The sequence below is a fragment of the Streptomyces sp. NPDC021093 genome, from assembly GCF_044333135.1.
Taxonomy (GTDB): domain Bacteria; phylum Actinomycetota; class Actinomycetes; order Streptomycetales; family Streptomycetaceae; genus Streptomyces.
Window position 1 is genome coordinate 25299 of the sequence record NZ_JBIRQJ010000014.1, and the last position, 115343, is coordinate 140641.

Consider the following 115343-nt stretch of genomic DNA (forward strand, 5'->3'; position numbering starts at 1 on the left):
GGACGGCACGGGGTGCGAACGTACGAACCCCGGGGGACGCACGGGGTACGTGCTACGAGACGCTGGCACGGCATCGAGGGCGGGCGGCTCCCCGGAGCGGCACGGGAGGCGGACGTACGAACTCCGGGGACGGCATGAGGTGCGTGCGCACGAGACGCCGGGACGGCATCGGGGGCGGGCGGGCCTCCGGGGACGGCACGGGGTGCGAACGTACGAACCCCGGGGGACGCACGGGGTACGTGCTACGAGACGCTGGCACGGCATCGAGGGCGGGCGGCTCCCCGGAGCGGTACGGGAGGCGGACGTACGAACTCCGGGGACGGCATGACGTGCGTGCGCACGAGACGCCGGGACGGCATCGGGGGCGGGCGGCCTCCGGGGACGGCACGGGGTGCGAACGTACGAACCCAGGGGACGCACGGGGTACGTGCGTACGAGACGCTGGCACGGCATCGGGGGCGGACGGGCCTCCGGGGACGGTTCGGGGTGCGGACATACGTATCCAGAGGGCGCCCCACGGGACGGACGCTCCCGCGGGCGGCCCAGAGGTGCGCACTGCTCACGAAAGCGGTCCCGGGAGGGGCGGACGGCTCGCGGTCCGGGGACGTAGCGCGTGTCGCGTCGTGCCTCGAATACTCACTGGGCTATGTCGGAGGCGGCTCGTAGGCTCGGGCCGATGACCGGTACACGCACCTCCCCCGCGCCCAAACGCTCCGCCATACGTGCCCTGCTGCGGCTCTGGCCCTATGTCAGACCGGTCCGAACTCGCTGGGCCAGTGCGGCAATTGTCGCGATCGTGGCCTCGTGTCTGAGCCTGCTCTTCCCTCTTGTCCTGAAATGGATGGTCGACGGGCCGATCGCGGAAGGCGATCCGGGCGGGGTGTGGCTGGGGGCGGGCGCGCTGCTCGGGCTCGGCATCGTCGAGGCGCTGCTGTTCGGGTTCCGGCGCTGGCTGGTCGCGCGGCCTCTCGCCTCGGTGGAGGCACAGTTGAGGGCCGATCTCTTCCGGCACGTACAGCGGCTGCCGGTGGCGTTCCACGACAAGTGGGCCTCGGGGCAGTTGCTGTCGCGCGGTACGACGGACCTGATGCTGATCCGGATGTTCCTGGCGTTCCCGCTGACGTTCCTGATCGTCAACGGGACCACGATCCTGGTGGGGTTCGTGATCCTGCTGATGCAGGAATGGTCGCTGGGTCTTGTGCTGATGCTGCCGGTGGTTCCGCTGATCGTCCTGTGCGCGCTCTTCGAGGTGAAGTACGCCCTGGTGTCGCGCAAGGCGCAGGACCAGGTGGGCGATCTGACGACGGTCGTCGAGGAGAGCGTGCTCGGCATCCGGATCATCAAGGGCTTCGGCCGGCACCGGGCGCAGGCGACCGCGTTCCGTGAACTGTCGCTGCGGCTGCGCGGAACGGAGCTGCACAAGGCACGGCTCCTCGCGGGCGTTCTGGGCCTGATGACGGTGATCCCGGAGCTCGCCATCGGTGCGGCGCTGGTGCTCGGCACGATCCAGGTGGCCGACGGGGGTCTGTCGGCGGGCACGCTGGTCGCGTTCCTGTCGACGGCGCTGGCGCTGCGCTGGCCGGTGGAGTCGCTCGGCTTCCTGCTCGCGATGTGCCAGGAGGCGGCGACGGCGACGGACCGGTACTTCGAGGTGATGGACGTGGCGGAGGAGACCGAGGAAGGGGAGGAGGGGGAAGTTCGGCTCGGGGAGAAGACCGGGGCCGGAGCCGGTGGGCTTCGGTTCGAGGGCGTCGAGTTCCGGTACCCGGACGCGCCCGCCGACTCCGTACCCCTGCTGAACGGCATCGACCTGCACATCCGGCCGGGCGAGACGCTCGCGCTGGTCGGGGCCACCGGGTCGGGCAAGACCACGCTGACCGCGCTGGTGCCCCGGCTGCACGAGGTGACCGGCGGGCGCATCACGCTCGACGGGCGGGACATCGCCGCGATGCCCCGCGAGGAGCTGCGCTCTCTGGTGTCGGTGGCGTTCGAGGAACCGACGCTGTTCTCGACGTCGGTCGGGGACAACGTACTGATGGGGGCGGGCGGAACGGACGTCGGTGACGACGAGCTGCGTCGCGCGCTGGGCATCGCCCAGGCCGACTTCGTGCACCGGCTGCCCGAGGGCGCGGACACCGAGGTCGGCGAGCAGGGGCTCAGCCTCTCCGGCGGGCAGCGGCAACGGCTCGCGCTGGCCAGGGCGGTGGTGGGCAGCCCGCGCTTCCTGGTGCTCGACGACCCGCTCTCGGCACTCGACGTGCACACGGAGGCGCTGGTCGAGGCGGCGCTGCGGCGGGTGCTCGACGACACCACGGCGCTGGTGGTGGCACACCGGCCGTCCACGGTGATGCTGGCCGACCGGGTGGCTCTGCTGTCCGGCGGCCGCGTCGCGGCGGTGGGCACGCACCACGAACTGCTGCGGGACAACGCGGAGTACGCGTGGCTGATGTCGGGCGCGGACGCGAGTACCGGTGCCGGTGCCGGTGCCGGTGCCGAAACGGGCGGGATACCCGGAGCCCGGCCGACCGGGAAGAGTCTTCACGAAGGGGCGGACGCGTGACCACCATCGATCAGGGCCAGTCGCCCGGCGCCACGAAGAAGCCCGGCGGGGCCGCCGAGGCCGACTCCAGGCCCAAGTCCGAGCCCGAGTCCGAGTCCCAGCCCAAGTCCGAGGCTACGTCCAGGTCCGCGGAGACCCGGCCGAAGTCCGACCCCGCATCCCCCGCATCCCCCGACTCCCCCGCCTCCCCCGCCTCCCCCGCCTCCCCCGACTCCTTCGACCAGGACGACCTCCCCTCACCGCCCGGCGCCACCTGGCACCTGCTCGGTTCGCTGCTGCGGCCGCGTCGCCGGTACGTCCTCGTCTCCGTCTTCTTCCTGCTCCTCCAGCAGGCCGCCGTGCAGGCGGGACCGCTGCTGGTCGCGTACGCCATCGACCGCGGCGTGCCCGCGTTCCGGCGCGAGGACTACGGGCCGCTGATCGCGGTCGGGGTCGGCTACCTGGTCTGTTCGGTGGCCTCCGGCCTGCTCCAGTACGCCTTCTTCCGTACGTCCGCACGCGTCAGCCAGGACGTACTGCTCGATCTGCGCGGCAGGATCTTCCGGCACGCGCAGGCGCTCAGCGTGGACTTCCACGAGCGCTACACCTCGGGCCGGCTGATCTCCCGCTCCACCACCGACGTCGAGTCGCTGCGCGAGCTGCTCGCCGAGGGGCTCCAGGAGCTGATCGGTGTCGTCCTCGCCTTCGTGTACATCTCGGCGATGCTGCTCTGGCTGGACTTCGGGCTCGGGGCGGTCGCGGTGGCCTCGTTCGTACCGCTGTATCTGCTGGTGCGGCTGTACCAGCGGCGGGCCGGTGTCGTCTTCGGCCGCCGGTCGACGGCGGTCGCCGCGGTGATCGTGAAGTTCGCGGAGACCCTGAACGGCATCCGCCCGGTGCAGGCCTTCCGGCGCGAGCGCGCCAACGACAAGGCGTTCGCCGCGCTCAACCGCAAGCACGAACTCTCCAACGGCGACGGCCTGTTGGAGATGGCGCGGTACGTGACCGGCTCCCGCCTCGTCGCGAACACCGCCGTCGCGGGCATCGTGCTCTGGGGCGCCTACCGGGTCGCCGACGACACCCTCGCCCTGGGTGTGCTGGCGGCCGCGGTCCTGTATCTGCGGCGGCTGTACGACCCGATCGACCGGCTCGGCATGTTCCTCAACGCCTTCCAGTCGGCGGTGGCCTCGCTGGAGAAGATCGCCGGACTGCTCGCGCAGACCCCGACGGTCCCTGAGCCCGCCGAGCCGAGGACCCTCCCGGCCAAGGACTCCGCGCACCCGGGCCGCGGCGTGGAGTTCGACGGCGTACGGTTCGCCTACCGCACCGGCGGCGAGGTGCTGCCGCGCTTCGACCTGACCCTGGCCGCCGGGGAGACGGTCGCGGTCGTCGGCTCGACGGGTGCGGGCAAGTCGACGCTGGCGAAGCTGCTGGCCCGGTTCTACGACCCGACCGAGGGGCGGGTGCTGCTCGACGGCACCGATCTGCGCGACCTGCCGGTGCCGGAGCTCCGGCGCGGGGTGGTCATGGTCACGCAGGAGGCGTTCCTGTTCTCCGGCACGGTCGCCGAGAACATCGCGATCGGCCGCCCGGAGGCGACCCGCGAGGACATCGAGCAGGCCGCGAAGGCGATCGGCGCGCACGAGTTCATCGTGGGGCTGCCCGACGGCTACGACACGGACGTGCGCAAGCGGGGCGGGCGCATCTCCGCGGGCCAGCGGCAGTTGGTGGCGTTCGCCAGGGCGCTGCTGGCGGACCCGGCCGTGCTGATCCTGGACGAGGCGACCAGTTCGCTCGACATCCCCGGCGAGCGGGCGGTGCAGCAGGCGATGCACACGGTGCTGAACGGCCGTACCGCGGTCGTCATCGCGCACCGGCTGTCCACGGTGGAGGTCGCGGACCGGGTGCTGGTGATGGAGCACGGACGGATCGTCGAGGACGGCGCACCGGCCGAACTCATCGGCGGCGAGGGCAGGTTCGCCGATCTGCACCGGGCGTGGCGGGACAGTCTGGTCTGACCGGTCCGATCACCGGCCCTCGGGCTGCGAGGCCGTGCGGCCCCCCGGTCCCTCCGCGCACTTGGGGGGCCGCGGCTCCTTCCCGTCCGAGAGGTGCCGTACGACGATCTCGCCGATCTCCGCGTAGGCGGCGAGCTGCTCGGGCGTCAGCAGGTCGACGAAGCCGCGGCGCACCGACTCGACGTGCGGCGGGGCCGCCTCGTGGAGGGTGCGCAGCCCGTCGTCGGTGAGTACGACCTCCGCGCACCGCGCGTCCGACGCGCATCCCTCCCGCACGATCAGGCCCCGCTGCTGCATCCGCTTCAGGTGGTGCGAGAGGCGGCTGCGCGACCAGAGCATCCGGTCCGCCAATTCACTGATCCGGCACCGGTGTTCGGTGGAGAAGCCCAGATGGGAGAGCACGTCGTAGTCGGCGTCCGACAGCCCGCTGTCCGCGGCGAGATCGCGGGAGATCCGCCCGCCGAGCAGCAGGTGCATCCGGCGGTACGCCTGCCAGGCGCGCTGCTCCGATCCGGTCAGCCAGCGGGGCTGCGGATCCGCGGAGGAGTCCGGGGAGGAGTCCGGGGAGGAGTCCGGGGAGGAGTCCGGGGAGGGGGTCTGCGAGGAGGTCGCGGAGGGGTCCGGGGAGGAGGGGGTCACATGTCGCAGCGTACCGAGATTTGGTTGACACGTCATTGAATCGACCTCTACCGTGATCGATGACACGTCAACCAAATGGGGGGTGCGGTGACAGGCGGGACGCGGGACCAGCAGGGCCCACCGGCCCCTTCCCTGACGCGCCGCACGGTCCAACTCGCCGCGGGTCTCGCCCTGTTCGGCATCAGCATGGCCCTGATGATCGCCGCGGGCCTGGGCGCCTCCGCCTGGGACGTGCTCCACCAGGGCCTCTCCCGCAGCACCGGGATCCCCCTGGGGCTGGTCGTCACCGGCACCGGCGTGCTGGTGCTCCTCGCCTGGCTGCCGCTGAAGGTGCGCCCGGGGATCGGCACGGTCGGCAACATCCTCGTCGTCGGACTGGTCGCGGACCGGACGCTCGCCCTGCTCCCGGCCCAGCCCGACGGGGTGGCGGTGCGCACGGCCCTGCTGCTCTCCGGCATCGTGCTCAACGCGCTGGCGACGGGCCTGTACGTCGGCGCGGGGCTCGGCCCAGGACCCCGCGACGGCCTGATGACCGGCCTGGCCCGGTACCGCTTCTCCCTCCGCACGGTCCGCACCGGCATCGAGCTGACGGTCCTGCTCGCAGGCTGGCTGCTGGGCGGCACGGTCGGCGTCGGCACGGTGCTGTTCGCGGTGGCGATCGGCCCGCTGACACAGCCCGCCCTGCGCCTCCTCGCCCTCGCCCCGCGCACTCCCCGGACCCCCTGATTTCCGTTGTTCACCCACTCACGAAGGAACTTCCCCATGTCTTCTCGGCTGTACGTCTTCTCCGCCAGCACCCGTCCGACCTCCTCCGGCCGCCCGCTGGCCCGCTGGGTCGCCGAACTCGCCGCCGCACGCCCTGAGTTCGAGGTCACCACGGTGGATCTGGGCGAGGTCGCGCTGCCCTTCCTGGACGAACCGGAGTACCCGTCGACGGGCCGTTACGCCCATGCGACCACCCAGGCCTGGAGCGAGCGGATCTCCCCCGCCGACGCCTTCGTCTTCGTGATGCCGATGTACAACGGCGGCTTCACCGCTCCCCTGAAGAACGCGATCGACTCCCTCTTCGCGGAGTGGAAGGACAAGCCGGTGGGCCTGATCAGCTACAGCGCGGGGCCGACGGGCGGCGCTCCGGCGATCGAGATGATCCGTCCCGTACTGGACCGGGTGGGCTTCCGCACGGCGGACCGCTCGGTGTCCGTCCCCGGCATCGAGGGCCTGATCGACCGCGCCACGAACACCTTCCCGCCCACCCCGGAGCTGACGGCCGAGGCCTCGGCCCTCCTCGACGAGCTCGCCGCCCTGCTCGTCCCGGCCGCCGAGCCCGCGGGCGTCTGACCCGTGGACACCAGCGCCTCCGCCCCGCGCCCCGAACCGCACCCCGCGCCGCGCCTCTCCGCCGGCCTGAAGCAACACCTGGACACCTCACCGGCGTTCGGCACGGTGGCCACCCTCCTGCCCGACGGCCGGCCGCACCTCACCGTGGTCTGGGTGACGCGGGACGGCGACGACCTGCTCTTCTCCACCACCGTCGAACGTCTCCAGGGCAAGAACCTGTCCCGGGACCCCCGGGTCACCGTCCTCGTCACCGCCCCGGACGACCCCTACGCGTACGCGGAGATCCGGGGGACGGCGACCCTGACCCCCGACCCGGACCATTCCCTGGCCAACACGCTCTCGCTGGCGCACACGGGCCGCCCGTTCGCCGAGGTCAACCCCTCGTCGGCGGCCTCGGACTTCGTGACGGTGCGCGTCACTCCGACCCGCGTCACCGGCCGCCTCTGACGCCGGCCGCACAGGGGGCAGCGTGCCGGGCGACCACCCACACCCCTTCACGCTGCCCCCACAACCCCACGAGTAAGGTCGCGACACAGCCTCAACTTCACACGCCCGCAACACTTTTCGGCTCACCAGGCACACGTTTTCAGCCATGCGGGGATGTTGCGACCCCTACGTGGAGGCTCTCCCTCCGGGCGTCCGCACACGGCGTGATTCGGGTGGGCTTTGCGAAGGCAGCGCGCGCTGCACAGGACACCCACCCGTAAGCCCGTTCGAGGTGGGTTTTCCCGCGTCGCTTTCCTTACGCACCGGCAAACGATCCGGATACCGAACATGACCATTCGGGCAACGGAACGCTTCCGGCCAAGTTGTTGACGGGGTCCTGACAGGGGGCGGGTCCGGCTGTCACTCTTCCGTCGTTCCACGCACCAACTGCTCTGCCTGCTCTGCAAGTTCGACCCGGCCGGCCCGACCCAGCCTGCCGGTACCCCCCTCGCAGAAGGAGTTCGCGTGAGATCCACGCATCGCAAGCGCGCCACAGCGACCGGCGCACTCGTCGCCGCCGCAGCGCTTCTCGTCGGCGTCCAGGCCGGTTCCGCCGCCGCCGACGACCCGTGGACCGCAGCCCCCGCCGGTGCTGCCGCCAAGCCCAACCCCGGCGCCCAGCCCGCCAAGCTCACCCCCGCGCAGCGCGCGGTCCTGCTGGCCAAGGCCAACGAGACCAAGGCGGTCACCGCCAAGGAGCTCGGGCTCGGCGCCAAGGAAGCGCTCGTCGTCCGCGATGTCGTCCAGGACGTGGACGGCACCACGCACACCCGGTACGAGCGCACCTACGGCGGGCTCCCCGTCCTCGGCGGCGATCTGATCGTCAAGAAGGACAAGGCCACCAAGACGCAGGGCGTCTCGCGCTCCAACACCGCGAAGCTCCAGGGCATCGCGGCCGCCGCGAAGGTGGCCCCGGCCGCCGCCGAGAAGCAGGCACTCGGCCTCGCCAAGGCGGAGGGGTCCGACAAGACCAAGGCGTCCATCGCCCCGCGCCAGGTGGTGTGGATGGGCACCGGCGCACCGGTCCTCGCGTACGAGACCGTCGTCGGCGGCTTCCAGCACGACGGCACCCCCAACGAGCTGCACGTCGTCACCGACGCCGCCACCGGCAAGAAGCTGCACGAGTGGCAGGCCGTCGAGAACGGTGTCGGCAACACCCAGTACAGCGGGCAGGTGACCGTCGGCTCGACCCAGTCGGGCTCGACGTTCAACCTGACCGACGGCGGCCGCGGCGGCCACAAGACGTACGACCTGAAGGGCGGCTCGTCGGGCACCGGCACCCTCTTCTCCGGTCCTGACGACGTCTGGGGCGACGGCACCCCCGCCAACCGCGAGACCGCCGGCGCGGACGCCGCGTACGGTGCGGGTCTCACCTGGGACTACTACAAGAACGTGCACGGCCGCAGCGGCATCCGCGGTGACGGCGTCGGCGCGTACTCCCGCGTCCACTACGGCAACGCCTACGTCAACGCGTTCTGGCAGGACTCCTGCTTCTGCATGACGTACGGCGACGGCCAGGGCAACCAGAAGCCCCTGACCTCGATCGACGTCGCGGCGCACGAGATGACGCACGGCGTCACCGCCGCCACCGCCAAGCTGATCTACAGCGGTGAGTCCGGCGGCCTGAACGAGGCGACCTCCGACATCTTCGCGGCGGCCGTCGAGTTCAACGCGGCCAACACCAAGGACGTCGGCGACTACATGGTCGGCGAGAAGATCGACATCAACGGCGACGGCACCCCGCTGCGCTACATGGACAAGCCGAGCAAGGACGGCGCGTCGAAGGACGCCTGGTACTCGGGCATCGGCAACATCGACGTCCACTACTCGTCGGGCCCGGCGAACCACTTCTTCTACCTGCTGTCCGAGGGCAGCGGTGCGAAGGTCATCAACGGGGTCTCGTACGACTCGCCGACCTCCGACGGCAAGCCGGTCGTCGGCATCGGCCGCGACAAGGCCGAGAAGATCTGGTTCAAGGCGCTGGTCTCGAAGTTCACGGCCAGCACCAACTACGCGGACGCCCGCAAGGGCACCGTCGCCGCCGCGACCGAGCTGTACGGTGCGGCCAGCGCCGAGGTCAAGGGCGTGGAGAACGCCTGGGCCGCGATCAACGTCGGGGCACGCCCCGGCGACCCGGACCCGGGCGGCACGGTCTTCGAGAGCCAGACCGACGTGGCCATCCCGGACAACGGTGCGGCCGTGACCTCCTCGATCCCGGTCACCAAGACGGGCAACGCCCCGGCGACCCTCAAGGTCGACGTGGACATCGTCCACACCTGGCGCGGTGACCTCCAGGTCGACCTGGTCGCCCCGGACGGCACGGTCTACCTGCTGAAGGGCACCAGCTCCGGCGACTCCGCGGACAACGTGAAGCAGCAGTTCACCGTCAACGCCTCCACCGAGGTGGCCTCCGGCACCTGGAAGCTCAGGGTGCAGGACAAGGCGGCGCAGGACACCGGCTACATCAACGGGTGGAAGCTCACCTTCTGATCCACCGGGGTCCGCACGCCAAGGTCCGGACGCTGAAGTCCGACCCCTGAACGACATGCAGGACATGCAGGACATGCAAGTGGTGCCCGGGACCGACGGCGGTCCCGGGCACCACTTACGTTTCCTGGTATGCGTGCCCTCTCTGCTCTGCGCCGCCCCAGCCGGCGGGCCCTGCTCCTGGACCTCGCCCTGTGGGCCTTCCTGAGCTTCTTCGTGCTGATGAAGGGGGACCCGAACGACGGCGTCTCCTGGCCGCTGGTGGTGGCAGGCGTCGTCTCGCTCGGGGCGGGGGTGCTGCTCCACCGCGTCGCACCGCTCGTCTCGTTGACGATCGTGGTGGTGTGCAGCGCCCTGCGCAGTCCGGAGCTGTTCACCCAGTCGTACACGGTGGCGATGTGCGTCTTTGCCTTCCTCGCGGGCAGAGGGGACGCCCGGGTGCGGCCCGCCGTGCTGGTCTTCGCCGGGTACGGGGCGGCAGGGCTCGCACTGAGCCTGACGTACGACGACAAGCTGTGGGTGTGGTTCGCCCAGCTGACGTCGCTGCTGCTCCAGGTGGTGGTTCCGTGGCTGATCGGCAGGTACGTCCGCCGCTACGCACAACTCGTCGCCAACGGATGGGAGTTGGCTGAGCGGATGGAACGCGAGCAGCAGGCCGTCGCGGACCGCGAGCGGTTGCGGGAGCGGTCCCGGATCGCGGGCGACATGCACGACTCGCTCGGTCACGACCTGTCGCTGATCGCGGTGCGGGCCGCCGCCCTGGAGGTCAGCCGGGCCCTGCCGCGGGCCGAGCAGGAGGCGGCCGGTGAGCTGCGCCGGGCCGCCGCCGATGCCACGGCCCGGCTGCGGGACATCGTCGGAGTACTGCGGGCGGACGGCGAGCCCGCCCCGACGACGCCCGCCTACGAGACCGTACCGGAGCTGGTGGAGCGGGCCGCCGCGTCCGGCCTCACGGTTGAACTCACCGAGTCCGGTGGCGAGTTGACACCGCCTCCACCGGTCGCCCGAGCCGTCCACCGGGTCGCCCAGGAGGCCCTGACGAACGCGACGAAACACTCTCCCGGCGCACCGGTACGGGTCCTTCTCGCCCGGGACGAAAAAGCGCGGGCGGTGACCGTGAGGGTCACCAACTCCCCCTCCCCCGCACCCTCTTCACCGGGAACCGCTTCCGGCGGTACGGGCCTGGTCGGCCTGGACGAGCGGGTGCGGCTCGCGGGCGGCACCCTGACGCACGGGCCGACCGGGGACGGCGGCTTCGAGGTGACCGCCCGCCTCCCGCTGGCCGGAACACCACGCCCGCTGCCGCCCCGGGCCCCGGTCGCGGCAACGGAGTTGAGCCGGGCCCGCAGCCACGTACGGCGCGGCCTGGTGCAGGCGATCGTCGCGCCGACGGTGGTGGTCGCGGTGCTCGGGTCGCTGATGCTGGTCTACCAGGAGTACGGAGCGTCCCGGTCGGTGCTCACCCCCGACCAGTTCGACCGGGTGAAGCTCGGCCGGCAGCGGGCCGCGCTGGAAGCACTCCTGCCCGACCACCCCTTGGACGGCCCGCCACCGGGCATCGGCCCCGAACCCGCCGGAGCCGACGACTGCACGTACTTCCGCACCGACCGCTACAAACTCACCCCGGTGTACCGCCTGTGCTTCACCAACAACACCCTGACCTCAAAAGCCCTGACGGACGACGTCCCCAACGAGGAAGAACGCGCCCCACAGTGGCGCGGGGCTGCACTGGATATGCGGCTCCGCCGCATGGGCGCGACCAGCCACGAAGCACCCGCATGACCCCCAGCCCCTACCTCATCAACACCCCCGCCCCCTCCCCCGTAGCCTCGGTAGGCAGCACGACCAACCCCAGATCCACCCCGCTGGCCAGCAGCCGATGCGCAGGCAGCACCCTCACCGTGTACCCGTACGGCCCCGCCCGATCGAGAGCAAGCGGCCCTTCGTAGGTCCACCGCCCCTCCAGATCCGGCCCCGCCGCAGGCTTCAACGGAAAGACCTGCGCCCCTGCGATCCGATCCTCGGAGTCCACGCGCCCCGCGACGGCCTGCACCTCGACGTCGTCGGGCCCGAGATCCCCCAGCTCCGCCCGCACGCGCAGCGAGAGCGTGGAGCCCAGCTCGGCCGTGCCGTTGACGGCGGTGGGGGCGAGCGCCTCGACGTGGTCGACGGCGACGCCGGACCATGCGCGCCGCACCCGTGCCTTCCAGGCGGCCAGCTCCCGTGCCCCGTCCGGCCCGAGGGCCCGGTGGGCGCGGGCCGCGGGGGCGTACAGCCGCTCCACGTACTCGCGCACCATCCGCCCGGCCAGCACCTTGGGTCCCAGTGTCACCAGGGTCTGGCGGACCATCTCGATCCAGCGGTCGGGCAGTTGCCCGCGCCCCTTCTCGTAGAAGCGGGGGGCGACCCGCTGTTCGATCAGGTCGTAGAGGCCGTTCGCCTCAAGGTCGTCGCGCCGGTCCTCCTCGGTGGCCGCCCCGTCGGCGGTGGGGATCGCCCAGCCGAAGTCCGGCTCGAACCACTCGTCCCACCAGCCGTCCAGGACGGACAGGTTGAGACAGCCGTTGAGCGCGGCCTTCATCCCGCTCGTCCCGCACGCTTCCAGCGGCCGCAGCGGATTGTTCAGCCACACATCACACCCCGGGTACAGCTTCTGCGCCATCCGCATGCCGTAGTCGGGGAGGAAGACGATCCGGTGCCTGACCCGGGGGTCGTCCGCGAACCGCACCAGCTCCTGCACGAGCCTCTTTCCGCCGTCGTCGGCCGGGTGGGCCTTGCCCGCGACGACGATCTGGATGGGGCGCTCCGGGTGCAGCAGCAGCTCCATCAGCCGGTCGCGGTCCCGCAGCATGAGGGTGAGGCGCTTGTACGAGGGGACCCGGCGCGCGAAGCCGATGGTGAGGACGTCGGGGTCCAGCACCCCGTCGATCCACCCCAACTCGGCCTCCACCGCGCCGCGTTGCAGCCAGGAGGCGCGCAGCCTGGACCGTACCTCGTGCACCAGGTTCTCCCGCAGCACCCGGCGCAGGTCCCAGATCTCGTCGTCCGGGATGTCGGCGACGGCGTCCCAGCGGGTCGAGCCGCCGACGGACAGCGCGTCCTCGGTGCGGCCCGCCCCGATCTGCCTGGCGCCCAGCCGGAAGACCTCCGGGTCGACCCAGGTGGGGGCGTGCACGCCGTTGGTGACGGAGGTGATCGGCACCTCGTCGGGGTCGAACCCGGGCCAGAGCCCGGCGAACATCCCCCTGCTCACGGAGGAGTGCAGTACGGAGACGCCGTTGGCGCGCTGGGCGAGGCGCAGGCCCATGACGGCCATGTTGAAGAGGTTGGGCTCGCCGCCGGGGTAGGTCTCCATGCCGAGCTGGAGGACCCGCTCAACGTCGACCCCGGCGAGTTCGCCGTCGTCGCCGAAGTGGTGGGCGACGAGCTCGCGGTCGAAGCGGTCGATGCCGGCGGGCACGGGGGTGTGCGTGGTGAAGACGGTCCCGGCCCGCACGGTTTCCAGCGCGGCGTCGAAGTCGAGGCCCGTGCGCCCGAGTTCGCGGATCCGCTCCAGGCCCAGGAACCCGGCGTGGCCCTCGTTCGTGTGGAACACCTCGGGCTCCGGATGCCCGGTGATCCGGCAGTACGCACGCACCGCACGCACCCCGCCGATGCCCAGCAGCATCTCCTGCAACAGCCGGTGCTCGCTCCCCCCGCCGTACAGCCGGTCGGTGACGTCGCGCTCCCCGGGGCCGTTCTCCTCGACGTCCGAGTCCAGCATCAGCAGCGGTACGCGCCCCACGCGCGCCTGCCAGATGTGGGCCCGCAGCGAGCGCCCGCCGGGCAGCCGCAGCGAGACCCGGCACGGGTGCCCGTCGGCCTCCCTGAGCAGGCTCACCGGCAGTTCGTTGGGGTCGAGCACCGGATAGTGCTCCTGCTGCCAGCCGTCCCGGGAGAGCGACTGGCGGAAGTAGCCGTGCCGGTAGAGCAGGCCGACGCCGATGAGCGGCACACCGAGGTCGCTGGCGGCCTTGAGGTGGTCCCCGGCGAGGATGCCGAGGCCGCCCGAGTACTGCGGCAGCGCGGCCGTGACGCCGAACTCGGGCGAGAAGTAGGCGATGGACGACGGCAGTTCGGCCCCGGCCTGCCCGTCCGGCCCCTCCTGTCCCTGGTACCACCGGCGCCCGCCCACGTAGTCGGCGAGGTCGTCGGCGACGGCGCCGAGCCGCCGCAGGAACCGCCGGTCCCCGGCCAGCGCGGCCAGCCGCTCGGCGGACACGGTCCCCAGCAGCCGTACCGGATCCTCCCCCGAGGCCTGCCAGCCCTCCGGATCGACGGACTGGAACAGCTCCCGGGTCTCGGTGTGCCAGGACCAGCGCAGATTGCGGGCGAGATCGCTGAGCGGCCGGAGCGGATCGGGAAGAACGGGACGCACGGTGAACCGACGGATTGCCTTCACCAGGACCTCCCAACGGGGCGGGGCACTCCACGGGCGTGGGTACGATGTGCGGGTGCGTAGCGAGAACCAAGCACGCACAGCTCCTTATCGCTTTGCCGTTCCAAACCGGGCTGGTTTCAACCCGGCTGGTGCTGATCGCGGAAGACCCGACGTCCCGCAGGGACCTCGGGCAGCGTGAGCCAGGAATCCCCTTGCTGCGGCCGGGGGAGGACTCAAGTGACCACCTTCGCAGGGGTAGCAGTTCCGGGCGCGCCGCTCCAAGGCGCGCCCGTTCTCTTTCCCGACGGTAGTTCCCTTCCGTCTCTCCGTGCCACGGCGCACAACCGGCGGGTGGGGGCCGAGGGCGTACCTGAGCGCCGCCGCGAGCCCTTCCGGCACGTTTCCCGCACGAGCGATATGGCCGATTCCGCCCCCTCCGGTGGTCTTGTTGCGGTTCACACCGCACGAGAGGCTGACAAGTGCGCGCGCTGCGGACATACGGAGGAATTCGGCAGACCACCGGATCCAACCGGGCCCCGAGCGGGTCGGCCGCGCGGTGCGGGCGTCGGATCGAGGAGGGGAACCTCGCACATGGCACTGTCGCGTCGTCATCGCATGCGGCTGGCCGGAGCCGCTGTCGCCGTCACCACGGCGGCGGTCGCTTCGGCCGTCGCACTGCCCGCCCAGGCCGCCTCGGCCGCTCGTGCCCCGGCGGCCGAGGGGCGAATACTGGGGGCCGGGTCGGCCGGTTCCGTCGGCAACAGCTACATCGTCACTCTCAGGAGCGGGGCGGGGGGCGTGCAGGCTCCGTCCGCGGCGGGCCGGGCCGTCGCCGCGCGGTACGGGGCGAAAATCCGCCACACGTACAGCAGTGCGCTCAACGGGTATGCGGTGCGGGCGAGTTCGGCCCAGGCAGGGCGGCTCGCGGCGGACCCACGGGTGGCCTCGGTGGCGCAGGACACCACCGTGTCGCTGCGTCACACCCAGCAGGATCCGCCGTCCTGGGGACTCGACCGGATCGACCAGGACCACCTGCCGCTGGACAGGTCGTACACCTGGCCCGAGAGCGCCGGTGCGGGTGTCCACGTGTATGTCATCGACACCGGAATCCGCACCTCCCACCAGGACTTCGGCGGGCGGGCCTCCAACGGCTGGGACTTCGTGCAGAACGACGCCGTCGCCCAGGACGAGAACGGCCACGGCACGCATGTGTCCGGGACCGCCGCGGGCGCTGCGTACGGTGTGGCGAAGAAGGCCGACGTGGTGGGTGTGCGGGTGCTCGACGCCGCGGGGTCGGGGACGACGGCCCAGGTCATCGCCGGAATCGACTGGGTGGCCAAGAACGCGCGGAAGCCCGCCGTGGCCAATCTGAGCCTGGGCGGCGTGGCCAACGCCCAGCTCGACGCCGCGGTGCGCAACGCGATCCGGTCGGGGGTGACCTTCGTGGTCGCGGCCGGGAACGACGGACTGCCCGCGAGCCTCTTCTCGCCGGGCCGGGTCCAGGAGGCCGTCACGGTCGGCGCGAGCGACGCCAGGGACGTCCGGGCGAGCTTCTCCAACTGGGGCGGAGGGCTGGACCTGTTCGCCCCCGGGGTGGACATCACGTCGGCGGTGAACACCGACGACACCGCGAAGGCCACCTTCTCGGGCACCTCGATGGCGGCCCCGCACGTGTCCGGTGCGGCGGCCCTCTACCTCGCCGATCATGCGTGGGCCGCGCCCGCCGACGTCGGCAAGGCACTCACCGACCGGGCGGTCGGGGGCAAGGTGCAGTGGGCCGGACTCGGCTCGCCGAACCGGCTGCTTCAGGTCAACAACCCCCGCCCGTGAGACAGACGGGTTACCAAATCGGCTGGTATGGCTGAAGGTTGAGCAAGCGGGTCCCGCCGGGAACGGCGGGGCCCCTTTGTTTTCCGTCGCCGCGTTCCGCCGCTGTGTTCCGCCGCTGTCTCCGTTCTCGGTTTTCGGCTGTGCATTCGGCCCTTCACGCCTTGCGCGCGCCGTTACGCGGCGGTAGTTAACACGGCACCGGATTGATGCCGGGAGGTGTAGGGGAAGCCTCCCCCGGTACCCGTGAAGAGAGCACCCGTACGACCACCCGCACAACCCGTGTCCCGCAAGTCGAGCACGGAGAGCGACGAGCAGCTACAAAGAGTGCACCCTGCTAAGAGCCCCCGTTGAGCATCGACCCACAGGTGAGCCCATGATCGGTCGTATCCCCGTCCTGGACGTCCTTCCCGCGATCGACCGCGGGCGAAGGCCGGCCAAGGCGGTGGCAGGAGAAACGTTCCAGGTCTCTGCCACCGTCTTCCGCGAAGGCCATGAAGCCGTGGCCGCCAATGTGGTCCTCCTCGATCCCGTGGGCCGTCCGGGCCCGTGGACTCCGATGCGTGAACTCGCCCCCGGCACCGACCGGTGGGGCGCCGACGTGACCCCCGACTCCGTGGGCATGTGGTCGTACGCCGTCGAGGCGTGGGGGGATCCCGTCTCGACCTGGCGCCACCACGCCGGGATCAAAATCCCGGCGGGCCAGGACACCGAACTCGTCCTCACCGAGGGCGCCGAGCTGTACGAACGGGCCGCCGACGGGGTCCCGAAGAAGGACGGTCGCGAGGCCGTGCTCGCCGCCGCGGACGCCCTGCGCGACACCCGCCGCCCGGCCCCCGCCCGGCTGGCCGCCGCCCTCGTCCCCGAGGTCGACGCCGCCCTTCGCCGGTACCCCCTGCGCGAACCCCTCTCCACCTCCGATCCCTTGCCGTTGCTGGTCGAACGGCCGCGCGCGCTCTTCGGTTCCTGGTACGAGTTCTTTCCGCGCTCCGAGGGCGCAAGAGCACCCGAAGGTGGCGTTCCGGGGAGCAGCGAGCCGGTCAGCGGAACGCTGCGTACCGCCGCCGAGCGGCTGCCCGCCGTCGCCGCCATGGGCTTCGACGTGATCTATCTGCCGCCCGTCCACCCCATCGGGACCACCTACCGCAAGGGCCCCGACAACACGCTCTCCGCGACCGGTTCCGACGTCGGCGTGCCGTGGGCGATCGGCTCCGCCGACGGCGGCCACGACGCCGTCCACCCGGACCTCGGCAACTTCGAGGACTTCGACCACTTCGTCGCCACCGCCCGTGACCTGCGCATGGAGGTGGCCCTCGACTTCGCCCTCCAGTGCTCCCCCGACCACCCCTGGGTCACCGAGCACCCCGAGTGGTTCCACCACCGGGCCGACGGCACGATCGCGTACGCCGAGAACCCGCCGAAGAAGTACCAGGACATCTACCCGATCGCCTTCGACCGGGACATGGAGGGTCTGATCGCCGAGACGCTGCGCATCCTGCGCCTGTGGATGGGCCACGGCGTACGGATCTTCCGGGTCGACAACCCGCACACCAAGCCGGTCGTCTTCTGGGAGCGGGTGCTCGGCGAGATCAACCGCACCGACCCCGACGTGATCTTCCTGGCCGAGGCGTTCACCCGGCCCGCGATGATGCGCACCCTGGGAGCCATCGGTTTCCAGCAGTCGTACACCTACTTCACCTGGCGCAACACCAAGCAGGAACTCACCGACTACGCCCTGGAGTTGGCGCACGAGTCGGCCCCGTACATGCGCCCCAACTTCTTCGTGAACACCCCCGACATCCTGCACGCCTACCTCCAGCACGGCGGCCGCCCGGCCTTCGAGGTGCGGGCCGTGCTGGCCGCGACCCTGTCTCCGTCCTGGGGTGTGTACGCGGGCTACGAGCTGTGCGAGAACACCCCGCTCCGGGACGGCAGCGAGGAGTACCTGCACTCCGAGAAGTACCAGCTCAAGCCCCGCGACTGGGAGGCGGCGGAGCGCGAGGGCCGGTCGATCGCCCCGCTGATCACCACTCTCAACCGGCTGCGGCGACGCCACCGGGCGCTCCAGCAGCTGCGGGACATCCACTTCCACCCCACGGACAACGAGGCGGTGATCGCGTATTCGAAGCGCGGCGGCACCACGGACACCACCGGGGGTGATGGAGCCTCGAACACCGTTCTGGTGGTCGTGAACCTCGACCCTCACCACACCCAGGAGGCGACGGTCTCGTTGGACATGCCGGCACTCGGCCACGACTGGCACAGTGCCGTCCCGGTGCGCGACGAGCTCACCGGCGAGACCTACCACTGGGGCAGGGCCAGCTATGTGCGCCTGGAGCCGGGCCACGCGCCCGCGCACATCGTGACCCTGCGACCGTCCCCGCTGACCGGAGGGTCACCCACATGATCGTCAACGAGCCCGTCCACGACACCTTCGAGGACACCCCAGCCAAGGACCGCGACCCCGAGTGGTTCAAGCGCGCGGTCTTCTACGAAGTCCTCGTCCGGTCCTTCCAGGACAGCAACGGCGACGGAGTAGGGGACCTGAAGGGCATCACCGCCAAGCTGGACTACCTCCAGTGGCTGGGCGTCGACTGCCTCTGGCTGCCGCCGTTCTTCATGTCGCCGCTGCGCGACGGCGGCTACGACGTCTCCAACTACACCGCCGTGCTCCCCGAGTTCGGCGATCTCGCCGACTTCGTCGAGTTCGTCGACGCCACGCACCAGCGCGGCATGCGCGTCATCATCGACTTCGTCATGAACCACACGAGCGACCAGCACGAGTGGTTCCAGCAGTCCCGCAGCGACCCCGAAGGTCCCTACGGCGACTACTACGTCTGGGCCGACGACGACAAGCAGTACCAGGACGCCCGGATCATCTTCGTCGACACGGAGACCTCCAACTGGACCTTCGACCCGGTGCGCAAGCAGTACTACTGGCACCGCTTCTTCTCGCACCAGCCGGACCTCAACTACGAGAACCCCATGGTGCAGGAGGAGATCGTCTCCGCCCTGCGCTTCTGGCTGGACCTGGGCATCGACGGCTTCCGCCTCGACGCGGTGCCGTACCTCTACCAGGAGGAGGGCACCAACTGCGAGAACCTGCCCCGCACCCACGAGTTCCTCAAGCGGGTGCGGGAGGAGATCGACGCCTCGTACCCGGACACGGTGCTCCTCGCCGAGGCCAACCAGTGGCCCGAGGACGTCGTCGACTACTTCGGCGACTTCGAGAAGGGCGGGGACGAGTGCCACATGGCGTTCCACTTCCCCGTCATGCCGCGCATCTTCATGGCGGTGCGCCGCGAGTCGCGCTACCCGGTCTCGGAGATCCTCGCCAAGACCCCGGCGATCCCGTCCAGTGCCCAGTGGGGCATCTTCCTGCGCAACCACGACGAGCTCACCCTCGAAATGGTCACGGACGAAGAGCGCGACTACATGTACGCGGAGTACGCCAAGGACCCGCGGATGCGCGCCAACATCGGCATCCGCCGACGCCTCGCCCCCCTCCTGGACAACGACCGCAACCAGATCGAGCTGTTCACCGCGCTGCTGCTGTCGCTGCCCGGATCGCCGATCCTCTACTACGGGGACGAGATCGGCATGGGCGACAACATCTGGCTCGGCGACCGCGACGCGGTACGCACCCCGATGCAGTGGACGCCCGACCGGAACGCCGGATTCTCCTCCTGCGACCCCGGCCGGCTCTCCCTCCCCACGATCATGGACCCGGTCTACGGCTACCAGGTGACCAACGTCGAGGCCTCCATGACCTCGCCGTCGTCGCTGCTGCACTGGACCCGGCGCATGATCGAGATCCGCAAGCAGAACCCGGCCTTCGGGACCGGCTCGTACACCGAGCTGCCGTCGTCGAACCCGGCCGTGCTGGCGTTCCTCCGCGAGGCGCCCTGCTCCGTGGAGGGCGAGGACGACCTGGTGCTGTGCGTGCACAACTTCTCGCGGTTCGCCCAGCCCACCGAGCTCGACCTGCAGATGTTCAACGGCCGCCATCCGGTCGAGCTGATCGGCGGGGTCCGCTTCCCCGCGATCGGCGAGCTGCCGTACCTGCTGACCCTGGCGGGACACGGCTTCTACTGGTTCCGGCTGCGCAAGAGCCAGACCTCGCTGGTCCGGCCGCCGAAGCCGCGGCGCTGAGGGGCGGGTGCCCCCGGCGTACGGTTTCCGCCGTCCCGCCGGGGGCACCCTCCCCCTCAACGCGTACCCGACACGTCCCGTACAACCGGACAGCTTTGCCGTAATCCGGGACACTCTGTGCATTCCGTGTGCCCGGGGAAAGGACGCGATGCCATGTCGGAGGCTGCTTCCGCCTCGCCGCTCACCTCTCCACTCACGTCACCGCCCGTCCCGCACGCCTCGTCCGCACTGCTCGCCTCACTGGCCCCGCTGCTGCACGAATGGCTGCCCCGGCAGCGGTGGTTCGCGGGCAAGGGGCGGCCGGTGACCGGCTTCACGCTGGTGTCGGCGACGGAGCTGCTGCCGCTGACCGGTTCGCCGGGGCTGCTCCATCTGCTCGTACGGACACAGCAGCCCGTGGTGCCCCCGCAGTCCCCCGGCCCCCCGCCGCCCGTCGACTGCTACCAGGTGTTCCTCGGGGTGCGCAGGTCGCTGCCGCCCGCGCTCGCACCGGCGCTGATCGGCCGGGTGCGGGAGGGGCCGCTGGCCGGTCACACCCTGTACGAGGGCCTCGCCGACCCGAAGCTGGCCGGGCTGCTCCTGGAGCGGCTGCGCATGCCGGGCACACTGGGCTCCCTGCGGTTCAGCAAGGACCCCGACGCCACCTTCCCGACCGGTCTCACCGCGCGCCCCCTGACCGCCGAGCAGTCCAACTCCTCGCTGGTGTACGGAAATTCGTACATCCTGAAGGTCTTCCGAAGGGTCCATCCGGGAGCCAACCCCGATCTGGAACTCCCGCTCGCCCTCGCCCACGAGGGATGCGCGCGGGTGCCGGCCCCGGTCGCCTGGTTCGAGGGGGCGAACCCGGACGACCTCTTCGAGCCGTTCACGCTCGGGCTGCTCCAGCCGTTCCTGGACGGGGCGCAGGACGGCTGGCAGCTGGCCCTCAAGTCGCTGTCCATCGGCTGGGAATTCGCCCCGGAGGCACGGGAGTTGGGGCAGGCGGTCGCCGAAGTGCACACCGCGCTCGCCGGTACCCTGCCGACGCTCACGCTCGGCCGCCCGCAGGCGGAGGTGGTCGCGGACCGGATGACCGAGCACCTGGAGGCGGCGGTGCAGGCGGTGCCCGCCCTGCTGCCGTACGCGCCGGGCCTGCGGTCGGCCTTCGACGCCGTACGGGAACTGGGCGCGGCCGGACCGGTCGTGACCGCCCAGCGCGTCCACGGCGACCTGCACCTGGGCCAGACGCTGCACGGCCGGGACGGCGAGTGGTCGGTGATCGACTTCGAGGGCGAGCCCGCGAAGCCGATCACCGAACGCCGTCAGCCGCAGCCGGTCGTACGCGACGTGGCGGGCATGCTGCGCTCCTTCGACTACGCGGCGCGGATGAACCAGCCGTGGAACCCGGCGTGGGCGGACCGCTGCCGCACCGCCTTCTGCGAGGGGTACGCGGCCGCCTCCGGCACCGACCCGCGCGAGCAGCCCGTACTGCTGCGGGCGTACGAGACCGACAAGGCCGTCTACGAGGTGCTGTACGAGGCCCGGCACCGGCCGGACTGGCTGCCGGTACCGATGGCGGCGGTACAGCGCCTCGCAACTCCCCGACCGTGAAAGCCCGTTGAGCCCCCGGCTCCCTTGCTGTTCCTGAGGAGGACGCACCCGTGACCCCCCGTCCCACCCCTGACCCCGGCGAAGGCGCTCCCCGCCCGCCCCGCCGCACCACGCCGGGGGCCACGGCCCCCAGAACGCCGAAACCGAGGGCGGCGAAGGCCGAGGGGGCGAAGGCGAAGGCCAAGCCCGCGCAGGCCGGGAAGTCCGCGCAGACCGGGAAGTCCGGGAAGGCCGGGAAGGCCGGGTCCCCGGCACCCCTCCCCGGCCACGACGTGCGCCCCGCGCGCCCGCTCGGCGGCGAGGAGCGGGCCCGGCTGCTGGCGGGCACCCACCACGAGCCGCACGGCGTCCTCGGCGCGCACCCCGTTCCCGCCCCGGAATCTCCGGGTCGGGGCGTCCGGTTCCGGGTGCTGCGGCCGTACGCGAAGGCGGTCACCGTCCTCGCCGACGGGATCCGCGCCCAGCTCCTGGACGAGGGCGACGGGTTGTTCGGCGGGGTGCTGGAGCTCGCCGACGTCCCCCCGTACCGGCTCCGGGTCACCTACGACGACAACGAGATCACGGTCGACGACCCGTACCGCTTCCTGCCCGCGCTCGGCGACCTCGATCTGCACCTGATCGGCGAGGGCCGGCACGAGGAGCTGTGGAAGGCGCTCGGCGCCGAGCCGATGACCCACCAGGGGGTCACCGGCACCCGCTTCACCGTGTGGGCGCCCAACGCGCTCGGCGTCCGCGTCGTCGGCGACTTCAACTACTGGGACGGCACCGGGTGTCCGATGCGCTCGCTCGGCGGTACCGGGGTCTGGGAGCTCTTCCTGCCCGGAATCGGCGAGGGCGAGCTGTACAAGTTCCAGATCACCCGCCCGGACGGCTCGCACACCATGCGCGCCGACCCGATGGCCCGGCGGACGGAGGTGCCGCCCGCGAACGCGTCGATCGTCGCCGCCGCGCACCACGAGTGGAAGGACGCGGCGTGGATGGCGGCGCGCGCCGAGCGGCCGGTCCACGAGGCGCCGTTCTCGGTGTACGAGGTGCACCTGGCGTCCTGGCGGCCCGGTCTGACCTATCGCCAGCTCGCCGCTCAACTCCCCGCGTACGTCTCCGACCTGGGCTTCACGCACGTCGAGCTGATGCCGGTCGCCGAGCATCCGTACGGCGGCTCCTGGGGCTACCAGGTGACGGGCTTCTACGCGCCGACCGCCCGGCTGGGCGGCCCGGACGACTTCCGCTTCCTGGTCGACGCCCTGCACCGGGCAGGCATCGGCGTGCTCGTGGACTGGGTGCCCGCGCACTTCCCGCGCGACGACTGGGCGCTCGCCGAGTTCGACGGCCGCCCGCTGTACGAGCACGAGGACCCGCTGAAGTCGGCGCACCCCGACTGGGGCACCCTCGAATTCGACTTCGGCCGCACCGAGGTCCGCAACTTCCTTGTGGCGAACGCCAGTTACTGGTGCGAGGAGTTCCACATCGACGGCCTGCGGGTCGACGCGGTCGCCTCGATGCTCTACCTCGACTACTCGCGCGAGGAGGGCCAGTGGGTGCCCAACGAGCACGGCGGCCGGGAGAACCTCGACGCCGTCGCCTTCCTCCAGGAGATGAACGCCACCGTCTACCGCCGCAACCCCGGCGTGATCACCATCGCCGAGGAGTCCACCGCCTGGGACGGCGTCACGCGCGCCACCCACCACATCGGCCCCGGCGGCTTCGGCGGGCTCGGCTTCGGGCTGAAGTGGAACATGGGGTGGATGCACGACTCCCTCGGCTACGTGTCGAAGGAGCCGGTGCACCGCAAGTACCACCACCACGAGATGACCTTCTCGATGGTCTACGCGTACAGCGAGAACTACGTCCTGCCGATCTCCCACGACGAGGTCGTGCACGGCAAGCGCTCGCTGGTGGGCAGGATGCCCGGCGACTGGTGGCAGCAGCGGGCCACGCACCGCGCCTACCTCGGCTTCATGTGGGCGCACCCAGGCAAGCAACTCCTTTTCATGGGACAGGAGTTCGCGCAGGGCGCCGAGTGGTCGGAGGCGCACGGCCCGGACTGGTGGCTGCTCGACCCGTCGTACGGTGCGGAGGCCGACCACCGGGGCGTCCGCGACCTGGTCCGCGACCTCAACACCCACTACCGCGCGGAGCCCGCCCTGTGGGAGCGCGACACCGCCCCCGAGGGCTTCGCCTGGGTGGCCGGCGACGCCGCCGAGGACAACGTGTTCGCGTTCCTGCGTCACGACGCCGCCGGGAACCCGCTGCTCGCCGTCTCCCACTTCTCGCCGGTCGTACGGCAGGGGTACCGGATCGGTGTCCCCGACGACGTACCGGCGTGGACGGAGGTCCTCAACACGGACGCGGAGGCCTACGGCGGCAGCGGCATCCGCCACCCGGAGCCGCTGAAGCCGGAGCCTGTCCCGCTCCACGGCCGCCCGGCGAGCATCCGGCTCACGCTGCCGCCGCTGGCGACGGTGTGGTTCAGGCCTGCGTGAAGCTCAGCTCCTCGGTGTGGACCAGGCCCAGCTGCTGAGTCGCCCTGGTCAGGGCCACATACAGGTCGCTGAGGCCGCGCGGCGAGCCGGACCTGATCAGGTCCGGCTCCGCCACCACCACCGTGTCGAACTCCAGCCCCTTCGCCTGGTGCGGGGCCAGCAGGACGACCCGGGCGGTGAGGTCGGGTTCCGTACCGTACGAAGCCGCAGGGATCGCCGCCGCGAGGGCGGGCAGCAGTTCCGCCGGAGCGACGACCGCCAGCCTGCCGGAGGTCTCCGACTCCGCCACGGCCTCCGCGACCGTACGGGGCAGTTCCGCGGCGGTCGTCGCGCGGGTCCACGGCTCGACGCCCGTGGACCGTACCGAACTCGGCGGTTCGAAGGCGGGGTCGGCGGTGCGCATCACGCGGGCCGCCAGCTCCATGATCTCCGCCGGGGTGCGGTAGTTCACGCCGAGCCGGGTGTGCTCGAAGCGACTGCCGACGTACGGGTCGAGGATCTCCTTCCAGGAACCGCAGCCCGCCGCGTCGCCGGTCTGCGCCGGGTCGCCGACCAGGGTCATCGACCGGGTCGGACAGCGGCGCATCAGCAGCCGCCACGCCATCGCGGACAGCTCCTGCGCCTCGTCCACGATGATGTGGCCGAACGCCCAGGTGCGGTCCGCGGCGGCGCGGGCGGCGGCACTGCGGTGGTCGGCCTCGTCGTGGCGCTCGGCGAACCGCTCGGCGTCGATGAGGTCGTGCGCCCCGAGCACCTCGGAGTCCTCGTCCTCGACGTCCTCGAACTCGTAGGTGCGCGAGCCGTACGACACGTCCAGCACGCCCTGCGCGTACGCCACCCGCTCCTCGTACTCGCGGGCTGCGGCGGCCCTGGCCGCGTGGTCGTCCTCGCCGAGCAGCTCGGCGGCCTCGTCGAGGAGGGGCACGTCGGCCGGGGTCCATGCGGAGCCCTCCGCGCGCCGGATCAACTCGGCCTCCTCGTCCGGGAGATGGGAGGGGGACGCCAGGAATTCGGCGATCAGCCGCTGCGGGGTGATTTCCGGCCACAGGCCGTCGATCGCGGCGAGGACGTCCGGGTTGGCGGCGATCTCCTTGCCGAGCTGCTCGATGTCGGCGGGGGCGAGGAGGTTCTCCTCAGGGCCCAGTTCCTCGCCCAGCTCCTCGGCGATGGCCTCGTACGGCTCCCGGCCGATGCGCTCGGCGAGCTGCTCGGTGAGGGCGTCCAGGACGTGGCGGCCGAAGTGGGGGCGGGCCAGGTTGTGCGGCAGCCGGGTCTCCCGGGCCCGGTGGCGGGCGTCCTCGGCCATGGCGCGCTCCAGGTGGAGCGTGTACTGCTCGTGCGCGATCTCCAGGACGGTGCCGGGGGCGTCCTGCCGGTCCCGTACGACCTGGGCGAGTACGTCCGCCATATTGGCCCCGCCCTTGACCGCGGCCGCCTCGGGGGTGTCGGTCGCGGTGGCGGTGACGCCGGGGAAGAGCTCCCCGGTGGTGGCGAGCAGGACGCCGGTCTCACCGAGCGAGGGCAGGACGTCGCCGATGTAGCCGAGGAAGGCCGGGTTGGGGCCGACCACCAGGACGGCGCGGCGGGCCAGCAGCTCGCGGTGCGCGTAGAGGAGGTAGGCGGCGCGGTGCAGGGCGACGGCGGTCTTGCCGGTGCCGGGTCCGCCCTCGACGACGAGGACACCGCGGTGCGGGGCGCGGATGATGCGGTCCTGCTCGGCCTGGATGGTCTGCACGATGTCGGCCATGCGGCCGGTGCGGGCACCGTTCAGGGCGGCGAGCAGGACGGCGTCGCCGCTCGGGTCCTCGTGACCGGTGCGCTCGGTGTCGCGCAGGTCGAGGATCTCGTCGTGCAGCGCGGTGACGGTGCGGCCGCGGGTGGTGAGGTGCCGGCGGCGGCGCAGGCCCATCGGGGAGTGTCCGGTGGCGAGGTAGAAGGGGCGGGCGACCGGGGCGCGCCAGTCGATCAGCAAAGGGCTGCGTTCCGCGTCGTCGCGGCGGATTCCGGTACGGCCGATGTGATGGGTGGTTTCGCCCTTCGTGCTGGCCCGGCTTGCGCCTCCCTGGCTTTCCGTGCCTTCCGCATCCGAACCTTCATGGTCGGAATGGAAGTCGAGGCGGCCGAAGCAGAGTCCGGATTCCACGGAATTCAGCGCGGTCAGCACTCCGGACCGTTCCGCCACGGTCACCTCGCGCTCCACACGCGCCTGCTGACCGGTGCCGGTCTGGGCGAACGAGCCCTGTACGGCGGTCTCGGCGTGCCCCCTGAGCACATCGAGCCGCGCGTACAGCTCATCAAGGAATTGCTGCTCGTGACGCAGCTCCTGGGATTCCCGGGATTCCCGGGTTGACAATTCCTCGGTTGACAAGTCTTCCCCCACTGGGTTACGGTGTCGGTATCTCGCTACTCCATGACCTCTTTTGGATGCAGTCATGGAAACGCCCAATATACGCAGAGAAATACCCCGGCTGTCAATTGCGCCGGGGTATTTCTTTTTGTGCGTGCGCGCGGATACCGCGCGGCGGGGACTCAGCCCGGATCAGCCCTCCAGGAGCACCTCGACGAAGGTCAGGGGCACCACCACGTCCACGTACTGCAGGATCCTGAGCGCGCGGCGGTCGGGGCAGTGGAGCGCGAGCTCACCGCCCCAGCGCGCGGCCTGGCCCCGCACCCGGAGCAGCAGGGCGAGGCCGCTGCAGTCGAGGAAGGTGACCCTGCGGAGGTCGACGACGGTCCGGCGCGGCTGCGACGTCAGGGCCCTGTCGATCTGCGGGCCGCACTGGAGCGAGGCGAAGAGGTCCAGCTCACCGGCGAGCACAAGGACGAGGGTGTCCCCCGACATGTGCGCCTCGACGGCCTGCTCAACAGTTGATTCCGACATGTGCGACACCCCAGGTACTCAAACTGACTGCCAGTGTGCGGTCGTTGGTCGACTCACCGGGGTCTGGGATGGCCTCCATGAACGTATGCAACACCGCCCGAGCAGAATCGGTTGCCCATCCCGACTTAACCCGTAAGAGTGAAGATCGACCAGCTTGGTTGACTCGATGCTGACTCAGCGGGGCGGTAGCCGCAGCCTTCCCTCGATCACGTCGAGTGCGACCTCCTTGAGCTTGCGCTGCCGGGACCGCGCATAGGCGCGCAGCGGCTGGAACGCCGCGTCGGGGTGCACGCCCCACTGGGCGGCCAGGATTCCCTTGGCCTGCTCGATGGCGATCCGGCTGGTCAGCGCGGTGCGCAACCCCTCGGCCGAGCGGGTGAGGTGCCAGAGGCTCCGGGACTGGCTCAGGGACAGTACGGCGATGTCCGCGAGCCGCTGGGCCAGTTCGAGCTCCGCGCGTCCGGGCAGTGCCTCGCGTCCGTACACCTGCCAGGTGCCGAGCCGGTCGGTGCGGCGGCACAGCGGCAGGACTGCGGTCTTGAAGATGCCGTGCTCCATGGCCCTGGAGCAGAACTCGGGCCAGCGGCCGGCCGATTCCCGCAGATCGAGCTCGTACTGCGGTTCGCCCGAGCGGTACGCGTCGACGCAGGGGCCCTCCTGGCGCTCCGCCGCGAGGAGTTCCAGCAGTTCGGACGCCTCGTCGGAGCCCGCGGCGACGCGCAGTGCGCCGCTCTCGTCGGCCAGCATGGTGCCCACGGCCGGAACTTCGAGCAGATCGGTGGTGCGGGAGCAGAACTCCCGCAGGAATTCCGTCACTTCGGGCTCGTCGAGCATCAGCTCGGCCAGACCCACCGAGGCGTCCAGCCAACGGCGCTCCCGGTCCACGTGCGTCACCATCTTGCGTCACCTCATACCGCTGCGGGTTTCCCCCGAGTACGGGCTCCTACCCGCGGCGGACCGGCCCATGGGTCGACGGGGGTCCCGAACCGGCCCCGCCTTCTGTCCTCAGTAGCCGTAGACGGTGAGGGCGGTGATGGTGGCGAAGACCTGCTCCCAGACCTCCCGGGCCGGTGCGTCGTCGGCGAACGCCTCGGGGTCCAGGGCCTGCATCCGGCTCTCGTACTCGAACTCGGCGCCCGACTCGTCGGGGTAGGGGTCCCAGATCGCGTTCATGTAACGGCGCAGGTTCTCCAGGAAGAGCGTGAAGGTCTCCACGTCGCGCGAGAGGTAGACGGCGGAGCCGTCGCCACCGTCCTCGTCGTCCTCGTCGTCCTCCGGGGCCGCGAGGTGCACGACGCCGGTGGTCCGGTGGACGCACACCTCCCGGTCCTCGCCGTCGCCCAGATCCAGGTAACCGAAACCGAGCAGGTCGGGGTCGCCCTCCAGCGGCTCGACCTCGGCGAACGGGGAGAAGCTGGAGACCCCGCCCGCCCACCAGCCGGGTACGCCGACCTCGGCGAGGAACGTCCGGCTCGGGCCGTGCTCCAGGGCGGCGGGCAGGTCCTGCTCCGGGAAGCGGCGCACCCCGCCCCCCGCCCCGAAGGCGGCCCGCATCCTGGCCGCGGTGAGCGGCGGGTCCAGGTCGGGCGATCCGTCGAGGGGGAGGCCGGGGCCGCCGTCCTCCGCCGACTCGTACGACGCGCCGCCGGTCGGCCAGTCCGCCAGCACGTCGGGGTTCAGGCGCAGTACGGCGACGCCGTGCTCGTCCTGGAGGAGGTAGCGGCCCCCGGCGTCGAGCGGGGCCGTGTACTCCCAGGTGGGCGGGACCGACAGGGCGGGTGCGGCCGGGTCGGTGTCGAAGAGCGCCGGCAGTGCGTCCTCGGCGTCCCGGCCGGGGCCGTGCCGCTGCACCTCGTCGGCCGGCGGGGCGGGGACGCTCTCGCCGGTGTGGGCGTCGAACCAGCGGTTGTCGCACCACAGCCCGTCCACCTTGATCAACTCCCGCCCCCGGTGGATCATTTGGGCCGCGCCCGCGTCACCGCTGAGGTTGGGCTCGGCCACGTAGTGCCCGGCCGGTCGCCACCAGGCCCACTCCGTGCTCCACGGCATTCCGGGGGCGGCGGCCGCGACCCCGGCCGCGTACTCCCCGTGTCCCAGGACGGTCGCGGCGAAGTGCAGCCAGGCGGCGAATTCGGCGCGCGGCACGTCCGCGGTGCCGAATATCGTCTCGGCCTGCCGGAAGGCGGAACGGCCCTGCTCGGCGGCCTTCGACCCCCGCTGCCGCGCGGACAGTTCGTCGCGCACGGCAGAGCGGTCGGCGGCCAGCAGGGCCGCCGGGTCCGCGAGCAGCGTGTCCAGTACGCGGGCGTGGTGCATGGCCTGGTCGCCCCGTGAATCTCCCCGTGAGTCCATGCCGATCATCCTGGCATCCGGCACTGACAGTCGGGGGTCGGGGCCTTTCGTGGGGCCCCGGCCCCCGACGGGGACTTCCTAGCGGGTCGTGGCCGCCAACTCCTTTTCCGGAGCTGCCTCTTCCGGCCGGTCCGCGTCCGTGCCCCTGCCCCGGCGCGGCAGCAGGACCGCGACCAGGACCGTGCCCGCGCCGAGTACCACCGCGCCGATCAGGCTGGTGTGCGCGACCGCGTCCGAGAAGGCGGAGCCGACGGCGTCCGCCATGTCCTTGGCGCCCTGGGCGAGTTGGCCCGCCTGGCCCTTGAGCTGGGCGGCCTGTTCGGGGGTGGCCGCCTTCGCCGCCTGGCCGGCCAGGGCGTGCGCCTTCTCGCCGATGCCCTGGGCGACCGCGTACCCGGCGCCGACCGAGTCCTGCGCGGTGTCGAGTGCGGACGCGGGCAGCTTCGTGCCCTGCACACCGTCCGCCAGGTTCGAGGAGTACGCACCGGCGAGGACCGAGCCGAGCACGGCGATGCCGAGCGAGCCGCCCAGTTCGAGCGAGGTGTCGTTGACCGCGCCGCCGACTCCGAGTTCGGACTCGGGGAAGGCACCCATGATCGCGTCGGTGCAGGGCGAGAGCGCCAGGCCGATGGCGAGTCCGAGGATGACGAGGGGCAGGACGAAGTCGCCGTACGAGGACGCGGCGTCGACCCGGGTGAGCAGGGCGAGCGCGGCCGTGCCGCCGACCATGCCGGCCGTGACGGTGACCTTCATGCCGAGGCGCGGGGTGAGGAAGCCGGTCAGCGCGGAGCCGACGAAGACCGCTCCGGCCAGCGGCAGCATCCGTACGCCGGTCTCCAGGGCGTTGAAGCCGAGCACGAACTGGAGGTGCTGGGTGAGGAAGTAGAACGCGCCGAAGACGGCCAGGAAGAAGAGCGCGACGGCAAGGTTGGAGCCTGCGAAGCCACGGCTCAGGAAGCGGCGGACGTCGAGGACGGGGCGGGGGTGGCGCAGCTCCCAGAGGACGAAGAGGAGCAGGCCGACACCGGCGACGACGGCCGCGCCGATCGCCTTGCCGTCCCAGCCGAAGTGCGGGCCCTCGATGATCGCGAAGATCAGGGCGGCGACCCAGACGACGGACAGCAGGCCGCCGACGTAGTCGATCCGGCCGTGGACGGAGGCCTTGGACGGCGGTACGAGCGTGAGGGCGCCGACGATCGCGAGGGCGGCGACGGGCACGTTGATCAGGAAGGTCGAGGCCCAGCCGTGGTCTTCGAGGAGCGCACCGGCGACGAGCGGCCCCGCGGCGATGGCCAGTCCCGCGGTGGCGGTCCAGAGCACGATCGCCTTGGCGCGTTCGGCGCGCGGGAAGGTCGCGGCGAGGAGGGAGAGCGTCGCGGGCATGATCATCGCGGCGCCGACGCCCATCACGGCGCGGGCGGCGATGACGCCGTTGGCGCTGTCGACGAGCGAGCCCGCTATGGAGCCTCCGCCGAACACCAGCAGTCCGAGGACGAGTGCGCCGCGGCGGCTGTACTTGTCGCCGATCGCGCCGAGGAGCAGCATCAGCGCGGCGTACGGGACGGTGTAGCCGTCGACGACCCACTGGAGGTCGGCGCTGTTCAGCCCGAGGTCCTTGGTCATGTCCGGGGCGGCGACGGTGAGGGCGGTGTTCGCCATCACGATGATCAGCAGGCTGAGGCAGAGGACCAGCAGGGCCCACCAACGCCTTGGGTAGGGCCGGTCCATCTCTTCGACCGGCTGGTTCGCGACCAGGGGCACGGTTTCCACCTCTTTGCCATCATCTGACGATTCCTGCTTGCACAGCAGTGTGCAACTACACAGCTGTGTGCAAGTTACTGGAATGCACAGCCATGTGCAAAATGGATCCATGACCACGGGTACGGGTACGGGGACGGGCGCGAGTACGGGCAGCTCGGCGAGGGCGGACGCGAACCGCCGCCGCATCATGGATGTCGCGCTGGCGGAGCTGCTGCGCGACCCGGACGCGAGCATGGATCAGATCGCGCGGGCGGCGGGGGTCGTACGGCGCACCGTGTACGGGCACTTCCCGAACCGGGAGGCACTGGTCGCCGCGCTCGTCGACGGCGCGGCGGAGGCGGTCATCGAGGCACATGCGGCGAGCCGCGCGGGGGTGGACGACCCGGCGGAGGCGCTCGCGCGGGCGATGTTCGCGGTCTGGCACATCGCGGACCGCTACCGGCTGCTGGTCGCGCTGGCGCAGCGGAGCGTCACGATGGAGGGCATCAAGCAGCGGCTGACACCGGTGCGGGAGGACTGCGTGGCGCTGCTGCGGCTGGGGCAGGCGCAGGGGGTCTTCCGGTCGCCCGTACCGGCGGCGGCGCTGGCGTACGTCCACGAGCAGACGCTCTTCGGGCTCATGGAGGCCGTGAACGAGGGGTCGCTGGCAGCGGACGACGCGGGACGCGCGGCGGCGACGACGGCGCTGCTTTCGGCGGGGGTCGGGGTGGGGGACGTGGAGGAGCTGCTGGGGCGGGAAGGTGTCGCCACACCGGGACGCTAGCCGCGGGGCGGGTGGGTTGTACGTGCGGGCACGTCGCGGGGCGGGTGGGTTGTACGTGCGGATGCGTCGCGGCTGGCCGCGCAGTTCCCCGCGCCCCTAAAAGCCTGCCCCCTACCCGACCGCCCTCGCGACCGCCCCGCTCGCTACCTTGCCTCCGCCTCCGACCGCGCCGCATCCTCCGGCTCCGCCCGCGGCTCGGGCACGGGGCCATGCCCGTCCCCCTCCTCCAGCATCCGCTCGTCGAACGGCAGCTTCCCCGACAGCACCAGCCCCACCCGCTCCTTGTCGATCTCCTTCGTCCACGTCCCCACCAGCACCGTCGCCACCGCGTTCCCCGCGAAGTTCGTCAGGGCCCTTGCCTCGCTCATGAAGCGGTCGATTCCGACGATCAGGCCGACGCCGTCGACCAGTTCCGGGCGGTGCGACTGGAGTCCGCCCGCCAGCGTGGCGAGTCCCGCGCCGGTGACGCCCGCCGCACCCTTCGAGGCGATGATCATGAAGCCGAGGAGGGCGATCTGCTCGCCGATGTTCAGCGGGTCGCCCATGGCGTTCGCGATGAAGAGCGAGGCCATCGTCAGGTAGATGGCCGTGCCGTCCAGGTTGAAGGAGTAGCCGGTCGGGACCGTGATGCCGACGACCGGCTTGCTGACGCCCAGGTGCTCCATCTTCGCGATCAGCCTCGGCAGCGCCGTCTCCGACGAGGAGGACGAGACGATCAGGAGGAACTCGCGCGCCAGGTACTTCAGCAGCTTGAAGAGGTTCACTCCCGCGACCAGCCTGAGGATCGTCCCGAGGACCAGGACGACGAAGAGCGCGCAGGTGAGGTAGAAGGCGACCATGATGATCCCGAGCGCCTTGAGGGCGTCGATGCCGGTCGCCCCGACCACCGCCGAGATCGCTCCGAAGGCACCCACCGGCGCCGCCCACATCACCATCGCCAGGATCCGGAACACCAGCCGCTGGATGTGTCCGATGCCGCGCAGCACCGGCTCCCCCGCCCGGCCCAGCGCCTGCAGCGCGAAGCCCACCAGCAGGGCGACGAAGAGGGTCTGGAGCACCGAGCCTTCGGTGAACGCCGAGACGAGGGTCTTCGGGATGATGCCCAGCAGGAAGTCGCCCAGGCCCTCGCTCGCGCCCGCCGCCTGCTTGGCGCCCGCGTCCTTGTGCGCGTCCAGGTCGAGGTCGGTGCCCGGGTGGATCAGGTTGCCGACCAGCAGCCCGATGCCGAGCGCCACCGTCGACATCACCATGAAGTAACCGAGCGCGAGCCCGCCCACCGCACCGACCTTGGCGGCCTTGCGGACCGAGCCGATGCCCAGCACGATCGTGCAGAAGATGATCGGCGAGATCAGCATCTTGATCAGGTTGACGAAGCCGTCACCGATCGGCTTCAGCTCCTTGCCCACCTCCGGCCAGATCAGCCCGACGGTGATGCCGAGGACGACGGCGACGACGACCGCCGGGTAGAGGTAATGGGTCCGGTCCCGTCTTCTCGGCGCAGGCGCCGAGCTCGGGTCCGCGCCTGCTGCCGATCCCGCTTCCGATCCCGTTGCGGCCACTGGAAGCCCTCCTCGTTCTCACCGATAAGCCCACGTCGGGGTGGGTCCCGGCGACTATGCACCACCCTGGGCGCCAACACACCCTTCCGGTCGTAGAGTTCACAGATTCGCCGCCGGCGACCCTGGACATTCCTACGAGCCGTGTTCTCGGCGGAACGCACCGTAGCCATCGCACCCGTCCCGCTCTACCGTGTGCCCCGTGCCCCTCACCCCGCCGTCCGACGCCCCGCCCTTCGACGCACCCGCCGCCCGTCGGCTGCGCGAGGCGCTCGGGATGGACCCCGGCCACGTCGCGTACGGGCTGCGCGCACAGTACGGACTGGACGTGGGACCGGAGCTGGTGGTCGCCTGGGAGCGCGGCATCCGCACCCCCACCGCCCACGAGGTGACCGCACTGGCCGGTGTGCTGTGGTGCGCCCCCGCCGAACTCCTGCACGCCGCCCGCACCTTGCGCGAGCACCGTACGGCGCGCGGGTTCAGCACCGCCGACCTGGCCCGGCAGGTCGGGCTCGGCCACGACGCGTACGTACGGATGGAGGAGGCGGGCCGGTGGCGCGGCACCGAGCGGCAGACCGCCGCGCTGGCCGCCGCGCTCGGCCTGTCCCCCGTTCAGTTCGTCACCGCGGCCGGCCGTGACGAGGAGCTGGCCGAGCTGCTGCGGAGCGCGGTGACGACCCGCTGGCAGGCGTACGTACGGCCGCTCGTGAAGCTGGTCCCGCTGCCGCGTGCCGCGCTGCAGGACGTACTCCTGCGGCTGCACGCCGACTACCAGTCCCGGATGGTGGCGACGCTGGGGTGGGGCGGCGTCGGGGACGCGGGGGACGGGGCCGCGGGACGGGACTTCCTGGACGGGATCCTGGGGCACTTCTGGGAGCGGGCCGAGGGCACCCGCTAGCGTCGTGCCCCTCCTCGGACGGCATCCGAAGGCATCGTGCGCCCACCGCCGATGGCACCCGCCGGCGTCACTTGTCCTCCGGGTCGAAGCGGAACAGCTGGCCCGCCGCGTCGTCCTCGCACGGCCGCTGTTCCAGCGCGGTCCACTCGGCGCGGGAGGCGCCCGGCACCGTGAGGCACATCCGGGTGTGCTGCGGGCGGATCCGGTAGCCCTTGACCGGGTCGCCGACCGGCTCGAAGCGGAACGTCTCCGCCGCCGGGTCGCGGTTCACGCACTCGTCGTCCTCCACCCAGGCGCCCTTCTCCCGCTTCCCCCAGTGCACGCCCATGCAGCCCTCCTCGAACTCGGGGTGGTACGAGGCGATCCGCCAGTCCTGCTCCCCCATCCTGACCAGCGAGTACTGGGGTACGAGTCCCTCACAGGGCGCCTGCAGGACCTTGCCGCTGGTGGCGCCGGTCCGTTCTCCCAGGCAGAGCCCGGAGTGCACCGCGCGCAGCGTCCGTTCGCCCGCGCCGGGAGCGGTCACCGCACCGAGCGGCCGGAGCTGCGGATCGGTGTCGCGGGTCAGCCAGGCCACCGTCGCCGCGACCACCGTCAGGGCCAGCGCGACCGCCAGGACCTTGGTCCGGGAGAACCGCCGCGCACTCGGGGCTTCCGGCCCGCCGGCGGGGGCCTTTCCGCCCGGCGGCAACGGGACTTCGGCCACTGGTACGAGGTCGGGTTCCGGCTCCACCCGCTCGCCGCGGCCCGCGAGTTCCTTCCGTACCGCCAGCCACTCCTCCACCACCGACGGGCCGCATCCGCACGCCCGTACGTAGGCCGCCACCAGTTCCTCGCGCGGCACCGTCGTGCGCGCCAGCATGTTCGCGACCGTGCTGCGCGGCAGGACGTCGCCGACGGCGTCCGCGCGGGCGGTGAGCTCGCGGTAGGTGAGTCCCGACCACTCCTTGAGCGCGTGCAGTCCCTCGATGAACTCGGCGGCCGTGCGCACCGCGCGCGGAACGGGCTCCGGCATGCGGAGGCCTCCAGTCACCTGACCTGACCTGCGTCCGGACAGCAGCGGAAAGGGAGTTGGGACATGTCCCGGACAGGTTGAAGCCTTGTTGATCCGGCCGCGCAACTCAAGAGTGGGAACCGCCAACTCCGGCCGGAACAATCCGCCGGGAGGGCACACACGGAACGGCCCCGGTCGTCCACAGGGGAGACGATCGGGGCCGTTCTGTCGTTACGTTCGCGAGGGGAGGAGCGGCGGTCAGAAGACCGACTCGGCCTCGTCCATCCGCGCCGCCGGGACCGTCTTCAGCTCGGAGACGCCCTCGGCGAGCGGCACCATCTCGATGTTCGTGCCGCGCAGCGCGGTCATCTTGCCGAAGTGACCGGCGTGCGCCGCCTCCACCGCGTGCCAGCCGAAGCGGGTCGCGAGGACGCGGTCGTAAGCGGTGGGGGTGCCGCCGCGCTGGACGTGGCCGAGGATGACCGGGCGGGCCTCCTTGCCGAGCCTGCCCTCCAGCTCGACGGCCAGGCGGGTGCCGATGCCGGTGAAGCGCTCGTGGCCGAACTGGTCGATGACGCCCTTCTCGTACGGCATGGTGCCCTCGGCCGGACGGGCGCCCTCCGCGACGCAGACGACGGCGAACTTCTTGCCGCGGGCGAAGCGCTCCTCGACCATCTTGACGAGGGAGTCGACCTCGAAGGGGCGCTCGGGCAGGCAGATGCCGTGGGCGCCGCCCGCCATGCCGGACTCCAGGGCGATCCAGCCCGCGTGCCGGCCCATGACCTCGACGACCATGACGCGCTGGTGCGACTCGGCGGTCGTCTTCAGACGGTCTATGGCCTCGGTGGCGACGCCGACGGCGGTGTCGAAGCCGAAGGTGCGGTCGGTGCCGTTGATGTCGTTGTCGATGGTCTTCGGGACGCCGACGACGGGCATTCCGGCGTCCGACAGCATCCGGGCGGCGGTCAGGGTGCCCTCGCCGCCGATCGGGATGAGCGCGTCGATGCCGTACTTGGCGGTCAGCTCGGCGCAGTTCTCGGCGGCCTCGCGGAGCCGGTCGCGCTCCAGCCTGGCCGAACCGAGGATGGTGCCGCCGCGCGGCAGGATGCCGCTGACCGCGTTGAGGTCGAGGGGGCGGTAGTGACCGTCGAGGAGACCCTTGAAGCCGTCCTCGAACCCGATGACCTCGTCGTTGTGTCCGGCGACGGCGCGGTGCACGACCGACCGGATCACTGCGTTCAGCCCAGGACAGTCGCCGCCTGCGGTGAGAACTCCGATACGCATCGTGCTGTGTCTCCTGCTCTTGGTGGTACTTGTGAGCCAGGTTCCGATTGTTCCACGGCCGGAATGCGCCGCGCGCTTCCGGATACTCCGGGACAACCGGGACAGGGGGCCTTTGGGCCCTGCTCACGGGACTTCTTCCGGCGGGCGCCTTATCCAGCCACAAAGGTATTGTCAAGGGTGCAAGACCACCCTAACCGCACAATCTCGGCAAAGTTACTCGCCGACCACTTACCGACCATGAGACTGACGACGAGACGGAGAGCACGCGTGACGCGCAGCGTGTACGTGACCGGCATCGACCGGGGGGACGGCCGCCAGGTCGTCGAGCTGGGAGTCATGGAACTCCTGACCCGCCAGGTGGACCGCGTGGGCGTCTTCCGCCCGCTGGTGCACGACGGCCCCGACCGCCTCTTCGACCTGCTCCGCGCCCGCTACCGGCTGTCCCAGGACCCGGCTACGGTGTACGGGATGGACTACCGCGAGGCGTCCGCCCTGCAGGCCGAGAGGGGCACCGACGAGCTGGTCTCCCAGCTGGTGGACCGCTTCCACAAGGTGGCCAGGGACTACGAGGTCGTCCTGGTGCTCGGCACGGACTTCGCGGACACCCAGTTCCCCGACGAGCTGTCGATGAACGCCCGCCTGGCCAACGAGTTCGGGGCGTCCGTGATACCCGTCGTCGGCGGCCGCAAGCAGACCGCCGAATCGGTGCGCGCCGAGGCCCGCAACGCCCACCGGGCGTACGAGAGCCTGGGCTGCCACGTCCTCGCGCTGGTCGTGAACCGGGTCGCCCCGGTCGACCGCGCCGAGATCGCGGAGCGCCTCAACGACAGCCGCCTCCCGGTCCCCGCGTACGTGCTCCCGGACGAGCCGGCGCTCGCCGCGCCGACGGTCGCGCAGATCACCCAGGCGCTGGGCGCGACGGTGCTGCTCGGCGACGACGCGGGGCTCGCGCGCGACGCCCTGGACTTCGTCTTCGGCGGCGCGATGCTGCCGAACTTCCTCAACGCCCTGACCCCCGGCTGCCTGGTCGTCACCCCGGGCGACCGCTCCGACCTGGTCGTGGGCTCGCTGGCCGCGCACAGCGCCGGTACGCCGCCCATCGCGGGCGTACTGCTGACGCTGGACGAGCAGCCGGGCAAGGAGATCCTGACCCTGGCCTCGCGCCTCGCGCCCGGCACCCCGGTGATCTCGGTGGCCGGCGGCTCCTTCCCGACCGCGGGAGAGCTGTTCGCCCTGGAGGGCAAGCTCAACGCGGCCACCCCGCGCAAGGCGGAGACCGCGCTCGGCCTCTTCGAGCGGCATGTCGACACCGCCGATCTGCTCGACCGGATGTCGGTGGCCCGCAGCGGCCGCGTGACGCCGATGATGTTCGAGCACGAGCTGCTGGAACAGGCCCGCTCGGACCGCCGCCGCGTCGTGCTCCCCGAGGGCACCGAGGAGCGCGTGCTGCGCGCCGCCGACGTGCTGCTGCGCCGCGACGTCTGCGACCTCACCCTGCTCGGTGACGTGGACGTCATCCGCAAGAAGGCCGCCGACCTGGGCATCGACCTGGCGAGCACCCAGCTCATCGACCCGCAGACCTCCGAGCTGCGGCAGTCCTTCGCCGAGCGGTACGCCGAGCTGCGCGCCCACAAGGGCGTCACCGTGGAGCTGGCGCACGACGTGGTCGCCGACGTGAACTACTTCGGCACGCTGATGGTCCAGGAGGGCCTCGCCGACGGCATGGTGTCCGGCTCCGTGCACTCCACGGCCGCCACCATCCGCCCCGCCTTCGAGATCATCAAGACCAAGCCGGACGCCAAGATCGTCTCGTCGGTCTTCTTCATGTGCCTCGCCGACAAGGTCCTGGTGTACGGCGACTGCGCGGTCAATCCGGACCCGAACGCCGTGCAGCTCGCGGACATCGCGATCCAGTCGGCCGGGACCGCCGCCCAGTTCGGCGTGGCGCCGCGAATGGCGATGCTGTCGTACTCCACGGGCACCTCGGGTGCGGGCGCGGACGTCGACAAGGTGCGCGAGGCGACGGAGCTCGTACGGTCGTTGCGCCCGGACCTGCTCGTCGAGGGCCCGATCCAGTACGACGCCGCCGTCGAGCCCTCGGTGGCCGCGACGAAGCTCCCGGGCTCCGAAGTCGCGGGCCAGGCAAGCGTGTTGATCTTCCCGGACCTGAACACCGGCAACAACACCTACAAGGCGGTGCAGCGCTCGGCCGGCGCCGTGGCCGTCGGCCCGGTCCTGCAGGGCCTGCGCAAGCCGGTCAACGACCTGTCGCGCGGCGCGCTCGTCCAGGACATCGTCAACACGGTCGCCATCACCGCGATCCAGGCCCAGGGCGAATCCGTATGACGGCCACCACCCGGCCCTCTTGGGCACCGGGCCCACCCCCGCTCCGCATGACTTCGCACCCGCACCCGCACCCGCACTCGCACTCGCACTCGCACGAGAAGGCACCGCTGTGACCACTCCCCCCACCCGCATCCTCGTCCTCAACTCCGGCTCCTCGTCGCTGAAGTACCAGCTCATCGACATGCGCGACCGCTCCCGGCTGGCCATGGGCCTGGTCGAGAAGATCGGCGAGGACACGTCCGCACTGGTGCACACGCCGCTGCTCGGCGACGGCGCCGGTGCGAAGCGCATACGGGAGACCAGGTTCGCGGACCACGACGAGGCGCTCCAGGCGGTCGCGCGCGAACTGGCCGCCGACGGCGTCGGCCTGGACTCCCCCGAGCTCGCGGCGGTCGGGCACCGGGTGGTGCACGGCGGCCTGAAGTTCTCCGCCCCGACCGTCGTCACCGACGAGGTGATGGCGGAGATCGAGCGCCTGGTCCCGGTCGCGCCCCTGCACAACCCGGCCAACATCACGGGGATCAAGACGGCCAGGGCACTGCGCCCCGACCTCCCCCAGGTCGCCGTCTTCGACACCGCGTTCCACACGACGATGCCGGAGTACGCGGCCCGCTACGCCATCGACGTCGAGACCGCCGACGCGCACCGCATCCGCCGCTACGGCTTCCACGGCACGTCGCACGCGTACGTCTCCCGCAAGACGGCGGAGCTGCTCGGCAAGGCGCCCTCCGAGGTCAACGTCATCGTGCTGCACCTCGGCAACGGAGCCTCCGCCTCCGCCGTCGAGGGCGGCCGCTGCGTGGACACTTCCATGGGGCTTACCCCGCTGGAAGGCCTGGTCATGGGTACCCGTTCGGGCGATCTCGACCCGGCGGTGATCTTCCATCTGGAGCGGGTCGCCGGAATGTCGACGGACGAAATCGACACGCTCCTCAACAAGAAGAGCGGTCTGGTCGGTCTCTGCGGCGAGAACGACATGCGGGAAATCCGGCGCCGTATCGACGCGGGCGACAAACAGGCCGAACTCGCCTTCGAGATCTACATCCACCGGCTGAAGAAGTACATCGGCGCCTACTCCGCCGTACTCGGCCGCGTGGACGCGGTCGCCTTCACCGCGGGCGTCGGCGAGAATGCCGCTCCGGTGCGCGAGGCGGCCGTGGCAGGCCTCGCGGAACTGGGTCTCGCCGTGGACACGGAACTCAATTCCGTACGTTCCGACGAACCCCGGATCATTTCGCCGGAGTACGCACGGGTAGCCGTCGCCGTTGTACCGACCGACGAAGAACTGGAAATCGCGAACCAGGTGTACGAGCTGGTCGCAGCCGTCGACAACACCGTCAACTGAGCGCGTCTGAGCACCACCGCGCCCATTTGTACATTCCACCAGACGGAATATTCCGCAGCGAAACAAACCGATAGGATCCGCCTTATGCGCCGTTCCAAAATCGTCTGCACCCTTGGCCCCGCCGTCGACTCCCACGAGCAGCTCGTCGCTCTGATCGAAGCCGGCATGAGCGTGGCCCGCTTCAACTTCAGCCACGGCACCCACGAGGAGCACCAGGGCCGTTACGACCGCGTCCGCAAGGCCGCCGCCGAGACGGGCCGCGCGGTGGGCGTGCTCGCCGACCTCCAGGGCCCGAAGATCCGCCTGGCGAAGTTCGCCGAAGGCCCCGTCGAGCTGGTCCGCGGGGACGAGTTCACCATCACCGCCGAGGACGTCCCGGGCGACAAGTCCGTCTGCGGCACCACGTACAAGGGACTGCCGGGCGACGTCCAGAAGGGCGACCCGATCCTCATCAACGACGGCAACGTCGAGCTGAAGGTCGTCTCGGTCGAGGGCCCCCGGGTGAAGACGATCGTCATCGAGGGCGGTGTCATCTCCGACCACAAGGGCATCAACCTGCCCGGCGCGGCGGTCAACGTCCCGGCCCTCTCGGAGAAGGACGTCGACGACCTCCGCTTCGCCCTGCGGATGGGCTGCGACCTGGTCGCCCTGTCCTTCGTCCGCGACGCCGACGACGTCAAGGACGTCCACAAGGTGATGGACGAGGAGGGCCGCCGGGTCCCCGTCATCGCCAAGGTGGAGAAGCCGCAGGCCGTCGAGCACATGGAGGGCGTCGTCATGGCGTTCGACGGTGTGATGGTGGCCCGTGGCGACCTGGCCGTCGAGTACCCGCTCGAAAAGGTCCCGATGGTGCAGAAGCGCCTCATCGAGCTGTGCCGCCGCAACGCCAAGCCGGTGATCGTGGCGACCCAGATGATGGAGTCGATGATCACCAACTCCCGCCCGACGCGCGCGGAGGCGTCCGACGTCGCCAACGCGATCCTGGACGGCGCGGACGCGGTCATGCTGTCCGCCGAGTCCTCGGTCGGCGCCTACCCGATCGAGACCGTGAAGACGATGTCCAAGATCGTCGTGGCGGCCGAGGAGGAGCTGCTCTCCAAGGGCCTCCAGCCGCTGGTCCCCGGCAAGAAGCCGCGCACGCAGGGCGGTTCGGTCGCCCGCGCCGCAGCTGAGATCGCGGACTTCCTGGACGGCAAGGCGCTGGTCGCCTTCACCAAGTCCGGCGACACGGCCCGCCGGCTGTCCCGCTACCGCGCGGCCCAGCCGATCCTGGCCTTCACCACGGACGAGGGCACCCGCAACCAGCTCGCGCTGAGCTGGGGCGTCGAGTCCTTCGTGGTCCCGCACGTGCACAACACGGACGCGATGGTCGACCTGGTCGACGCCGAGCTGCTGAAGCTCCAGCGCTACAACAACGGCGACACCATGATCATCACGGCCGGCTCGCCCCCCGGCATCCCCGGCACCACGAACATGGTCCGGGTGCACCACCTGGGCGGCGAAGGGGCCACCGCCTGACGGCGGCAGCACCGACGGCGGTTGCAGATCGCACGGGCGGGCCCGGAGTCGTGAGGACTCCGGGCCCGCTCTCGTACCGGAATCCGGTCAGTGGAAGATCAGGGTGGCGGAGACCGTCTGGCTGGCCGGACAGAGGAAGCCGCCCTCCGCCAGTGGCACGTCGGCGGTCGCCGAGTACTTGCGGGTGGTGCCGTCGCGCTGTGCCGTCAGCACCCCGGACCGGTAGCGGCAGGTGACGCCGACGACCGTGACCGAGACATCGAGGGCGTCGGCCGTGGCGGTGCCCGCGGCGTCGTCGAAGGTCACCGCCGGGTCGTTGTTGAGGGCTGCACTGAGACCGGAGCAACTCAGGTTGCCGCCGGGCGAGTTGATGGTACTGCGGTCCACGGTGAGGTTGTTGGGCGCGGTGTCGCTGGTGACGCCGCCGGTCCAGCTGCACGACTTGTCGCCCGCTCCGATGGCGCCGTCGACCGTGCTCTGCGCCGCGCTGGCGGGTCCGACCGACAGTGCGGCCACGGTCAGCGCGCCCACGAGCACGCCGGCGACCTTGTGGGGGGAGATGAGACGGGGCATGGGGAGTACCTCCGTGTTCGCGCCGGTCAATTACCGGCGGTAACGCGAAAATAGACATGGCCATGACATCGGTCAACCCCTTCGGGGCGAGCTTTACCGGTGATGGTTCCGGGACCTTCGGCCTCCGGCGCGGGACCTTCGGCCCGCCCGTGGCCCTCAACGGGTTGCTAGCTTGAAGGAGTTGCGCCGGTCGACCCGTTTCGGCCGCGCCGATTCCCCCTGTGCACGCCTGGCCAGGCCGGCGGCACGTACGACCGAAAGGAGGCGACAGTCCCCATGGATCACAGTCCGAGTTGCACGTACACCGCACTCCGCGTCGCCTCCGTCTCCGCTCTCTGAGCCGAAACCTCCGCTCTCCGAGCCGAGTTCGTAGGCGTACTTCTCGCGCGTAAGGAATCACGCGCACCTCCAGCACCACCACCTCACCGCGTGACAGCCGTCCGGCCCCGCACACGGCTGTGCTCCGGCACGGCCGCGCGGCCGGTCGGCCGCCCCGTCACGCCCCGAACCTGAAAAGGGACCACTCCCATGACGAACCACATGAACCACATGAACCACGCGAACCGGCTCGACCAGCTGAACCACGCGATCGACCCCACCCCCGCGAACCGCCCCGATTCCCCCGAGTCCCTGGAGCTGCTGCGCGAAATCCGCGATGAGCTGCGGGACTTCAACAAGGACATGGACCGGCTGAACGCCCTGACGGAGGAGCAGGTCGTCTCCACCGTGCAGAACCGGAAGGTCGCCGCGATCACGCTGATGTTCGTCATCCCGTCGACGTTCGCCGCGATTCCCGGTGCCAACTTCGAGCACCTCAACGAGTACGGCTTCGACAACTTCTACGCCCTGCCGGTCCTGCTCGGCGCAGTCGTCGTCTCCGCACTCGCCACCTTCGCCGTCGTCAAGAAGAAGGGGTGGCTCTAGGACCTGGCCGGCGGACCGGGCCGCGCAGGCCCTGCGGCCTGTCCGATGGGCCGGGACAGCGGCCTACGGCTTCTGGAAGTCGCCGGGCCGACGCACCGAGGCGGGCCCGGGGTGAGAACCCCGGGCCCGCCTCGGTGAATCTCCGTGCGGCGGCGCTCAGTTGGCTGCCGCCTGGCCCGTGCCCGGTCCTGTGAAGTAGTTGTGGAGGCCGGGGACGGTCAGGGTGCCGCCGAACTGGCCCGCCTGGGTGACCCTGGCCTTGGTGAACATCGCGATGGGCACGTTCAGCGGGGGCGGGGTCTCGGGGCTGAAGGTCACCGGGATGAGGCCGAAGAGGTTGCCCTTCAGCTGTTCCGTGTACATCGTGACCGTGCCCTGGCGGAGGGTCGAGGTGGAGCCCTTGCTCGCCTGGACGTGCCCGGTGGAGCCGTTCGGACCGACCGTGGTCTGGTGCAGGTCCTTGATGTCCGTTTCCTTGGCGGTGAACTTCAGGACCTTCTTGATCTTGCCGCCTGCGGTACGGACCTCGACGACGCCCTCGTAGTTGAGGCCGCGGAGGGTCAGCATCGAGGTTTCCAGGATCCACGGGTCGTCCGGGAGGTCCGGGATGCCCGGCTCCAGCTTGGCGTCCGCGAGGGCCTTGGGGTCTGCCGTCGGGCAGGGGAAGGGGATCTTGCCGTCGGCGTTCGGGACGAGGTCGGGCTTGCCGTCGCCGTCCTTGTCCAGGTCCGCGATCTTGATGCCGAGCTTCTCGGCGGCTTCGCGGATGGCCTTCTCGGTCCTGGAGGTCTCGGCGTCGGCCTTGTCCTTGGCTGCCTTCTCCTCCTTTTCGAGCTCGGCCTTGGCCTTGGCCTCGGCCTCCTTCGCGGCCTTCGCGTCCTTGGCGTCGTCCGCCTTGTCCGCGTCGGCGGCCTTGCCCTTGCCCTGGTCGGCGGCCGGGGGCTTCTTCGTCCCGTCCCCGGCGGGTGCGGGCGCCTTGTCGTCCTTGGCGTCCGGCTTCGCCGTGTCCGTCGCGGTGGGCGTGGGGGTGGCCGCGGGGGGAGCCGCCGGCTCCTCCTTCTTGCCGCCCAGGCCCTCGAAGAAGTCCTTGATCTTGGGGCCCACGCCGAGCGGGTCCAGGGGGTTCTTGGACTCGGTCTCGGTGGGGGTGGGCGTCGGCGCGGGAGTCGGCGCGGTGGTGTCCGGGGCCTTCTTCCCGTCGCCCGCGGGCGGCTTGGTGGCGTCCGGGGCCGGGGTCTTCTCCGGCTTGCCCGCTCCTGCGTCGCCCTTGGCCGGGTCGTCCTTGCCGTCGGGCTTCGTGGCGTCCGGCTTCTCCGCCTCGTTCTTGCCCTTGCCCTTGTTCTTGTCCGCCTCGTCCTTCGCGGCGTCCTTGTCCGGCTTGCCGTCGCCGTCCTTGTCGGCGTCCTTGCCCGCCTCGTCCGGCTGGGTCACGCACGGGCCGGGGGCGAACGGGTTCGCCGGTTCCTCGGCGGCCATAGCCAGCTTCGGCGTCAGGCTCATCCCGACGAACACCGCGGTGGGCATCGCCGCGAGGGCCAGGGCCTTGCCCGCCGGCATGTGGAGCTTGGTCAGCAGCGACTTCCTGGGGGCCGCGTGGCGCGGCCCGCTTCTCCCGCGCGCCTCCGCTCCCCCGCCCGCGTTCTCCTGGGCCTCGTCACCCCGCACTGTTCCTCCTGCCATCGGCGTCGACAGATGTGTCAGTCGTGTTCGTGTCCGGCGCGTTCGTGTCCGTGCCGGTTCCCGGACCCTCTGCCTTCGTCAGGTTCGCCCCCGGCTGCCCGGCCGCCTGCGGCGGCACCTGGGTGAGGGCCATCGTCTGCTCGGCAGCGGCCTCCGGGGACGGAGCCGCCGCCGGTTCCTTCGCCGCTTCCTTCGCCGGGGCCCATGCGATGGACATCGCACCGCCCAGCAGCGCGAGCAGGAAGCCGATGATGAATCCGCCGATGTTCGACACCGGGATGGAGACGAGGGCCAGCAGGATCGCGGCCACACCCGCGAAGATCCGGACGATGGAGTGGAACCACATCGTGAGGCCCAGTGTGACCAGCAGGACGCCGATGATCAGCGAGCCCGCGCCCGCGGTCGTCGCCATGGTGAGCGTGAGCGAGCCCATTTTGAGGTCGTTGTACGGGAAATACATGATCGGGACGCCACCGAGGATGGTGAGGAGTCCCGCCCAGAAAGGCCGGACACCTCGCCAGGCGCGGAAACGCAGCCGCCAGTAGTGGAAATCGCGGCTCTCGCTCGGAACCGAGGTCTCGGCGCTCATGAAAACAGCTCCCTGGAACCGGTGTTGCTGTGCAGAAGAAGAGGGAGTGGGCACGGGCGGGACACCCCGGGGACGGTCCGCTCTACCGGTGTCCCGTCCGGTGCCCCGCCCGCGGAGTGCTCAGCGGCACTCCCGCGGAGCGCTTAGTAGCACTCCTTGACGCCCTTGTGCAGGCGCAGGCTCAGACCGCTGAGCTTGAAGGTGCCCGCCGAGGTCGCCCAGGCGCGCTGCTTCACGTTCTTCAGCACGGCCTTGTCGGCCTGCTGCGCGAAGCCGAAGGGGTTGGCCTTCGTGCCCTTCTGGATGCCGGGGCCCTTGGTGGCCTTGCCCGCCGCGACACCGATGTCGATGTTCGAGAACTCGGCGTCGGCGTCGAGGTCGGCGACGTCCAGGTAGATGTTCTCGGCCTCGACCGGCTTCCCCGGGTCCGTACCGGCCTTCAGCATCAGGCTGATGCTGCCGAAGATCGGCACGTCGGGCGTGACGACCGACTGGCACATGTTCGTGATCGTGGCCTTCTTGAAGCCGGAGACCGCGACCGGGTGAGCGGCCGGGTTCCCCTTCAGGTCGGTGCCCTCGGCGATGGAGCCGTACTGCACGAAGCCCGTGCCGTCCAGCTTGTCCGTGGTGACCTTGAAGTCCTGGCCGGAGACGCTGAACGAAGCCGCCAGCGCGCCCTGTGCCATGGCGACGCCTATCGCGGCGGTCGCGGCCACGCTCGGCACCATGACGACCGCGAAGCGACGCCATCTGGTTCCACCGCGTACTTGGGAACTCATGTACTTTCCTCCTTCTCGGACGTACATCTCCGGTACGGGCAGGGGCCCGTCGGGATGGGAGAAGTGCTACGTCCTCGGAGTGCGGGCGCCCGCGCTCGGAGCCCGGCTTGTGCCACGTCCGATCACCGGCGATCACCCCCGAGCGACAACCACTGGCCACGCGTTCGCGCAACCTGCTGGACAGGCCCCGCCGTTGGGCGGAGACCCCCCTGTCCAGAGCCGGCACCACTGCTGCCGACCCGCCCGGTGGGGACCCAGAAACCCCGCCGACCCGACTGGCTTGTCAGGGCGTGGGCAATGGACCGAGCGTGGCCGATCGTGGTGCATTCACGGGCTCGGCACAAGGGGGTTCGTTACTCGCTAGTAACGGGCCGATAACCGAAGCGCGGCATGCCGGTCTCGCAGGGTCGCGTCCGGCTGCGTCGTGTGACGCGGAAAATCGGGTGATTGTCGCAACAAGGCGGACAGAAGGGCGAGTTCGCTTTACTGCGAGTAACAGCGGCCCCGATTGCCAAGTTTTGGCAAAGCGGGGCCGCGGTTTATCACTGTGTCGCCAAATTCCCGCAATGCGGAAGCGTGGCGCGGGCGGGGCGTGAGGGGCCGTTGTTCTCTGCGGCGCCGTCGTGGCTGATCGCGCAGTTCCCCGCGCCCCTATGGCGCTCTAGAAGAGCACCCGTGCGAGCGCCGAGCGAGCCGACGCGACCCGGGGGTCGTCCGCGCCGACGACCTCGAAGAGTTCGAGGAGCCGGACCCGCGCCGCGTTCCGGTCGTCCCCGGCCGTGACGCGCACCGTGTCGACGAGCCGTCCGAAGGCGTCCTCGATGTGCCCGCCCGCGAGGTCAAGCTCGGCTGCGGCGATCTGCGCGGTGACGTCGGCGGGGCGCTCCGCCGCGTCCTTGCGCGTCTGCTGCGGGTCCAACTTCGTCACCCGGCCGAGCAGTTCGGCCTGCGCCAGACCGGCCTTGGCGTCCGGGTTGGCGGGGTCGTCCGCGAGTACGTTCTTGTACGCCTGGACGGCGCCGCCGAAGTCATTGGCGTTCAGGGCGTCCATCGCCGCGTCGAGCAGCGCGTCGTACGGACCGACCGGGGCGGCGGCCTCGGTCTCGGCGGCCGCGCCCGCGCCGTCCGCGACCTGGATCCCGGTGAGCCCGAAGCGCTCCTCGCCGACCTGGATCAGCTGGTCCAGGGTCTGCCTGATCTGTGCCTCCGGGGCCACGCCCTGGAAGAGCGGCAGGGCCTGTCCCGCGACCACCGCGAAGACGGCCGGGATGCCCTGGATGCCGAACTGCTGCATCAGCATCTGGTTGGCGTCGACGTCGACCTTGGCGAGGACGAACCGTCCCGCGTACTCCTGTGCCATGCGCTCCAGGAGCGGGCCGAGCTGCTTGCACGGCTCGCACCACTCGGCCCAGAAGTCGATGACGACCGGGACCTCGGAGGAGCGCTGGAGGACGTCTGTCTCGAATCCTGCCTCGTCGACGTCGAACACGAGGTGGGAGGCGGGCACGGCTGCGGTGCCACCCTGCCGGACGGCCTCGGCGCGCGCCTGCTCCGCCTTCTGCCGGGCCTCATTGGCCGCTTTCACCGCGGCGAGGTCTACGACGCCGCTCATGGACATGTTCCTAGGCTGCATGCGTACATCCTCCCCCCTCGGTGGCCGGTTCAGAAAAGGCCTCCGCCCTTTACGAGCGGTACTGGTGTGCGGCAGTGCCGTGGCACTGCCGCGGTACTTCTCTGGCGGCGCCGGGTCCCCACCTGGCGCCAGTGGTTGTCGCTCGGCCCCGCGGGAAGATCCGGAAGGCTTTCGCTACGGGTCGTAGCGTAACTCGACCGGCCATCGGAATGCCCCGTGATCTCGCTCACGATCCCTTGCGAGGCCTCTGACGGACCGGACCTACTCACCGGTATGGTCTCCGCCATGTCCACCCCCGCCACTCCCTCACCACCCCGCACGGGCCGCCCCCGCAGCGTCACCGCGGACGCCGCGATCCTGGACGCGACCCGGGACGCACTGGTGGATCTGGGCTGGTCGAAGCTGACCATGGGGGACGTGGCACAGCGCGCGGGGGTCGCCAAGACGACCCTCTACCGGCGCTGGGCGCACAAGAACGAGCTGGTCGTGGACGCGGTCGCGGTGCTCTTCGACGAGCTGGAACTCCCGGACCGGGGAAGCCTGCTGGAGGACGTGCAGGGCGTGGTGCTCCAGTTCGCCGCGCTCCTGGAGCGCCCCGAGACCAAGACCGCGCTGATGGCGGTGGTCGCGGAGTCCACCCGGGACGACGCCCTGCGGACCCGGATCCGCTCGGCCATCGTCGACCGCCAGAAGCGCCTCGTGCTCCTGGGCCGGGAACGCGCACAGGCCCGCGGCGAGCTGCCGTACGAGGAGTCCCCCGTGCAGGCAGCCCGCAACGCGGACCTGATCTTCGACGTGATCGCCGGGGCCGTCGTCCACCGGGCGCTGGTGAGCGCGGAGCCGGTGGACGAGGCGTGGGCACACAGCTTTACGTCGCTGCTGGTGAGCGGCCTGGGCGGGGTCACGCCCCAGGCGTAGTCGGGCGGCGCGTCAGACCTGGTAGCGGTCCGGCGCGAAGAGGTGGACGTTCTCGGCGACCCACTCGCTGGTCCGCTTCAGCCCCTCCTCCAGGGACGTCGCCGGCTCCCAGCCCGCCCACTCGCGCGCCCGGGTGTTGTCGGACAGCAGCCGCTCGACCTCGCTGCCGGAGGGCCGCAGCCGGGCCGGGTCGACGACGACCTCGGCGTCCCGCCCGGAGGCGGTGATCAGCGCGGTGGCCAGTTCGCCGATGGCGATCTCGCGCCCCGTGCCCAGGTTGACGGTCTCGCCGAGCGCCTTGTCGCAGTCCGCCATCGCCAGGAAGCCGCGCGCGGTGTCCGTGACGTACGTGAAGTCGCGGGTCGGGGTGAGCGAGCCGAGCTTGATCTGTCGTGCGCCGGAGTGCAGCTGGGCCAGGATGGTCGGGATGACGGCGCGCGCGGACTGCCGGGGGCCGTAGGTGTTGAAGGGCCGCACGACCGTCACCGGCAGCTCGAAGGCGTGGTGGAAGCTGAGCGCCATCATGTCGGCGCCGATCTTCGACGCGGAGTACGGCGACTGCGGCTGCAGCGGGTGCTGCTCGCTGATCGGGGCGGTGAGGGCGGTCCCGTACACCTCGCTGGTGGAGGTGTGGACGAGCCGGCGGACGCTGTGCCGGCGGCAGGCCTCGGCAATGTTCTCCGTACCGACGACATTGGTCTGGACGTACGCGCCGGGCGAGGAGTAGCTGTACGGGATGCCGATGAGGGCGGCGAGGTGGAAGACGGTGTCGCAGCCCTCGACGGCGTCGGAGACGCGCCCCGCGTCGCGCACGTCGCCGGTGAACATCTCGACCCGGTCGCTCCCCAGGTGCTGCTTCAGGAAGCCCTTCTCGGCGTACGGCTTGTAGTGCACGAAGGCGCGGACGTCGGCGCCGAGTTCCACGAGCAGGTCGACGAGCGTGGAGCCGATGAAGCCCTCGGCGCCGGTGACGAGGACCTTGCGGCCGTTCCAGTCAATGCGGTTGATCATCAGGTGTACTCCAAGTCACGTGCGGTCATGGCGAGTTCGGGAAGGCCGGAGAGCCGCAGCACCTGCGCGGCCAGCAGGTCGGCGGCCTGTGCGTGGGTGCTGGGCCCGGCGGCGCGGGACATCGCGCTCAGCCGTGCCGGGTCGGCGAGCAGCGGCTCGACGAGTGCGGCGAGCCGCTCGGCGGTGGTCTCCCCGTCCGGTACGAGGTGGGCGGCGCCTGCGTCGGAGAGGACCCGGGCGTTGTGGGTCTGGTGGTCGCCGGGGGCGTGCGGGTACGGCACCAGTACGGCGGGCACGCCGACCGTCTCCAGCTCGGCGACGGTCGCGGACCCGGCCCGGCAGACGACGAGGTCGGCGGCCGCGTACGCGAGGTCCATCCGGTCCAGGTACGGCACCACGGACGCGACCCGTCCGGCGCCCGCGTACGCCACCTGCTGCCGGGTCTCGTCCAGCTTGGCCGGACCCGTCTTGATCAGCAGGTGCACGTCGGTGCGGTCGCGCCACGCGGCCGCGAGACCGACGGCCGCCTCGGTCAGCCGTACGGCGCCGAGGCTGCCGCCGTTGAAGAGGACGAGGCGCGCGCCGTCCGGCACTCCGTACGCCCGCCGGGCCTCGGCGCGCAGGCCGTCCCGGTCGAGGTGGGCGAGGGATGCGGCGATCGGCATGCCGACCGTCATGGCGTTCTGGCCGCCCGCCAGGTGGGAGCGGCTGCGGTCGAAGGCGATGGCGATGTTGCCGGTCAGCCGGGCCGCGAACTGATTGGCCCGGCCGGGTACGGCGTTGGACTCGTGGATGATGCTCGGCAGCCCGGCCATCTTCGCGCCGACGATCACCGGGGCGCTCGGGTAGCCGCCCATCCCGACGGCGACGTGCGCACCCTGTGCCTTGAGGATCGAGCGGGCCTGCGCACCCGACTTCAGCAGCGCGGCGGGCAGCAGGTATCTCTTCGCCCCCAGCGACGGGTCGAAGGGGATCATGTCGACGGTGTGCAGCCGGTAACCGGCGCCCGGAATGAGGTCCGTCTCCAGACCCCGGGTGGTCCCGACGAACGAGATGACGGCGTCGGGCACGGCCCGGCGCAGTGCCTCGGCGAGTGCGAGCCCCGGGTAGATGTGACCCCCGGTGCCGCCCGCCCCGATCACGACTGAAAGTGGAGTGCGCATGGCCGCCACACTCACGAAGACCCTTAAGAAGGTTCTAAGAGCCCGATTTGGCAGGATTCACCCATGACCCTGACCACCCTGACCAAGATCCTGGTAGTCGACGACGAGCCGGAGGTGCGGGCCGCCGTCGAGGACGGCCTCTCCATCGAGGGGTACGAGGTCCGGGGCGCGCCGGACGGCCTGGCGGCGCTGTCCTCGGTCGCCACCTGGGAGCCGGACGCGCTGGTCCTGGACGTGATGATGCCGGTCCTGGACGGTCTCGCGGTCTGCCGCCGGCTGCGCGCGGTCGGCAACCGCACCCCGATCCTGGTCCTCACCGCGCTGGACTCGGTGAGCGACCGGGTGGACGGCCTGGACGCGGGCGCCGACGACTACCTCGTCAAGCCGTTCGCACTGGACGAGCTGGTGGCCCGGGTACGGGCGCTGCTGCGCCGCGCGGCGCCGCTCGCCGAGGAGGACCCGGCGCTCTCGTACGCGGACCTGGTCGTCGATCCGGTCACCCGCACCGGCCACCGGGCCGGCCGCCCGCTGGAATTCAGCCGCACCGAGTTCGCGCTCCTCGAACTCCTGCTCCGCCACCCGGGGCAGGTGCTCCCCCGCGAGCTGATCCTCGAACTGGTCTGGGGCCGGGACTTCGGCCCGGACTCCAACTCCCTCGCGGTGTACGTCGGTTACCTGCGCCGCAAGCTGGAGGCGGCGGGCGAGAGCCGTCTGGTCCACACCGTCCACGGCGTCGGCTACCGGCTGTCGTCGGACGCGGCATGAGCGGCGGCAGGCGCCGTCGTGCGCTGGGTGCCCGCTGGCGCCGCCACCGCCCGCTGCGCACCCGCCTGGCGGTGTCGGCTTCGGCGGCCGTGGCCCTCGTCGCGATCGGCGTGTGCACGGCCGCGTACTTCGTGATCCGCTACGAGATGTACCACCAGCTCGACCTGAACCTCACCCAGTCCGGGACGCGCATCGTCCAGGCGGACCGGCATCCGCAGACCGGTGTGCTGGCGGGCGAGTGCCGCTATCTGTCGGCTCCGGCGTGCGCCCAGGTCGTAGCGTCCGACCCGGCGAAGGACCCGAAGGACTCTCCGGACGCGGACTCGCCGGACCCGTACCTCCTGCCGGTCTCGGCGCCCGTCCGCGAGGTCGCGTCGGGCGACCGGGCCCCGTACTTCAGCAACTTCACCCTGGAGGGCCACCCGGCCCGCATGGCCGTCACACCCCTCGGCAACGGCCGCGCCCTCCAACTCGCCCTGCGCGCCGACTCGGTGGAGCGCGGCATCCGCCAGGCGGCCCTTCTCCTCTCGGCGGTCGGCGGTGCGGGGGTCCTCCTGGCCGCCGCCCTCGGCTACTGGGTCTCCCGTACCGGCCTCGCCCCCATCACCCGCCTCACCGCCACCGCCGAACGCATCGCCGCCACCCGCGATCCCCGCCACCGCATCGACATGCCACCGGGCCCGCTGCACCGCGAGGACGAGGTCACCCGCCTCGCGGCGAGCTTCAACACGATGCTCGGCGAACTCGAACAGTCCGTGTCCGCCCAGCGCCGCCTGGTCGCCGACGCGTCCCACGAACTGCGCACCCCGCTCACCGCCCTGCGCACCAACGCCGAACTCCTCGCCAAGTCGGACCTGTTGTCCACTGCCCAGCGCGACCGGGCGTCCGGCGCCCTCGCCCGCCAGCTCCGCGAAGTCACGGGACTGGTCAACGACCTGATCGAGCTGGCCCGCGACGAGGAACCCCAGCCCCTCCTGGAGGAGGTCCGCGTCTGCGCCCTCGTGGAGCACGCGGTCGCCACGGCCGCCGCCCACTGGCCGAACACCCCCTTCCCGCTCTCCGTGACCGAGGAGGCGACGGCGGCGACCCTCCCCGGAGTCCCGGCCCGTCTGACCCGCCTCCTGACGAACCTCCTCGACAACGCGGCGAAGTTCAGCCCGACGGGCGCTCCGGTCGAGGTCGACCTCACCTCCTCGGGCGGCGACTTGGAACTGACCGTCCGCGACCACGGCCCCGGCATCTCGGCCGATGACCTCCCCTACGTCTTCGACCGCTTCTACCGCGCGGAAGCCGCCCGCGCCCTCCCCGGTTCGGGCCTGGGTCTGGCCATGGCCCGCCAGATCGCACGGGCCCACGGCGCGGAACTGACGGCCGAACAGGCGGCGGGCGGAGGGGCGTTGTTCAGGCTGAGGTTCGGGAGCGGCTGAGGCGGGCGCAGCACCGTACCGGAACCGCGTCAGGCGCCGAGGCGTTCCGTGTACGCCTCGGTCGGAGGGAACGGCGTGGGACTCGTCATCCCCGCCGACCAGAAACCGGCGGTGCCCGGAACGGACGTCACATCACTGAGGTACGGCGCGGGCGCCGGGCCGAGCGGGCCGCGTACGAGAGTCCACGCGTCGCCGTCCCTGCGCAGGTAGGTGCTCCGGGTCTGGTCCCGGTAGTCCCAGCCCGAGATCCACGCCGCGCGGCCCTGCGCGTCGGCTGCGACGCCCGTCAACGACCCGGCCCCGAAGCCCGGTTCCACCCGCGTCCAGGCCGTGCCGTCGAAGTGGCTCAGGACGGGGCTGCCGGGGCGCCCCGGCGGCCCGCCGACACCGGCGTCCGTGCCCACCGCCCACACGTCGTCGGGCCCGGCCGCGTGCAGACCGCTGATGGAGAGGCGGGGGCCGGGGATCGGCGGCAGGACGGTCCAGGCCCCGTCCCAGCGGGCCACGAGTCCGGCCCATCCGCTGCCGGCCGTGCGGTCGCCGCCCACCCACACCTCGCCCTGCGCACCCAGGACGACCCGGTACAGGTCCGCGCCCGCGACGGGCAACGGGTCGAGCCACCGCCACTGCTGCCCGTCCCGGCACAGCAGCCGGGCGCTGCCGCCCCGGCTGCCGCCGATCCACGCCCGCCGGTCGGCGCCGACCGCCACCGAGTGCAGCAGGACGTCCGGTTCGCCGCTGCCCGGGAACTCCGCCTCGCGCCAGGTGGTGCCGTCCCAGCGCAGCAGCGGGCTCGCGTCCGCGGCGGGCAGGCCGACGCTCCACGCCGCGTCGGCGCTGACACCGGCGACGTCGTTCAGCCGGCCGGCGTACGACAGGTGCGACAGGTCGGTCCTGGACCAGGCGCTGCCGTTCCAGAGCATGGCCAGCGCCCGCCCCTGCGACGACCCGGCACGGGCTTCCTCACCGACGGCCCAGGCCAGCTGGGGTCCGACGGCGGCGATACGGCGCAGCTGCGCGGCAGGGGTACTGCCGGGCACGGGCACCGCTTGCCACTCTTGCGCACGAGCCGCACGGGCCGCACGGACTGGACCGGGTGCACGGGCCGCACCGGGCACCGGACCGTCGGCCCGTGCCGCACCGGCAGCGAGCGCCGCCCCGGGGAGCGCGCCGACCGTCGCCGCCAGAAATCGCCTTCGTCTCATTGCCGAGCCCCCTCCACGCGCGGACAGGAGGGACCACCGTGGACCACAGGCACGCAGAGGTCCAGACACGTGGATGACAAAGACCCGGCCGACTGACTTCCGCTCTGCCCGGCCAGCCTCGGCACGGCCAGCCTCGACCCGGATCAACTCGACCCGGATCAACTCGACCCGGTGGCCCACAACGGATCGATGTGCCCCAGCCACGCATCCTGCTCGTCGGCCAGCGGCTGCTTCAGCGGCAGCGGAAGGAACCGGCAGGCGAAGGTGAGCCCGGCGTCGTCTCCCTCACCGTGGACACGGTGGGTCCACTCGTCGGCGGTGTCCGCCGGTGCCCGGAGGAAGAAGAAGCTGGTCCGCCGCGGCTGTCCGGTGTCGGCGTGGGGCTTGTCCTCCACGGCGACCCGCCGGACCACGGCGACCGTCAGCAGCCCCGTCTCCTCGGCGACCTCCCGCACGACCGCGTCCCGAAGCTCTTCGCCAGGACCGACTCCTCCCGCGGGCACCTGAGTACCGGCCTCCGCCATGCCGACATGGTCGAACACCAGCACTTCGGGGACGGGGCGGTCCCGGATCACGTGCGCGGCGACACGGATTCTGGGTCTGGTCATCCCGGCATTGTCGGCCACGGCACCAGCCGAAAACACGTCCCCCGTGCGGTCGGCGACGTCAGTTTCAACTGCCGGACCATGCCGCTCCATTCCCGTACGCGGTGTGATTCTTGCCCGATCGCCGGGGCCCTTCTTCTGCTGCATACTCCGAGTCGGTCTCCGCCGGGAAGTGCGGAGATTCCGGTCGAGAGGAGTGCGCATGGCCCTGGGTACGAACGGTGCGGCCGAGGCGGGCAGTTGGAAACTGGGGGGCGAGTTGCTGGTCAACCGCCTCGGGTACGGTGCGATGCGCCTGCCGCAGACCGGTGCCGCGCTCACCGTCGACGCCGTCCCGGGCGACCGTGATCAGGCGATCGGTCTGCTCCGGCGGGCGGTGGAGCTCGGCGTGAATCACCTCGACACCGCCGCGTTCTACTTCTCGCCGCTGCGTTCGGCCAACGAGCTGATCAACCGGGCGCTGGCCCCGTACCCGGACGACCTGGTCATCACCACGAAGGTGTGGCCCGGCCGGGACGCCTGCGGCGAATGGTGGTGGGCCGAGCCGCAACAGTTGCGCGGGCAGGTCGAGGAGAATCTTCGCCAGCTCGGCCGCGACCACCTCGATGTGGTGAACCTCCGGGTCCCGCAGCGGCTGATGACGGGCTCGATCGCCGAGCACTTCGGCGTTCTCGCCGGGCTCCGCGACGCCGGTCTGATCCGCCACCTCGGCATCTCCAACGCCTCCCCCGCCCATCTCGCCGAGGCCCGCGCCAGCGCCCCGGTGGTCTGCGTCCAGAACCCGTACGGCCTGGGCGCACCCCGCGAGGAGACCGAGTTCCTCCGCTCCTGCGGGGAGCAGGGCATCGCGTACGTCCCCTTCTACGCCATCGCGGGCGCGGGGCGCGAGGCGGGAGCGACGGCGGGGGCGGAGGACGCGCGGGTGACGGCCGTCGCGCGCGCCCACGACGCGTCGCCCGCACAGGTCCGGCTGGCGTGGACCTTGCAGCAGGGCCCCCACGTACTGGCCATCCCGGGCACCAGCGATCCGGCGCACCTGGCCGCCAACGTGGCCGCCGCGGCACTGCGCCTCACGGACGAGGAGATGGCTCTGCTGGGGACCCCCGCGGGCGACCGGCCGGCCGGTTCGACAACCTGATTGCCCCCAACTCGCCCCTGTGACAGCTTGATTGTCATGACTGATGCCATGGGGACTCCTGAAGCCTCCTCCCACGAAGCCTTCTCCTACGAGGTCTTCTCCTACGACACCGAAGGCGGCCCCCTCGCCCACCTCGACACCGGCGGGGACCTCCCGCCCCTGGTGCTGCTGCACGGCATATTCATCGACCACCGCATGTGGGAGGACCAGATCCCGGTCCTGGCCCGCACCCACCGGGTGATCGCCCCGGACGCCAGGGGGCACGGCGAGTCGTCCGTGGCGCGGGCGCCGTTCCGGGCGGCCGACGACGTCGCCGCGCTGCTGCACCACCTCGGCACGGGCCCGGCGGTCCTCGTCGGGCTGTCGATGGGCGGCGGTACCGCCGTGGACGTCGCGCTCGAACACCCGGAGCTGGTACGGGCGTTGGTGGTGAGCGGTATCGGTACGAGCGAGCTGGAGTTCAGCGACCCGTGGGTGCTGGCAGCCACGGCGGAGATAGAGCGGAAGTTCGGCGAGGGGGACGTGGCGGGCGGGGTCGAGGCGTTCATGCGCTTCACCTCCGGGCCGCACCGCACCCTGGACGAGGTCGACCCCGAGGTCGTACGGCGGCTCCGCGACATGGCGGCGCACACCGCCTCCAAGTACACCGCCGCCCAGCCCAACCCCAACCACCTCGCCGTCCCGGTCACCGACACCTGGACGCGTGCCGCCAAGATCGGCGTCCCCGTACTGGCGATCAACGGATCCGTCGACGGCCCCGACAACCACAAGATGGCGGAGCGCCTGGTCCGCACCGTCCCCGACGGGCGCCTCAGGCTCGTCGAAGGCGCCGCCCACTACCCGAACATGGAGCGGCCGGACGTCTTCGACGCGTACCTCCGGGAGTTCCTGCGCGGACTCTGAGGCCACAGGCGCCGCGGCCGCAGGGGCCTTGCCGCCCGCCGCCGGTCAGACGCGTGCGCCCGGCAGTCGCGCGCCGGCGGCCCGGCAGGCCTCCGGGTCGTCGCCGCCGACCGGTTCCGTGGCGGCGATGACGGCGTCCAGCTTGTCCCGTGCGGCCAGCAGCCCGGCCACGGCCTCGTCGATGCGCTCCCGCTCCCGGTTCAGGTCGGGCAGCATGCCCGAACAGGCCGGCGCCAGGGTCTGCCCGTCACCGGCCATGCAGGGCATCAGCTCGGCGATCGTGGCGGTGCCGAGTCCGGCGCCGAGCAGCATGCGGACGCCCCGGACGGTGGCCACGTCCTCATCCGTGAACTCGCGGTATCCGCTCGGCAGTCGGGCCGGTCTGAGCAGGCCCTGCTCCTCGTAGTAGCGCAGCAGGCGCTGGCTGACTCCGGTCCGCCGGGAAAACTCCCCCATCCGCATGTGACGACCACCACATTCCGTTGACTCTCACATCGATGTGAGACCGCAGTCTAGGCCGCATGACGAACCAACGATCAACCAGCAAGCAGCAGACGCCCGTCAGTGTCATCGGACTCGGCCCGATGGGCCTCGCCCTGGCCGAGACCCTCCGGGACAACGGCCACCCCACGACCGTCTGGAACCGCACCCCGGAGAAGGCCGCCGGCCTCGTCGCCAAGGGCGGCGTGCGTCTCGCTCGTACCGCCGCCGAGGCGGTGTCCGCCAGTCCTCTCACGATCACGTGCCTCAAGGACTACGAGACCCTGCACGCGGTACTCGACTCCGACGGCGACAGCGGCGACGCCCTGAAGGGCCGCGTACTGGTGAATCTCAACTCCGGCACCCCGAACGAGGCCCGTGCGTGCGCCAGTTGGGCGGCGGCGCGCGGCGCCTCCTACCTGGACGGCGCGATCATGGTGCCGCCCCCGCTCGTCGGGCACCCCGGGTCCGTCTTCCTCTACAGCGGCGCCCAGGACGTCTTCGACGAGCACCGGGCCACGCTGGCGAGCCTGGGGGACCCCCGGTACCTGGGCCCCGACTCCGGCCTGGCCGTGCTCTACAACGCGGCCCTGCTCGACATGATGTACGCGACCATGAACGGCTTCCTGCACGCCACCGCCATGGTCGGGTCGGCGAACGTCTCCGCGGTCGAGTTCGCCGACCTCGCGCTCAACTGGTTCATGCCCACGGTGGTGGACTCGACCCTCCTCGAACAGGCCCCCGACCTGGACCGGAGCAACTACCCCGGCGACGTCGGCACCATGAGGATGAACCTCAACGCGCTGGAGCACATCACCCGCACCTGCGTGGAGCAGGGCGTCCACTCCGAACAGCCGCGCCTGATGGGGGCGATCGCCGAGCGGGCGGTCGACCGGGGCCACGGCGGCGACAACTACCTGGCCGTGTTCGAGGTGTTCAAGGAGCCGACGCCCGTTCCGTAACCTCTTCCGCCTACTGCCAGGGCTGCGTGGCCTGCCGCGCGTTGGCGGTCATGCGGCGCAGCACCTTGAGCGCGGCGACGTACTCCTCGTCGCTGACGCCCTCGTGGACCTGGGCGCGCAGCCGGTTCACCAGCTGCTTGACCTCCGCCTTGCCCGCACGGCCCGCGTCGGTGAGCGACAGCAGCCCCGTCCCCTCGTCGGTGAACAGCCAGCCCCGGCGCAGGAGTTGGTCGACGACGCGGGATATGTCGTACGGGTTGTCGGCGACCTCCGCGAGGGCGGCCACGACCTCGGCACGGGTGGTGGGGGCGGCGTCGACCCGGTTGAGGACCCACCACATGGGCTGGGTGACGTCGTAGTGCGCCATCGAGTCGCGCAGCAGGTTCTTGACGGCGTTGCTCGCGACGCCGGTCCAGTAGGCGACGGGCTGGGAGGCGAGGTCGGCGTCGGCGGCCTGCGGGTCGGCGGGCCGCTGAGCGGTCGCGGCGGCAGTTTCGGTGGCGGGGGTCGCGTGCGTCGTGGTCATGCGGATGACGCTATGACCTCAACCGCAGTTGAGGTCAAGCGTCGTCCGCGTCACACCGTCATGCCGTCATGCCGTCACACCGTCATGCCGTCACGCCGTCACGCCGTCACACAACAGCCCCTAGAACCCCGGGGGTTCCGTGTAGACGCCCCACTCGTCCCGCAGCACCCCGCAGATCTCGCCCAGCGTCGCCTCCGCCCGTACGGCCGCGAGCATTGGCTCGATCATGTTGGAGCCGTCGCGGGCGGCGGCCAGCATCGCGTCCAGCGAGGACCGCACCTTGGCGTCGTCGCGGTGCGACTTGCGCTCCGTGAGCACCCGCACCTGCTCGGTCTCCACCTCGTGGCTGACCCGCAGAATCTCCAGGTCGCCGGTGACCGAGCCGTGAGCGGTGTTGACGCCGACGACCAACTTGTCGCCCTTCTCCAGCGCGCGCTGGTACTGGAAGGCGGACTCGGCGATCTCGCCGGTGAACCAGCCGTCCTCGATGCCGCGCAGGATGCCCGAGGTGATCGGCCCGATCGGGTGCTGCCCGTCCGGGTGGGCGCGCAGCCCGCGCTCCTTGATCTGCTCGAAGATTTTCTCGGCCTCGGCCTCGATGCGGTCGGTGAGCTGCTCCACGTACCAGGAGCCGCCGAGCGGGTCGGCCACATTGGCCACCCCGGTCTCCTCCATCAGCACCTGCTGCGTGCGCAGCGCGATCTCGGCGGCCTGCTCGCTGGGGAGGGCGAGGGTCTCGTCGAGGGCGTTGGTGTGCAGGGAGTTGGTGCCGCCGAGCACGGCGGACAGGGCTTCCACCGCCGTCCTGACGACGTTGTTGTACGGCTGCTGCGCGGTGAGCGAGACGCCGGCCGTCTGGGTGTGGAAGCGGAGCCACTGCGCCTTGTCGGTCTTCGCCCCGTACACCTCCTTCATCCAGCGGGCCCAGATCCTGCGCGCGGCACGGAACTTGGCGATCTCCTCGAAGAAGTCCAGGTGCGCGTCGAAGAAGAAGGAGAGCCCCGAGGCGAAGTGGTCGACCTCCAGGCCCCGGCTCAGCCCCAGCTCCACGTATCCGAAGCCGTCGGCGAGGGTGTACGCCAGCTCCTGCGCGGCCGTCGCCCCGGCCTCGCGGATGTGGTAGCCGGAGACGGAGAGCGGCTTGTACGCGGGGATGCCCGCCGCGCAGTGCTCCATCAGGTCGCCGATCAGGCGCAGGTGCGGCTCGGGCTGGAAGAGCCACTCCTTCTGCGCGATGTACTCCTTGAAGATGTCGGTCTGGAGCGTGCCGTTGAGGACGGCGGGGTCGACGCCCTGGCGCTCGGCGGCGACCAGGTACATGCAGAAGGCGGGGACGGCGGGACCGCTGATCGTCATCGAGGTCGTGACGTCGCCGAGCGGGATGTCCTTGAACAGGACCTCCATGTCGGCCGCCGAGTCGATGGCGACGCCGCAGTGGCCGACTTCGCCGAGCGCGCGCGGGTCGTCGGAGTCGCGGCCCATCAGGGTCGGCATGTCGAAGGCGACGGAGAGCCCGCCGCCGCCCGCGGCCAGGATCATCTTGTAGCGCTCGTTGGTCTGCTCGGCGTTGCCGAAGCCCGCGAACTGGCGGATGGTCCAGGTCCTGCCGCGGTAGCCGGTGGCGTGCAGACCGCGGGTGAAGGGGTACTCCCCCGGCCAGCCGATCCGCTCGAAGCCCTCGTACCGGTCGCCGGGGCGCGGCCCGTAGACCGGTTCGACCTCGTCCCCGGAGAGCGTGCTGAAGTCGGCGTCGCGCTTGCGGGCCTTGTCGTACCGGGCCTGCCAGCGGAGGCGGCCCTCTTCGATCGCGGCAGCGTTGTCCGTGGAGTCCATGCCTTCAATTTACTAGGACGTCCTAGTAAATGTCGATGGACAACCGCCGTACGGTTGAAATCCGTACGGCGGCTTTCCAGCTACGCCTGGGCCTTGCTGGTCGCCGGGGACCGGTCCTGGACCAGCGGCTTGGCCTCGCGGGTGATCTTCGGCTCGACGAAGAAGCTGGCCACCGGGATGCAGCCGGCCGCGAGCACCCACAGCAGCTTGCCGAAGGGCCACTTCGCCTTGGAGCCGAGGTCGAAGGCGAAGACCACGTAGATGATGAAGAGCACACCGTGGATCTGGGAGATCAGCATGGTGTCGCCGGTGTTGAAGGCATACTTCAGGACGATGGCGACGGTGAACACCAGGAGCCACACGGCGGTGACGTAGGCCATCACCCGATAACGGGTCAGCACGCTCTGTTTCATGCCATCGAGCGTAACCGGGCATGCGGGGCGATCTTCGAGCGGGCTGCACCGGCCCGCCCGGCCGGAACGACCTCTTCGGTCCACCCCGCCCGTCCGGCCGGAACGACCTCCTCGGTCCACCCGTCCGCCCGGCCGTCAGCTCTCGTCGAAGTCCTTGGCCGCCACCCGCAGCGGGCGCAGCATCGCGAAGATCTCCGCGCACTCCTCCGCGTCGTACGCACCGAGCCCGAACTCCATCGCCATCAGGTCCCGGGTCGCCGCCTCGACGACCTCGCGGCCCTTCTCGGTGATGGAGGCGAGGGTGCCGCGCCCGTCGTTGGGGTTGGGGCGCTTGTCGACGAGATCCGACTTGACCAGGCGGTCCACGGTGTTCGTGACCGACGTGGGGTGGACCATCAGCCGCTCGCCGATCTTCGACATGGGCAGCTCGCCCGCCTTGGAGAAGGTGAGCAGGACCAGCGCCTCGTAGCGGGCGAAGGTCAGTCCGTACGGCTTGACGACCGCGTCGACCTCGGCGAGGAGGATCTGCTGGGCGCGCATGATCGAGGTGATCGCGGCCATCGACGGCACGGGGCCCCAGCGCTGCTGCCAGAGTTCGTCGGCGCGAGAGATGGGGTCGAAGGGGAGGCTGAGCGGCTTCGGCACGGGACGACCCTACCGGTCAGTCATATGGTGGTCAGCTTTGTCTCGCGGTTCGGTACATCTCCGTTCGCCCCTTGATGCGCGAATCGCTGCGCGGAGCGCGGCCCGCCCCCGCACGAACACGGGTCGTAACCCCGTACAAACCAGCTGTTATGTCACGATTGGGCGTCCCGTTTCGCCCGTCAGCAGTCGTCCCGAGGGGGCTGGATGTCCGGCCGAAGGATCTTCCGTACGCGTACGTCGACCGTGCTCGCGACCGCTTTGATCAGCCTGGTCGGCGCCACCGCCGGGTGCTCGTCCCCCGACCCCGCCACGGAACCGGGGAAGCCGGAAGCCTCCGGACCGTCGGACGCGTCGGAGAAGGCGACCGGACCGGCCGCCAACACCTCCCCCTTCTGGGTCGACCCCGACTCCAGCGCCGCCCGCCAGGTCAAGGAGTGGACGGACCAGGGACGTAACGACGAGGCGGACCAGCTCAAGAAGATCTCCGAGCGGCCGGTCGCCAACTGGCCCGCGGGGGACGACCCGGTGCCGGACGTCCAGCGGGCCACCGCCGGTGCCGCCGCCGAGGGGCGGACCGCCGTCCTCGTCGCGTACAACATCCCGCACCGCGACTGCGGCCAGCACAGCGCGGGCGGCGCGGCCGACAGCAACGCCTATCTGGGCTGGCTGGACGCCTTCGCGAAGGCCATCGGGGGCGCGCACGCGACCGTGATCCTGGAGCCCGACGCCGTCCCGCACATCGTCGACGGCTGCACCCCCGTCGAGGACCACGCCGAGCGCAGCCGACTGCTGTCGCAGGCGATCGTCCGGCTGAAGCAGCAGCCGAGGACGAGGGTCTATCTGGACGCGGGAAATCCGGACTGGATCAAGGACGCAGGCAAGATCGTGGACCCGCTGAAGCGGGCGGGGATCGCGAAGGCCGACGGGTTCTCGCTGAACGTGTCCAACTTCCAGCGCGACGACGCGGTCAAGGCGTACGGGGCGAAGCTGTCCGGGCTGCTCGGCGGCGCCCACTTCGTCGCCGACTCCAGCCGGAACGGGGACGGCCCGCTGCCCGGCTCGCGCGCCGACGCCTGGTGCAACCCGCCCGGACGGGCCCTCGGCAAGCCGCCCACCGACCGGACGGGGGACGCGCTGCTCGACGCGTACCTGTGGATCAAGCGCCCCGGCGACTCGGACGGCGAGTGCCGGGGCGGTCCCGCCGCGGGGACCTGGTGGCCGGACTACGCGCTCGGGCTGGCGCGCAAGTCCCGGTGAACCGCCTTGTGAACAGCCCTACTTGACCTGAATCCACTTCGCCTCGGACGGCACGCCGTCCTTGTCCGTAGCGAAGATCATGTACCAGCCCGCCGGGACCAGCGTGCGGTCGTCCGGCACCGTCACCGTGATCCCGTCCTTGTCCTTCTTCAGGCCGAGCTCGATCGAGCGCTGCTCGACGTCGGTGGTGTGGGTGACGGCGCTGGGGCGCATCAGGCGCGCCTTGACGATCCGGTCGGCGTCCTTGGTCCGGTACGTCGCCGAGTCGTCGGAGGAGAAGGCCTCGGGGCCGCCCTCAAGGACCGGACGGTTCTTGCCCTTCTCCAGATACGGCGGGGTGAAGATCTCCACGCGCTGCTCGAAGGTGCCGAGCTTGGTGTTGTCCTCGTCTCCGTAGAGCGGGTCGGAGCCGAAGGTGGCGATGCGGCCGTCGGGGAGGAGCAGCGCCTCGGAGTGGTAGTTGCGGCCGACCGTCGGCTCTGCGGCGTCCCGGAAGGCGTTGGCCCCGGGGTCGTAGAACTGCGCCTGGAGGATGTCGCTGGCGCCCCGGCCCCGGTAGTCCTTCGAGCCGCCGCTGGTGAAGACGGAGTCGTCGGGCAGCAGGACGCTGGAGAGGTAGCGGGTGCCCTGGGCGAGCTGCGGGCCGGTCTTGAAGGCCGGGTTGTCGGCCTTCAGGTCGGCGATCGCGGTACGGGTGGTGGCCTTGTCGGACTCGCCGACCCCGCCGCCGCCGAGCACCATCACCTTCTGGTCCTGTGCGGGCGGCAGGAGGACGGACGCCGAGGTCTCCAGCTGGTCCTGGTCGGTCATGCCGCCGACCTTGCTGAACTTGTTGGTGTCCACGTCCCACAGACCCGGCTCGCGGCCCTTCAGGGCGGGGCCGTAGCCCGCGTTGGAGCCGGAGTAGAAGAGCTTGCCGCCCTTGGTGAGGAAGAGCGCGGGGTACGTCGGGAAGTAGCGGAAGGGGCCCTTGCCCCACTTCTTGGTCTTCGGGTCGTAGATCTCGTTGTCGCCGGGGACCACGTCGCCGACGTCGTTGAGCCCGGAGGCGGCGAGGACCTTGCCGTCTTCGAGCGTGGTCAGCGTCGGGTACCAGCGGGCGTCCTTCATGGGCTGGACCGGGACGTACTTCTCGGCCCTGGGGTCGAACTCGTACGCCGCCTTGATGCCCTGGAAGTCCTGCTTCTCGGTGGTGATCTTCTGGGCGAGGCCGTAGACGTTGTCCGCGTCCTCCTCCGGCAGGCCGACGATCTCGTACTGCGCGGCCTGTGTGGTGAGCGCGCCCGCGCCCTCCTTCACGGCCTCGACGAAGACGCGCGACTCGGCGGCCGTCACCTTCGTCTCCCACGGCTTCATCTGTCCCGAAGCGAAGTAGCCGATCTTGAAGTCGCGCTTCGCCTTCGGGACGGTGACGTCGAACTTCGAGACGTACTCGACGCCGGACGGGGAGCGGAAGCGGGTGCCCTTCTTGAGGGTGATCTCCTTGTCCGGGGACTCGTTCTTGACGCGCATGCCGCCGCCGGCCCGGGTGACCTTGTCGTCCAGGACCTCGTAGCGGGCGGTGCCGCCCGCCACCAGGAGCTGTCCGTCCGGGAGTTGGGCGTGCCCGGCGCAGAAGAAGTCCTCGGGGGTGGGGATCTTCTTGAAGGTGTTCTTCTTCGGGTCCCACAGGACGGTGTCGAAGGTCCCGGAGTCGAACTTCTTCTGGTCGTTGCCCGAGCCCGCGATGAGGAGCACCTTGCCGGTGTGCAGGAGGGCCGCGTGGATGGCGTTCAGCCGGTACTCGCCGGGGACGTTCAGCAGGTCCCAGGAGCCGAACTCCGCCTTGTAGCCGGGCTGGGCGATCTTGTACGCGTGGTACTTCTCCTGCGCGAAGTCCAGCGCCGCGGGGGCGTTGAGGCCGACGAGCAGGACGACGGCGCCACCGCCGAGCAGGGTGTTCCTGAGCTTCTTGGGCGCCTTCCTGGCCTTGGGCTGCGCGGCGGACTCCGGCTGTGCGGAGGGCTCGGGCTGCGCGGAGGGCTCGGACGGTTCGGAGGGCTCGGATCCCTCGGGCGCCTTGTCGGCCGGGCGGTCGGTCATGTCACTTCCCTCCGGTGGTGGCGTTGGCGGTGGCCGCGTTGCTGGTGGCGGCGGTCGCGGTGGCGGTGACCGGGGCCGGTGTCCCGGCGGCAGCCGCCCGCTCCGGTGCCGCGTCGACGTGCGTACGCCCGCGCTCCTGGCTCGTACCGCTGCGCTCGGGGCTCGTGCCTCGCTCCGCGTGCCGGCTCCAGATCCACAGGGCGACCGGCGCGAGCGAGATGATCAGCGCCAGTACGGCCCAGGTGCGCATCGCCGCGTGCGTGTGCCCGTAGTGCACGGACGCCCACAGGGACGCGATGATCACCGCGGCCCAGAAGAGGTGGATACGGAAGGTCAGCAGCCGGTCGGGGCTGGCCTCGCCGCCCTTGGGGGTGACCACGAACCGGCCGCGCCGGCCGACCAGGGCCGCGCCCAGCGACTTGAGGTAGATCGGCGCGCAGATCGCGGACATCGCCATGCCGGCCAGTCCGCCGGAGCCCTCGGGCTCGTGCGGGGAGACGTTGTGGCGGCGGTTCCACAGGTAGAGGCAGATCTGGAGGGCGACGGCGTCGCTGTAGAGCATCAGCCAGACCGAGGTGGAGACCTGGGTGCCGGACGCCCCGAACCAGAGGAAGAGGACGCAACTGAGGATGCCGAGCAGCCAGTTGACCGCCGTCATGGGGTAGTACACGAGCATCAGGCCGTAGTTGAGGAGGCGGCCGGGCGGCACCCGGAAGGGCGCCTTCCAGAGCTGCTTGAAGACCGTCTCGTACGTGCCCCTGGACCAGCGCAGCTGCTGGGTGAAGAAGTCCGTCCAGGACGCCGGGCCCTCGCCGACCGCGAGCACGTCGGGGGTGTAGACCGAGCGCCAGAAGTGGTTGGTGCGCGGGTTCCTGCGGCGGTGCAGTTCGAAGCCGGTCGCCATGTCCTCGGTGATCGAGTCGTACAGGCCGCCGATCTGGGTCAGGGCGGTGACGCGGACGACGTTGTTGGTGCCGACGAACATGGGCGCGCGGTAGCGGTTGCCGGCCCGCTGGATGAGCGCGTGGAAGAGGTACTGCTGCGACTCGGCGGCCTTGGTGACGGCGGCCGTGTAGTTGCCGTACACCTGCGGGCCGACGACGAAGGCGACGTCGGGGTCGCGGAAGTAACCGAGCATCCGCTCCAGGTAGTTGGGCAGCGGGACGTGGTCGGTGTCGACGGAGGCGAAGTAGTCGTAGGAGCCGCCGTGCATGGCCAGCCAGGCGTTGTAGTTGCCGTGCTTGGTCCTGGCGCGGTGCGGGCCGCGCTTCTGGTTCCAGTCCGGGATGCCCTTGCGGGTGAAGTGGCGTACGCCCAGCTCTTCGCAGAGCTCCTTCGCCGCGGGGTCGTCGCCCTCGTCGAGCAGCCAGACGTCGAGCGGCCCGTCGTGCCGGACCCCGACCGCACCCTCAAGGGTGGCCCGGACCATGGCGAGGGGCTCCTTGCCGGGGACGTACGTCGTGAGGAACGCGACGCGGGTGCCCTTCTCGGCGGTGACCGGGACCGGGTCGCGGGCGACCATCGTGGCGTGCGCGATCGACACCACGTTCAGCAGCATGAAGAACATGATGAAAGCGATCGCGCCGAGCATCGTGTAGTCGGCGCGGACGAGCCAGGGGTCGGCGTTCTCCCGCTCGGTCCAGTGCGAGGGCCAGACCAGGTACGCCAGCAGCACCGCCGAGAGCAGCGGGGCGAGCATCATGAGGAGGACGGCTCGTATTCGGTGGGGCTCCTTGGAGAGCAGGCTCGTGTACTGGACCGTGTAGGGGCCGGCCCCCGGGTCCGTGAGCGGCCCGGCGAGGCGGCTGTGCTTCTCGTAGTCGTAGCCCTCCGGCAACACACTGCCTCCAAGCTGGTTCCGTGAGGCCCATACCTCACAAGTCCAACAAAAAGGCAGATTGACGCGCCCTGCGACTCGGGGAGTCCGATGGAGGGACCGCAACGGCCCACGCGACGCCCCACGGGAGCGCCCCAAAGGGGCGCGGGGCTGTATCGGATATGCGGCTCCGCCGCGTGGGCGCGACCAGCCACGACGGCGCCGCAGGTAAGCGACGACCACTCACATCCAGCAGCCCGCTTACCCCTGGCGACGAACCTTGCGCAGGCGCAGCCTGACCGCCCGCTGGGCGACCGGCCCCAGCTCCTCCAGCACCCCGACCAGCCCCGCCAACTACTCCAGCGCGTCCAGGGCGCTCATCGCGCCCCGGCTCGTCCAGCTCCGGAGCGGTGAGGATAGGGGGCTTCCAAACGGGGCTGGCGGGGTGCCTCGGCAGCAGCGAGCAGGGGGTGTGCCGGGCAGCGGCTATAGAAGGAGGGCTGCCGCGTAGAAGTATTGCGGCACGTGCAGGGGCGCCGCCCGCGAGCTCCGACTCGTCGACGGCAAGCGCGGGCCCGGCCGCCGCCGCCCCGCCGAGGCGCCTCCAGCGCAACCGGTAGCCGTACCGGTGAAGAAGCGGACACCCTGAGGCTTCGGCACGTACCGCCATTGACATGCTCTTCGGACTGAAGCCCGAGGATTCTGGCCTTCCCTCACCCGGTGCTGTGCCGCTTCGTGGCACGGTGGTGGGTGGGGGATTCCGTGGCTTCCTGTTTCACTGCGCCGTGCCGGGACCTTACGCCCCTGGTCTTACCGTCGCTCCGCAGGCGTTTTGGGTCTCCGCGATATCCCTCGGCGACCTTGAGATTCAGTGTGTGCAGCCGTCTTCCCTCTTGAAGGGTGTTGTCGGCGGCATTGGTATCCCGGTCGTGCACGGTCCCACAGCCGGAGCAGGTCCAGGTGCGGACGTTCAACGGTTTGGGGCCGTCGATGCGGTGGCAGACCGAGCAGCGCTGGGAGGAGGGGAAGCTCCGCCCGACCCGCTGGAAGACGCGCCCGTACCGGGCTGCTTTGTATTCGAGCATGGTCAGGAAGCTCGACCAGCCCGCATCGTGAATGGACTTGGCGAGGTTGCCGCGGGCCATGCCCTTCACGTTGAGCGTCTCGACGTAGACCGCTTGGTGTTCGCGGACCAGCCGGGAGGACAGCTCATGGTGGAAGTGGTGGCGGGCGTCGGCAACTTTGGCGTGCTGGCGGGCCAGTGCGCGCCGGGCCTTCTCCTTGTTCCTTGATCCCTTCTGTTTGCGGGAGTGCCTGCGCTGGAGTTTCCTGAGGTTCTTTTCCGCGCGGCGCAGGAACCGGGGTGAGGCGATCTTCTCGCCGCTGTCCAGGACTGCGAAGTGCGTGAGGCCCATGTCGAGGCCGGTCTCCCGGCCGGCCACGTCCTCCACCGGCCAGCGCTGGGCGTCGGTGTCCGGGTCGGTCTCGATGATGAACGAGGCGAAGAACCGGCCAGCAGCGTCCTTGATCACGGTGACCGTGGACGGGGTGATGGGCAGGGTCCGCGACCAGCGCACCTTCAGTTCGCCGATCTTCGGCAGGACCAGCCGCCCCGCACCTGTGATCTTCCAGCGGGCGTTCGCGGTAAAACGGACCGACTGCCTCTTGTCCTTACGGGACTTGAACGACGGCGGGCCTACCCGCGGCCCCTTACGCTTGCCGCTGCGGGAGTCGAAGAACGCAGAATAGGCGGACTCCAAGTCCCGCAGGGACTGCTGGAGGACGACTGAGGAAACCCCGCCCAGCCAGGCCCGCTCAGTGCGTTTCTTGCCTTGGGTGAGCACAATTTTGGACAGATCCCCGGCGCCGATCCACGGCTCATTCGCCGTGTACGCAGCCCGTCGCAGCGCGAGGGCATCGTTGAAAACCACCCGCGCACAACCAAACGTCCGCGCCAGCAACACCTGCTGGGCGGGCGTCGGTTCAAGCCGAAAGGCATACCGCAACTGCATGACACCGGAGCCTAGACACCTGATCTTGACCCGAAGGTGAATTCCCACTGGCTCATCCGATCCGGTGAACTTGCGTAACCTCCCGCCCCTTCACTTCCCCTCATCCCGCTCCGCCCCGAATGCACGTTCGACTATGCCTCTGGGCTGAATCCGGGAGCGCTACTGACAGAACCGGCGAGACGCCCGTTCCGGTGATCACCAGGAAAGGGAGAAGTTGCTCAGAATGGCGGCAGCAGAGAACCCCCTGCCCTATGCCCCGAGGGCTCTCCCCGGAGATACCAGCGACTCAGGCGGACAAATGCCGTTCCACCGTCTCGACCTTGGAGGTCAGGCCGTCGGTGACCGACGGGCGGATGTCCGCCTTCAGGACGACCGAGACGCGCGGCGCCCGCGCTTCCACGGCAGCCACGGCGCGCTTGACCACGTCCATGACCTCGTCCCACTCCCCCTCGACCGAGGTGAACATCGCGTCCGTACGGTTCGGCAGCCCGGACTCCCGGACCACGCGCACGGCGTCGGCGACGTACTCCCCGACGTCCTCGCCCACGCCCAGCGGCGTGACGGAGAAGGCGACGATCATGCGGCGGTCGCCTCCTTGCGGGCGCGGGCGGCGATCACGGCGCGCTCGCCCTCGGCCTTGAGCTTCCGCTCCGCGAAGAAGCCGCCGAGCGGCAGGACCGACATCACGAAGTAGAAGGCGGCGGTCTTCAGCGGCCACTTGGTCCTGTTCCACGCGTCGGCCCAGAAGAGGACGTACACCACGAAGAGGAGGCCGTGGATCGCGCCCATGGCCGGGACCGCGTTGAAGTCCGTGGTGCGCTTGAGCACCGAGCAGACGAGCAGCAGCAGGAAGGACACCGCTTCGGGGGCGGAGACCAGGCGGAGGCGGCGGAGTGCGGAAGCGGTCTTGAGATCCACGGAAGGGCAACCTTCGTCGTCGGGGTGGAGGCAGGGCCGGGAGCCGGGGGCACCAGGAGTCGCGATCTTGTGAACGTATGCACAAGCGCGGAACCATTGTGGCATCCGGCTTTGCCAACCTTTGGCTCAGGGTCGGGTCCTGGGCACGGGGAAGGCGGACCGGGGACGGACCGGGGTCGAATCCCGGCCGGTATCCGTCCGAAGACCCTGGTAGCGGACGCATCGTGCGGATACCGTCGATCCGTGGCTCAGTTCCGACTCCAAGGCAGCAAGGTGCTCGCCGTCGACATGACCGGGGACGCCGTCAAAGCGAAAAACGGCTCCATGGTGGCGTACGACGGCCAGATCGCCTTCAAGAAGATGACCGGCGGCGGTGAAGGCGTGCGCGGCATGGTGACCCGTCGCCTCACCGGCGAACAGATGACGGTGATGGAGGCGAAGGGGCACGGCACGTGCTACTTCGCCGACCGCGCCAGCGAGATCAACCTGGTGAGCCTGACCGGCGAGAAGCTGTACGTCGAGTCCAGCAACCTGCTGTGCACGGACGCGTCGCTGCGCACCGGCACCACCTTCACCGGGCTGCGCGGCGGCGCGACGGGCAACGGCCTGTTCACCACGACCGTGGAGGGGCACGGCCAGGCGGCCCTCACCTCCGACGGCCAGGCGGTCGTCCTGCGGGTGTCCGCCCAGTACCCGCTCCAGGTCGACCCGGGCGCGTACATCGCGCACACCGGAAACCTCCGCCAGTCCTTCCAGTCGGGGGTCAATTTCCGGACCTTCATCGGCGAGGGTTCCGGCGAGGCCTTCCAGATCCGCTTCGAGGGCGAGGGCCTGGTGTACGTCCAGCCCAGCGAGCGCAACACGATCGGGGGCGACGTCTGATGCCGTTCCGCGAGATCAACTCCCGGATGGTCGAGGCGCAGGTCCAGCCGGGCCAGAAGATGCACAGCCAGCGCGGCGCGATGCTCGCCTACAAGGGCGACGTGTCCTTCACCCCGAACATCCAGGGCGGCCAGGGCGGCGTCATGTCGATGATCGGCCGCAGGGTGGCCAACGAGGCCACCCCGCTGATGACGGTCGAGGGCAGCGGCACCGTGATGTTCGGCCACGGCGGCCACCACATCCAGGTGATCAACCTCGCCGGGGACACCCTGTACGTGGAGGCCGACCGCCTCCTCGCCTTCGACGGGGCCCTCCAGCAGGGCACGATGTTCATGGGCTCGCAGGGCGGGGTCATGGGCATGGTCCGCGGCCAGGTGACGGGGCAGGGCCTCTTCACCACCACCCTCAAGGGCCACGGCGCGGTCGCCGTCATGGCGCACGGCGGCGTCATCGAACTGCCGATCACCCCGCAGCGCCCGGTGCACGTCGACCCGCAGGCGTACGTCGCCCACCACGGGGACGTGCGCAACAAGCTGTCGACCGCGCTCGGCTGGCGCGACATGGTGGGACGCGGCTCCGGCGAGGCGTTCCAGCTGGAGCTGTCCGGCCAGGGCGCGGTGTACGTCCAGGCATCCGAGGAGAAGCTGTGACCGGCCCCGTAGTGCTCGACCCGCACACCCTCCCCTCGGACGACAACGTCAATCCGTACACCTTCTGCGTGGAGCTCAAGGGGAGCCAGTGGTTCCTGCAGAAGGGCAAGATGATCGCCTACTACGGGCAGATCGAGTTCAACGGCATCGGCCACGGCCGCTTCGACCGGCTGCTGCGGACCTCCTTCCACTCCCCGCTGCACGTCAGTGACTGGGTGGTCGCCGAGGGCAGCGGCAAGATGCTGCTCGCCGACCGCGCCTTCGACGTGAACTCCTTCGACCTGGAGGAGGGCAACCTGACGATCCGGGCGGGCAACCTCCTCGCCTACCAGCCCACCCTCGCGCTGAAGCAGTCGATCGTGCCGGGCTTCCTCACCCTGATCGGTACGGGCAAGTTCGTCGCGGCCTCCAACGGCCCGGTGGTCTTCATGGAGCCGCCGATCCGCGTCGACCCGCAGGCCCTGGTCGGCTGGGCGGACTGCCCGTCCCCCTGCCACCACTACGACCACGGGTACATGACCGGTCTCATGGGCGGCCTGCGGGCGATGACCGGGATCGGCGGGGCGTCCGGCGAGGAGCACCAGTTCGAGTTCGTCGGGACGGGTACGGTGCTGCTCCAGTCGACCGAGCTGCTGATGGCGGAGCAGGCCGTGGGCGCGGTGGGTGCCGGCGCCGGGCAGAATGCGGGGGTGCCGGGCAGCGGCGGTCCGGCCGGCGGCCAGCAGGGCGCACAGGGCTCGGCGCCACGGCTTCCGGGTCAACTGGGCGACCTCCAGCGCCGGTTCGGACTGTGACCGGTAGTCTGCGGAACGTGACCGTTCACTCCGGGCACCCCTGCGCGCCTCTCGGCGCCCCGGCGTGCCCGGAGTCACACTCCCAAACTTTGTCCAGTATTCAACTTCTTAGGTAGAATCCGACCATGCCCCCCAAGGACAGCGACCTCTCCTCCGATGGCACCGCCGCCCCCTGGCTCAGCGACGCCGAGCAGTGCGCCTGGCGGACCTGGCTGGACGCCAGCAAGCTGCTGATGCACCAACTGGAGAAGGACCTCCAGCCGTTCGGCCTGACCAACAACGACTACGAGATCCTGGTCAACCTCTCCGAGTCCGCCGACAAGCGGCTGCGGATGAGCGACCTGGCGACCGCCACCCTCCAGTCCAAGAGCCGCCTCTCGCACCAGATCACCCGCATGGAGACCGCGGGCCTGGTCCGCCGCGAGAACTGCGAGTCGGACCGGCGCGGGCTGTATGCCGTCCTCACCGAGCAGGGCGACGAAATGATGCAGAAGGTCGCCCCGCACCACGTGGCGTCCGTACGCCGCCACTTCATCGACACGATGCCGCCGGAGGAACTGCTCCAGCTGCACGCCTCGCTCACCCCGATGACGGAGGAGCTGCGCGGCAGGCGCGGCAAGGCGTAGCCCCTACGGGCCGGACGGCCCCTGCGGACCGGGCAGTACGAGCGTGAACACCGCACCCCCGCCCGGGGCTTGACGCACCGTCAGTGTTCCGCCGTGCCGGCGTGCGACGTCCCGGGCGATGGCCAGGCCGAGACCGGCCCCGCCGTCGTCCCGGCTCCGCGCGTCGTCGAGCCGGACGAACCGCTCGAAGATCCGCTCCCGCTCGGCCTCCGGCACCCCGCCCCCGTCGTCGGCGACCTCCAGCACCACCCGCCCGGCTTCCCCCCCGCCCAGCGTCACCGCGACCGAACTCTCCGCGTGGCGCTGCGCGTTGTCGAGAAGATTGCCCAGCACCCGCACCAACTGACCGCGGGACCCGGCCACTTCGACGCCGTCCGCCAGCGTGGCCGACACCGGATGCCGGTCGCCGTCCGCACGCTGCGCGAGTTCCTTCCGTACGAGCGCGGACAGGTCGAGCCGGGCCGCCCCCGGCTTCTCGCCCGCGTCGAGCCGGGCGAGCAGCAGCAGGTCGGCGGCCAGATCCTGCAGCCGTACGGTGTCCTCGACGGCGCCCTCCAGATCGAGCAACTCCGGGTGCGCGGCGGCCACTTCGAGCTGGGTCCGCAGCGAGGCGATCGGGCTGCGCAGCTCGTGCGAGGCGTCGGCGACGAAGCGGCGCTGCCGGTCGACGGAGCGCTCCAGGGCGGCCAGGGTCTCGTTGGTGGTGACGGCGAGCCGGTCCACCTCGTCGCCGGTGCCGGGCGCGGGCACCCGGCGGCTGAGGTCCTCCGACGCGGTGATGGCGGCCATCTCTCGCCGGATGCCCTCGACGGGCCGCAGCGCCCGCCGGGTGACCAGCCAGGTCACCCCGCCGACGACCACCAGCAGCACCGGCAGCCCCACCAGCATCGCGGAGCGCACGGTCTCGACGGCGCCCTGCTCGGTGGCGAGCGGCGCCCCCGCGTACACGGTCACGGTCTCCCCGTCACGGGTCGTGGCCTCGACGGCGGCGAACCGGTAGTCGGCGGTGTCGCCGTCGACGGTCGCGGTGCCGGAGCTGTGGGCGGGCTCGTCGCGGGAGACCTCGCCACGGCCGGGATCGCCGCGGTCGTCGTCGCTGTCGTCCCGGTCGTCGTCACTGTCCCCGTCCACCGGGGCCCGCCCGGGTGCGACCGGTTTCACCTGCCCGCTGCCGGTCCCCGAGATCGCCTCCAGCTTCTTGCTGGCGGCCACCAACTCGCCCTTCTCGGTGAGGATTTGAACCGGGTTCTCCTCCTTGTCCGGCAGCTCCAGCTTTGCGTAGGGAACACCCAGGGCGACCTGCGAGGCCACCTCCTGGGCGGCGACCTCGGCCTGGAGGTCGGCCTGGTCGGTGAGGTTGGAGTGCAGGACGAGCAGGACCGCGAGCCCGGCGGCGATCAGCGCGACGGCGACGACGGCGGTGGCCCCGAGGGCGGCCCTGGCCCGTACGGAGCGCATCATCCCAGCGCCACCAGGCGGTACCCGGCCCCGCGCACGGTCTGGATGCGCTCGGCCCCCAGCTTCCGCCGCAGCGTCGAGATGTACACCTCGACGATGTTGGGGTCGCCGTCGTAGGCGAAGTCCCAGACGTGCTCCAGCATCTCCGCCTTGCTGACGACGGCCCCCGGCCGCAGCGCGAGCTGCTCAAGGACCGCGAACTCCTTTGCCGTAAGATTGACTTCGTCCCCGCCGCAGTGCACGCGCCGGGCCGCGGTGTCGAGGGTGAGCGCGCCGACGGTCAGGGTCGGGGACTGCCCGGCACTCCCCCGGCGCCGCAGCAGGGCCCGGATGCGGGCGAGCAGGACGACGTACGAGAAGGGTTTCGTCAGGTAGTCGTCGGCCCCGGTGTCCAGCCCCTCCGCCTCGTCGTACTCGCCGTCCTTGGCGGTCAGCATCAGGATCGGCACGTCGTTCCCGGCGGCGCGGAGGGTGGCGCACACCCGGTAGCCGTTCATCCCGGGCAGCATGATGTCGAGGACCAGCAGGTCGTACGCGGTCTCGCTCGCGCGGTGCAGCCCCTCCAGCCCGTCATGGACCACATCCACGGCGAAGCCCTCGGCGGTGAGTCCCCTGGCCAGGGACACCGCGAGCCGCTTCTCGTCCTCCACGATCAACAGGCGCATGAGGACAAGAGTCGCAGCACCAACCTGAAACGGGCTTCAGGCGGCTTCAGGCGGCGTTCAGCATCCCGGGTCCAGATTGGTGGACGTACCAGGCACCACCGGTGTGCGGAACACCGGTTTCCGGAACTCGGGAGGACCCCATGAACCGCAAGCTCGTCATCGCCACGGCAGTCGCCGTCGTACTCGTCGGCGGAGGCACGGCAACGGCACTGAGCCTGCCGTCGGACGGCACCCGGGCGTCGACCGCCGCCGCGGAGAACTCCGGCACGAACGCGAACAAGGCCGTCGACACCGCCGCGTCCGCCGTCCCCGGCACCGTGACCGGCCTGGACCTGGAGAACGACGGCCGGGAGTGGGACGTCGACGTGTTCGGCAAGGACAGCAAGTGGCACGACGTGACGGTGGACCCGTCCGGCTCCAAGGTCGTCGACCAGCACCTCGACGCCGACAACGACGACCGCAACGATCGCGCCCCGAGGGGTGCGGACATCAGCGTCCAGAAGGCCATGGAGGCCGCCCTGAAGACCACGCCCGGCGGCCGGGTGACCGAGGTCGACCTGGAACGCGGCCACTGGGAGGTCGAGGTCCGGGACAAGGACGGCCGCGAGCACGACGTGAACGTGGACGCGAGGACCGGGAAGGCGACGGTGGTACGGGATCAGGACGACGACGGGACCGACGACGAAGGAACGGACGACCGCGCCACGGCCGGCTCCGCCACCGGAACCGACTCCGACGACTGATCCGCATTCCCGTTCCGGCCCCGGTTCCGGCTCCGCAGGACGAAGCCCGTCCCCGCGGCGCAGAGCACCGGTACGGCGACGAGCACGAAGCACAGGGGCAGCGGCACCCGCCCCACCAGCAGGCCGACCACCGCGGTGCCGGTCGAAGTCCCGGCGTTCAGAGCGGCGTTGACCCAGGCTCCGGCCCTGGCACGGGAGTCAGGACCGGCCGCCTCGTCGGCGATGAGGTACGCGGTGGTGATGGCCGGGGCGATGAAGAGCCCGGTGATCGCTGCGGCCGGGGCGTAGACGTACACCCCGGGCGAGAAGCCGGCCGCGGCCAGGGCGCAGCCCAGCAGCAGCGCGGTCGCCAGCAGGCGGGTGCGGGCCCCGGCACGCCAGTTGACGGCCCCGTAGACAAGCCCGCCGACCGCGCTGCCCACCACGAGCGAGGCCTCCACCCAGCTGATGGCCTCGGGGCGGCCGTGGCTCTCGGTGAAGGCGATCCCGAGGAGACCGACACCGCCGAGGGAGAGGCCGACGGCCGCGGCGACTGCCATGGGGAGGGCGAGGCCGGGGATGCGGGTACGGGACCGCTTGCCCGGGGCTCCGGTGGCTGCGGGGCCGTCCCCGCTGTGCGTCGCGATCGGCGAGGTCGCCAGGGCGGCCGTGCCGACCAGTACGAGACCCGCGGCGGCCAGGACTCCGATCGCGGGGAAGGCGTACACGGCGGGGATGCCCACCAGCAGCGGGCCCGCCACGAAGAGGAGTTCCTCGACCACCCCGTCCAGGCTGTACGCCCGCTGGAGCATCGCCCGGTCGGGCATCAGCCGCCCCCAGAGGACCCGCATGGTCGGCCCGAGCGGCGGACAGCAGGCACCGGTGAGTGCGGCGATGAGGGTGATCAGCGGGGTGGGGGCTCCCGGCCGCCAGCAGACGAGGGCGAAGGTGAGGAGGAGGGCGGCGTACGCGGTGGCCAGGGGCAGCAGCGCGCGCCGCGGCCCGTACCGGTCGACGAACCCGGCGCGGACGGGGCCGAGCAGGACGCTGCACGCCCCGAAGACGGCCATGACGACGCCGGCGGCGGCGTAGGAGCCGGTGGCGTTCTTCACGGTCAGGACGAGGGGCAGCGGCAGCACCCCGTACGAAAGCCGCCCGAGAAGCGCGGCGGCGAAGGTGCGGGAGGCGTGGGGGGTGCGGAGGACGGCGGCGTACGAGGGCATGGGTGTTCCCCAGAAGGTGTGCGGGAGCGGGAGGGCATACCGGTGCCACGACCGGGCTGGGTCGTGGAGCGGCGGCTCCTACACACGGGGGAGGATCATGCGGGTCAAGCTAGCAGTGGGGGGCGGGAGTTGCTGAGCAATTTTCCGCGGGCGGGGTGGGCGGTCGCGAGGGCGTGCAGTCGCGGGAGGGGCGTGCCGCAGTGGGGGGCCGGCGGCGTCAGCCGCCCACGGGGGCAGGCATTTAGGGGCGCGGGGAACTGCGCGACCAGCCACGACGCACCCGCACGTACAGCCCACCCACCCACCGCCCCGCGCCCAGCAGCCCGCACGTACACCCCACCCACCGCCCCGCGCCCAGCGGCCCTCAGCCGCTCTCCGTGACCCCCGTCACCAGTTCGTCCGCCGCCGCGTACGGGTCCAGTTCGCCCGCCACGATCCGCGCCGCCAGCGCGTCGAGTCGGCGGTCGCCGCGCAGGGAGCCGATCCGTTCCCGCAGTGTCGTGACGGCGATCGTCTCCACCTCGTGGGCCGCCCGCGCCGCACGCCGTGCGACCAGCACGCCGTGCTCCTCCATCCACGCCCGGTGCTTCTCCAGCGCCTCGACGACCTCGTCGACGCCCTCGCCGCGCGCGGCGACCGTCTTCACGATCGGGGGGCGCCAGTCGCCGGGGCCCCGGGACTCCCCCAGGCCCAGCATGTGGTTCAGCTCGCGGACCGTCGCGTCGGCGCCGTCCCGGTCCGCCTTGTTGACGACGTACACATCGCCGATCTCCAGGATCCCGGCCTTCGCGGCCTGGATCCCGTCGCCCATCCCGGGTGCGAGCAGCACCACCGAGGTGTCCGCCTGCGAGGCAATCTCGACCTCCGACTGTCCGACGCCGACCGTCTCGACGAGCACCACGTCGAAGCCCGCCGCGTCGAGGACACGGATGGCCTGCGGGGCGGCCCAGGCCAGGCCGCCCAGGTGGCCCCGTGTCGCCATCGACCGGATGTAGACGCCGGGGTCGGACGCGTGGTCGGCCATCCGGATGCGGTCGCCGAGCAGCGCGCCGCCGGAGAAGGGCGAGGACGGGTCGACGGCGAGGACCGCGACCCGCTTCCCGGCCCGTCGGTACGACGCCACCAGCGCCGAGGTGGAGGTCGACTTACCGACCCCCGGCGACCCGGTCAGCCCGACCACGTACGCGTTGCCCGCCAGCGGCGCCAGTGCCGCCATCACCTCGCGGAGCTGCGGGGACGCCCCCTCGACCAGCGAGATCAGCCGGGCCACGGCCCTGGGCCGCCCTTCCCGGGCCTGTTCCACCAGCGTGGGGACGTCCTGCATCGTTCGGCTCCGCTCAGTCGTTCGGCGCGTGCGTAAGGGAGGTACCGGGGACTACTTGCCCGGTACGCGGACGATCAGCGCATCGCCCTGGCCGCCGCCACCGCACAGCGCCGCCGCGCCGACCCCGCCGCCGCGGCGCTTCAGCTCCAGCGCCAGGTGCAGCACCATGCGTGCGCCGGACATGCCGATCGGGTGCCCCAGCGCGATCGCGCCACCGTTGACATTCACCTTTTCCGGGGACACTCCGAGGTCCTTCATTGACTGGAGCGCGACGGCGGAGAAGGCCTCGTTGATCTCGACGAGGTCGAGGTCGTCGACGCCGATGCCCTCCTTGCCCAGCGCGTGCTTGATCGCGTTGGAGGGCTGCGAGTGGAGGGAGCTGTCAGGGCCCGCCACGTTGCCGTGGGCGCCGATCTCGGCGATCCACTCCAGGCCCAGTTCCTCGGCCTTGGCCCGGCTCATGACGACCACGGCCGCCGCGCCGTCCGAGATCTGCGAGGCCGTGCCGGCCGTGATCGTGCCCTCCTTGCCGAAGGCGGGACGCAGCTTGGCGAGGGCCTCGACGGTGGTGTCGGCCCGGATGCCCTCGTCGGTCGAGACCAGCACCGGGTCGCCCTTGCGCTGCGGGACCTCGACGGGGGTGATCTCGGCCGCGAAGATGCCGTTCTTCGTAGCGGCGGCGGCGCGCTGGTGGGACTCCGCGGCGAACTCGTCCTGCGGGGCGCGCTCGATGCCGAGGATCGCGTTGTGCTTCTCGGTGGACTCGCCCATCGGGATGTTGTCGAAGGAGTCGGTCAGGCCGTCGTACGCCATCGAGTCGATCATCTCGATCGCGCCGTACTTGTGGCCCTCGCGGGACTTCGGCAGCAGGTGCGGGGCGTTGGTCATGGACTCCTGGCCGCCCGCGACCACGATGTCGAACTCGCCCGCGCGGATCAGCTGGTCGGCCAGCGCGATGGAGTCCAGGCCGGAGAGACAGACCTTGTTGACGGTCAGGGCCGGGACGTTCATCGGGATGCCCGCCTTGACGGCGGCCTGGCGGGCGGGGATCTGGCCCGCACCGGCCGTGAGCACCTGTCCCATGATCACGTACTGGACCTGGTCGCCGCCGATGCCCGCACGCTCGATGGCCGCCTTGATCGCGAAGCCGCCGAGGTCGGCTCCGGAGAAGGACTTCAGGGAGCCGAGGAGACGGCCCATGGGCGTCCGCGCGCCCGCGACGATGACGGAGGTGTTCGTTCCGGAAGTTCCAGGCATGAGCCACGGCCCCTTGGGAGGTGGGAAGTGAACGAGGGTTTACCTGAATGTACTGACGCGGTACGCGCTCGTCACCGGGCATCCGGTGTGACGGCGCGCACGTTGCGTAACCAGTGTCAACCGCGCTGCACTGAGGGCATGCTGACGCGAATCGACCACATCGGAATTGCCTGCCACGACCTCGACGAGACCGTCGAGTTCTACCGGGCCACGTACGGCTTCGAGGTCCACCACTCCGAGATCAACGAGGAGCAGGGCGTCCGCGAGGCCATGATCAGGGTCAACGGGGCCTCCGACGGCGGCGCCACCTACCTCCAGCTCCTGGAGCCCACCCGCGAGGACTCCGCGGTCGGCAAGTGGCTCGCCAAGAACGGCGAGGGCGTCCACCACATCGCCTTCGGCACCGCCGACGTCGACGCGGACGCCGCCGACATCCGCGACAAGGGCGTACGGGTGCTGTACGACGAGCCGCGCACCGGCTCGATGGGATCCCGGATCACCTTCCTGCACCCCAAGGACTGCCACGGCGTGCTGACCGAACTGGTCACCGCCGCCCTGCCCGCGGCACCGGGCAGTCAGGAGGACCACTGACTCCTGCCCGACCCGGCCGGTAGAGTGGGCCGTTCCGGGCCGGGGCCGGGAAGAGGGCCTGCGACTTGTGGCCCCCTGTTGATCTGACACCATTCCCCCGGGGGCCCACCCGCTGACAGGGTGGGGCCGTGCGACCGGCAGGCCGTACGACGACACGTACGACTACAGCGTCACGACAGACAGTTGCGACCAGGGGACGGATGGGACCGCGCAGTGCGGGGCTACGAACGCCAGGAGAGCCCTCAGCGGGCTGAGTCCGACCATCTCTCGCGGTTCGAGGCCGAGATGGACCGGCTGAAGACCGAGCGGGAGAAGGCGGTCCAGCATGCCGAGGACCTCGGCTACCAGGTCGAGGTGTTGCGCGCCAAGCTCCACGAGGCGCGCCGCAACCTCGCGTCCCGTCCTGCCTACGACGCGGCGGACATCGGGTACCAGTCCGAGCAGTTGCTCCGCAACGCCCAGGTGCAGGCGGACCAACTCCGCACCGACGCCGAGCGCGAGCTGCGCGAGGCCCGCGCCCAGACGCAGCGCATCCTCCAGGAGCACGCGGAGCACCAGGCCCGCCTCCAGGCCGAGTTGCACCAGGAGGCGGTCACCCGCCGCCAGCGTCTCGACCAGGAGCTGTCCGAGCGCCGGCAGACCGTCGAGTCGCACGTCAACGAGAACGTGGCGTGGGCCGAGCAGCTCCGGGCCCGCACCGAGGCCCAGGCCCGCCGGCTCATGGAGGAGTCCCGCGCCGAGGCCGAGCAGGCCCTCGCAGGCGCCCGCGCGGAGGCGACCCGGGTCGCCGAGGAGGCCCGGCAGCGTCTCAGCGCCGACGCGGAAGCGGCCCGCACCGAGGCCGAGGCGACGCTGCTGCGCGCCCGCAAGGACGCCGAACGGCTGCTGAACGCCGCCTCCACGCAGGCGCAGGAGGCGACCACCCACGCCGAGCAGCTCCGTACGACCACGACGACCGAGTCCGACCAGGCCCGCAAGCAGGCCGCCGAGCTGAGCCGCACCGCCGAGACGCGGATGCAGGAGGCCGAAACGGCACTGCGCGAGGCCAGGCTCGAAGCGGAGAAGGTGCTCTCCGAGGCGAAGGAGGCCGCTGCCAAGCAGCTGTCCGGCGCCGAGTCCGTCAACGAGCAGCGCACCCGTACGGCCAAGTCCGAGATCGCCCGCCTCGTCGGCGAGGCGACGAAGGACGCCGAGGCGCTGAAGGCGGAGGCCGAGCAGGCGCTCGCCGACGCCCGCGCGGAGGCCGAGCGCGTGGTGAAGGAGGCCGCGGACAAGGCCCGCACCGTCGCGTCCGAGGACGCCGCCGCCCAGCTCGCCAAGGCCGCCCGCAGCGCCGAGGAAGTCCTCACCAAGGCGTCCGAGAACGCCCGGGAGACCACCCGCAAGGCCGCCGAGGAGGCGGAGCGGATCCGCCGCGAGGCCGAGACCGAGGCCGAGCGGCTGCGCGGGGACGCGGCCGAGCAGGCCGACGAGCTCAAGGGCGCGGCCAAGGACGACACCAAGGAGTACCGCGCCAAGACGGTCGAGCTCCAGGAGGAGGCCCGTCGGCTGCGCGGCGAGGCCGAGCAGCTGCGCTCCGAGGCCGTCGCCGAGGGCGAGCGGATCCGCGGCGAGGCCCGCCGGGAGGCCGTCCAGCAGATCGAGGAGGCGGCCAGCACCGCCGAGGAGCTGCTGACCAAGGCGCGTACGGACGCGGACGAGCTGCGGGCCACCGCGGGCTCCGACAGCGAGCAGCTCCGCTCCGATGCCACCGAGCGGGCGAACGCGCTGCGCAAGCAGGCCGAGGAGGCGCTGGCCGACGCCCGCGCCGAGGCGGACCGGCTGCGCGCCGAGACCGAGGAGCAGTCGCAGGCGGCGCAGGCCGCGGCCGAGGCCGCCGTCACGGCGCTCCGTGAGGACGCCGACCGGGCCGTCGCCGCACGTCGGGCCGAGGCCGCCGAGGAACTGGACCGGCTGCGGGGCGAGGCCGAGCAGCGTCTGGCGTCGTCCGAGGAGACCCTGTCGGGTGCCCGCGAGGAGGCGGAGCGGATCCGCCGGGAGACCGGCGAGGAGTCCGAGCGGCTGCGGGCCGAGGCGGCCGAGCGGGTAAGGACGTTGCAGGCGCAGGCGGAGGCGGAGGCCGAGCGGCTGCGCACCGAGGCCGCGTCGGACGCGTCGCAGTCGCGGGCCGAGGGCGAGTCCGTCGCCGTACGGCTGCGCGGCGAGGCGGCCGCGGAGGCCGAGCGGCTCAAGGCGGAGGCTCAGGAGAGCGCCGACCGGGTGCGCGCGGAGGCCGCCGCGGCGGCCGAGCGGGTGTCGGGCGAGGCGGCGGAGGCCCTGGCCGCCGCCCAGGAGGAAGCAGTACGGCGCCGGCGCGAGGCCGGCGAGACGCTGGAGAACGCCCGCGAGGAGGCCGAGCGCGAGCGCGCCCAGGCCCGCGAGCAGAGCGAGGAGCTCCTGGCGTCGGCCCGCAAGCGCGTCGAGGACGCGCAGGCGGAGGCGCAGCGCCTGGTCGAGGACGCGGACCGGCGGGCCTCCGAGCTGGTGTCGGCGGCCGAGCAGACCGCGCAGCAGGTGCGGGACGCGGTGGCCGGGCTCCAGGAGCAGGCCGAGGAGGAGATCGCCGGGCTGCGCAGCGCCGCCGAGCACGCGGCGGAGCGTACGAGGACCGAGGCGCAGGAGGAGGCGGACCGGGTCCGCTCCGACGCCTACGCCGAGCGGGAGCGGGCCACCGAGGACGCCAACCGGGTGCGCAGCAGGGCGCAGGAGGAGACGGACGCCGCGAAGGCGCTCGCCGAGCGCACCGTGGGCGACGCCATCACCGAGGCCGAGCGTCTCAAGACGGACTCGCAGGAGCGCGCCCAGCAGCTCCGTACCGAAGCGTCGGACGCCCTCGCGGCGGCCGAGGAGGCGGCGTCGAAGTCCCGGGCGGAGGCCCGCGACGACGCCAACCGCATCCGCAACGAGGCGGCCGCGCAGGCGGACCTCCTCATCGGCGAGGCCCGCACCGAGGCCGAGCAGATCCAGCACGAGGCCGCGGAGGTACGGGCGAAGGCCGAGCAGGAGGCCGCCCGTACGCTCGCCGAAGCGACCGCGGAGTCCGAGCGGCTCACCGCGCAGGCCGCCCGTGCGCTGACCACCGCCGAGCAGGACGCGGAGCGGCTGCGCGGCGAGGCCGTGCAGGTCAGGGCGGACGGCGAGGCGCAGGCCGAGCAGTTGCGGGCCGCTGCCCGCACCGACGGCGAGCAGGTGCTCGACGAGGCCCGCAAGGCCGCGGACAAGCGCCGCACGGACGCCGCGGAGCAGGCCGACAAGCTCATCACGGAGGCCGCGGGCGAGGCCGACAAGCTGACCACCGAGGCGCTCCAGCAGGCGGAGAAGCTGGTCTCCGACGCCACCTCGAAGTCCGAGCAGCTGGTGTCGGACGCGACGGGCGAGGCCGAGCGGCTGCGCGCGGAGGCCGCCGACACGGTGGGCTCCGCCCAGCAGGCCGCCGAGCGGATCCGCACCGAGGCGGCCAAGCACCGCGAGGACACCGAGAGCGCCGCCGAGCAGGTGCGCTCGGAGGCGCGCAGCGAGGCGGACCGGCTGCTCGACGAGGCCAGGGAGGCCGCTGCCAAGCGGCGTTCGGATGCGGCGGCCCAGGCCGACCAGCTCGTCGCGAAGGCCCAGGAGGAGGCGCTGCGGGCCGCCACCCAGGCCGAGGAGCAGGCCGACATGATGGTCGGCGCGGCCCGCAAGGAGGCCGACCGGCTCGTCTCGGAGTCCAAGGTCGAGGGCAACTCGCTGGTGGAGCGGGCCCGTACGGACGCGGACGAGCTGCTGGTCGGCGCCCGCCGGGACGCGACTGCCATAAGGGACCGGGCGGAGGAGCTGCGGACCCGCCTGGAGGGCGAGATCGAGGAGCTGCACGAGCGTGCGCGCCGCGAGACCTCCGAGCAGATGAAGACGGCCGGCGAGCGCGTCGACAAGCTCATGAAGGCGGCCACCGAACAGCAGGCCGAGGCCGAGGCGAAGGCCAAGTCCCTGGTGTCGGAGGCGAGTTCGGAGGCCGGGAAGGTCCGGATCGCGGCGGTCAAGAAGGCCGAGCAGCTGCTCAAGGAGGCCGAGCAGAAGAAGGCCGAACTGGTCCGCGAGGCAACGAAGTTGAGGGACGAGGCGAAGGCCGAGGCGGAGCACACGGTCGCCGAGGGCCAGCGCGAGCTGGATGTGCTGGTGCGCAGGCGCGAGGACATTCAGACCGAGATCTCCCGTGTCCAGGACGTCCTTGAGGCGTTGGAATCATTCGAGGCACCGTCCGGGAGCGGCAAGCCGGCCAACGGCTCGGGTTCGGGCGGCGTCAAGGCCGGTGCGGCGGCGGGCGGGTCTCGATCGGGTGGCAAGTCCTCGGACGGCTAACGGGATTCACGGTGCGGTCGCGGTAGGGCAGCAGGCACGGAAAACGGCGGACGGTTCGGTCGGTTCGGCGGATCGATTCTGTGGCTGGTGTTCCACTTGTGATTGAGCTGTGATTCCAGGCAGGTTTGACGAGGTGTTCATCCGTGCGAGTGGCAAGCGGTCCGGCAGGTTGCCACTCAAAAGGAGGGTCATTCTCCAGATCAAACCGGCATTGGCTCGATGACACGCCGCAATGGCCCCTAGGATTCCCCTATCACCTCACCGGTCTCATTCGACAGGAACCTCATGAGCGACACATCCGCCTCCCCATACGGCTTCGAGCAGGTGCGGCGTGGTTACGACCGCGGTCAGGTGGACGACCGCATCGCCAAACTGCTCGCCGACCGTGACAGTGCTCTCGCCCGGATCACCTCGCTGGAGAAGCGCATCGAGGAGCTCCACCTCGAAACGCAGAACGCACAGGCCCAGGTGAACGACGCCGAGCCGTCGTACGCCGGCCTCGGCGCCCGCGTCGAGAAGATCCTCCGTCTCGCCGAGGAGGAGGCGAAGGACCTGCGTGAGGAGGCCCGTCGCGCCGCCGAACAGCACCGCGAGCTGGCCGAGTCGGCCGCCCAGCAGGTGCGCAACGACGCGGAGTCGTTCGCCGCGGAGCGCAAGGCGAAGGCCGAGGACGAGGGCGTCCGCATCGTCGAGAAGGCGAAGGGCGACTCCGCCCAGCTGCGTTCCGAGGCGCAGAAGGACGCGCAGTCGAAGCGCGAGGAGGCCGACGCGCTCTTCGAGGAGACCCGCGCCAAGGCCGCCCAGGCCGCTGCGGACTTCGAGACCAACCTGGCCAAGCGCCGCGAGCAGTCCGAGCGCGACCTGGCGTCGCGTCAGGCGAAGGCGGAGAAGCGTCTCGCGGAGATCGAGCACCGGGCGGAGCAGCTGCGCCTGGAGGCCGAGAAGCTGCGTACGGACGCGGAGCGCCGCGCCCGTCAGACGGTGGAGACGGCGCAGCGCCAGGCCGAGGACATCGTGGCCGACGCGAACGCCAAGGCCGACCGGATCCGCAGCGAGTCCGAGCGCGAGCTGGCGGCGCTCACCAACCGCCGCGACTCGATCAACGCCCAGCTGACCAACGTCCGCGAGATGCTGGCGACGCTGACCGGTGCGGCCGTGGCCGCCGCCGGTGCCCCGGCGGACGACGAGCCGATCTCCCGCGGAGTCCCGGCCCAGCAGTCCCGCTAGTCACCGGCCGTACGCACCGCGTACGCCCCGAAGCCCCTCGCCACTCCCCCGGTGGCGGGGGGCTTTGTCCGCATTTAGCGTGGCGGGCATGATTGAGGTATCGGGCCTGACGAAGCGGTACGGCGAGAAGACGGCCGTCGACAACCTGAACTTCCAGGTGCGGCCCGGCATCGTCACCGGCTTCCTCGGCCCCAACGGCGCGGGCAAGTCCACCACGATGCGCATGATGCTGGACCTGGACCACCCCACCGCGGGCGCCGTCCGCATCGACGGAAAGCGCTACACGGACCTCACCGACCCGCTGAAGTACGTGGGCGCCCTGCTGGACGCCAAGGCGCTGCACGGCGGCAGGAGCGCGTACAACCACCTCCTGTGCCTGGCGCAGAGCAACGGGATCCCGGCCGCCAAGGTCGACGAAGTCCTCGACACCGTCGGTCTGACGGCGGTCGCCAAGAAGCGCTCCAAGGGCTTCTCGCTCGGCATGGGGCAGCGGCTGGGCATCGCGGGCGCGCTGCTCGGCGACCCGCGGATCCTGATGTTCGACGAGCCGGTCAACGGGCTCGACCCCGAGGGCATCCACTGGATCCGCAACCTGATGAAGTCCCTCGCGGCGCAGGGCCGCACCGTCTTCGTCTCCTCGCACCTGATGAGCGAGATGGCGCTGACCGCCGACCACCTGGTGGTCATCGGCCAGGGCAGGCTGCTCGCCGACACGTCCATGGCGGACTTCATCCGCACCAATTCACGCTCGTACGTCAGGCTGCGCAGCCCGCAGCAGGAGCGGCTGCGGGACGTGCTGCACCAGGCCGGGGTGACGGTGGTGACGGCCGGGAACGGCACCCTCGAAGTGGACGGGGCGACGTCCGAGCAGCTCGGCGAGCTGGCCGCGCAGCACCAGCTGGTCCTCCATGAGCTGAGCCCTCAGCAGGCTTCGCTGGAGGAGGCGTTCATGCAGCTCACCGCGGAGTCGGTCGAGTATCACGCGCACTCGAACCCGACGGGAGGGCGAGTCTGAGATGGCTGCCGCGCAGGTGCTGAAATCGGAATGGACCAAGATCAAATCCGTGCAGTCCACCGTATGGACGCTCGGACTTGCCGTGGTGTTCACGGTGGGTCTCGGATTTCTGATCAGTCTGCTGGTCAAGGACCAGTTCTCGAAGATGGACGCAAAGGAGCTGCAGTTCGCGGATCCCACGTTCACGAGTTTCGCGGGAACGAGTCTCGGCCAGCTCGCGATGATCGTTTTCGGAGTGCTGGTCGTCGGCAACGAATACAGCACCGGAATGATCCGCACTTCGCTCGCCGCGGTGCCCAGGCGCGGCACTTTCCTCTTCAGCAAGCTGGCCGTCGCGGCGCTGCTCGCATTCGTGGTGGCGCTGGTGACGAGCTTCGTGGCGTTCTTCGCGGGGCAGGCGGCGCTCGGCACGTACAAGGCGTCGATCGGCGACGAGGGCGTCCTGCGGTCGGTGATCGGCTGCGCGCTGTACATGACGCTCATCGCGGTGTTCGCGATGGGGGTGACCATGATCCTGCGCTCGCCGATGCTCTCGCTCGGCATCCTGATGCCGATCTTCTTCCTGCTCGCGCCGATCCTGGGCAACGTCGAGGCCACCCGCAAGATCGGCCAGTACCTCCCCGACCAGGCCGGCACCAAGATCATGCAGGTTGTCGCGCCGGAGAACGACATCGCTCCGTACGGGCCCTGGGGCGGCCTGGGCATCATGGTGCTCTGGGTGGTGGTCGCGGTGGTGTGCGGCTGGCTGGTGCTGAAGAACCGCGATGCGTGACCGGCCGGGAGTTTCCGCGCGGTGTCCGTCCGGCTGCGGCGCGTGAAGTGTCCGGGTTCCGGTACGAACAGTCGTTCTTGGCCGGAACCGCTCTCCCCTGGTTAAGCTCCTAGTGCTTACGGGGGCAGCAGGAATCACCGCAGGACCAAGCGCGTGATCGTGGCCCCGACAATCTGTCGATGGGGCTGGAGAATGATCGAGGCAGTCGGCCTGACGAAGCGCTACGGCGCCAAGACGGCCGTGTACAACCTTTCCTTCCAGGTGCGGCCGGGGACCGTGACCGGGTTCCTGGGGCCCAACGGCTCCGGCAAGTCCACCACGATGCGCATGATCCTCGGCCTCGACGAACCCACCTCCGGCCGGGTCACGGTCGGCGGCCACCCCTTCCGCGAGCTGCCCAACGCACCCCGCCAGGTGGGCGCGCTGCTCGACGCCAAGGCCGTGCACGGCGGGCGCAGCGCCCGCAACCACCTCCTCTCGCTCGCCCAGCTCTCCGGCATCCCGGCCTCCCGGGTCGACGAGGTGCTGGGAGTGGTCGGCCTCCAGGAGGTGGCCAAGCACCGCTCCAGCGGCTTCTCGCTCGGCATGGGCCAGCGGCTCGGCATCGCCGCGGCCCTGCTCGGCGACCCGCAGGTGCTGCTCTTCGACGAGCCGGTCAACGGCCTCGACCCGGAGGGCATCCTCTGGGTGCGCAACCTGATGAAGATGCTGGCCTCCGAGGGCCGTACGGTCTTCGTCTCCTCGCACCTGATGAGCGAGATGGCGCTCACCGCCGAGCACTTGATCGTGATCGGCCGCGGCCAGCTGCTCGCCGACATGAGCGTCCGGGACTTCATCGCCGCGAACTCCGCCGGTTTCGCCCGCGTCCGCACCCCGCAGACCGACCCGCTCCAGCGCGAGAAGCTGACCTCGGTGCTCACCGAGGCGGGCGGCCGGGTCATGCCGGAGCAGGACGGCGCACTGCGCGTCACCGGTCTCGCACTGCCGCGGATCGCCGACCTGGCGCACGACGCGGACGTACGGCTGTGGGAGCTGGCCCCGCACCAGGCGTCGCTGGAAGAGGCCTACATGCGGATGACGCAGGCCGCCGTCGACTACCGCTCCACCGACGACCAGCTCGCGGGCTTCGCACAGCCGGACGTCACGGGCGCGCTGCCGCCCGGCCAGCCCGTCGTCCCGCAGGGGCCGCCGCAGCAGGGCTGGTACGCCCCGCCGCCGCCCCGGCCGGGACAGCCGCACCCGGGGGTTCCGGGATCCGGTGCGGGCACGCCCGTACCGGCGGAGCAGAACCCGTACGCACAGCAGCAGCCGGCCGCTCCGGCCGCTCCCCCGGCCCCGGCCGCCCCCGCGCCCGCCGACGCCGCCCCTGCCCCCGCCCCGCACCTCCGCAAGAACGACGACAGCAGCAGCGACACCCCCGAGGACGCCCGATGACGACTCCCTCGACCCCGCACCCGTACCCGCAGCACCAGCAGCAGCCCGGTTACGTCTCCCCCGTGCCGCTGCGCCGCGCGACGCTCACGGACGCGCTGGCCTCCGAGTGGACCAAGATCCGTTCGGTGCGCTCCACGATCTGGACGCTCGGCGTGATGGTCGTGCTGGTCCTCGGCATCGGCGTCCTCGTCACCCTCGCCCTGTCGGGCTCCGAGATGCCCGATGAGGCGTCGCCGATCTCGTTCGGCTTCGTGGGGGTGCTGCTCGGCGTCATCCCGGTGATCACGCTCGGCGTGATGACCATCGCCTCCGAGTACGGCACGGGCATGATCCGTACGACGCTGACCGCCTGCCCCAGCCGGGCGCGCGTGCTGGCGGCCAAGTCGATCGTCTTCTTCCTGCTCACCTTCGCGATCACGCTGGTCGCCACCGTGCTGCAGTCCCTCCTGATGGCGGCCGTGCTGGACGGCACGGCCACCGGCGGCCAGTGGCTGCGGGCGACCGTCGGGGTCAGCGCGTTCGTCGCCCTGATCGGTCTGCTCTCGCTGGCCGTGGGCTCGCTGATCAGGCACTCGGCGGGCGCGATCACCATCATGATCGGCCTGGTGCTGCTGCCGCTGGTGATGGCGCTGTTCATGATGACGAAGGCGCTGGAGGGCGCGCAGAGCTTCCTGCTGGAGTACTCGATCCCCAGCCAGCTCGGCGTCTTCTACGGAACCGAGATGACCGAGGACGGCCTCACCGGCTGGAGCCCGCTGGGCGTCATGGGCGGTCTGGTGGCCGTCGTGCTCGGACTGGCCTTCCTCGTCCAGCACAAGCGGGACGTCTGACCGGACGGCTGCCCGGAACCGGTCGACCGCCTCGAAGCGGCCGACTGCCCCGAACCGGCCGACTGCCCTAGTGACGGGGCGCGTTGCGGGACCGCTGCACCTGTGTGGTGCGGCGGTCCTTCGCGTTCCAGCAGGCCTTGTGCCAGTGCCGGCGGTCGTCGACGCCGCCGTAGTCGGGCCAGGCCACCACGTGCGGGACGCCGGAGGGGATCTCCTGGTCGCAGCCGGGGCAGCGGTAGCGCTTGCCCTGGGCACTCGCCCCGCTGACCTGCCGCACGAGCCACTCCTCGCCCTGCCACGACTCGGTGCGCTGCAGGCCGAACCGGTCCGGTGAACCACCGCCGCCTCCGCTGCTCGCGGTCGGGTTCTCGCCGCCTCGGGGGCGGTTGCGGCGCGGGGACACGTAGCACCTCATGGGGCTGGGCGGACGGTTTTCCCCCAGCCTAGGCCCATCCGGCGGGGGTAGGCGTACCACTGGTGGGAGTACTCCGGTAGTCCCGGCGCACCACCGGCCGGAAAATCACAAGAACTTTGCGCGGGCCCGTGCCTTTGGCACTTGTCAGACGTTAATGCCAGTGGGGGATCGCCGAACCGCAAGCCTGAAGAAGGAGGCAGAGGGCGATGCACATTGGAGCTTTTGTACTGGCGGCCCAGTTCCCGGGCCAGGGGCAGGGGGAGGCCCTGCACCGGGCGGTGCGCACGGCGGAGGTCGCCGAGGACGCGGGCCTGGACTCGGTCTGGCTGGCCGAGCACCACTTCGTTCCGTACGGCGTGTGTCCTTCGGCGGTGACGCTGGCCGCGCTGCTGCTCGGCCGCACCCGCCGGATCCGGGTGGGCACGGCGGTGACCGTGCTGCCGACCGCCCACCCGGTCAACGTCGCGGAGCAGGCAGCCCTGTTGCACCTCACGTCGGGCGGGCGCTTCTCGCTCGGGCTGGGGCGCGGCGGCCCGTGGGTCGACCTGGAGGTGTTCGGCGGCGGCCTGAAGGCGTACGAGGAGGGCTTCCCGGAGGCCCTCGACCTGCTGCTGCGCTGGCTGCGCGAGCCGCGCGTGGAGGCGCGGGGCGAGCGCTACCGGTTCCGCGAAGTCGCGGTCGTACCAAGGCCGGACGAGCAGCTGGAGGGCGCGCCCGGGCCGGAGGTCGTCGTGGCGTGCACCTCGCCGAAGAGCGTGCGGCTGGCCGCCGAGCGTGGGCTGCCGATGCTGCTCGGGATGCACTGCGGGGACGAGGAGAAGGCGGACATGACCGCCCTGTGGCGTACGTACGCGCGCGCCGCCGGACGTCCGGCCGAGGAGATCGCGACGGTCGGTCATGTCTCGGCCGGCGTCGCCCAGGTCGCGGACACCGTCGAGGACGCCTGCGAGGCCCTCACCAAGGCGATGCCGGGCTGGCTCAAGCAGGGCCTCGACGCGCACGTCACGGTCGACGGCCGGCACCGCGCGATGCGCGACCCGGTGGCGTACACGGAGAAGCTGTGCGGACTGCACCCGGTGGGTACGCCCCAGTTGGCGGCGGACCGGCTGGCGGCGACCTCGGAGAGGACCGGAATCACTCGCTTCGCGCTGCTGACCGAGGGGTCGGGCGACCTCGCCGGTACGGAGGAGAACGTACGGCGGCTGGGCACCGAGGTGCGGACACTGCTGTCATGAACGGGATGTCCCGCGGGGCCTGCTGGGGACACCGGGCCTGCTGGGGAGCTGCCGCCCCAGCATCAGTACACCTCCCGCGACACGGGAGCGGCAGCCTCAGACGTCAGCAGTCCCGCAGTTCCGGCGACTGGTTGAGCAGCTGGCCGCGGACCGACGTGAAGCGGGCGAGCCGCTCGTCGACCGAGGAGTCCAGCGGGAACACCGCCACGCGGTGGCAGTTCTGGAATGCGAGTCGTACTCCGAAGTGACGCTCCAGTGAACCGCGGATGGCGTCACTCGCCAGGGCCCGCAGCAGCTGACCACGAGCTTGCTCGTTGGGCGGCGGCGTCTGGTTGTCGGCGAACTGTCCACCGTCCACCTTCAGCTGGGCCACCAGCGAGCTGATCATCTCCCATGCGAAGGGCAGGGAGGTCCGGACGCAGTCGACGAAGTCGGCTTCGTCGACCTCGCCTCGCTCGGCCTGTTCCAACAGAGCCGGTGAGACGTCGAGCGACATGGGTTCTCCTCTCGCGACCCCGCACCGAGACGGGGTCTTCCGGGCAGGGCAGGAGAGCCGCAACGCAGCGTGCACGCACGGCAACCTCCTGCATCCACGGTAAGCGCGCCGTCGATACCGCGACAGGGGATTGCACACACAACCAGCCATTGCCAGAGGGTTTCGTGAAGCTTGCCAAGGGTGGCGTACAGGTGTCTTACAGGGCGAATCGCGTCCACCCCGTATCGTCGAGTAGCGTTGCTCCCCATGCGTCTCGTCATCGCCCGCTGCTCCGTGGACTACGCGGGCCGGCTCACCGCCCACCTCCCCTCCGCCCCCCGTCTGATCCTGGTGAAGGCGGACGGCAGCGTCTCCATTCACGCGGACGACAGGGCGTACAAGCCGCTCAACTGGATGTCCCCGCCCTGCACCCTCAAGGAGGGCACCGGTGACGACGCCGGTGTCTGGACCGTGATCAACAAAGCGGGCGAGAAACTGATCATCACGATGGAGGAAGTCCTCCACGACTCGTCGTACGAGCTGGGCATCGACCCCGGTCTCATCAAGGACGGCGTGGAAGCACACCTTCAGGAACTGCTCGCCGACCGCATCGAGACCCTCGGCGAGGGCTACACGCTGATCCGCCGCGAGTACATGACGGCGATCGGCCCGGTCGACATCCTCTGCCGCAACGCGGACGGTGCGACGGTGGCCGTCGAGCTGAAGCGGCGCGGCGACATCGACGGCGTCGAGCAGCTCACCCGCTACCTCGAACTCCTCAACCGCGACCCGCACTTGGCGCCGGTGACCGGCGTCTTCGCCGCCCAGGAGATCAAGCCGCAGGCCCGCGTGCTGGCCACCGACCGCGGCATCCGCTGCGTGGTCCTGGACTACGACGCGATGCGCGGCATCGAGGACGACAAGCTGCGGCTCTTCTAGCCGAACCGCCCGCGCCACGGCTGTGGCCCGGAACACGACTGTGGCGGCCCACCTGATTCCAGGTGGGCCGCCACAGCTTTGCGTGCGGACGGCAGTTGCGTACGGGTGCGTACGAGTACGTACGGGCCCTACGCGAGCTTCGTCGACGCGGGCGAGCCCCCGCCGCCGCTCCCGCTCGGCACCGGCGCGCTGACCGTGTTCCCCGGCGAGGTCGGCGGCTTGTCCGAGGTCGCCGGGGGCTTGTCGGGAGACGTCGGCGGGTCCGGCTTGGGCGTCGTCGGGTCCGGGTTCGTCGAGGTCGGCGGATCCGTGGGCTTCGTCGGCGGGTCCGTCGGCTTCGTCGGCGGATCGGTCGGCTTCGTCGGCGGATCCGTGGGCTTGGTCGGCGGATCGGTCGGCTTGGTCGGCGGGTCCGTCGGCTTCGTCGGCGGGTCGGTCGGCTTCGTGGACGGATCGGTCGGCTTCGTCGGCTTGCCCGCCGTACCGCTCGGGGTCGGCGTCGGGGTGTCCTTGCCGCGACTGGTGGAGTCGGCGGCGGGGAGGCCGGGTTCGCCGGATCCTTCGTCGCTCGAACCGCCGGAGCCGTTGCCCTCGGAACCGTCGGCCTTGTCGGCGTCGATGCCGCCCTTGCCCGCGTCCTCGTTGGCGGACTGTCCGGGGACGACCTGATCGGCGGGGCCCTCCGGGTTGCCGGTCGCCCCGAGCGTCACCACGGTGCCCAGGACCGCGACGAGCAGTGCGCCCGCACCGGCCGCGACCAGGTTGCGCCGGGCACCGCTGAGCATCGAGCGGCGCGACGGCGGACCGCCACCGGCCGCCGACGGGCTGCGGCCGATCACCAACGGCCCTTCGGAGTCCGGGAGTTCACCCAGTACGGGCGGGGCGGGCACACCGGCGGGCGGCGATGCCGACTCCTCGTACCGCGCGGCGGGCATCTCCTCGCCCGCCGAAGGACGGTCCGACTCGAAGGGGTTGTACGGGGTGTCGAAAGGCGAGCGCGAGAAGGCCCCGCCGCCCGAGGGCACGGCCGCCACGACGGGCGGCCCCACCGGCCCCGGACCGCTGCGGTCCGCGACGAGCGCGAGGGCGCGCCGGGCGGCGACGGTGCCGCGCCGGTCGGCGAGCGCACCGCGCAGCCCGATCGAGGTCTCCAACTCCGCACGCGCGCGGTCCAGTTGACCGGCGCAGAGCGCGAGGATCCCCAACTCGTGGTGGAAGTAGGCCTCCTCGGCCACCTCTCCGGCGATCCGGGACGCCTCGGCGCCCGTCCGCAGCGACCGCTCCCAGGCGCCCCACTGCATGCCCGCCGCGAAGGCGGGCGCTGCCGTACGGGCCAGCAGCACGGCGGCGCTCGGGTGCCCCGCCTCCGTGCCCGGGACCAGCGCCGCGAGGGCCGCCAGCACGGCGTCCGACTCGGCGGAGATCCGCTCCGGCGTCACCGAGGGGTGCCCGGCCCACCAGGCGTAGTGCTGGGCGGCGTTCAGCGCGTGCTCGGCCGCGGCCTCGCCGTAGCCCGCGTTCTCCAGCTGTACGGCGACCCCGGCGGCCAGCCGGTGGCGCATGCCGGACGGCGAGAGCAGCCCGCACGCGACGAGCTCGCCCAGCGCGGCGTCCGCATGGGTGTCACCTATCAGGGCCGGCAGGTGTGCCTGGTGCGGCACCTCGCCGCCGAGCGCCAGCGCGAACCGCAGCGTGGCCCGCGCGGACTCGCTGAGTCTGGCGGCCAGCGGCGCGACCGGAGCGATCCCCTCGGCGAGGGTGGGCAGCGGTACGTCGTGCCCGTCGGCGGCGTCGAAGGGCGCGTCGAGCGGGGCCTCGGTGAAGTACCCGTACTCGTCGAAGGCGCCCGGGTCGGCGCGCAGGACGTCGCGCTGCCGCAGCAGCGCCCCGGCCTGTACGAAGCGCAGCGCCAGGCCCTCCGACTCGAACCAGAGGTCACCCGCCCAGTTCGCCTCCTCGTCGGTGAGCGGCCGGTTCACGGCCCGCTCCAGGAGCTCCAGCGAGGAGCCCCGCCCGAGCCCGCCGAGCAGCACCTCCTCGATGTGCGACTCCGGGGACGCGCCCGCGACGTCGGGCGTCGTGGCGAGCAGGAACGCGCACTCGGGCGTCGCGGCGAGCAGCTCTTCGAGCACCGCCCCGCCGAACTCCAGGTCGTCGAGGACGACGACGGCGCCGATGTCGTGCACGTGGCGCAGCAGTTCGTCCCGGTCGGGCCGGTGCAGCGGCGCCCGGAAGACGGCCGCGAACAGGTCCTGGAGCAGCTCCGACGTCGTACGCCGGTAGCCCGACAGCCGTACGACGCCGTCGGGCGCGAGGTCCGCACAGTCCGCGGCGACGGCTTCGAGCAGCGCGGTGCGGCCCGATCCGGCGGATCCCACCAGCCGTACGGAACGGCCGCGCGACAGCATTCCCACCAGCCGCTCGCGCTCTTCCTGACGCTCCAGGAGCGGCAGTTCGGGCGCGGCGGGACCGGGCGGCACCGGCGGCCTGGCGGCGCGCGCCAGCTCCACGCGGTCGGCCGCAGGGTGCCGGACGGGCGCCTCGGGGCGCTCGCCGGGCGGGCAGGGTTCGATCTCGCTTCCGTCGACCGGGTTGACGGTCAGCAGGAAGTCGCCGGAAGTGAACTGCACGGTGCGGGCGAGCGACGGTGTCGCGCTGTGCTCACCGGAACCCTGTCCCAGGTCGCGGGTGACCGGGTCGCGCTCCCGCGCTCCGCCCGGCCGGTCCCGCTCGTCGTGGTTGCGGATGTTGTCCTGGCCGTACTCTTCAGGTCCCCGGTTCATCGGGTCCATGGTCAAAGCCCCCCAGATGCGTTGCGTGCTGACTGCCCCTCCCGGCCTTTCACACGCTCGCTGTCGCTTCTGGTCCGGTGCCCGCCGACGTGGGTGCATCCATTGCGTGGGCTCGTCAAGCGGCAGGCGACCGAACCCTAGACCTTCGCACATTATCTATGAGCGTCAGGGGTCCTGGGGGCTCCGGGACGTCACAGTCGTGTGAGGATTGCGGCCCTCTGCGGCCCTTGCGGGACACGGCGGACGGACGGACAGCCCTGGACGGGCGGTCGGGCCCGGACGGACGGTCGGCCCCGGGACGGACGGTCAGACCCGCGGCAGCGAGTCCGCCGCGAGTCCGCCCTCGATCGCCAGGATCCGGTGCAGCCGGGTCGCCACCAGCAGCCGCTGCATCTGCGGCGGCACGCCGCGGAGCACCAGCCGGCGCCCGCACCGCCCGGCCCGCCGGTGCGCGCCCATGATGACGCCGAGTCCGGTGGCGTCCCAAGAGTCCAGCTCGGTCAGGTCGAGCACCAGGTCACCGGCACCGTCGTCGACGGCCGAGTGCAGGACCGTACGGGCGTCCGCCGCGCTGCGGACGTCGAGGCGGCCCCCGACGACCAGCTCGACGTGATCGCCCCTGATGTGCATGTGCGCTCCCCGAGAGTGCTTGTCGTGACGTCAGACGTCTTCTGTCTCTTATTTCTTTCCATCAACTGACTGCCGCAGGGGCAGAGAAGTTGCCGTCTGTAAGCGAATCGATACCGAATTCACCCGTAGGGGTGAGTGCGGTGTCCGGCATACCTCGGTCTCGTAGAACGGCTCAGCGCCCCTAGAACGGCTCAGTGCTTGTAGAAGCCCTGTCCGCTCTTGCGGCCGATGTCCCCGGCGTCGACCATGCGCCGCATCAGCTCCGGCGGTGCGAACTTCTCGTCCTGGGACTCCGTGTAGATGTTGCTGGTGGCGTGCAGCAGGATGTCGACACCGGTCAGGTCGGCGGTGGCGAGCGGTCCCATGGCGTGGCCGAAGCCCAGCTTGCAGGCGATGTCGATGTCCTCGGCGCTGGCCACGCCCGACTCGTACAGCTTGGCCGCCTCGACGACGAGCGCCGAGATGAGGCGGGTCGTCACGAACCCGGCGACGTCGCGGTTGACGACGATGCAGGTCTTGCCGACCGACTCGGCGAACTCCCGCGTGGTGGCGAGGGTTTCGTCACTCGTCTTGTACCCGCGTACGAGCTCGCACAACTGCATCATCGGAACCGGCGAGAAGAAGTGCGCGCCGACGACCCGCTCCGGACGCTCCGTCACGGCCGCGATCTTCGTGATCGGGATGGCGGAGGTGTTCGACGCGAGGACGGCGTCCTCCCGTACGAGCTTGTCGAGCGTGCGGAAGATCTCGTGCTTGATCTCCAGCTTCTCGAAGACGGCCTCGACGACGATGTCCACGTCGGCGACGGCGTCCAGGTCGGTCGTGGTGGTGATCCGGGCGAGCGCCGCCGCGGCGTCGTCGGCCGACAGCTTGCCCTTGCTGACGAACTTGTCGTAGCTGGCCTTGATGCCGTCGGTGCCGCGCGTCAGCGCCGCGTCCGTGACGTCGCGAAGGACCACGTCCCAGCCCGCCTGCGCAGAGACCTGGGCGATGCCCGATCCCATGAGACCGGCCCCGATGACGGCAAGCTTCCTGGCCACTGCGCACTCCCTTTGACTACTGCGTGCTGTCGCGTATGCGTTGTCCTGTGGCGGAGGCTATCGCCGGAAGAGGCCGCTCGGGCGGCGAAGAGATGCGCGTCACGTCTCAGATGACGGACATCACACTGATACGGGGTGGCGGGCGTCACCCGGCGTCGCGGACCGCGTAGTTGAGCACCTTCTCGCTCAACAGTCCCTCGGCCTCGTCGAGGAGGAGCAGAGCGTCCCTGGACACCTCGGCCGGCGCGCGTCCCTCGACCATCTCGCGGCCGATCCACGCCATGAGGGTGGAGTGCACCCAGACGATCTGTCCGGCGACCAGCTCCGGCAGGTCGTCCCCGGCGTCGGCGCCGGTCTCCTCGCGGAGGGTCTCCTCCAGGTTCTCCAGCGATTCCTGCTGGATGTACCAGAGGCGGGAGCGCAGGGTGTGCGCGCCGTGCACGACCTTCATGAAGCGGTCGTAACCCTCCATCAGACCGACCCGCGGCGAGACGGACTCGACGTCGGCGCGCAGTTCGCGCAGGACGGCGCGGGCCGCCGACTCCCCCTTGTCGCGGCCCCGGACGTGCCGGGCGAGGAGGTCGACGATGCCCGCGCTGCGGTCGAAGAAGAGGTCCTCCTTCGCCGGGAAGTAGTTGTAGACGGTGTTGACCGAGACGTCGCTGGCGGCGGCGATCTCGGCGATCGTCACCGCGTCGAAGCCCTTCTCCAGGAAGAGACCGGTGGCCACGTCGGAGATGTACTGCCTGGTCTGCCGCTTCTTGCGCTCTCTCAGTCCCTCAGCCATGCCCGTCATCGTACGCAGCGTTCTTGGTCCCGCTGAAGACTTGGCCTCGCTTAAATTTTGGGGTGATTGCAAAAATAGAGAGACTCTGTTTTTCTGGGGTCATGACAGCGAACGCAGTCCCTCGGGCGATCGTCAGCACGTCCGGCCTCGCCCGTACCTTCGAGACCAAGGCAGGCCCCGTCGAAGCGGTCCGCTCCATCGACCTGACCGTCCGCCGGGGCGAGATCCTCGGCCTCCTCGGCCCCAACGGCGCGGGCAAGACCACCACCCTCCGCATGCTCACCACGCTCATCGCCCCGACCGGCGGCACCGCCACCGTCGCGGGCTGCGACCTGCGGGACGACCCCGCGGGCGTACGGCGCAGGATCGGTTACGTGGCCCAGTCGGGCGGCGTCGACCCGCACATCCCGGTGCGCGAGGAACTGATCACACAGGGCCGCCTCTACCGCCTCACCAAGTCCCAGGCAGCGGCGCGCGCCGAGGAGTTGGCGCACGAGCTGGACCTCACCGACTTCATGGAGCGCAACTGCTCCGCCCTCTCCGGCGGCCAGCGGCGGCGGCTCGACATCGCGATGGGTCTCGCCCACCGCCCCGAGGTCCTCTTCCTCGACGAGCCCACGACAGGTCTCGACCCGGGCAGCCGCGACGACCTGTGGAAGCTGATCCGCAGGCTGCGGGACACGTTCGGCACGACGGTCCTGCTCACCACCCACTACCTCGACGAGGCCGACGGACTCTCCGACCGCCTGGTGATCATCGACAAGGGCACGGTCGTCGCGGACGACACCCCGGGCGCGCTCAAGCTGCGCCACGGCGGCTCGGCCGACGCCACTCTCCAGGACACCTTCCTGGCCATCACCGGACGCGCCGCCCCGGCGCCGAAGGACACCACCCCCGTAGCGGTCTAGGGATCCTCATGTCTGCTCTGCTCTCCGACACCTCGATCGTCTTCGGCCGGTACATCCGGCAGACCCTGCGCTCGAAGTTCCAGATCTTCTTCGGCGTCCTGATGCCGCTGCTCTACCTGCTCTTCTTCGGCCCGCTGCTGACCGGCCTGCCGCTCGCGTCCAAGGGCGACTCCTGGCAGGTCCTGGTGCCGGGACTGCTGCTCCAACTCGGCCTGTTCGGCGCCTCGTTCGCCGGATTCGCGCTCATCATCGACAAGGGGACGGGGGTGGTGGACCGGATGCGGGTCACGCCCGCCAGCCGTCTCGCACTGCTCCTGGGCCGGGTGCTGCGGGACGCCGTCCTCTTCGTCTTCCAGGCCGTCCTGCTGGTGGCCGCGGCCTTCCTGATGGGCCTGCGCGCGCCGGTCGTAGGCATCCTGATCGGCTTCGCCTTCGTCGGCGTGCTCACGATCGCGCTGGCGGCGCTCTCGTACACCCTGGCGATGAAGGTCTCCACGCCGCAGGGGTTCGGCCCGGTCGTCAACGCCGTCTCGATGCCGGCGATCCTGCTGTCCGGGCTGATGCTGCCGATGGCGCTGGCGCCGACCTGGCTGGACGTGCTGTCGCACTTCATGCCGTTCCGCTACCTGGTGGACGCGGTGCGGTCGGCCTACGTCGGGGAGTACCTGAACAGCACGATGCTGTACGGGGTACTGGTGGCGGTGGCGTTCACCCTGCTGTCGGTGGCGGCGGGGACGAGGGTCTTCCGCCGGGCCGGGGCGTAGGCACTTCTTTCTCGTACGCTCTGGGCATGGTCAATCTGACGCGCATCTACACCCGTACCGGCGACAAGGGCAGCACCGCGCTGGGCGACATGAGCCGCACCGCCAAGACGGATCTGCGGATCTCGGCGTACGCGGACGCCAACGAGGCGAACGCGGTGATCGGCACGGCGATCGCCCTCGGCAACCTGGACGCGGAGGTGGTCAAGGTCCTCACCCGCATCCAGAACGACCTCTTCGACGTGGGCGCGGACCTTTCCACGCCGGTCGTCGAGGACCCGAAGTACCCGCCGCTGCGGGTGGAGCAGTCGTACATCGACAAGCTGGAGGCGGACTGCGACGCCTATCTGGAGGAGCTGGAGAAGCTCCGCTCCTTCATCCTCCCGGCGGGGACGCCGGGGGCGGCGCTCCTGCACCAGGCGTGCACGGTGGTCCGCCGTGCGGAGCGCTCCACGTGGGCGGCGTTCGAGGTGCACGGCGAGTCGATGAACCCGCTGACGGCGACGTACCTGAACCGCCTCTCCGACCTGCTCTTCATCCTGGCCCGCACGGCGAACAAGGCCGTCGGCGACGTGCTGTGGGTGCCGGGGGGCGAGAGGTAGGCCTTGCGGGTGAGTGGGACGTCCCGGGGGGGGCGGGTGGGCATCGTGCGGGTGCGTCGTGGCTGATCGCGCAGTTCCCCGCGCCCCTAAATACCGCCGTCTCCTTGGGCAGCGGGGCCGCCCCCCGGGGGCAGTGGGGTCTCCCCTGCTCCTTAAGAGCTTGGGGAAGGGTGGGCAAGGGGGCGGCCCCCACCGCGGCACGCCCCTCCCCCGACCGCCCGCGCTCGCCACCGCCCCACCTCACCGCTTCGTAAGCTCCCGCTCCACCGGCTCCACCGGACCCGCCTTCGGGAACAGCGTGTAGCTCCCCGCAATCACCAGATTGATCCCCGCCACCACCGCCATCTTGAACTGCCAGTCCCGCAGGGTCGACACGTCCCCCGCGTCCCCCACGTACCAGACCGCCCCCTGCAGCAGCCCCGCCGCGATCGCGCACGCCAGGATCCACCGCGCCGCCGACTGCCACTCGTGCACCGCCCGCGCCTTCCCGTACTTCGGCGGCTTCACCGGCGGCGGCCCGCCCGCGAACCGGTGCGCGAACCGTGCGTCGACCCACCGGATCGTCCGGTGCCCCAGCGCCACCGTGAACCCGATGTAGACCGCCGCGATCCCGTGCCGCAGGTCCGGCACCGCCCCGTTCTTCAGGTCGATCGCGGTGACCACGAGAAGCACGACCTCCAGCAGCGGCTCGCACAGCAGCACCGCCGCCCCGAGCCGGGGCATCTTCGCCAGGTACCTCAGTGAGAGACCCACCAACAGCAGCACCCAGAAAGCGACTTCACAAGCGATGACCAGTGCGACGATCACGACGCGACTCCTCCCGTTTCCCCCGTAGGCACGCCCGGCCGTAAGCACACCCCGGGCACCTCTCCATCGTCACCCGTCCCCTGCTCCCGAACATCGTCGTCAAGGGCGAAGCCGCACTACACCGAAGGATGCAGTCCGGTTTCCGCCCGCGCGCGGAGGCCGCCGGGCCGCGGGCCGTGTTGGATGGAGTACGTGCCCCACTTCCGCCACCCGCTCTTCCAGCCGCACCGGGACGACGTGCTCCTCTCGGTGATCAGCCTGTCCGCCGGGCTGCTGCTGTGGTTCGTCGGCGTGCACAACCAGGGCAACGCCCTGGGCCTCCCCGGCTGGGTGACCCTCGTACCGCTCGGTGTCCTGGCCGCCCTGGAGCTGGTGCGCAGGACCGCCCCCCAGTTCGCCCTCGCCGTCGGTGTGCTCGGCGTGATCGCGGACCAGTTCACCCAGGGCAACCTCGCCACCATCGTCATGTTCGCGGACCTCGTGTACGCGGCCGTGGTCTACGGCACCCCCCAGGCGGCCCGCCGCATCCCTGTCACCACCGGGCTGGTCACCCTGGTGGCCACCATCGGCTTCCTCGCCTGGTACCGCGAGCCGGGCGCACTGGTGCTCGGCATGGTCACCGGACTGGTCTCCTTCGCCCCCGCCCTCACCGGTTCCATCCTCCGCAACCACCGCGAGGCCGCCGTCGCCGCCCGGCTGCGCGCCGAACAGACCGCGCTGCTCGCCGAGGTGGACCGCACCCAGGCCGTCCTCGCCGAACGGGCCAGGATGGCGAGGGAGTTGCACGACATGGTGGCCAACCACCTCTCGGCGATCGCGATCCACTCCACCGCCGCGCTCTCCATCGACACCCCCGAGACCTCCTCCCGCGCGCTCGCCGTCATCCGCGAGAACAGCGTGCAGGGCCTGGCCGAAATGCGCCGTCTGATCGGCCTGTTGCGGGCGGGCGACGGCGACGGACAGCCCGCCGCGGCCCCCACCCTCGACGGCCTCGACGCCCTGCTCGCCCAGTCCGCCACCTTCGGCGCCGACAGCGGTCTGACCTTCGCGCTCGACGACGGCCGCCCGCCGGGCCTCGGGCTGCCGACACCGGTCGAGCTGGCCGCGTACCGGATCGTCCAGGAGTCCCTGACCAACGCGCTCAAGCACGCCTCCCCCGGCCCCGTCGCCGTCTCCCTCTCGTACACGGACAGCACCCTGACCGTGTCGGTGACCAGCCCGTTCGGCGGCGAGCGCCCGGGGCCGCGGGCCCCCGGCTCCGGAGCCGGTCTCGTGGGCATGCAGGAGCGGGTCACCCTGCTGGACGGCGAGCTGGAGGCGGGCCCCGCCACCCTCGACGACGACACCAAGATCTGGCACGTACGGGCCCTGCTGCCCGCCGAGAACGAGAACGAGGAGCTTCCCACGTGAGTACGAGAACGAGCGCGACCATCCGGGTACTGGTCGCCGAGGACCAGTCGGCGGTACGGGCCGGTCTCGTCCTCATCCTCGGCAGCGCCCCCGACATCGAGGTCGTCGGCGAGGCCTCGGACGGCGAGGAGGCGGTCCGCCTCGCCCGCGAGCTGCGCCCCGACCTCGTGCTCATGGACATCCAGATGCCGAAGCTCGACGGGGTGTCGGCGACGAAGCAGGTCGTCGCCGAACGGCTCGCCGACGTCCTCGTACTGACCACCTTCGACCTCGACGAGTACGTCTTCGGGGCCCTGCGCGCGGGCGCGTCGGGCTTCCTCCTCAAGAACACCGAGGCCAAGGACCTGCTGGAGGCGGTGCGGACCGTGGCGCGCGGCGAGGGGCTGATCTCACCCGCCGTGACCCGTCGGCTGATCGCCGAGTTCGCCGCACCCTCGGCCGTGCGCCGCGAGGACGCGCCCGACCTGTCCGTACTGGACCCGCTGACCCGCCGTGAGCGCGAGGTGCTGGCCCGGCTCGGCGAGGGGCTCTCCAACGCGGAGATCGCGGTCAGGCTCGACATGGCGGAGGCCACCGTCAAGACACATGTGAGCCGTCTCCTGGGCAAGCTCGGGCTGCGCAGCAGGGTCCAAGCAGCCGTGCTGGCACAGGAATTGGGGATCTGAACCGATACGCCCGAACGGATCCGATGGCCAATTCCCTTCTCTGGTCCAGACCTCTTGACGATTGGTCCAGACCTTGGCACGCTCACCGCACTGCAGTGGTGAGCACGCCGGCATTGCCTCCCCCTCACGGGCGTGCTCACCAGGCGGCGCAGGTCCCACCCCCGTCATGTCGGACCTTCTCGGGAGCATCCCTTGAGTACATCAACCCCCCAAAGACCGCGCTACAGAACACGCATCGCCGCAACACTCACCGCACTCGCCCTTCCCCTCGCCGCGATGGTCGGCCTGGCCTCACCCGCCCAGGCAGCCCCCGCCGCGACGGCGACGTACACGAAGAAGTCGGACTGGGGCACGGGCTTCGAAGGCTCGTGGACCGTCAAGAACACCGGCACCACCGCCATGAGCTCCTGGACCGTGGAGTGGGACTTCCCCACCGGCACCAAGGCGGGCTCCGCCTGGGACGCCACGCTCACCACCGCCGGCAACCACGTCACGGCCAAGAACCTCTCCTGGAACGGCAACCTTGCCCCCGGCGCCTCCGTCACCTTCGGGTTCAACGGCACCGGCTCCGGCAACCCGTCCGGCTGCAAGCTCAACGGAGGCTCCTGCGACGGAGGTTCACAGCCCGGCGACGCCGCCCCCAGCGCCCCCGGCACCCCGGTCGCGAGCGGCATCACCGACACCTCGGCCAAGCTGACCTGGACCGCGGCCACCGACGACAAGGGCATCAAGAACTACGACGTCCTGCGCGACGGAGCCAAGGTCGCCACCGTCACCGGCCTCACGTACACCGACAACGCCCTGACCAAGGGCACCAGTTACTCGTACGCGATCCAGGCCCGCGACACCGCCGACCAGACAGGTCCGGCCAGCGCGTCCGTCGCGGTCAAGACCACCGGCGGCGGCACCGACCCGGGCCCCGGCGACCAGGTCAAGCTGGGCTACTTCACCAACTGGGGCGTCTACGGCCGCAATTACCACGTCAAGAACCTCGTGACGTCCGGCTCGGCCGCCAAGGTCACCCACATCAACTACGCCTTCGGCAACGTCCAGGGCGGCAAGTGCACCATCGGTGACGCCTTCGCCGACTACGACAAGGCGTACACCGCCGACCAGTCCGTCGACGGCGTCGCCGACACCTGGGACCAGCCGCTGCGCGGCAACTTCAACCAGCTCCGCAAGCTGAAGGCCAAGTACCCGAACATCAAGGTCATCTGGTCCTTCGGCGGCTGGACCTGGTCCGGCGGCTTCGGCCAGGCGGCCCAGAACCCGGCAGCGTTCGCCGACTCCTGTTACAAGCTGGTCGAGGACCCCCGTTGGGCCGACGTCTTCGACGGCATCGACATCGACTGGGAGTACCCGAACGCCTGCGGCCTGACCTGCGACACCAGCGGTCCCGCCGCGCTGGGCAACCTGTCCTCCGCGCTCCGCACCAAGTTCGGTGCGAACAACCTGGTCACCGCCGCCATCACCGCCGACGCCTCGGACGGCGGCAAGATCGACCTGGCGGACTACGCGACCGCCGCCAAGTCCTTCGACTGGTACAACGTGATGACGTACGACTTCTTCGGCGCCTGGGCGGCGAAGGGCCCGACGGCCCCGCACTCCCCGCTCACCTCCTACCCGGGCATCCCGCAGGCGGGCTTCAACTCCGCCGACGCCATCGCCAAGCTGAAGGCCAAGGGCGTACCCGCCAAGAAGCTGCTGCTCGGCATCGGCTTCTACGGCCGCGGCTGGACCGGCGTCACCCAGAAGGAGCCGGGCGGCACCGCCACGGGCCCGGCAGCCGGAACGTACGAGCAGGGCATCGAGGACTACAAGGTCCTCAAGAACAGCTGCCCCTCGAACGGCACCGTCGCCGGCACCGCCTACGCCCACTGCGGCACCAACTGGTGGAGCTACGACACCCCGGCGACGATCAACTCCAAGATGGCCTGGTCGAAGTCGCAGGGTCTGGGAGGCGCCTTCTTCTGGGAGTTCAGCGGTGACACCGCCAACGGCGAGCTGGTCTCGGCGATCGACTCCGGTCTGAAGTAACCCCCCCCTCGCACGCCCCCCATGGGAAAAGCCGGGGGAGACGGGTCCGCCCCCGTCTCCCCCGGCTTTCACACGTCCGCGGCGGTACTACGCCACATTGACCCTCCCCCAGACTTCGTCCGGGGGTACCCCCTACCAACGAGAAAGACTATTTAAGCCACATTGACTCGTTGCCCGGGAGGCGCCGCCTCCAGCCACGCCAGGAATCCGGTCAGCGCGTCCTCGCTCATCGCCAGCTCAAGGCGCGTACCGCGGTGGACACAGCCGAGGATGTGCGCATCGGACAGCAGCGCCAGCTCTTCCTCGCCCTCGGGCGGGCGGCGCGTGACGACCTCGATGGCCGAGCGCTCCAGGACGCGGCGCGGCTTCGGCGAGTACGAGAAGACCCGGAACCAGGCAATCCGGTCGCCGCTGTAGCGGGCCACGCCGTACACCCACCCCTTGCCGGACGTGTCCAGCTCCTCGGTGGTGTCCCAGCGCAGCGAACAGTCGAAGGTGCCGCCGGAGCGCTGGATCAGTCTCCTGCGCAGTCCGAAGACGAAGAGTCCCACCAGCACCAGCAGGACGACAGAGCCGCACACAAGCAGAGCGAGGATCATCTCCTACGACCTCCTCGCCTCATCCATTACCGCCGGAAAAACCAGAACCGTCATCCGCATCGCCTCAGCCGCGACCCGTCCTGGAAGTATCCAGTACGAGCCGCGGCTGAGGTTAATTCACGCGTCGTGAGGCGGGACTCAGTGCCCCGCCACCGCACGCAGACGGACGTCGGCGCGACGCTCGGCCGCGGAGTCGTCCGCCGCCTTCGCGGCTTCCAGCGCCCGCTCCGCACGCGCGGTGTCGATCTCGTCGGCCAGCTCGGCGATCTCCGCGAGCAGCGACAGCTTGTTGTCGGCGAACGAGATGAAACCGCCGTGCACGGCGGCGACGACGGTGCCGCCCTCGCTCGTACGGATGGTCACCGGGCCCGATTCCAGCACACCCAGAAGCGGCTGGTGACCGGGCATGACGCCGATGTCGCCGGACGTGGTGCGCGCGACGACCAGGGTGGCCTCGCCGGACCAGACGTTACGGTCCGCAGCGACCAGCTCGACGTGCAGCTCAGCAGCCAAGGGTGGCTCCTCGGGTCACCACCCGGCAGTACTGCCGGGTGTTGGGTCAAAGTCTAGGGGGTGTACGGGAGAGGGGCGGGGCCGGCCCGCCCCTCTCACACGTACGGAACTGCTGGGGAACCCGCGTCAGCTGACGCCGAGCTCCTTGGCGTTGGCCTTGAGGTCCTCAATGCCACCGCACATGAAGAACGCCTGCTCGGGGAAGTGGTCGTAGTCCCCGTCGCAGATCGCGTTGAACGCGGTGATCGACTCGTCGAGCGGAACGTCCGAACCGTCCACGCCGGTGAACTGCTTGGCGACGTGGGTGTTCTGCGACAGGAAGCGCTCGACGCGACGGGCACGGTGGACAACGAGCTTGTCCTCCTCGCCCAGCTCGTCGATACCGAGGATCGCGATGATGTCCTGGAGGTCCTTGTACTTCTGCAGGATCCCCTTGACACGCATGGCGGCCGCGTAGTGGTCCGCCGCGATGTAGCGGGGGTCCAGGATGCGCGACGTGGAGTCGAGCGGGTCCACCGCGGGGTAGATGCCCTTCTCCGAGATCGGGCGCGACAGCACGGTCGTCGCGTCCAGGTGGGCGAAGGTGGTGGCCGGCGCCGGGTCGGTCAGGTCGTCCGCGGGGACGTAGATCGCCTGCATCGAGGTGATCGAGTGACCACGCGTCGACGTGATGCGCTCCTGGAGGAGACCCATCTCGTCGGCCAGGTTCGGCTGGTAACCCACCGCGGACGGCATGCGGCCGAGGAGCGTGGAGACCTCGGAACCCGCCTGCGTGTAGCGGAAGATGTTGTCGATGAAGAAGAGCACGTCCTGCTTCTGCACATCGCGGAAGTACTCCGCCATGGTCAGACCCGAGAGCGCGACGCGAAGACGCGTGCCCGGCGGCTCGTCCATCTGACCGAACACAAGCGCCGTCTTGTCGATGACGCCGGACTCGGCCATTTCCTCGATGAGGTCGTTGCCCTCACGGGTGCGCTCACCGACACCGGCGAACACCGACACACCGTCGTGGTTGTTGGCCACGCGGTAGATCATTTCCTGGATCAGCACGGTCTTGCCGACACCGGCACCACCGAACAGACCGATCTTTCCACCCTTGACGTACGGGGTGAGAAGGTCGATGACCTTGACGCCGGTCTCGAACATCTCGGTCTTCGACTCAAGCTGGTCGAACGACGGGGCCTTGCGGTGGATGGGCCACCGCTCGGTCACCTCGGCGTTGGCCTCCGGCTTGTTCAGGATCTCGCCGAGGGTGTTGAACACCTTGCCCTTGGTGATCTCGCCGACGGGGACGGTGATGCCCTCGCCGGTGTCGGTCACCGGGGCCTGGCGGACCAGACCGTCGGTCGGCTGCATCGAGATCGCACGGACCAGGCCGTCACCCAGGTGCAGGGCGACTTCCAGGGTCAGCGTCTTGAGCTTGCCGTTCTCGGCCGGGTCTGCGACCTCGACCTTGAGGGCGTTGTAGATCTCCGGCATGGCGTCGACGGGGAACTCCACGTCGACGACAGGGCCGATGACACGGGCAACACGGCCCGTGGCGGCGGCCGTCTCCACAGTGGTCGTCATTACTTGTCACTCCCCGCGTTCGCGTCGGCGAGGGCGCTGGAGCCACCGACGATCTCGCTGATTTCCTGGGTGATTTCGGCCTGGCGGGCCGCGTTGGCAAGCCGGGAGAGGCTCTTGATGAGCTCCCCGGCGTTGTCGGTCGCCGACTTCATCGCACGACGACGGGCAGCGTGCTCGGAAGCAGCGGACTGAAGCAGTGCGTTGTAGATACGGCTTTCGACGTATCGCGGCAGCAGGGCGTCGAGGACGTCCTCCGCCGACGGCTCGAAGTCGAAGAGCGGAAGGATCTCGTCCTTCGTGCCCTCTTCCTTCTGCACCTTGTCGAGGCTGAGCGGCAGCATCCGGTTCTCCACCGGGTTCTGCGTCATCATCGACACGAACTCGGTGAAGACGATGTGCAGTTCGTCGACACCGCCCTCGGCCGTCTCCGTCGTGACGGCCTCGATGATCGGTCCCGCGACACGCTTGGCGTCCGCGTAGGTGGGGCTGTCGGTGAAGCCCGTCCACGAGTCCGCGACCTTGCGCTCGCGGAACGCGTAGTAGGCGACACCCTTGCGGCCGACGATGTACGTGTCGACCTCCTTGCCCTCGCCGCGAAGCCGCTCGGTGAGCTTCTCCGCCGCCTTGAGGGCGTTGGAGGAGTAGCCGCCGGCCAGACCGCGGTCGCTCGTGATGAGCAGGATCGCGGCCCGGGTCGGGGCCTCGGCCTCGGTCGTCAGCGGGTGCTTGGTGTTGGATCCGGTCGCCACCGCCGTCACCGCGCGGTTCAGTTCACTGGCGTACGGCATGGAGGCCGCCACCTGGCGCTGAGCCTTGACGATGCGAGAGGCGGCGATCATCTCCATCGCCTTGGTGATCTTCTTGGTCGCGGTGACGGATCGGATGCGACGCTTGTAGACCCGGAGCTGGGCTCCCATGAGTCAGGTCCCTTCCGTCGTCACTTGGAGACGTTGACGGAGACGTCCTCGCCCAGGGACTTGCCGTCCGAGGTCTCGAAGCGCCCCTTGAACGTGGCAATGGCCTCGGCGACGGACTGGAGCGTGTCGTCCGACATCTTGCCGCCGTCGGCGATCGAGGTGAGGAGCTCCTTGCGCTCGCGGCGCAGGTAGTCCAGCAGCTCGTTCTCGAAGCGGCGGATGTCCTCGACCGGAACGTCGTCCATCTTGCCGGTGGTACCGGCCCAGACGGAGACGACCTGCTCCTCGACCGGCATCGGCTGGTACTGGCCCTGCTTCAGCAGCTCGACCATGCGCTTACCGCGCTCCAGCGACGCCTTGGAGGCCGCGTCCAGGTCGGAACCGAAGGCGGCGAACGCCTCCAGCTCGCGGTACTGGGCGAGGTCCACGCGGAGTCGGCCGGAAACCTGCTTCATGGCCTTGTGCTGGGCGGAGCCACCGACGCGGGAGACCGAGATACCGACGTTCAGCGCCGGGCGCTGGCCCGCGTTGAACAGGTCGGACTCCAGGAAGCACTGGCCGTCGGTGATGGAGATGACGTTGGTCGGAATGAACGCCGACACGTCGTTCGCCTTGGTCTCGACGATCGGCAGACCCGTCATCGAACCGGCGCCCATGTCGTCCGACAGCTTCGCGCAACGCTCAAGGAGACGCGAGTGCAAGTAGAAGACGTCGCCCGGGTAGGCCTCACGGCCCGGCGGACGGCGCAGCAGCAGCGACACGGCGCGGTAGGCGTCGGCCTGCTTCGACAGGTCGTCGAAGATGATCAGGACGTGCTTGCCGGCGTACATCCAGTGCTGGCCGATGGCCGAACCGGTGTACGGCGCCAGGTACTTGAAGCCGGCCGGGTCGGACGCGGGGGCGGCGACGATCGTCGTGTACTCGAGCGCGCCGGCCTCCTGGAGCGCACCACGCACGGAGGCGATGGTGGAGCCCTTCTGACCGATGGCGACGTAGATGCAGCGCACCTGCTTGTTCACGTCGCCCGAGCGCCAGTTGTCACGCTGGTTGATGATCGTGTCGACGGCCAGCGCGGTCTTGCCGGTCTGGCGGTCACCGATGATCAGCTGACGCTGACCGCGGCCGACCGGCACCATCGCGTCGACGGCCTTGTAGCCGGTCTGCATGGGCTCGTGCACGGACTTGCGGACCATGACGCCCGGAGCCTGCAGCTCCAGGGCGCGGCGGCCCTCGGTCTCGATCTCGCCGAGGCCGTCGATCGGGTTGCCGAGCGGGTCGACGACGCGGCCGAGGTAGCCCTCGCCGACGCCGACGGAGAGCACCTCACCGGTGCGCTGCACCGGCTGGCCCTCCTCGATTCCGCTGAACTCGCCGAGGACGATCGCACCGATCTCGCGCTCTTCGAGGTTGAGGGCGAGACCGAGGGTTCCGTCCTCGAACTTCAGCAGCTCGTTCGCCATGGCCGAGGGAAGACCCTCGACCTTCGCGATGCCGTCGCCGGCAACGCTGACAGTTCCGACCTCCTCGCGCGAGGCCGCGTCCGGCTGGTACGACTGGACGAAGTTCTCCAGTGCGTCCCGGATCTCCTCCGGCCGGATCGTGAGCTCCGCCATCTGGGTTCCCTGCTCTCCTTGTTGGGCCCGAAGTTTTCTAGGGGTCTGGGGTCGGCCCCCAGGAATCCTCTGCGGCCCAACCGGGCCGCTGGCAATGCGTGGTGCTGCGTACGTAATGCGTGGGTGGCGTCAGCCGGCCATCCGTCGGGTCGCCTCGTCGAGGCGCTCCGAAATGGTCCCGTTGATGAACTCGTCGCCGACGCGGACCTGGATCCCACCGAGGACCGCGGGGTCCACGTCGAGGTTCAGGTGCATCTCGCGGCCGTAGATCTTCGCCAGGGCCGCGCCGAGGCGCTGCTTCTGCTGGTCGGTCAGCGGCACCGCGGAGGTGACCTCCGCGACCATCCGGCTGCGGCGCTCCGCGGCGAGCTTGGAGAGGGAGTCGAGTCCCGCTTCCAGGCTACGTCCACGAGGCTGCGTCACAAGGCGTACAACCAGACGCTCGGTGACCGCCTCGGCCTTGCCGCCGAGCAGGCTGCGGAGCAGCTCGCTCTTGGCGGCGACGGAGGCCGACTTGTTCGTGAGCGCGGAGCGCAGACCCGTGTCGGACGAAACGATCCGGCCGAAGCGGAACAGTTCGTCCTCGACGTTGTCGAGCGTCCCGGCCTGCTGCGCTGCGGTGAAGTCGGCGGTGTTCGCCAGCTCCTCCAGCGTGTCGACCAGGTCGCGGGACTGCGACCAGCGGGACCTGACCATGCCCTTGACCAGGTCGACGGCGGGGCCGTCCACCTGACCGGTGAGCAGGCGTCCGGCCAGCTCGGCCTTGGCCTCACCGGCCTGCGACGGGTCGGTCAGGACCCGGCGCAGCGAGACCTCACGGTGGAGCAGCGCGGTGACGGCGGACAGGTCGCCGGCCAGCTTCGCCGCGTCGACGGAGCTGGTGTCCGTCAGCGCGTCGAGGCTGTCCCGGGCGTTGCCCAGTGCCTCGCGGCTCGCGCCGTTCATCGGGCCGCCTCGGCCTTCTCCTCAAGCTCGTTGAGGAAACGGTCGATGGTGCGGCTCTGGCGGGCGGAGTCCTCAAGGGACTCGCCGACGAGCTTGCCGGCCAGATCGGTGGCGAGCTTGCCGACGTCCTGGCGCAGCGACAGTGCGGCCTGCTTGCGGTCGGCCTCGATCTGGGCATGCCCGGCAGCGATGATTTCCTCACGCTGCCGCTGGCCCTCTGCGCGCAGGTCTTCCTTGAGCGCAGTGCCCTGCTCCAGCGCCTCCTGACGCAGGCGCGCGGCCTCGTGGCGGGCCTCGGCGAGCTGGGCCTTGTACTGCTCCAGGACGCTCTCGGCTTCGATCCGGGCCTCATCGGCCTTCTCGATACCGCCTTCGATGGCCTCGCGGCGCTCTTCCAGAACCTTGTTGATGTTCGGGAGGAGCTTCTTGGCGAGGAAGCCGAAGACGATGACGAAGGCGATCAGACCGATGACCAGCTCGTCAGGATGCGGGACCAGAGGATTCTGAGGCTCCTCAGCCGCCGCAAGGAACAGAGCGTTCACATCAGTGCCTTCCGTGAAAGGTAGTTGGCTGTCGGTCCGGGCTTACTGGTAGACGAAGCCCATGACGATGCCGATGAGGGCGAGAGCCTCACAGAAGGCGAAGCCCATGATCTGGTTGGTGCGGATCAGGCCGGCGGCCTCGGGCTGACGCGCGAGGGCCTGGGTGCCGTTACCGAAGATGATGCCGACGCCGACGCCGGGGCCGATCGCGGCGAGGCCGTAGCCGATGGAGGCGACGTTGCCGACGACGTTCTCCTTGGCACCGGCAGCGAGGTTGACAAGCTCGAGAGCAGCGGACATGCCGTTACTTCCTTCTCTTTCACGGACCGATGGGGGTTGGCCACCGGACGTCTGTTGGTTCGGGGGGCGGGCCGACTCAGCAGGGCTGAATCAGTGGCTCTTGGCGAGCGCGCCCTGGATGTAGCTGGAGGCCAGGAGCACGAAGACGTACGCCTGGACGGCCTGGATGAACAGCTCGAAGACCGTCATCACCAGGACCATGACGAAGGAGACGGTGCCGTAGGCGATACCGATCCCGTTCATCAGGTACCAGGAGGCCAGCGTGAACATCACGATCAGCAGGTGGCCGGCGAACATGTTCGCGAACAGTCGCACCGCGTGAGTGAAGGGCCGGATGACCAGGTTCGAGAAGAACTCGATGACGACGACGAGCGGCAGGACCCAGCCGAGCGACTTGTCGTAGCCGGTGATGTTCTTCCAGGCGCCGGTCCAGCCGTGCTTCTTGAAGGTCAGCGAGACCCAGAGCACGTACACGATCAGTGCGAGACCGGCCGGGAAGGCGATCAGCGACGGGACCGGGAACTGGGCGAGCGGAACGATGGACCAGACGTTCATGATCCATACGAAGAAGAACAGCGACACCATCAGCGGGACGTACTTCTCGCCGTCCTTCTTGCCGATGATCTCGTACACGATGCCGCGGCGTACGAAGTCGTACCCGGCCTCACCGATCATCTGGACCTTGCCGGGCACCAGCTTCGGCTTGTTGAAGGCCGCCCAGAAGAAGGCGACGATCACAAGCGAGCTGAGAAGTGCGAGCAGCATCGGCTTCGTGAACTCGAAGCCCGCCACCTCGAACATCGGCTTGTACAGGAAGGTGTGGAGGCCCGGAGCCGGGAACCCGCATCCGGAGAAAATGTGGCAGCTCGCATCAAAGGCAAGCGTTGTGTCAGCACTCACCGCGGGCTCCTTCAGCGTGGCGCATAGGTACGGCAACCTCGTTGTGTCGGCGCGGCAGGAAGCCGCGGGTCGGCACTGGACTGGTGGTCTTGGAAAGCTGGGCGGGGCGGTTCGGCATCGAGCCTCGCGCTGGGACAGGCGTCAGCTCTGATGCCCGCGCCCGCAGTGCCGCAGTTGGCACCGGACGATAGCAGGATCTCGAACGGCCATTTATCCCGGCCCTACCCTTCACGACGACGACCCGGTCTTCTGGGACTTGTCGGCCCCTGCGGACGAGTCGTCGACATAAAGAATCTTGGCCTTCATGTAGGCGCGCGCCTGGGCGGCGATCCACACGAGGGTGACGGCGAGCAGCGTGAAGCCGAACGCCTTGAAGTCGAACAGCTCTGTTCCCTTGAACACTGCCAGGAAGACGAACAGCAGCAGCAGTTGGAGCACATAGAGCAGGAGCCCCATGGCCTGGAAGAGCTGCGGCAGCCGCTTCGCGGTGCGCTGGAGTGCCACCAGCCCACCCCCCATGAAGACGATCGCGACCGCCGTGCCCACGAGTGCTCCGAGCGCTGCCTCGCCGCCGCCGACCACCGCGCTGATCCCGACGGCGAGGACGCCGACGGCAGCGGAAGGTACAGCGGTTCGGAGGAGTGTCCGGACGTCGTTGGACGGCATGGCGGCAGCTCCGCTTTGCTTGGTGGGGGCAGTGGGTGTCGTCATGGACGAGCGTAAGCCCGGATCGAGAAGGGTCCTCGGGCCGCCGGACCGTCGCACCGCGGTCCTGCGGCTCTGTCGCCGGGTCTCGTGAACCGTATCACAAACTATTTGATGCAGTCTTTACCCGAAAAGTGTGGTTGCTGTCACACATGAGAGTGAGTCCGCCCGTGTGTGCAGTGAACGTCATCGCTTTGTCTGGTAATGGGATGCCGTGAGGCAATCGTCAACGCGGGTATGTCAGTTGAAACGCGAACGGGGGCCCACCGCTGTCGCCCCGTTGACGCCGGCCGGGACCGGGTCGCGGTCTCCTTCGTCGCTTTCGTCCCCCGCTTCACGGGCCGTCCGCCCGTCCGCGGAGGCCGCCCTGGAGGAGGCCACCACCTGGGTCCGCCGACGCCTGTAGCGGGGCGGAACGAACGCCTCCATCCAGCGCGGGGCACGCGGTGTGAAGCGCGGCAGCAGCAGCAGGAGGAGACCCAGCGCGCTCAGCGCGACGATGAGCAGCACGAACCACATGCTCTCCTTGGCCACCGAGTAGGCCACCATGCCGAACGCGATCAGCGCCGACCAGAAGTACATGATCAGCACCGCCCTGCTGTGCGAGTGCCCGATCTCCAGCAGCCGGTGGTGCAGATGCCCACGGTCGGCGGCGAACGGCGACTTGCCCTGCCAGGTGCGCCGCACGATCGCCAGGATCAGGTCCGCGAACGGGATCGCGATGATCGTCAGCGGCAGCAGCAGCGGAATGAAGACCGGCAGCATCGCGTGGGTGGCGTTGCGCTCGCCGCCGACGAAGAGCTTGAGCGCGTCCGGGTCGACCTGCCCGGTGATCGAGATCGCCCCGGCTGCGAGGACCAGACCGATGAGCATCGAGCCGGAGTCGCCCATGAAGATGCGGGCCGGATGCATGTTGTGCGGCAGGAAGCCCAGGCACATGCCCATCAGGATCGCCGCGAACAGCGTCGCGGGGGCCGCCTCCTCGATCCCGTACCGGAACCACATGCGGTACGCGTACAGGAAGAACGCGGCCGTGGCGATGCAGACCATTCCGGCCGCGAGCCCGTCCAGGCCGTCCACGAAGTTCACCGCATTGATGGTGATGACGACCAGGGCGACGGTCAGCAGGTTGCCCTGCCAGTCGGTCAGGGAGACCGAGCCGACACCGGGGATCGGCAGGTACAGGACGGTGAGGCCCTGCATGACCATGACTCCGGCGGCGATGAACTGGCCGCCCAGCTTGATCAGCGCGTCGATCTCGAACTTGTCGTCAAGGACGCCGATCAGCCAGATCACGGCCGCTCCGGAGAGCAGTGCGCGCGGCTCGTTGGAGAGCTCGAAGACGCCGTTGAGGCTCGCCAGGTGGTCCGCCACCAGCAGGCCCGCGCACAGACCGCCGAACATGGCGATCCCGCCGAGCCGCGGTGTCGGCTCCCGGTGGACGTCACGGGCGCGG

General features: G+C 70.6%; 96 protein-coding genes and 1 pseudogene (1 of these 97 only partly in view). 45 read left to right on the forward strand and 52 right to left on the reverse strand.

Translation table 11 applies throughout. The features are described 5' to 3' along the window. Positions 1-676: 676 nt before the first annotated feature. Together ACH4SP_RS35365 and ACH4SP_RS35370 are read left to right on the forward strand one after the other, a co-directional pair. Positions 677-2560 (forward strand): ABC transporter ATP-binding protein, encoded by a 1884-nt coding sequence (locus ACH4SP_RS35365; protein WP_398421268.1) that lies wholly within the window; start codon positions 677-679, stop codon positions 2558-2560. Further along, the gene (locus ACH4SP_RS35370; protein WP_398421269.1) at positions 2557-4557 is read left to right on the forward strand and encodes an ABC transporter ATP-binding protein; all 2001 of its coding nucleotides are present in this window, start codon (positions 2557-2559) and stop codon (positions 4555-4557) included. The genes ACH4SP_RS35365 and ACH4SP_RS35370 overlap by 4 nt, the downstream gene beginning before the upstream one ends. 9 nt (positions 4558-4566) lie before the next feature. Here the strand turns inward: ACH4SP_RS35370 and ACH4SP_RS35375 are convergent, their stop codons facing one another. Next, positions 4567-5196 (reverse strand): MarR family winged helix-turn-helix transcriptional regulator, encoded by a 630-nt coding sequence (locus ACH4SP_RS35375; RefSeq protein ID WP_398421271.1) that lies wholly within the window; start codon positions 5194-5196, stop codon positions 4567-4569. A gap of 87 nt (positions 5197-5283) precedes the next feature. On the opposite strand from ACH4SP_RS35375, the gene ACH4SP_RS35380 reads away from it, so the two are divergent. From ACH4SP_RS35380 to ACH4SP_RS35400, 5 genes are all read left to right on the forward strand, one after another. Beyond that, a complete protein-coding gene (locus tag ACH4SP_RS35380) occupies positions 5284-5922 on the forward strand; it encodes a YitT family protein (protein WP_398421273.1) in 639 nt (212 codons plus the stop codon). A gap of 36 nt (positions 5923-5958) precedes the next feature. Further along, positions 5959-6534: an NADPH-dependent FMN reductase gene (locus ACH4SP_RS35385; RefSeq protein ID WP_398421275.1), complete on the forward strand. Its 576-nt coding sequence runs from the start codon at positions 5959-5961 to the stop codon at positions 6532-6534. Positions 6535-6537: 3 nt separating this feature from the next. Next, complete coding sequence (locus tag ACH4SP_RS35390; protein WP_398421277.1) at positions 6538-6981, forward strand: PPOX class F420-dependent oxidoreductase; 444 nt, start codon at positions 6538-6540, stop codon at positions 6979-6981. A gap of 504 nt (positions 6982-7485) precedes the next feature. Then, the gene (locus ACH4SP_RS35395) at positions 7486-9510 is read left to right on the forward strand and encodes a M4 family metallopeptidase (RefSeq protein WP_398421278.1); all 2025 of its coding nucleotides are present in this window, start codon (positions 7486-7488) and stop codon (positions 9508-9510) included. 129 nt (positions 9511-9639) lie between these two features. After that, positions 9640-11289 (forward strand): sensor histidine kinase, encoded by a 1650-nt coding sequence (locus ACH4SP_RS35400; protein WP_398421280.1) that lies wholly within the window; start codon positions 9640-9642, stop codon positions 11287-11289. Between the two features lie 10 nt (positions 11290-11299). Here the strand turns inward: ACH4SP_RS35400 and glgP are convergent, their stop codons facing one another. Next, the gene (gene glgP, locus ACH4SP_RS35405) at positions 11300-13948 is read right to left on the reverse strand and encodes an alpha-glucan family phosphorylase (RefSeq protein WP_398421282.1); all 2649 of its coding nucleotides are present in this window, start codon (positions 13946-13948) and stop codon (positions 11300-11302) included. Between the two features lie 570 nt (positions 13949-14518). On the opposite strand from glgP, the gene ACH4SP_RS35410 reads away from it, so the two are divergent. The 5 genes from ACH4SP_RS35410 to glgB all read left to right on the forward strand — a co-directional run bounded on the left by ACH4SP_RS35410 (position 14519) and on the right by glgB (position 23979). Continuing rightward, complete coding sequence (locus tag ACH4SP_RS35410; RefSeq protein ID WP_398421284.1) at positions 14519-15757, forward strand: S8 family peptidase; 1239 nt, start codon at positions 14519-14521, stop codon at positions 15755-15757. Positions 15758-16130: 373 nt separating this feature from the next. Continuing rightward, a complete protein-coding gene (locus ACH4SP_RS35415) occupies positions 16131-18161 on the forward strand; it encodes an alpha-1,4-glucan--maltose-1-phosphate maltosyltransferase (RefSeq protein ID WP_398421286.1) in 2031 nt (676 codons plus the stop codon). Beyond that, positions 18158-19906, forward strand: a complete 1749-nt coding sequence (gene treS / locus ACH4SP_RS35420) for a maltose alpha-D-glucosyltransferase (RefSeq protein ID WP_398421288.1) — start codon at positions 18158-18160, stop codon at positions 19904-19906. The genes ACH4SP_RS35415 and treS overlap by 4 nt, the downstream gene beginning before the upstream one ends. Before the next feature lie 153 nt (positions 19907-20059). Continuing rightward, entirely contained in the window at positions 20060-21496 is a 1437-nt protein-coding gene (locus ACH4SP_RS35425) for a maltokinase (protein WP_398421290.1), read from the forward strand. Between the two features lie 50 nt (positions 21497-21546). Further along, on the forward strand, positions 21547-23979 hold the full coding sequence (gene glgB, locus ACH4SP_RS35430; protein ID WP_398421292.1) for a 1,4-alpha-glucan branching enzyme: 2433 nt from the start codon (positions 21547-21549) through the stop codon (positions 23977-23979). On the opposite strand, the gene ACH4SP_RS35435 is transcribed toward glgB, so the two are convergent. The 5 genes from ACH4SP_RS35435 to ACH4SP_RS35455 form a co-directional block, all read right to left on the reverse strand. Beyond that, on the reverse strand, positions 23966-26347 hold the full coding sequence (locus tag ACH4SP_RS35435) for a HelD family protein (protein WP_398421294.1): 2382 nt from the start codon (positions 26345-26347) through the stop codon (positions 23966-23968). The genes glgB and ACH4SP_RS35435 overlap by 14 nt on opposite strands. Before the next feature lie 171 nt (positions 26348-26518). Further along, on the reverse strand, positions 26519-26860 hold the full coding sequence (locus ACH4SP_RS35440; RefSeq protein ID WP_398421296.1) for an STAS domain-containing protein: 342 nt from the start codon (positions 26858-26860) through the stop codon (positions 26519-26521). A 174-nt stretch (positions 26861-27034) separates the two neighbouring features. Next, entirely contained in the window at positions 27035-27757 is a 723-nt protein-coding gene (locus ACH4SP_RS35445; protein WP_398421297.1) for an ANTAR domain-containing protein, read from the reverse strand. Between the two features lie 108 nt (positions 27758-27865). Continuing rightward, entirely contained in the window at positions 27866-29212 is a 1347-nt protein-coding gene (locus tag ACH4SP_RS35450; RefSeq protein ID WP_398421298.1) for an SUKH-4 family immunity protein, read from the reverse strand. A gap of 78 nt (positions 29213-29290) precedes the next feature. Further along, on the reverse strand, positions 29291-30973 hold the full coding sequence (locus ACH4SP_RS35455; protein WP_398421300.1) for an MFS transporter: 1683 nt from the start codon (positions 30971-30973) through the stop codon (positions 29291-29293). 109 nt (positions 30974-31082) lie between these two features. Here ACH4SP_RS35455 and ACH4SP_RS35460 point away from each other — a divergent pair, with 109 nt between their 5' ends. Beyond that, positions 31083-31736: a TetR/AcrR family transcriptional regulator gene (locus ACH4SP_RS35460; RefSeq protein WP_398421302.1), complete on the forward strand. Its 654-nt coding sequence runs from the start codon at positions 31083-31085 to the stop codon at positions 31734-31736. 143 nt (positions 31737-31879) lie between these two features. Here ACH4SP_RS35460 and ACH4SP_RS35465 read toward each other — a convergent pair whose 3' ends face one another. After that, the gene (locus tag ACH4SP_RS35465) at positions 31880-33295 is read right to left on the reverse strand and encodes a cation:dicarboxylate symporter family transporter (protein WP_398421303.1); all 1416 of its coding nucleotides are present in this window, start codon (positions 33293-33295) and stop codon (positions 31880-31882) included. A gap of 274 nt (positions 33296-33569) precedes the next feature. On the opposite strand from ACH4SP_RS35465, the gene ACH4SP_RS35470 reads away from it, so the two are divergent. Then, the gene (locus ACH4SP_RS35470) at positions 33570-34190 is read left to right on the forward strand and encodes a helix-turn-helix domain-containing protein (RefSeq protein WP_398421697.1); all 621 of its coding nucleotides are present in this window, start codon (positions 33570-33572) and stop codon (positions 34188-34190) included. A gap of 67 nt (positions 34191-34257) precedes the next feature. Here the strand turns inward: ACH4SP_RS35470 and ACH4SP_RS35475 are convergent, their stop codons facing one another. After that, the gene (locus ACH4SP_RS35475) at positions 34258-35205 is read right to left on the reverse strand and encodes an RICIN domain-containing protein (protein WP_398421305.1); all 948 of its coding nucleotides are present in this window, start codon (positions 35203-35205) and stop codon (positions 34258-34260) included. A 237-nt stretch (positions 35206-35442) separates the two neighbouring features. Further along, a complete protein-coding gene (locus ACH4SP_RS35480; protein ID WP_398421307.1) occupies positions 35443-36468 on the reverse strand; it encodes an ATP-dependent 6-phosphofructokinase in 1026 nt (341 codons plus the stop codon). 267 nt (positions 36469-36735) lie between these two features. On the opposite strand from ACH4SP_RS35480, the gene pta reads away from it, so the two are divergent. The 3 genes from pta to pyk all read left to right on the forward strand — a co-directional run bounded on the left by pta (position 36736) and on the right by pyk (position 41677). Continuing rightward, a complete protein-coding gene (pta, locus tag ACH4SP_RS35485; protein ID WP_398421309.1) occupies positions 36736-38814 on the forward strand; it encodes a phosphate acetyltransferase in 2079 nt (692 codons plus the stop codon). Positions 38815-38923: 109 nt separating this feature from the next. Then, entirely contained in the window at positions 38924-40159 is a 1236-nt protein-coding gene (locus tag ACH4SP_RS35490; RefSeq protein ID WP_398421311.1) for an acetate kinase, read from the forward strand. 84 nt (positions 40160-40243) lie between these two features. Then, a complete protein-coding gene (gene pyk, locus ACH4SP_RS35495) occupies positions 40244-41677 on the forward strand; it encodes a pyruvate kinase (protein WP_398421313.1) in 1434 nt (477 codons plus the stop codon). A gap of 87 nt (positions 41678-41764) precedes the next feature. Here the strand turns inward: pyk and ACH4SP_RS35500 are convergent, their stop codons facing one another. Then, on the reverse strand, positions 41765-42250 hold the full coding sequence (locus tag ACH4SP_RS35500; protein ID WP_398421315.1) for a hypothetical protein: 486 nt from the start codon (positions 42248-42250) through the stop codon (positions 41765-41767). 528 nt (positions 42251-42778) lie between these two features. Here ACH4SP_RS35500 and ACH4SP_RS35505 point away from each other — a divergent pair. Beyond that, positions 42779-43174: a hypothetical protein gene (locus ACH4SP_RS35505; protein ID WP_398421317.1), complete on the forward strand. Its 396-nt coding sequence runs from the start codon at positions 42779-42781 to the stop codon at positions 43172-43174. 156 nt (positions 43175-43330) lie between these two features. On the opposite strand, the gene ACH4SP_RS35510 is transcribed toward ACH4SP_RS35505, so the two are convergent. The 4 genes from ACH4SP_RS35510 to ACH4SP_RS35525 all read right to left on the reverse strand — a co-directional run bounded on the left by ACH4SP_RS35510 (position 43331) and on the right by ACH4SP_RS35525 (position 47840). Continuing rightward, positions 43331-44839, reverse strand: a complete 1509-nt coding sequence (locus ACH4SP_RS35510; RefSeq protein ID WP_398421319.1) for a hypothetical protein — start codon at positions 44837-44839, stop codon at positions 43331-43333. Then, complete coding sequence (locus tag ACH4SP_RS35515) at positions 44829-45443, reverse strand: DUF6114 domain-containing protein (protein WP_398421321.1); 615 nt, start codon at positions 45441-45443, stop codon at positions 44829-44831. Before ACH4SP_RS35515 ends, ACH4SP_RS35510 begins: the two co-directional genes overlap by 11 nt. A 143-nt stretch (positions 45444-45586) precedes the next feature. After that, positions 45587-46222 (reverse strand): DUF6230 family protein, encoded by a 636-nt coding sequence (locus ACH4SP_RS35520; RefSeq protein ID WP_398421322.1) that lies wholly within the window; start codon positions 46220-46222, stop codon positions 45587-45589. A gap of 661 nt (positions 46223-46883) precedes the next feature. Next, positions 46884-47840: a tetratricopeptide repeat protein gene (locus ACH4SP_RS35525; protein ID WP_398421699.1), complete on the reverse strand. Its 957-nt coding sequence runs from the start codon at positions 47838-47840 to the stop codon at positions 46884-46886. Between the two features lie 300 nt (positions 47841-48140). Between ACH4SP_RS35525 and ACH4SP_RS35530 the strand changes: the two genes are divergently transcribed. Beyond that, the gene (locus tag ACH4SP_RS35530) at positions 48141-48773 is read left to right on the forward strand and encodes a TetR/AcrR family transcriptional regulator (protein ID WP_398421324.1); all 633 of its coding nucleotides are present in this window, start codon (positions 48141-48143) and stop codon (positions 48771-48773) included. Positions 48774-48785: 12 nt separating this feature from the next. Here the strand turns inward: ACH4SP_RS35530 and ACH4SP_RS35535 are convergent, their stop codons facing one another. Together ACH4SP_RS35535 and ACH4SP_RS35540 are read right to left on the reverse strand one after the other, a co-directional pair. Then, positions 48786-49784 carry a GDP-mannose 4,6-dehydratase gene (locus ACH4SP_RS35535; protein ID WP_398421326.1) on the reverse strand — a complete coding sequence of 333 codons (999 nt, stop codon included), beginning with the start codon at positions 49782-49784 and terminating at the stop codon, positions 48786-48788. Then, a complete protein-coding gene (locus tag ACH4SP_RS35540; protein ID WP_398421328.1) occupies positions 49784-50947 on the reverse strand; it encodes a UDP-N-acetylglucosamine--N-acetylmuramyl-(pentapeptide) pyrophosphoryl-undecaprenol N-acetylglucosamine transferase in 1164 nt (387 codons plus the stop codon). The genes ACH4SP_RS35535 and ACH4SP_RS35540 overlap by 1 nt, the downstream gene beginning before the upstream one ends. 63 nt (positions 50948-51010) lie before the next feature. Here ACH4SP_RS35540 and ACH4SP_RS35545 point away from each other — a divergent pair, with 63 nt between their 5' ends. Both ACH4SP_RS35545 and ACH4SP_RS35550 read left to right on the forward strand, forming a co-directional pair. Next, positions 51011-51712 (forward strand): response regulator transcription factor, encoded by a 702-nt coding sequence (locus ACH4SP_RS35545; RefSeq protein ID WP_398421330.1) that lies wholly within the window; start codon positions 51011-51013, stop codon positions 51710-51712. Then, the gene (locus ACH4SP_RS35550; RefSeq protein ID WP_398421332.1) at positions 51709-53139 is read left to right on the forward strand and encodes a sensor histidine kinase; all 1431 of its coding nucleotides are present in this window, start codon (positions 51709-51711) and stop codon (positions 53137-53139) included. The genes ACH4SP_RS35545 and ACH4SP_RS35550 overlap by 4 nt, the downstream gene beginning before the upstream one ends. A gap of 29 nt (positions 53140-53168) precedes the next feature. Here ACH4SP_RS35550 and ACH4SP_RS35555 read toward each other — a convergent pair whose 3' ends face one another. After that, positions 53169-54179, reverse strand: a complete 1011-nt coding sequence (locus tag ACH4SP_RS35555) for a hypothetical protein (protein WP_398421334.1) — start codon at positions 54177-54179, stop codon at positions 53169-53171. A gap of 323 nt (positions 54180-54502) precedes the next feature. Further along, positions 54503-54952 carry an NUDIX domain-containing protein gene (locus ACH4SP_RS35560; protein WP_398421336.1) on the reverse strand — a complete coding sequence of 150 codons (450 nt, stop codon included), beginning with the start codon at positions 54950-54952 and terminating at the stop codon, positions 54503-54505. A gap of 199 nt (positions 54953-55151) precedes the next feature. On the opposite strand from ACH4SP_RS35560, the gene ACH4SP_RS35565 reads away from it, so the two are divergent. After that, entirely contained in the window at positions 55152-56087 is a 936-nt protein-coding gene (locus tag ACH4SP_RS35565; RefSeq protein WP_398421338.1) for an aldo/keto reductase, read from the forward strand. A 36-nt stretch (positions 56088-56123) separates the two neighbouring features. Then, the gene (locus tag ACH4SP_RS35570) at positions 56124-56990 is read left to right on the forward strand and encodes an alpha/beta fold hydrolase (protein WP_398421339.1); all 867 of its coding nucleotides are present in this window, start codon (positions 56124-56126) and stop codon (positions 56988-56990) included. Positions 56991-57035: 45 nt separating this feature from the next. Here the strand turns inward: ACH4SP_RS35570 and ACH4SP_RS35575 are convergent, their stop codons facing one another. Next, positions 57036-57452, reverse strand: coding sequence for a MerR family transcriptional regulator (locus ACH4SP_RS35575; RefSeq protein WP_398421341.1), 417 nt, complete (start codon positions 57450-57452; stop codon positions 57036-57038). 59 nt (positions 57453-57511) lie between these two features. Between ACH4SP_RS35575 and ACH4SP_RS35580 the strand changes: the two genes are divergently transcribed. After that, positions 57512-58432 carry an NAD(P)-dependent oxidoreductase gene (locus tag ACH4SP_RS35580; protein ID WP_398421343.1) on the forward strand — a complete coding sequence of 307 codons (921 nt, stop codon included), beginning with the start codon at positions 57512-57514 and terminating at the stop codon, positions 58430-58432. 10 nt (positions 58433-58442) lie between these two features. On the opposite strand, the gene ACH4SP_RS35585 is transcribed toward ACH4SP_RS35580, so the two are convergent. From ACH4SP_RS35585 to ACH4SP_RS35600, 4 genes are all read right to left on the reverse strand, one after another. After that, positions 58443-58958: a MarR family winged helix-turn-helix transcriptional regulator gene (locus ACH4SP_RS35585; protein ID WP_398421345.1), complete on the reverse strand. Its 516-nt coding sequence runs from the start codon at positions 58956-58958 to the stop codon at positions 58443-58445. Between the two features lie 120 nt (positions 58959-59078). Then, positions 59079-60791 (reverse strand): methylmalonyl-CoA mutase, encoded by a 1713-nt coding sequence (locus ACH4SP_RS35590; RefSeq protein WP_398421347.1) that lies wholly within the window; start codon positions 60789-60791, stop codon positions 59079-59081. Between the two features lie 80 nt (positions 60792-60871). Continuing rightward, positions 60872-61204: a DUF3817 domain-containing protein gene (locus ACH4SP_RS35595; protein WP_398421349.1), complete on the reverse strand. Its 333-nt coding sequence runs from the start codon at positions 61202-61204 to the stop codon at positions 60872-60874. A gap of 135 nt (positions 61205-61339) precedes the next feature. After that, the gene (locus ACH4SP_RS35600; RefSeq protein WP_398421351.1) at positions 61340-61849 is read right to left on the reverse strand and encodes a MarR family winged helix-turn-helix transcriptional regulator; all 510 of its coding nucleotides are present in this window, start codon (positions 61847-61849) and stop codon (positions 61340-61342) included. 204 nt (positions 61850-62053) lie between these two features. On the opposite strand from ACH4SP_RS35600, the gene ACH4SP_RS35605 reads away from it, so the two are divergent. Continuing rightward, positions 62054-63106: a glycoside hydrolase family 6 protein gene (locus ACH4SP_RS35605; protein WP_398421353.1), complete on the forward strand. Its 1053-nt coding sequence runs from the start codon at positions 62054-62056 to the stop codon at positions 63104-63106. Between the two features lie 18 nt (positions 63107-63124). On the opposite strand, the gene ACH4SP_RS35610 is transcribed toward ACH4SP_RS35605, so the two are convergent. From ACH4SP_RS35610 to ACH4SP_RS35630, 5 genes are all read right to left on the reverse strand, one after another. Further along, on the reverse strand, positions 63125-65188 hold the full coding sequence (locus ACH4SP_RS35610; protein ID WP_398421355.1) for a galactose oxidase-like domain-containing protein: 2064 nt from the start codon (positions 65186-65188) through the stop codon (positions 63125-63127). A 1-nt stretch (position 65189) separates the two neighbouring features. Beyond that, complete coding sequence (locus ACH4SP_RS35615) at positions 65190-67028, reverse strand: glycosyltransferase family 2 protein (protein WP_398421357.1); 1839 nt, start codon at positions 67026-67028, stop codon at positions 65190-65192. 689 nt (positions 67029-67717) lie between these two features. After that, positions 67718-69016: an RNA-guided endonuclease InsQ/TnpB family protein gene (locus ACH4SP_RS35620; protein WP_398421359.1), complete on the reverse strand. Its 1299-nt coding sequence runs from the start codon at positions 69014-69016 to the stop codon at positions 67718-67720. 286 nt (positions 69017-69302) lie between these two features. Then, positions 69303-69596, reverse strand: a complete 294-nt coding sequence (locus ACH4SP_RS35625; RefSeq protein ID WP_398421361.1) for an MTH1187 family thiamine-binding protein — start codon at positions 69594-69596, stop codon at positions 69303-69305. Further along, a complete protein-coding gene (locus ACH4SP_RS35630) occupies positions 69593-69934 on the reverse strand; it encodes a DUF3817 domain-containing protein (RefSeq protein ID WP_398421363.1) in 342 nt (113 codons plus the stop codon). Before ACH4SP_RS35630 ends, ACH4SP_RS35625 begins: the two co-directional genes overlap by 4 nt. A gap of 243 nt (positions 69935-70177) precedes the next feature. Here ACH4SP_RS35630 and ACH4SP_RS35635 point away from each other — a divergent pair, with 243 nt between their 5' ends. The 4 genes from ACH4SP_RS35635 to ACH4SP_RS35650 all read left to right on the forward strand — a co-directional run bounded on the left by ACH4SP_RS35635 (position 70178) and on the right by ACH4SP_RS35650 (position 72886). After that, positions 70178-70816: an AIM24 family protein gene (locus ACH4SP_RS35635; RefSeq protein ID WP_398421365.1), complete on the forward strand. Its 639-nt coding sequence runs from the start codon at positions 70178-70180 to the stop codon at positions 70814-70816. After that, positions 70816-71466: an AIM24 family protein gene (locus ACH4SP_RS35640; RefSeq protein ID WP_398421367.1), complete on the forward strand. Its 651-nt coding sequence runs from the start codon at positions 70816-70818 to the stop codon at positions 71464-71466. The genes ACH4SP_RS35635 and ACH4SP_RS35640 overlap by 1 nt, the downstream gene beginning before the upstream one ends. Beyond that, positions 71463-72260, forward strand: a complete 798-nt coding sequence (locus ACH4SP_RS35645) for an AIM24 family protein (RefSeq protein ID WP_398421368.1) — start codon at positions 71463-71465, stop codon at positions 72258-72260. The genes ACH4SP_RS35640 and ACH4SP_RS35645 overlap by 4 nt, the downstream gene beginning before the upstream one ends. Positions 72261-72385: 125 nt before the next feature. Continuing rightward, positions 72386-72886, forward strand: a complete 501-nt coding sequence (locus ACH4SP_RS35650) for a MarR family winged helix-turn-helix transcriptional regulator (protein WP_398421370.1) — start codon at positions 72386-72388, stop codon at positions 72884-72886. Positions 72887-72889: 3 nt separating this feature from the next. Here ACH4SP_RS35650 and ACH4SP_RS35655 read toward each other — a convergent pair whose 3' ends face one another. Then, entirely contained in the window at positions 72890-74344 is a 1455-nt protein-coding gene (locus ACH4SP_RS35655) for a sensor histidine kinase (RefSeq protein ID WP_398421701.1), read from the reverse strand. Beyond that, positions 74344-75009: a response regulator transcription factor gene (locus tag ACH4SP_RS35660; protein WP_398421372.1), complete on the reverse strand. Its 666-nt coding sequence runs from the start codon at positions 75007-75009 to the stop codon at positions 74344-74346. Before ACH4SP_RS35660 ends, ACH4SP_RS35655 begins: the two co-directional genes overlap by 1 nt. Positions 75010-75149: 140 nt before the next feature. Between ACH4SP_RS35660 and ACH4SP_RS35665 the strand changes: the two genes are divergently transcribed. Further along, positions 75150-75752 carry a PepSY domain-containing protein gene (locus ACH4SP_RS35665; protein WP_398421374.1) on the forward strand — a complete coding sequence of 201 codons (603 nt, stop codon included), beginning with the start codon at positions 75150-75152 and terminating at the stop codon, positions 75750-75752. On the opposite strand, the gene ACH4SP_RS35670 is transcribed toward ACH4SP_RS35665, so the two are convergent. The 3 genes from ACH4SP_RS35670 to ACH4SP_RS35680 form a co-directional block, all read right to left on the reverse strand. Further along, entirely contained in the window at positions 75668-76954 is a 1287-nt protein-coding gene (locus ACH4SP_RS35670; protein WP_398421376.1) for an MFS transporter, read from the reverse strand. The two genes, ACH4SP_RS35665 and ACH4SP_RS35670, sit on opposite strands and share 85 nt — an antisense overlap. Positions 76955-77318: 364 nt before the next feature. Continuing rightward, a complete protein-coding gene (gene meaB / locus ACH4SP_RS35675) occupies positions 77319-78278 on the reverse strand; it encodes a methylmalonyl Co-A mutase-associated GTPase MeaB (RefSeq protein WP_398421378.1) in 960 nt (319 codons plus the stop codon). A 51-nt stretch (positions 78279-78329) separates the two neighbouring features. Then, entirely contained in the window at positions 78330-79535 is a 1206-nt protein-coding gene (locus tag ACH4SP_RS35680) for an acetyl-CoA C-acetyltransferase (RefSeq protein WP_398421380.1), read from the reverse strand. Between the two features lie 138 nt (positions 79536-79673). Between ACH4SP_RS35680 and mce the strand changes: the two genes are divergently transcribed. From mce to ACH4SP_RS35715, 7 genes are all read left to right on the forward strand, one after another. Further along, a complete protein-coding gene (mce, locus tag ACH4SP_RS35685; protein ID WP_398421382.1) occupies positions 79674-80126 on the forward strand; it encodes a methylmalonyl-CoA epimerase in 453 nt (150 codons plus the stop codon). Between the two features lie 213 nt (positions 80127-80339). Beyond that, complete coding sequence (gene scy, locus ACH4SP_RS35690) at positions 80340-84503, forward strand: polarized growth protein Scy (RefSeq protein WP_398421384.1); 4164 nt, start codon at positions 80340-80342, stop codon at positions 84501-84503. A 285-nt stretch (positions 84504-84788) separates the two neighbouring features. Then, complete coding sequence (locus ACH4SP_RS35695) at positions 84789-85730, forward strand: cellulose-binding protein (RefSeq protein WP_398421386.1); 942 nt, start codon at positions 84789-84791, stop codon at positions 85728-85730. An 88-nt stretch (positions 85731-85818) separates the two neighbouring features. Beyond that, positions 85819-86745: an ABC transporter ATP-binding protein gene (locus ACH4SP_RS35700; protein WP_398421389.1), complete on the forward strand. Its 927-nt coding sequence runs from the start codon at positions 85819-85821 to the stop codon at positions 86743-86745. Position 86746: 1 nt separating this feature from the next. Beyond that, positions 86747-87517: an ABC transporter permease gene (locus tag ACH4SP_RS35705; protein ID WP_398421391.1), complete on the forward strand. Its 771-nt coding sequence runs from the start codon at positions 86747-86749 to the stop codon at positions 87515-87517. A gap of 192 nt (positions 87518-87709) precedes the next feature. Beyond that, the gene (locus ACH4SP_RS35710; RefSeq protein WP_398421393.1) at positions 87710-88951 is read left to right on the forward strand and encodes an ABC transporter ATP-binding protein; all 1242 of its coding nucleotides are present in this window, start codon (positions 87710-87712) and stop codon (positions 88949-88951) included. Further along, the gene (locus ACH4SP_RS35715) at positions 88948-89781 is read left to right on the forward strand and encodes an ABC transporter permease subunit (protein WP_398421395.1); all 834 of its coding nucleotides are present in this window, start codon (positions 88948-88950) and stop codon (positions 89779-89781) included. The genes ACH4SP_RS35710 and ACH4SP_RS35715 overlap by 4 nt, the downstream gene beginning before the upstream one ends. Positions 89782-89848: 67 nt before the next feature. Here ACH4SP_RS35715 and ACH4SP_RS35720 read toward each other — a convergent pair whose 3' ends face one another. Beyond that, a complete protein-coding gene (locus tag ACH4SP_RS35720) occupies positions 89849-90184 on the reverse strand; it encodes an ATP/GTP-binding protein (protein WP_398421397.1) in 336 nt (111 codons plus the stop codon). Between the two features lie 218 nt (positions 90185-90402). Here ACH4SP_RS35720 and ACH4SP_RS35725 point away from each other — a divergent pair, with 218 nt between their 5' ends. Next, positions 90403-91431: an LLM class flavin-dependent oxidoreductase gene (locus ACH4SP_RS35725; protein WP_398421399.1), complete on the forward strand. Its 1029-nt coding sequence runs from the start codon at positions 90403-90405 to the stop codon at positions 91429-91431. A gap of 103 nt (positions 91432-91534) precedes the next feature. Here the strand turns inward: ACH4SP_RS35725 and ACH4SP_RS35730 are convergent, their stop codons facing one another. Then, entirely contained in the window at positions 91535-91927 is a 393-nt protein-coding gene (locus ACH4SP_RS35730; protein ID WP_398421401.1) for an SCO5389 family protein, read from the reverse strand. 246 nt (positions 91928-92173) lie between these two features. Here ACH4SP_RS35730 and nucS point away from each other — a divergent pair, with 246 nt between their 5' ends. Next, complete coding sequence (gene nucS / locus ACH4SP_RS35735) at positions 92174-92845, forward strand: endonuclease NucS (protein WP_398421403.1); 672 nt, start codon at positions 92174-92176, stop codon at positions 92843-92845. Positions 92846-93223: 378 nt separating this feature from the next. On the opposite strand, the pseudogene ACH4SP_RS35740 reads toward nucS, so the two are convergent. From ACH4SP_RS35740 to ACH4SP_RS35755, 4 genes and pseudogenes are all read right to left on the reverse strand, one after another. Then, positions 93224-93403, reverse strand: a pseudogene (locus ACH4SP_RS35740) (hypothetical protein); the annotation flags it as partial. A gap of 2540 nt (positions 93404-95943) precedes the next feature. Next, positions 95944-96267 (reverse strand): STAS domain-containing protein, encoded by a 324-nt coding sequence (locus ACH4SP_RS35745; protein WP_189826702.1) that lies wholly within the window; start codon positions 96265-96267, stop codon positions 95944-95946. Positions 96268-96458: 191 nt separating this feature from the next. Then, positions 96459-97307 (reverse strand): 3-hydroxyacyl-CoA dehydrogenase family protein, encoded by an 849-nt coding sequence (locus ACH4SP_RS35750; protein WP_398421406.1) that lies wholly within the window; start codon positions 97305-97307, stop codon positions 96459-96461. A gap of 145 nt (positions 97308-97452) precedes the next feature. Continuing rightward, positions 97453-98094 carry a TetR/AcrR family transcriptional regulator gene (locus ACH4SP_RS35755; protein WP_398421408.1) on the reverse strand — a complete coding sequence of 214 codons (642 nt, stop codon included), beginning with the start codon at positions 98092-98094 and terminating at the stop codon, positions 97453-97455. 101 nt (positions 98095-98195) lie between these two features. On the opposite strand from ACH4SP_RS35755, the gene ACH4SP_RS35760 reads away from it, so the two are divergent. From ACH4SP_RS35760 to ACH4SP_RS35770, 3 genes are read left to right on the forward strand one after another with little or no spacing between them, the layout of a single operon-like run. Next, positions 98196-99002, forward strand: a complete 807-nt coding sequence (locus ACH4SP_RS35760; protein WP_398421410.1) for an ABC transporter ATP-binding protein — start codon at positions 98196-98198, stop codon at positions 99000-99002. 8 nt (positions 99003-99010) lie between these two features. Continuing rightward, the gene (locus tag ACH4SP_RS35765; RefSeq protein WP_398421412.1) at positions 99011-99766 is read left to right on the forward strand and encodes an ABC transporter permease; all 756 of its coding nucleotides are present in this window, start codon (positions 99011-99013) and stop codon (positions 99764-99766) included. 26 nt (positions 99767-99792) lie between these two features. After that, positions 99793-100365, forward strand: coding sequence for a cob(I)yrinic acid a,c-diamide adenosyltransferase (locus ACH4SP_RS35770; RefSeq protein ID WP_398421414.1), 573 nt, complete (start codon positions 99793-99795; stop codon positions 100363-100365). A gap of 240 nt (positions 100366-100605) precedes the next feature. Here ACH4SP_RS35770 and ACH4SP_RS35775 read toward each other — a convergent pair whose 3' ends face one another. Beyond that, positions 100606-101172: a hypothetical protein gene (locus tag ACH4SP_RS35775; RefSeq protein ID WP_398421416.1), complete on the reverse strand. Its 567-nt coding sequence runs from the start codon at positions 101170-101172 to the stop codon at positions 100606-100608. A 183-nt stretch (positions 101173-101355) separates the two neighbouring features. On the opposite strand from ACH4SP_RS35775, the gene ACH4SP_RS35780 reads away from it, so the two are divergent. The 3 genes from ACH4SP_RS35780 to ACH4SP_RS35790 all read left to right on the forward strand — a co-directional run bounded on the left by ACH4SP_RS35780 (position 101356) and on the right by ACH4SP_RS35790 (position 105284). Continuing rightward, entirely contained in the window at positions 101356-102582 is a 1227-nt protein-coding gene (locus ACH4SP_RS35780; protein ID WP_398421418.1) for a sensor histidine kinase, read from the forward strand. Then, positions 102579-103247: a response regulator gene (locus ACH4SP_RS35785; RefSeq protein ID WP_398421420.1), complete on the forward strand. Its 669-nt coding sequence runs from the start codon at positions 102579-102581 to the stop codon at positions 103245-103247. Before ACH4SP_RS35780 ends, ACH4SP_RS35785 begins: the two co-directional genes overlap by 4 nt. A gap of 192 nt (positions 103248-103439) precedes the next feature. Further along, a complete protein-coding gene (locus tag ACH4SP_RS35790) occupies positions 103440-105284 on the forward strand; it encodes a glycosyl hydrolase family 18 protein (RefSeq protein ID WP_398421422.1) in 1845 nt (614 codons plus the stop codon). Positions 105285-105436: 152 nt separating this feature from the next. On the opposite strand, the gene ACH4SP_RS35795 is transcribed toward ACH4SP_RS35790, so the two are convergent. The 11 genes from ACH4SP_RS35795 to ACH4SP_RS35845 form a co-directional block, all read right to left on the reverse strand. Then, positions 105437-105883: a DUF2550 domain-containing protein gene (locus tag ACH4SP_RS35795; protein WP_398421423.1), complete on the reverse strand. Its 447-nt coding sequence runs from the start codon at positions 105881-105883 to the stop codon at positions 105437-105439. A gap of 138 nt (positions 105884-106021) precedes the next feature. Beyond that, the gene (locus ACH4SP_RS35800; RefSeq protein ID WP_345228397.1) at positions 106022-106396 is read right to left on the reverse strand and encodes a F0F1 ATP synthase subunit epsilon; all 375 of its coding nucleotides are present in this window, start codon (positions 106394-106396) and stop codon (positions 106022-106024) included. A 126-nt stretch (positions 106397-106522) separates the two neighbouring features. After that, positions 106523-107965: a F0F1 ATP synthase subunit beta gene (atpD, locus tag ACH4SP_RS35805; protein ID WP_398421425.1), complete on the reverse strand. Its 1443-nt coding sequence runs from the start codon at positions 107963-107965 to the stop codon at positions 106523-106525. After that, the gene (locus ACH4SP_RS35810; protein ID WP_398421427.1) at positions 107965-108882 is read right to left on the reverse strand and encodes a F0F1 ATP synthase subunit gamma; all 918 of its coding nucleotides are present in this window, start codon (positions 108880-108882) and stop codon (positions 107965-107967) included. The genes atpD and ACH4SP_RS35810 overlap by 1 nt, the downstream gene beginning before the upstream one ends. Before the next feature lie 20 nt (positions 108883-108902). Next, complete coding sequence (gene atpA, locus ACH4SP_RS35815; RefSeq protein WP_398421429.1) at positions 108903-110495, reverse strand: F0F1 ATP synthase subunit alpha; 1593 nt, start codon at positions 110493-110495, stop codon at positions 108903-108905. Positions 110496-110624: 129 nt separating this feature from the next. Then, positions 110625-111440: a F0F1 ATP synthase subunit delta gene (locus tag ACH4SP_RS35820; protein ID WP_398421431.1), complete on the reverse strand. Its 816-nt coding sequence runs from the start codon at positions 111438-111440 to the stop codon at positions 110625-110627. Next, entirely contained in the window at positions 111437-111982 is a 546-nt protein-coding gene (locus tag ACH4SP_RS35825; protein ID WP_398421432.1) for a F0F1 ATP synthase subunit B, read from the reverse strand. Before ACH4SP_RS35825 ends, ACH4SP_RS35820 begins: the two co-directional genes overlap by 4 nt. Before the next feature lie 42 nt (positions 111983-112024). Beyond that, on the reverse strand, positions 112025-112282 hold the full coding sequence (atpE, locus tag ACH4SP_RS35830; protein WP_189826685.1) for an ATP synthase F0 subunit C: 258 nt from the start codon (positions 112280-112282) through the stop codon (positions 112025-112027). 90 nt (positions 112283-112372) lie between these two features. Next, positions 112373-113182 (reverse strand): F0F1 ATP synthase subunit A, encoded by an 810-nt coding sequence (gene atpB, locus ACH4SP_RS35835; protein ID WP_398421434.1) that lies wholly within the window; start codon positions 113180-113182, stop codon positions 112373-112375. Positions 113183-113410: 228 nt separating this feature from the next. Continuing rightward, on the reverse strand, positions 113411-113848 hold the full coding sequence (locus ACH4SP_RS35840; RefSeq protein WP_398421703.1) for a hypothetical protein: 438 nt from the start codon (positions 113846-113848) through the stop codon (positions 113411-113413). Positions 113849-114127: 279 nt separating this feature from the next. Then, a protein-coding gene (locus ACH4SP_RS35845) for an MraY family glycosyltransferase (RefSeq protein ID WP_398421436.1) crosses the window boundary here: on the reverse strand, positions 114128-115343 show its 3' portion. It continues 104 nt past the right edge of the window; the window shows 1216 of its 1320 coding nt (coding positions 105-1320); its start codon lies beyond the right edge, outside the window; it ends in the stop codon at positions 114128-114130.

What these genes read in the sequence shown, in the direction of transcription:
- ACH4SP_RS35765 (WP_398421412.1), top strand. Translation starts at nt 99,011, where the DNA reads ATGTCTGCTCTGCTCTCCGACACCTCGATCGTCTTCGGCCGGTACATC.
- ACH4SP_RS35755 (WP_398421408.1), bottom strand. Translation starts at nt 98,094, where the DNA reads ATGGCTGAGGGACTGAGAGAGCGCAAGAAGCGGCAGACCAGGCAGTAC.
- ACH4SP_RS35710 (WP_398421393.1), top strand. Translation starts at nt 87,710, where the DNA reads ATGATCGAGGCAGTCGGCCTGACGAAGCGCTACGGCGCCAAGACGGCC.
- ACH4SP_RS35745 (WP_189826702.1), bottom strand. Translation starts at nt 96,267, where the DNA reads ATGCACATCAGGGGCGATCACGTCGAGCTGGTCGTCGGGGGCCGCCTC.
- ACH4SP_RS35385 (WP_398421275.1), top strand. Translation starts at nt 5,959, where the DNA reads ATGTCTTCTCGGCTGTACGTCTTCTCCGCCAGCACCCGTCCGACCTCC.
- ACH4SP_RS35470 (WP_398421697.1), top strand. Translation starts at nt 33,570, where the DNA reads ATGGACCCCGGCCACGTCGCGTACGGGCTGCGCGCACAGTACGGACTG.
- ACH4SP_RS35820 (WP_398421431.1), bottom strand. Translation starts at nt 111,440, where the DNA reads ATGAACGGCGCGAGCCGCGAGGCACTGGGCAACGCCCGGGACAGCCTC.
- ACH4SP_RS35640 (WP_398421367.1), top strand. Translation starts at nt 70,816, where the DNA reads ATGCCGTTCCGCGAGATCAACTCCCGGATGGTCGAGGCGCAGGTCCAG.
- ACH4SP_RS35780 (WP_398421418.1), top strand. Translation starts at nt 101,356, where the DNA reads ATGGAGTACGTGCCCCACTTCCGCCACCCGCTCTTCCAGCCGCACCGG.
- ACH4SP_RS35410 (WP_398421284.1), top strand. Translation starts at nt 14,519, where the DNA reads ATGGCACTGTCGCGTCGTCATCGCATGCGGCTGGCCGGAGCCGCTGTC.
- ACH4SP_RS35680 (WP_398421380.1), bottom strand. Translation starts at nt 79,535, where the DNA reads ATGCCTGGAACTTCCGGAACGAACACCTCCGTCATCGTCGCGGGCGCG.
- ACH4SP_RS35700 (WP_398421389.1), top strand. Translation starts at nt 85,819, where the DNA reads ATGATTGAGGTATCGGGCCTGACGAAGCGGTACGGCGAGAAGACGGCC.
- ACH4SP_RS35730 (WP_398421401.1), bottom strand. Translation starts at nt 91,927, where the DNA reads ATGTCGCTCGACGTCTCACCGGCTCTGTTGGAACAGGCCGAGCGAGGC.
- ACH4SP_RS35365 (WP_398421268.1), top strand. Translation starts at nt 677, where the DNA reads ATGACCGGTACACGCACCTCCCCCGCGCCCAAACGCTCCGCCATACGT.
- ACH4SP_RS35415 (WP_398421286.1), top strand. Translation starts at nt 16,131, where the DNA reads ATGATCGGTCGTATCCCCGTCCTGGACGTCCTTCCCGCGATCGACCGC.
- meaB (WP_398421378.1), bottom strand. Translation starts at nt 78,278, where the DNA reads ATGCAGGACGTCCCCACGCTGGTGGAACAGGCCCGGGAAGGGCGGCCC.
- ACH4SP_RS35795 (WP_398421423.1), bottom strand. Translation starts at nt 105,883, where the DNA reads ATGATCCTCGCTCTGCTTGTGTGCGGCTCTGTCGTCCTGCTGGTGCTG.
- ACH4SP_RS35660 (WP_398421372.1), bottom strand. Translation starts at nt 75,009, where the DNA reads ATGCGCCTGTTGATCGTGGAGGACGAGAAGCGGCTCGCGGTGTCCCTG.
- ACH4SP_RS35655 (WP_398421701.1), bottom strand. Translation starts at nt 74,344, where the DNA reads ATGCGCTCCGTACGGGCCAGGGCCGCCCTCGGGGCCACCGCCGTCGTC.
- ACH4SP_RS35480 (WP_398421307.1), bottom strand. Translation starts at nt 36,468, where the DNA reads ATGCGTATCGGAGTTCTCACCGCAGGCGGCGACTGTCCTGGGCTGAAC.
- ACH4SP_RS35505 (WP_398421317.1), top strand. Translation starts at nt 42,779, where the DNA reads ATGACGAACCACATGAACCACATGAACCACGCGAACCGGCTCGACCAG.
- ACH4SP_RS35515 (WP_398421321.1), bottom strand. Translation starts at nt 45,443, where the DNA reads ATGAGCGCCGAGACCTCGGTTCCGAGCGAGAGCCGCGATTTCCACTAC.
- ACH4SP_RS35475 (WP_398421305.1), bottom strand. Translation starts at nt 35,205, where the DNA reads ATGCCGGAGCCCGTTCCGCGCGCGGTGCGCACGGCCGCCGAGTTCATC.
- ACH4SP_RS35580 (WP_398421343.1), top strand. Translation starts at nt 57,512, where the DNA reads ATGACGAACCAACGATCAACCAGCAAGCAGCAGACGCCCGTCAGTGTC.
- ACH4SP_RS35445 (WP_398421297.1), bottom strand. Translation starts at nt 27,757, where the DNA reads ATGGTGACGCACGTGGACCGGGAGCGCCGTTGGCTGGACGCCTCGGTG.
- atpD (WP_398421425.1), bottom strand. Translation starts at nt 107,965, where the DNA reads ATGACGACCACTGTGGAGACGGCCGCCGCCACGGGCCGTGTTGCCCGT.
- ACH4SP_RS35625 (WP_398421361.1), bottom strand. Translation starts at nt 69,596, where the DNA reads ATGATCGTCGCCTTCTCCGTCACGCCGCTGGGCGTGGGCGAGGACGTC.
- ACH4SP_RS35620 (WP_398421359.1), bottom strand. Translation starts at nt 69,016, where the DNA reads ATGCAGTTGCGGTATGCCTTTCGGCTTGAACCGACGCCCGCCCAGCAG.
- ACH4SP_RS35705 (WP_398421391.1), top strand. Translation starts at nt 86,747, where the DNA reads ATGGCTGCCGCGCAGGTGCTGAAATCGGAATGGACCAAGATCAAATCC.
- ACH4SP_RS35540 (WP_398421328.1), bottom strand. Translation starts at nt 50,947, where the DNA reads ATGCGCACTCCACTTTCAGTCGTGATCGGGGCGGGCGGCACCGGGGGT.
- atpA (WP_398421429.1), bottom strand. Translation starts at nt 110,495, where the DNA reads ATGGCGGAGCTCACGATCCGGCCGGAGGAGATCCGGGACGCACTGGAG.
- ACH4SP_RS35665 (WP_398421374.1), top strand. Translation starts at nt 75,150, where the DNA reads ATGAACCGCAAGCTCGTCATCGCCACGGCAGTCGCCGTCGTACTCGTC.
- ACH4SP_RS35760 (WP_398421410.1), top strand. Translation starts at nt 98,196, where the DNA reads ATGACAGCGAACGCAGTCCCTCGGGCGATCGTCAGCACGTCCGGCCTC.
- ACH4SP_RS35715 (WP_398421395.1), top strand. Translation starts at nt 88,948, where the DNA reads ATGACGACTCCCTCGACCCCGCACCCGTACCCGCAGCACCAGCAGCAG.
- ACH4SP_RS35525 (WP_398421699.1), bottom strand. Translation starts at nt 47,840, where the DNA reads ATGTCCATGAGCGGCGTCGTAGACCTCGCCGCGGTGAAAGCGGCCAAT.
- ACH4SP_RS35500 (WP_398421315.1), bottom strand. Translation starts at nt 42,250, where the DNA reads ATGCCCCGTCTCATCTCCCCCCACAAGGTCGCCGGCGTGCTCGTGGGC.
- ACH4SP_RS35530 (WP_398421324.1), top strand. Translation starts at nt 48,141, where the DNA reads ATGTCCACCCCCGCCACTCCCTCACCACCCCGCACGGGCCGCCCCCGC.
- ACH4SP_RS35450 (WP_398421298.1), bottom strand. Translation starts at nt 29,212, where the DNA reads ATGGACTCACGGGGAGATTCACGGGGCGACCAGGCCATGCACCACGCC.
- ACH4SP_RS35565 (WP_398421338.1), top strand. Translation starts at nt 55,152, where the DNA reads ATGGCCCTGGGTACGAACGGTGCGGCCGAGGCGGGCAGTTGGAAACTG.
- ACH4SP_RS35400 (WP_398421280.1), top strand. Translation starts at nt 9,640, where the DNA reads ATGCGTGCCCTCTCTGCTCTGCGCCGCCCCAGCCGGCGGGCCCTGCTC.
- ACH4SP_RS35595 (WP_398421349.1), bottom strand. Translation starts at nt 61,204, where the DNA reads ATGAAACAGAGCGTGCTGACCCGTTATCGGGTGATGGCCTACGTCACC.
- ACH4SP_RS35650 (WP_398421370.1), top strand. Translation starts at nt 72,386, where the DNA reads ATGCCCCCCAAGGACAGCGACCTCTCCTCCGATGGCACCGCCGCCCCC.
- ACH4SP_RS35520 (WP_398421322.1), bottom strand. Translation starts at nt 46,222, where the DNA reads ATGAGTTCCCAAGTACGCGGTGGAACCAGATGGCGTCGCTTCGCGGTC.
- ACH4SP_RS35725 (WP_398421399.1), top strand. Translation starts at nt 90,403, where the DNA reads ATGCACATTGGAGCTTTTGTACTGGCGGCCCAGTTCCCGGGCCAGGGG.
- ACH4SP_RS35840 (WP_398421703.1), bottom strand. Translation starts at nt 113,848, where the DNA reads ATGCCGTCCAACGACGTCCGGACACTCCTCCGAACCGCTGTACCTTCC.
- ACH4SP_RS35425 (WP_398421290.1), top strand. Translation starts at nt 20,060, where the DNA reads ATGTCGGAGGCTGCTTCCGCCTCGCCGCTCACCTCTCCACTCACGTCA.
- ACH4SP_RS35575 (WP_398421341.1), bottom strand. Translation starts at nt 57,452, where the DNA reads ATGCGGATGGGGGAGTTTTCCCGGCGGACCGGAGTCAGCCAGCGCCTG.
- ACH4SP_RS35695 (WP_398421386.1), top strand. Translation starts at nt 84,789, where the DNA reads ATGAGCGACACATCCGCCTCCCCATACGGCTTCGAGCAGGTGCGGCGT.
- ACH4SP_RS35460 (WP_398421302.1), top strand. Translation starts at nt 31,083, where the DNA reads ATGACCACGGGTACGGGTACGGGGACGGGCGCGAGTACGGGCAGCTCG.
- ACH4SP_RS35570 (WP_398421339.1), top strand. Translation starts at nt 56,124, where the DNA reads ATGACTGATGCCATGGGGACTCCTGAAGCCTCCTCCCACGAAGCCTTC.
- mce (WP_398421382.1), top strand. Translation starts at nt 79,674, where the DNA reads ATGCTGACGCGAATCGACCACATCGGAATTGCCTGCCACGACCTCGAC.
- ACH4SP_RS35545 (WP_398421330.1), top strand. Translation starts at nt 51,011, where the DNA reads ATGACCCTGACCACCCTGACCAAGATCCTGGTAGTCGACGACGAGCCG.
- ACH4SP_RS35810 (WP_398421427.1), bottom strand. Translation starts at nt 108,882, where the DNA reads ATGGGAGCCCAGCTCCGGGTCTACAAGCGTCGCATCCGATCCGTCACC.
- ACH4SP_RS35550 (WP_398421332.1), top strand. Translation starts at nt 51,709, where the DNA reads ATGAGCGGCGGCAGGCGCCGTCGTGCGCTGGGTGCCCGCTGGCGCCGC.
- ACH4SP_RS35605 (WP_398421353.1), top strand. Translation starts at nt 62,054, where the DNA reads ATGTCCGGCCGAAGGATCTTCCGTACGCGTACGTCGACCGTGCTCGCG.
- ACH4SP_RS35440 (WP_398421296.1), bottom strand. Translation starts at nt 26,860, where the DNA reads ATGTCGGAATCAACTGTTGAGCAGGCCGTCGAGGCGCACATGTCGGGG.
- pyk (WP_398421313.1), top strand. Translation starts at nt 40,244, where the DNA reads ATGCGCCGTTCCAAAATCGTCTGCACCCTTGGCCCCGCCGTCGACTCC.
- atpE (WP_189826685.1), bottom strand. Translation starts at nt 112,282, where the DNA reads ATGTCCGCTGCTCTCGAGCTTGTCAACCTCGCTGCCGGTGCCAAGGAG.
- treS (WP_398421288.1), top strand. Translation starts at nt 18,158, where the DNA reads ATGATCGTCAACGAGCCCGTCCACGACACCTTCGAGGACACCCCAGCC.
- ACH4SP_RS35535 (WP_398421326.1), bottom strand. Translation starts at nt 49,784, where the DNA reads ATGATCAACCGCATTGACTGGAACGGCCGCAAGGTCCTCGTCACCGGC.
- ACH4SP_RS35585 (WP_398421345.1), bottom strand. Translation starts at nt 58,958, where the DNA reads ATGACCACGACGCACGCGACCCCCGCCACCGAAACTGCCGCCGCGACC.
- ACH4SP_RS35590 (WP_398421347.1), bottom strand. Translation starts at nt 60,791, where the DNA reads ATGGACTCCACGGACAACGCTGCCGCGATCGAAGAGGGCCGCCTCCGC.
- ACH4SP_RS35560 (WP_398421336.1), bottom strand. Translation starts at nt 54,952, where the DNA reads ATGACCAGACCCAGAATCCGTGTCGCCGCGCACGTGATCCGGGACCGC.
- ACH4SP_RS35670 (WP_398421376.1), bottom strand. Translation starts at nt 76,954, where the DNA reads ATGCCCTCGTACGCCGCCGTCCTCCGCACCCCCCACGCCTCCCGCACC.
- ACH4SP_RS35770 (WP_398421414.1), top strand. Translation starts at nt 99,793, where the DNA reads ATGGTCAATCTGACGCGCATCTACACCCGTACCGGCGACAAGGGCAGC.
- nucS (WP_398421403.1), top strand. Translation starts at nt 92,174, where the DNA reads ATGCGTCTCGTCATCGCCCGCTGCTCCGTGGACTACGCGGGCCGGCTC.
- ACH4SP_RS35610 (WP_398421355.1), bottom strand. Translation starts at nt 65,188, where the DNA reads ATGACCGACCGCCCGGCCGACAAGGCGCCCGAGGGATCCGAGCCCTCC.